The sequence below is a fragment of the Psychrobacter sp. JCM 18901 genome (genome assembly GCF_000586435.1).
In the GTDB taxonomy this organism is placed as follows: Bacteria; Pseudomonadota; Gammaproteobacteria; order Pseudomonadales; family Moraxellaceae; genus Psychrobacter.
This window is the reverse complement of the sequence record NZ_BAWH01000002.1, coordinates 57,672-173,014: the sequence shown is the minus strand read 5'-3', so window position 1 is coordinate 173,014 and position 115,343 is coordinate 57,672. Positions and strand designations below refer to the sequence as shown.

The window sequence follows — 115,343 nt, the reverse complement described above, 5'->3', positions numbered from 1 at the left end:
CTGCGCCTACCGGTAGCACGCTACATTGCAAAAGCTGGCTGACCGAAGCCCCTTATCGCATGCTGCAAAACAACCTGCATCCTGATGTAGCAGAAAACCCAAAAAGCCTGGTCGTCTACGGTGGTATCGGACGCGCAGCCCGTAACTGGGAAAGCTACGATCAAATCTTAGAGTCATTAAAAGAATTAGAAGATGATGAGACGTTGCTAGTACAGTCTGGTAAGCCAGTCGGCGTGTTTCAAACACATGAAAACGCACCACGCGTATTGATTGCGAACTCCAACCTTGTACCGCGTTGGGCAACGTGGGAGCACTTCAACGAGCTCGATCGCAAAGACCTGTTTATGTACGGTCAAATGACTGCTGGTAGCTGGATTTATATCGGCACGCAAGGCATCGTCCAAGGTACGTATGAGACTTTTGTGGAAGCGGGTCGTCAGCATTATGACGGTAGCTGGGCGGGTCGTTGGATTCTGACCGCTGGTCTGGGCGGTATGGGCGGCGCGCAGCCACTAGCCGCAACTTTTGCGGGTGCAACGTCATTGAACATCGAATGTCAGCAGTCTAGTATCGATTTCCGTTTGCGCACGGGTTATGTCGACAAGCAAGCAGACGATCTTGACCATGCTTATGAGTTAATCAAACAACATACGGACGCGGGCGAAGCGTCTCTATTGCTCTACTTGGTAATGCCGCAGATATCTTGCCTGAGATGGTCAAGCGCGCTAACGCTGGCGGTATGAAGCCTGACTTGGTCACCGATCAAACCTCAGCGCATGACTTGATCAATGGCTATCTACCAAGCGGTTGGACAGTAGAGGAATGGAAAGCTGCTCAAGAAGATCCAGAGCAACATGCAGCACTGACCAAAGCCGCTGCTCAGTCTTGTGCCGTACACGTCCAAGCGATTTTAGACTTGCAAGCGATGGACATTCCAGCGACTGATTACGGTAATAATATCCGTCAGGTCGCTTTTGATGAAGGGGTCAAAGATGCCTTTAATTTCCCAGGCTTTGTCCCTGCTTATATTCGTCCGCTATTTTGCCAAGGTAAAGGCCCGTTCCGCTGGGTAGCGTTATCAGGTGATCCAGAAGATATCTATAAGACTGATCAAAAAATTAAAGAGCTATTCCCTGAAAATAAACATATCCATCGCTGGTTAGATATGGCAAAAGAGCGTATTCAATTCCAAGGCTTGCCTGCTCGTATCTGTTGGTTGGGGCTTGGTGAGCGTGACAAAGCAGGTTTGGCATTCAATGAAATGGTCAAAAACGGTGAACTAAAAGGCCCAATCGTCATTGGTCGTGATCACTTAGACACGGGTTCTGTCGCTAGTCCAAACCGCGAAACAGAGAGCATGAAAGATGGTTCAGATGCGGTATCTGATTGGGCGCTATTGAACGGTATGCTAAATGTGGCTGGCGGCGCAACTTGGGTATCACTACATCATGGCGGCGGTGTCGGCATGGGCTATTCGCAGCATTCAGGTATGGTCATCGTAGCGGATGGCACGGACGCCGCGGCCAAACGCTTATCGCGAGTACTTGTCAATGATTGCGGCTCAGGGGTTATGCGTCACGCCGATGCAGGTTATGAGTTAGCAATTAAAACAGCGAAAGATTATGGTCTGAATCTGCCGATGGTTAAATAATTTGCCCTCTGTCCTTATGAGCTTGTAGCTAGGCATAAGGACATAATCGCCTATTTATCAAGGAGGATAATATGATTGAACAAGACACCACCTCTGATCTGCATGATGACCATGCAACGACATCGTCAAAAAAACTGCTATCAAAGCCTGTGGCACTGATACAGCTGATTGTCTTTAGTGCTATCGGTCTAGTGATGTTCTTTGTGCCGTTTACCATTGGTGAAAAAAGCACGATATTGTTCGATCATGGCGCGACCTACTTAGTGACGCAGCAGCATACCTTGTCCGTTACGCTATTGTTTTTACTCATGCTCTATGGAGTGAGTAAGCCATTTATCGACGGCTCATGGCGCAAAAATATCACCCATATGATTATGACGACTTTCAAGATCATCGGTCTGATGTTGGCAGTGATGTATGTGGCTGACATAGCGCCTACCTTTATGATGGAAAAGGACATGCTGCCGTTTCTGTTTGAAAAACTGGCCTTACCAGTCGGAATGATTGTACCGCTTGGGGCACTAATATTGGCCTTCTTGGTTGGCTTTGGCTTATTAGAAATGGTTGGTGTGCTCATGCAGCCGATTATGAAACCTATTTGGAAAACCCCAGGTTCATCAGCGATTGATGCTGTAGCTTCCTTTGTCGGTAGCTACTCCATTGGCTTACTCATCACCAATCGTGTGTACTTGCAAAAGCAATATTCAGCGCGTGAAGCCATTATCATTGCGACCGGGTTTTCGACTGTATCAGCGGCGTTTATGGTTATTGTTGCCAAAACGCTTGGGATCATGGAATTTTGGAATATGTTCTTTTGGTCTACGCTAGTGATTACCTTTATTGTTACTGCGATTACTGCTCGTATTCCGCCTATCAGGCTCTTTGATGATAGCGTTGAACGTCCCGCTTTAGACCATAAAGGTGGTACACGGCTAGCAGCTGCGTTTGATTTAGGTTTATCCACTTCGCGCCGTGCCACTGACCTCAAACAAATCTTGTGGTCTAATTTTCGTGACGGTCTAACGATGGCAGCCGCTATTGTGCCTTCTATCATAGCTGTTGGCTTAACAGGATTACTGTTAGCAAAATATACACCCGTTTTCGATGCCTTGGGCTTGCTTCTCTATCCATTTACATGGCTTGGCGGCTTACCAGAACCGCTCGTCGCTGCCAAAGGCATGTCAGCGGGATTGGCTGAGATGTTCCTGCCAGCATTACTACTAAGTGAGGCAGATATTCTGACACGCTATGTCGCAGGGGTCATCTCCATCAGCAGCGTGCTGTTCTTCTCAGCCATGATTCCGTGTGTGCTTGCGACCGAGATTCCTGTCTCCGTTGGTAAGATGGTCATTATTTGGTTCGAGCGTGTGGTACTTAGTATTTTATTGGCTGCAGCATTCGGGCATCTGGCTATGTACCTCAATTGGATTGGCTAAAAAATTCAAACTCAATAATAGATATTTTGCTGATTAAAAACCTTTCAACAACTTCATTTTAATAAAGATACGCATTAAAAATAATATAACCCATATAGTCGATGCAATTTAAAAGTAGTACAAGGCAACCGAGTGTAGATGTATATGTACTACTTCAAGTGAGGTTAACGCTATAATACCTTTATAGTGGAATGACTATATGACTTACAATACTAGGATTACCCCTATGAACAATATCAAACAACTAACCTACATCCTCGCCAGCTTAGCTTTGAGATGCTACGTGATATCTACGAGCAGCCTGTCATATTGACACTACCTGAGAGCGCTTATGAGGCGATAGATGCCTCGCACGAAGATGTACGTACCATCATTGCGCGAGACAAAAGCGCTTATGGTATCAACACTGGTTTTGGCCTACTTGCTAAGACACGTATCAGTGATGATCAGCTTGAGCTACTTCAGCGTAACCTGATCGTTTCTCACTCAGTGGGCACGGGTGAAGCTCTCCCTGCAGGCGTGGTACGACTGATTATGGTGATGAAAATTGCCAGTCTGGCGCAAGGCGTCTCTGGTGTACGCCGCGAGGTAGTAGATAGTTTACTTGGTTTAATCAACAATCAAATCACACCCAATATCCCAGCCAAAGGTTCAGTTGGCGCATCTGGTGACTTAGCGCCATTATCACATATGACGCTTGCGATGATGGGTGAAGGTGATGTGTTTGTCGCTGGTAAAAAAGTGCCTGCAGCAAACGCGCTAGCCCAGCATGGACTTGAGCCAATTACTCTTGCAGCTAAAGAAGGCCTTGCACTGATCAACGGTACGCAAGTCTCAACCGCGCTAGCATTACGTGGTTATTTCTTGGCGCGTGATTTACTTGAGACTGCGACCATCGTCGGCTCGATGTCGATTGATGCGGCAAAAGGCTCGGACTCACCATTTGATGCTCGTATTCATGAAGTACGTGGTCATCATGGTCAAATAGAAATCGCCAAAGCACATCGTCAGCTAATCAAAGGAAGTGCTATTCGTGCCTCACACGATGGCGAGCAAGACGATAGAGTGCAAGACCCTTACTGCCTACGCTGTCAGCCTCAGGTCATGGGTGCCTGCCTTGATATCATCAACCAAGCAGGGAAAACTCTGCTAATAGAATCTAATGCAGTAACTGACAACCCACTTATCTTTAATAACGAAGATGGGCCAGTTGCTATATCAGGTGGTAACTTCCATGCTGAGCCTGTCGCCTTTGCCGCCGATATTTTGGCCTTGGCAATCGCTGAGATTGGCTCGATGTCTGAGCGCCGTGTGGCCTTGCTAATCGATGCGACGCTATCAGGTGCTTACCGCCATTCTTGGTTGATAACGCTGGGGTAAACTCAGGATTTATGATTGCTCATGTGACCGCCGCAGCACTGGCTTCAGAAAACAAATCTATCGCCCACCCTGGTAGCGTCGATAGTATCCCGACCTCTGCCAACCAAGAAGACCATGTCTCAATGGCAACTTATTGCGCACGTCGCCTATACGAGATGGCGCAAAACACTGCCACCATTATTGGTATTGAACTTCTGGCCGCTGGTCAAGGCATCGACTTCCATCGCGGACTAGATACGTCAGAGCCGCTGACTGTGGCACATCAGAAACTACGTGAAAAAGTGACTTTCTATGACAAAGATCGCTATCTAGCCCCTGATATCGAAGCAGCTAAGCAGTTGGTATTAGATGGTACGCTTGCTGAACATTGGCAGTCACTACGCAGCGATTGGTATGAGTCTAAATAAATATTGATGTGCGGAGAGCAGCGATGACAATAGTGAGAACAGCAGCAACGACTACAAGCATCAGCCATACACCTGCTGATATAACCCAGTGGACAGGACGTGCAGAGCCATTTGAGACTGCACATGCCCGCTATTGGTATCAGCTTGCTCAGCCTTACGAGGATCAAAGTATTGGGCTAATTGGCTTTGCCTGTGATCAAGGCGTCAGACGCAATCAAGGCCGCGTAGGTGCTAGAGCTGCCCCGCCATTGATTCGTCGAGCTTTTGCTACGTTGCCAGTCATCGCTGATTTACAACAACGTTTGATGGTCAACTATCAACCTTATTGGGTGATGCTGGCGACATTTATTGTAATGATAATGATGGCTTTGCCGACAGCTCTCTTGAGCAAGCTCAGCTCAAATATGCTGATGCAGTGAGTACTATTGTCAAGCAAGGTGGTTTGCCCATCGGACTTGGTGGCGGTCATGCCATCGCTTATGGTAGCTTTTTAGGATTATGGCAGGCTCTAGAAAGTCAAAAAAATGCAGATGTCACGCCTACTATCGGGATTATTAATTTTGATGCTCATCTTGATATTCGTCAGTCTGATGTAGCGACTTCTGGGACACCATTTCGCCAGATTGCCGAGCATCTTGACTCATACGATCAGCCTTTTCACTATTGCTGTATTGGCGTCAGTCGATTCTCTAATACGGCGGCGCTTTTCGATCGTGCCGAGCAATTGGGCGTACAGGTCATCAGTGATGAAGAGTGTCATTATCAGCCTTGGGATACACTTGCTGAGCGGGTCAAAAGCTTTATCAATCAGGTTGATATCATATATTTAACCATCGATATGGACTGCTTGCCATCTAGTGTCGTGCCGGGTGTAAGCGCACCTGCCGCTTACGGCATTGAACTAGGTTTTGTTGAGCGCATGGTCAAAACCATCATGGCATCAGGCAAAGTAAAAATGGCAGACATTGCTGAGATTAACCCTACCTTTGATATTGACAGTCGTAGCTGCAAAGTCGCTGCTCGCTTACTAGCGACTATTGTAGAGCAGTACTTACTTAGCGCTTAAACACATTAGCCTCCCAATAATTAGGAGCATATTATGAATGAATCAAATAATTCCGTATTGAAAAACTCTACAGAACAGATGCTAGATGAGTCTACTATGACATCATTTGACCACGTCATTATTAACGCCAATATCGCCACTTTTTCAGCGCACTATGGTTTTAATATTTATGAAAACGAAGATGCTGATAGCATCCCATATGGTCAATTGCATAATGCGGCTATCGGTATTAAAAACGGCAAAATCGCTTGGGTTGGGGCACATGACCAAATCTCTACTCATCTGCCTCATTATCAAGAGAACCAAGTCACAGATGTAGATGGTAAATGGATAACCCCAGGGCTTATCGATTGTCATACGCATATCGTTTATGGTGGCAACCGCAGCAATGAATTTGAAGCGCGTTTGCAAGGCGTTAGTTATCAAGATATTGCTGCACAAGGCGGCGGTATTGTCGCGACGGTCAGTGCTACCCGCGCTGCCAGTATTGAATCGCTATTTGCCCAAAGTGAAAAACGCTTAGTCGCACTTATGAAAGAAGGCGTTACCAGTATCGAAATCAAGTCTGGTTACGGCTTGGACTTGGACACTGAACGCAAAATGCTTACGGTCGCTCGCCAACTGGGTGAAAAATACGACATCCATGTAAGTACCACGTATTTGGCGGCTCATGCCTTGCCACCTGAGTATAAAAATCGTGCAGATGACTATATTGAGCAAGTCTGCGAGTGGCTACCCATTCTGCATGCAGAGGGCTTGGTCGATGCAGTCGATGGGTTTTGTGAAAACATCGCCTTTAGCACAGAGCAAATCAGACGAGTGTTTGAATTGGCTAGCTCATTAAATCTACCAGTCAAACTGCACTCTGAACAGCTATCCGATATAGGTGGTAGTGCCTTAGTTGCTGAATATAAAGGACTATCGAGCGATCATCTAGAGCACTTGTCAGAAGAAGACATCAAAAAAATGGCGGCTAGCAATACCGTTGCCGTGATATTACCAGGGGCGTTTTATACGTTACGTGACACTAAGTTGCCACCGACTGAAGCTTTGCGCAAGCATCACGTCCCTATGGCAATTTCAACTGATTGTAACCCCGGCACCTCACCGTTGACGTCGCTGTTATTGACGATGAATATGGGCTGTACGCTATTTTACTTAACCACTGAAGAGGTTTTGGCAGGAGTTACTGTTCACGCAGCACAAGCATTGGGTCTACCTAATAAAGGAAAAATAGAAGTCGGCTGTGATGCCGATTTAGCGCTATGGAATATCGCTCGTCCTGCTGACTTGGCCTATCAGATGGGGCTAAATCCCATCCAAGGCATCATGGTTCAAGGACAATGGCGCGACACAATATAATCAATCTACCTTTGTTTATCTCAATTAAAAAGCCCCAACCATTCAATGATTGGGGCTTTGCTATTTGTCCATATTAACCAACCACTAAGGCTTGTTTACCACTTATAAGTAAGACTAGTTCAAAATACCAAAAGCGACCAACGCATCAGCCACACGTTTGAAACCAACCATATTGGCACCAGCCATATAGTCGACATAACCATTGTCAGTTTGACCATATTGTTCTGAAGCATTCGCAGCACTGTCGTGGATATCTTTCATAATAACTTTTAGACGCTCATCGACTTGCTCAAAGGTTTGATATTGACGGACAGAGTTTTGCGACATTTCAAGCGCAGATACTGCTACCCCGCCCGCATTAGCAGCTTTACCAGGTGCATAATGAACACGGTGCAAACGGATATAATCAATTGCTTCCGCAGTGAGCGGCATATTAGCGCCTTCCACCACATACTTCACGCCATTTTCGACCAATAATTTGGCATCAGCTTCATTGACTTCATTTTGAGTAGCGCATGGAATCGCAATATCAGCTTCAAACTGCCACGGTTTCTGTTTGGCAAGCCACTCGCCACCATAAACATCAATATACTCTGCTAAAGGCTTGTTTTGCTGCTTTTGTTTTTTTGAGCCAATCAATTTTTTTCTTGATTGAGGCCATTTTCATCATGCAACGTCCCTTGTGAATCAGAGACAGTTATTGCCATACCACCTAGCGCATTCACTTTTTCGGCAGCATGCAATGAGACATTACCCGCCCCTGATATCAGCACCCTTTTGCCTTGAAGCGTATCGTTCTGAGCGATGAGCATGTTTTCTAGGAAGTAGACTGCACCGTAGCCAGTCGCCTCTGTACGCATCAAGCTGCCACCAAAGCCCACGCCTTTGCCAGTGATAACCCCTGTTGATTCACGCGTTAAATTCTTATACATCGCAAACATATAGCTAACTTCTCGACCACCGACGCCGATGTCACCAGCAGGCACATCCATGTCTTTGCTCACGTAATGATGTAGCTCACGCATAAAGGCATAGCAAAAACGACGAATCTCGCTGTCCGTTTTACCTTTAGGATCAAAATCTGACCCACCTTTACCGCCGCCAATCGGTAAGCCAGTTAAGGCATTTTTAAAAATCTGCTCAAAGCCTAAGAACTTCAATACGGATTGATTGACAGTAGGATGGAATCTAAGACCGCCTTTGTAAGGGCCTAGAGCATTGCAAAACTGCACACGCCAACCACGATTGACTTGTACCACGCCTTGATCATCTTCCCAATTGATACGAAAGCCAAATACCCGATCAGGCTCTACCAAACGCTCGAATACCTTTAACGTACTATATTCAGGATGCGCATCGTATAAAGGTTGAATCGTAATTGCCACCTCTTTTACTGCTTGAATGAATTCGGGCTGATGGGCATAACGTGCTTCGACTTTTTGGATGGCTTCACTGATGCTCATGTATTTCTTCCTTAGGATAAAACTGGTGATAGTAATTATTTACATCGACGCTACAACATATTGAATAAACGAAAGGGCTATAAACGTTGATGTAAGACTGAAATCGCCCCTATACAAGATTATGTATAGAGACTGATAGGATCAAAAAAAGCTGACTCAATTTGTATTTTTATAACGCATTTAGAAGTGTCAACATTTATCCCTCATGACTGTATATCATTTTTGAGACTTATAAGTCTAGTAAATATCTTCATCATAAGAATCTATAAGCGATTTTTATTAGCTAAATTTCAGCGGCTCCATTTGATAGCAATGATGGACATTAATCTATAGTTACAAAGAATATCTCTATTCAAAAAAAATACCAAGGATCTTGCTAGGTCTTCAACCGCTCATCGACTAGACATAATAAAAAAACCACCATTTTCCTCGAAAAAAATAAAGATAAAGGGTAATGATTTGATGACAAAAGGCATAAAAGTCCAAAAAAATTTACTTTTAATTGGGCAAATGTATATCAATATTATTAGGAAGGAATTATAATACCTTTCTTTAAACAAGGATATTTTTGACTAACTTCATTAGTTCATAAATAAAAAAACCAATCACCAGTACAGAGAAAGCGATATGCGTACAGATTCATTTCAGCAGATATTGGAAGACTTAAACAGTTCATCAGCAGATGTTGAAGCATCTGCGCTAATCTCTAACGATGGTCTTATGATTGCTTCAGCTCTACCAACCGGCGTGGATGAAGATCGTGTGGGTGCTATGTCAGCAGCATTATTATCATTAGGTGATCGAGCAGGTCGCGAGTTGGCACGCGGTAGTATCGATCGTATTATGATTCAAGCGAGAAAGGCTACGTCATCATGACTTCATCAGGCGATGAAGCCGTACTCACCATCATGCAAAGCCCAATGCCAAGCTTGGCTTGATATTCTTAGATATCAAACGTGCCTCAGAAGCCCTTGCAAAGCTCATTTGATTGGCGACTGCTTATCGAATTTATTAGCTTTTTAATCACTATAAACATAGTCGATTCAATATAATTTGGATGCAAGGAAGTCAAGTGAAAGTACTACAAGTAGTAGACTAAGCAAGGCTGACACCGTATCCAATTTATGCAGGATTGACTACATAACGACCAATGAAGGAGATGACCATGGGTTCTCCAATCCCTGATGCACACAAACCCGATATGCCTGCTGAGCAAATCACGATGACTTATCATGATGGCACGTCACGGACTGTCTATGATACTGGTATAGAGCGCCCCTACCCAGATGGCAAACTGATTGTCTCGCGTACCAATCTCGACGGTATCATCACTCACGTCAACGACGCCTTTGTCGAAATCAGTGGCTATCATGTAGATGAATTGATTGGCCAACAGCACTATATTTTGCGTCATCCTGATATGCCAAAAGCTGCCTATAAAGACTTATGGAGTACTGCCGAGTCTGGACAAAAATGGCATGGCTATGTCAAAAACTTATGCAAAGACGGCAGTCATTATTGGGTCTATGCCACTGTGGTGCCTAACGTGCGTCGCGGTGAAACCGTCGGCTACACCTCGGTACGACGCAAACCATCACGCAGCAAAATTGAAGCGGCGATGACTCAATATGCCCAAATGAAACAAGATGAGGAAGGCTAACTCATGACGACACACAATATGTTAATCGCCCCTGATTTTTCGCCTGATCGCTTTGCAGGCTGGCACATGTTCAACACCTTGATTCAAAAACGTGCCAACTTAAACATGCATCTCAATATCCCTACCTCTCACGCTGAGCAAGAGCAGGTCATTAGTGCCGGTGACACTCAAATCATTTATGCCAACCCTTTTGATGCAGCCACTCTCATCCGCGAGCAAGGCTATCGAGCCATTGCCCGACCTATCGGTAAATCTGACGAGATGATCATTGCAGCCGCTGCCAATAGCACTATCAGCCGTTTGGAAGACATTCAAGCAGGGGCTACTGTCGCGATGGCCGACAACCGAGATGTCAAACTGATTGGCTTGCGCTTGCTAGAAGCCGTCGATATAGAAGCGTCTGATCTCAACTGGGATGTGACCGAGACCTATCAAGCGGCTGCCCGAAAAGTCATTAAAGGTGAAGCCCAAGTCGCGTTCTTTTTGGCAGAGATATTTCATAGCTTTTCACGCTTGACCAAGACTCAGCTGTCGGTACTTATCGAAAGTGACTTGGCTGATATCAGTCATGTACTCCTTGTTAAAGAAGACTTTCCCGATGCACAAATCTTTCTAGAGGCCATTCTCAATTTGCACAACGATGCAGATGGTAAAGAGGCCTTGGCTGAGCTTGGCATGCCTCAAGGATTTGAGCCAATGAGCGAAGAAGATGCCGAATTTATGATTGATTTAATGCAGACATTATTGGATTAGTCGCTCAATCATTGTATTGATATCAAGCGCTATTTCTCTGGATTACATTATCGCTTGTCGTATGACATCATATCACTGAAGCAAGCACCGTTGTAATGATAGCAATGACAGGAGGGTATTATTATGTCTGATTCAGACCTGATCAAAGAAAATGAAAGAGTCGCGCACCGAGTATTTCGGTTTTACTCTCGTAAAGTGTTTTTAGCACCCAACAACCGTCACTTTCATGAGCAGCGTATCAACGCAGCTTTGTTATTGACGGAGAAAGAACCGCTACAGGGTGCAGTGGCAGACTTTTTTTATGGTTGCTGGTTTGATATCCCATACGATGTAAACAACCTATTTACCCGTATCAAAGATCGTTTATATCCTCATGTCCAGCAAGGCTTTCGCGAGTGCATTGATAAAAAAAGATACATCCAGCGCAATAGTATGTTGGCCACTCGTTGGAGTGTGCTGATATCTCCTTCTCTCAATGAGCAAAAGCAACGGCTGCGTATCAGCAGCGACGATGCCCGAGAAATCGCTAAAGACATCACTACTGAGCTGATGCAAGCGCGTGAGGACGAAGACTGGGGTACGATCGAGCAAATCGAAAATGAGTTTTTTTGCCCATTGTACTGCGCGCAATGATCGTCTCGCATTTTCACTGGTATGGTTTCGCTTGGGTAGAAGTGATTGGCAGTTCGATGCGCGCTGGGACAACTGCCAACAACATCTCGATCAAACTATAGTCAAATCCATATAAATCCGCTACATCATTATCCTCGCTAAGCATACTAATGTATAACTTACGCTCGATTTCCTTGTATCGAAATTATTTGAACTCAACGATATGAAAGCTTAATTTGTCACTTATTAATCACTTTTATCATAATGGTAGTTACTATGTCTTCTTACTTAAATGCTGATAAAACCTATCTCACCCTGACGCCAGCTGGTATTTTTGAGGCGTTTTCACAGAACGAACCAACTGATGAGCAGTTGGCATTACAGGATTTGCTGTCTTATGATCAGACGTTGCTCGCTGCTGACTGGCTTCAGCGATATTCTGAACAATGGCTACAGAGCTTTATAGAACAAGGTTGGATTGAAAAGCTGTCGCTACTTTTACCAGCACCTAACTTACCATTGGACCAGTTCTTGCCTTATGTCGTGGCGAGCTTATCTGGTAAACGCCGTGCCGCGATCGGCTCTGATGAAGGGTTTTGTTTGGCACGAGTGGGCTATAGTCAAGAAGAGGCGGACATGCTCAGTGTTGCCGCCGCTGATTTTTCAGGCTTTATGCTTCGCCAAAAGCAACGTGGATGGGCGGTAGAAAGCCAAGCCATCTCGTTCTTTCAGCAGGTCGACCTACTCATTCCTGAGACCAGCTTTGTGTTTTTATGGATAGATAATGCAGGCTACGTTCTCATCATCGATGGCGAACCTTTGACCAACAGTCGTGCCTTTGTCGAGTTAGTATGGGCACTTAAAACGTCTGGATTGAGATTTCTTAATTAAGGAGGTTTCTTAACTGATTTAACTCGCTTAATTCATTCCACTGTATCGACTGATTTGATGCCTAATCTCAATCTTTTACGCGAGCATAAGCAGTGCGCTTAGCTCAAATTAAGCGCACTGCTTATGCTTATACGAAAATGTTCGTACCATTCTTATCTATATCACTCTCTGATATCAGCCAATTCTACGCAGCAATAACAATACTCTCAGAATTAACAATAACTTGTCAGAATTTAGGTCATACTCTCCTCATACTTAAGTATTTTCTTGCCACGACTTAAGTGGCCACAAATCTCTAATCATTCAAATATCTACACAGCTTCCAATATTTTAATTATCTTTCCCAACGTTGTACCCTACCGAAATCGGCAACCCCTGCCAAACCTTGCATTCTTGCTTATTTTTTAGGACAGTTTATGACTTCGCTGACCACTGTGCGCGTGCGTTATCAAACGATTGAAATTGGCAATACCGACATTCATATTTGTACTTTGCGTGACAATCAACAATTTAGCGACCCTGACGATGAAGCGTTAAACCTTGGCATCTGCTCTGCTTCTTGGCCGATGTTTGGGGTGATATGGCCGTCAAGCTTGGTGCTGGCCAATCATATGCTCGATTACGATATTGCAGGCAAACGTATTTTGGAAGTTGGCTGCGGTATGGCGCTCTCTAGTCTGCTATTGAATCATAGACATGCGGACATCACAGCGACTGACTATCATCCAACGGTTGAGTATTTCCTTGATAGGAATACCACGCTGAATAATAACAAAGAGATTAATTTTGAGCGTTTAGATTGGGCAGAAGACAATAGCCATCTTGGTAAATTTGATATGATTATCGGCAGTGACTTGCTATATGAAGACCAACACATTGATATATTGGCTGAGTTCATTGACCGTCATGCTATGCCGACTTGCGAGGTCATCGTGGTCGATCCTGGTCGCGGTCGCAAGAACAAGCTAACCAATAAGATGACTGAATTTGGCTTTAGTAGTAAGCATGTCAAACCTGAAAATACTACTTATCTAGACTTACCATTTAAAGGGCATATTTTGACGTTTTCGCGAGATAATAGTAGCCAAACAGAGTAAAAGCCAGCCGTCAATGCAATTAAGTAAGCACAGTATCATGCCACTGATGCCGAGTTATTTTATAAAGCACATGCTCAGCAAGTCGATGAGTAGACTCAAGCATAGGATGAAAAAAATCCTCCTGTGTATTTGTCATACCAAGGCGCTCCATAACTAGTTGTGAGCGCTTATTGATAACGGCAGTAAAGGCAACGACTTCCTCAATCTCTAGCTCAACAAAGGCAAAATCCAGAGATGCTCGGGCAGCTTCAGTTGCATAACCTTGTCCCCAATAGTCATTATGTAAGCGCCAAGCAATCTCGACAGCAGGAGAAAACGGCATATCGGCATGCGCATGATTTAACCCAACCATACCGATAAAAGTATCTGTTTCTTTTAGACTGACCGCCCAAAAACCCCAACCATTATCATCAATCAGCGACTGGCATTTTTTTGGCGATAGCATTACTCATCGAAGTAGTTAATAACTTAGGAAAGTATTCCATTACTTTAGAATCAGCATTCATCTCAGCGAATGGCGCAAAGTCGCTCGCTTGCCACTGTCTGAGATACAGTCGTTCGGTTTCTATCATATTTATAATTTTATTCTCTCGCATTTCGTTGTTCAAAATGAATACTATTCAAATAAATTAAATTAATCAGGTTAGCTATCAAGCCAGCCTTGTTGTTTGGCAAATGCTAGCTGCTCGGGCGTATCAATATCGTAGCTAAGTTGGTCATTATCGACCTCACCTATTTGATCAGCGGGCAACCCTCTAATGAGGTGACGAAGCCCTTTATCTCCTATCAATTCTGACTGCCACTGTCTAAGCAATTTATAGTTAATTGCTAAAGGTAGACCTATGATATCAGATACCTTTTCAGCTTGATTTTGATGTGTTTCTAAACGTTGCCAATTGTGATAGCGACTGGCCACTACCGTCTGCTTACCCGCTAGCAAAGCCGTTAAATGTGGCTTATCTAACAATACTTGATCGACTCCCATGATAAGCACTCGTTCGATTAAAGTCGATTCAAAAGCAACAATTGTCTCAATACCCAAACGTAAACTATGTGCCATACCAGTATCAGCTTGTGAGTTCACCACTATTTGAACCGTTGGATATTGATTGGCCAACTCTGTAATCGCACTAGCAATCAAATGATGATTATCAGGAATGACGACGACGATGGCTTGCGGATTGGTCGTTATTGCCAGTCGTGTCATATAAATAATCAATGGCTCGCCATTCTTAACGAGTAGCTGCTTGGGTTGACCAAGACGCTGACTGAGGCCACTTGCTAAGATAATGACCGCATGATTTTGACTCTGCTGTTCAGTACTTTCTGTATGTTCAGTACTTTCTGTATGTTCAGCATCTTCTGTAAATGCACGCTTACTCATACGCCACTCTGGACAGTATTGGCATCCGTATCACTACTCACCGCTGGGATATTTGAAAAATTACTGTGTGAACCATTTATTGGAGCTTTTTGATCATGCATGACTGCATTAATCTCTGCCATAATGCCAAGCGCGAGTGCGTCAGGGCCATCTCCACCCAGCTTATAACCAATCGGATAATGTAATTTATGAGTGCCCGCTTCTAACATAGCAGGATTGCTAAGATTCATGCTGACTTCATTAATCAAGCGTTCGGTACGATAGCGCGGCCCTAATTGTCCTAAGTATTTATAATTGTCTGAATGCTTAAGCAGTATTGCTAAGCGAGCGCGATCTTGACTCAAGCTGTGTGACATCAAAGCAACTGCTGCGTTGTTACTAAGCTCAAGCAAAGTCTCACTGTCACCTAAAGATAGCGACATCACAACATCCGCTTGAGGAAACCGCATACGAGTTGCATATTGCGCGCGACTGTCTATAACTGTCACATGCCAGTCTTGTAGCTTGGCCATGGTCACCAGTGGCATCACGTCGTTACCTGCCCCGCAAATCAATAGACGCAATTGTGGTTGCAGGCGTTGCACGAGCCACTCTGTTGTTACCTTGCCGTTTTCCACCGTCACATATTCGGCATTTTTATCAGACAGCTTATATTCTGCTAACTCTTCTACGGTATTGGCAAGTATGCTTGAAAACGTTGTTTTCCCTTGTGCAGAAATACTTCCCAAGTTGCGATGTTCATCTAAATTAATCCGCATCCCGATTTGCAATTTATCACTGTTTTGCGTTATAGAATCTTGATGCTGATAGTCATTAACACGAATTAGAGTCGCTACAGTAATCGGCTGCTGAGTACGTCGAACATTACGGATTGTCTCTAGCAATGGCGTTGCTGTCGTTAGTCGCTCAAATAATACATGCACTCGCCCATTACAGCCCAGTCCGAAATTTAGCTCATCAAAATCCGCTTCATTTAAACCGTCATCTAAGCCGCTATTTAAGTCGTTATCTAAATCGCTATCTAGCTCATCATATATATCAGAGTTAGTTCGCTTCACGCTTGCTTGCGCTTGGCAATCGTCAGCATAGTGAATGTCATCACCCGTCTGATAAACTTGCACATTGGCACCGTTACGAGTAAGCCAAAAGGCACGTTTGATGATGTGCGGCTCCAAGCAACCACCACTAATCATCCCAACTGAGCGACCATCCTCACAGATGAGCATCATCGCGCCAGCACGGCGATATGCTGAGCCTTCAGTACGTACGACCGTTGCCAATACAGCATCAATACCCTGTTGCTTAGCTTTGATTGCCAGCTTAAGAATGTCAGCGACCTGATTCATAACGCCTCTTATTTGGTAGTTATTTTCTTGATAATGACGAAATATACTGCTGATTGAGTTATAAAAACCCGCTCATTAAGCGGGTTCCTGTCGTACATATGGCTTAAAAATTTACTCTGGCATCTCATAAAGCAATTTATCAAGCGTAATCGGAAAATCATAAACACGTACGCCGACGGCATTGTAGACAGCGTTAGCAATCGCAGCGGCAGCACCGGCAATAGCCGTCTCACCAATACCTTTGATATGCATCGGGTTGGTATAAGGATCATCCTCTTCGACCAATATCACATCTAACTGCGGTACATCAGCATTGACTGGCACATGATACTCAGCGAGGTCATGGTTACATAGGCGACCGTCACGTTTATCGTGGATAACTTCCTCCATTAACGCTGAACCAATACCGAATACCATGCCGCCATAGCATTGCGAAGTTGCTGTTTTGTGGTTAAGAATACGACCTGCAGCAAATGCACCCGTCATACGTTTCACTCGAATCTCGCCCGTGACTTTATGCACGGCTACTTCAGCGAAGTTCGCACCGAAAGAGGACTGACGATATTTCTTGCCATTTTCACCTGGCTTTATCTGACCTTTGGCACTGACTTTTTGTTCCTCATAATCCGCCAACACGTCAGCAAGCGCATATGATTGTATATTGTCAAAATCATATTTCTCTGATTCTGACTTTTCTTCTAATACATTCTCTGAAAATGAAACTCCGGTCATTTCAGATATTTTATCAATAGTACTATCAGCAAACGCTTGACCGTTCTCTTTAGCTGCTTCTACCGTTGTTAAATCGTGCTTACCTACTTGCTTAATTTGACCATTATCTAGCTGAATCGTATCAGGGTATAGACCGACTTTTGCTGCTAGCATCTCACGCAACTGCTCACAAGCGAGATAGACACCACTACCTGCACTCGCCGCTCCCCAACTACCACCTGAACCTGATGCAGGCGGCAAGGCACTATCACCTAATTTCATCTCGATATGGTCAATAGGTAGTCCTAATAAATCTGCAGCCACCTGAGAAAACACCGTATAAGACCCTGTACCGATATCCGTCATATCTGTCTCAATGACCGCTTTGACACCGAGCGCTTTTGACTTATCGATTTGCAGTGTTGCTCGCGCTTCAGAAGACTGTAATTGGTTACCACGGGCAGCCGCCGCCATGCCTGTACCTATCCACCAGTCACCTTCTAATTGACTGGCAGGCTTGGGATTATGCTTATCCCAACCAAACTGTTCAGCGCCCTTCTCCATACAAGCGACTAGCTGACGGGTGGAGAAAGGAATCTCTTCGGTAGGGTCCTCTTCAGGCTCATTACGGCGGCGCAGCTCGATTGGATCAATGTCCAGCTGTGAGGCTAGCTCGTCCATGGCACATTCAACCGCAATCAAACCCACCGCCTCACCCGGCGCACGCATCGAGCCTGATAATACTTGATTCATATCTACCATCTGATAATGTACACGGCGGTTTTCACCACGGTATAGATAATGGGTAGATAATGCCGTCGGCTCAAAAAAAGCTTCTCCTGGCAAATTACTGGTCGTAGTATCATGAATAAATGTGTTGATAATACCTTCTTTATTACAACCAATAGCGATACGCTGACGCGTGTTTGAGCGTCTGACCGTTGCTTCCATCACTTGTGAACGCGTCATCGTGATTAGCACAGGACGACCCAGATCTTTCGCAGCAATCGCCGCTGCAATAGATTCAGGAGCAATACCGAGCTTACTACCGAACCCACCACCCACATAGTGTGCGATCAGTTGTACTTGATCTTTATTTAGGTCCAGAGCATCCATGACTTGCTGTTTGCAAGAAGCGATCATCTGATTGGAAGTATACAGAACGAGCTTATCGCCTTCCCAATGAGCCAACGTTGTATGGGGCTCCATCGGAGAGTTGCTTTGACTTGGGGTATGATAAAAGCGATCAACGGTCACTGCCGCATCAGCTAAGCCTTGGTCTGGATCGCCTTGGACATTATTTTTATCAGAGCCTTTTTCTTCATCTACCGCATGTGCGTTAGAGAGCTCTTGTGTAAAGTTCAGTGCCGCTTGGTCAGTCTCATCCTTATAAGTCACTTTCAGCGCTTTAGCGCCTTCTCTTGCCGCCTCAAAAGTCTCAGCAACCACGACAGCAATAGGCTGACCATGATAAAAAATCTCGCTAACCCCTTGCTTGGGTGCTTTAGTTTTTGTCCCTTGTTGAGAGTTACGCAAAAAGTGCTCAGGATCGGTCACGACTTTAATAATATTAGGAATGCCTTTTAGAGAGTCACTGTCGATACTCTCAACTTGACCTTTAGCAATGGTCGCGCCTACCAATACACCATAGGCTTGATTGTCCAAGTATATTTCGGCACTGTATTTCGCTTGACCGCTAACCTTTAGAGAACCATCAACACGGTTGATTGGCTTACCGACTAGCTTGCTTGCCGTTGTGCTAAACAAAGACTCAACAGGTTCATCCATGGTCAGTTTTTTTGGTTGGTTCTGACTGGGTGATTGATTCTAATAGTGCCATGATTATGCTCCCTCGCCCGCTAGTGCGCGCTGAATGACTTGTTTTAGTAGGCGACGCGTCAACGGTATCTTAAAGTCGTTTTGACCATTACCTTTGGCATCATTCAATAACAGATCGGCAGCTTGCGCGATAACGTCACTATTGCCATCAGTATCCGTCAACAGTGCCTCCACCGCTTCGTTACGCCATGGCTCAGTACCGATACCACCAAATGCCAATCGCACCGTTTTCAGATTACCGTTATCATCAGCGTCTATCACTGCGGCACAGGACACGAGCGCAAACGCATATGAGGCGCGATCTCGCACTTTGTCATAAGTATGCATACCTTTGACAGGTGCAGGTAATACAACGTGAGTAATCAGCTCACCTGCCTCTAATACGTTTTCAATATGCGGCGTGTCTTTTGGTAAGCAATAAAAATCCTTCACATTGATAGAACGAGTCGATCCATCCGCTTTAACTGTCTCGATAGTGGCATCAAGCAAGCGCATTGCTACCGCCATATCAGATGGATGCTGAGCAATACAGGCATCGCTCGTGCCCAAAATAGCTAGCGTACGGTTCTCGCCATTGATAGCTGGACAACCTGTGCCCGGTTCACGCTTGTTGCATACGCTATCTGTCTGGTAAAAATAATAACAACGTGTGCGCTGTAAGAAATTACCGCCAGTCGTTGCTTTATTACGCAGCTGTCCAGTCGCCCCTGCCAAAATCGCTCGGGATAATACTGGGTAATTTGCAATAACTTCAGGATGCGCCGCCAAATCACTATTGGTCACAAGTGTGCCAATACGCAGACCACCGTCGGCAGTGGTTTCAACTTGCTCTAATTCTAAACGGGTAATATCGACCAATTTGATTGGCGTCTCAATCTCTAGCTTCATTAAGTCTAATAAGTTGGTACCACCTGCGATAAAAGACGCCTCTTTGGTACTGGCAGATATTGCCGCTTGCTCTGGTGCATCAGCACGACTATATTCAAAAAGTTTCACGAGCGGCCTCCTGTTGTAGCAGTTGCTGTCTTGTTATTCGCTGAGGTCTTACCAAGTTGCGCCTCGCTCGGTGGCGGTGACCAGATACCTGTCACGCTTGAGTTTTGCACTACGTTGTCTGTTGTTTGAATACTAGACTCTAGTACTTGGCTCTCTGAAACCTGACTCTCAAGCACTTGTAAAATGGCTTTGATAATATTTGGATAAGCTGAGCAGCGGCAGATGTTACCGCTCATACGCTCAGCAATTTCTTGTACAAGGCGACCATCAGGATTTTGCAAATCTGTGCTTACATGGCTTGGCCAATTTTGCTTTACCTCCTCTATCAATGCGGTGGCTGAACAAATCTGACCTGGCGTGCAATATCCGCACTGAAAAGCATCATTGTCTTTGAACGCTTGCTGCAATGCCGATAATGACTCTGGCATTCCAATGCCTTCAATCGTTGTAATCTCATCACCATCATGCATAACGGCGAGTGTCAGACAAGAATTAACCCGTCGTCCATTAATGAGCATGGTACATGCCCCGCATTGACCGTGGTCGCAGCCTTTTTTTGGGTCCAGTAATTTGTAAATGCTGACGACAGACGTCGAGCAGTGTCGTACGAGCGTCAAGATTTTCAAGCTGATAATCTTGCTTATTGATTGTTAAGGTCAAAGTAGACATGCTGGCTTCTCGCTGGCAGATGAATATAATAAAATGGTGAAATACGCTTCAAAATGACAGCGTCAATAAATTTATTATGACGTATGAAAAAAAGTTGTTTTGTTTTTACTTTGTAGGGATTGCAGTGTAGTTTCTAATCTGCGATAGTGTCGAAATGTTAGCGCTGCTAATAGGTGGTATGTTTTTTGTCCTCAGTTTTTAACGTTATTTCAAAGAAAATCTGGCTAAAAAAAAGCCCCATAAACAGTTAGTTTATGAGGCTCTTAGATAGACTTTTTACGTATAATATTTAGTAGATCTGTCTACCAAAAATGTTCTTTGCTTAGATAATAACTGGCTAGGCTTTCGTGATAATCGTTTCTTCATCAAAACGTGATTTTGGCAGCTCAGCGTTAAAGTCATCTTTACTACGATAACCAAGTGATATGACTGCCACAGCGGTGTAGCCTTTACTACGTAAATCAAACTCTTCATCAAGTGCTTTCAAATCCGCCCCTTCCATCGGCACCGCATCAATACCTAAGGTTGCAGCCCCTAGTAGCAAAGCGCCCATATTGAGATACAATTGCTCTATCAACCAATGTGGCTCGTCCTTTTGCTCATAACGACGAATGTCCAAAAACATTTTACGCGTCTGATGCATTTGCTCTTTAAATTTTGGCTCTGCAAAAACGACCATCTGCATCTTCTTTTTCTAAGATGTCATCCAAAAACTCATCATCAGCATAGACACGGCTACAGAATACAATGACGTGCGAGGCACCTTTTACTTTGGCATCGTTGAACTCATACATGCCTCAGTGCCTTTAGCAATTCGGGCTTTACCAGCTTCATCATCAGCAATCACAAAATGCCAAGGCTGAATGTTGGTACTCGAAGGACTGAGGCGTAAAATATCTTTTAGACTTTGGAAATCTTCTGCTGAAATTTTCTTATTGGTATCAAATTCTTTAGTGCTGTAGCGCCAGTTCATCGCTTCGGTGATATTTTTCATCTGTGACTCCATTATTGATATTAACTTTTTATTCTTGCTTAGAATTTTTCTTCTTCGATTGCCATTTAACGAAGCCACTTTAAATAAAAAGCTATTTTATGACCATGCCTGCTTGGTTAAGTATTCGTAGGTTTTGTTATGACTGAGTCAGCGTATTGCAAAAACGCCTACTTTCTTATTAGTAATAGTTACAATTACGCTACCGAATTGGCGACGCCGACTGTGCAGACTACATTGTAATCACTTAGTCATTCTCTTAGTATGAACTGACTTGATATATGGTAACTAGTTATAGTTGTCTGATAACTAGGTATATCAGCTTGATTCCAACTGATATGCCTCTATCTACACATCTCGAATAAAACATACATAATAATACCCGCGAGGAAATATGAGCACATCAGAAAAACCACTCCGAATAGATATCGTCTCAGACGTCGTCTGCCCTTGGTGCGTTATCGGCTATCGTCAATTGGCAGCAGCGCTTGAGCAAACCAATACTGCCCACACTATCCACTGGCATCCGTTTGAGCTCAACCCAAACATGCCAAGCGAAGGTCAAAACCTACGTGAGCACATCATCGAGAAGTATGGCTCTACCAAGCAGGAGTCAGATGCTAGCCGAGTCAGAATGACTGAAGCTGGACAGGAAGTTGGCTTTGAGTTTAACTTCAATGATGACACACGTATGCACAACACCTTTAATTTGCATCAGCTGCTACATTTCGCTGATCAGCAAGGCCGCATGCATGAGCTAAAGCAAGCCTTGTTTGCCGCGCATTTCACCAATAACAGAGACATCTCAGATATTAATGTGCTTGCCGATATTGCAGCAGAGACTGGGCTTGATCGTAGTGAATCATTGGCAGTGTTAGAAGGTCAATTCTTTGCGAAAGAAGTACGAGCAGAAGAGCAGCATTGGCAACAGCAAGGCATCCAAAGTGTACCAGCGATTATCTTTAATGAGCGTCATCTGGTCAGCGGTGCTCAAGGGGTCGAAAACTACATCAGTATCTTAGAGCAATTGGCCAACATGACTGAGTAAACCACCTGACGTTATAAGAATGCCATTCTATAAAAGGATACTTTATGTCTTCTGAACGCTTTCCCTCGATTATTGTGTTCGACGTCAATGAGACATTGCTCGATATCGACACGCTAACGCCTTTATTCACCCGCGTCTTTGGCAAACAAAGAGTGCTAAGAGAATGGTTCGCTCAGCTAGTACTGTACTCACAAACTATGACCTTGTCCGGTCTCTATACGCCTTTTGGCGAGCTCGGCGTTGGTGCATTGCAAATGGTTGCTGATATCAGACAAGTGTCTTTGACAGACGCCGATATCAATGACTTCAAAGAAAGAATGAGTGCGTTACCTGCCCATTCTGATGCTGCGCCAGCACTGACTCGTTTGCGTGATGCAGGGTTTCGACTGGTCACGCTGACTAACTCAGCAAGCAGTGCGTCTCCAACGCCATTAGAAAAAGCAGGCCTCAGTCAGTACTTTGAGCAGCACTTTAGTATTGAGACTGTTGGCAAGTTCAAGCCAGCACCTGATACTTACCAATTGGTGGCTGATACGCTAGCTGTTGATACGTCAGACTTATGTCTTGTTGCCTGTCACCTCTGGGATACTATAGGCGCACAAGCGGCTGGTTGTCGCGGTGCATTTTTGACCCGTCCCTATAATGCAATACTAAACGCGCCCAATGTACCAGTTCCTGATTTAAACGCATCAGATTTATCGACATTAGCGGATCAAATCATTAGCAAAAAGAGTGCTTGATACATTTAGGGTCTGTTGAACATTAAAAAAGGCTGCCTCAATATCGAAGCAGCCTTTTTGTTTTTAATAAAGTATTTCTAAGACAATAACGTCGTTGCTGTCTTTGTTGATTACTCTGAGAAGTGTACAACCGTACGGATACTTTCGCCTTTGTGCATCAAGTCAAACGCTTCGTTGACGTCTTCTATCGGCATCGTATGAGTGATGAAGTCTTGTAAAGGAATCTCGCCTGCTAAATAACGCTCGACATAACCTGGTAGTTCTGTGCGACCTTTTACACCGCCAAATGCGGAACCTTTCCAGACTCGACCAGTCACTAACTGGAATGGACGGGTTGAGATTTCTTGTCCAGCGCCAGCCACACCGATGATGACCGACTCGCCCCAACCTTTATGGCAGCACTCTAGCGCTGAACGCATGACATCGACATTACCGATACATTCAAACGAATAATCAACACCGCCATCGGTTAGCTCAACGATCACTTCTTGAATTGGTTTGTCATAATCTTTCGGATTGATACAATCGGTTGCGCCTAGTTTTTTAGCTAACTCAAACTTGCTTTCATTGATATCGATGACAATGATACGGCTGGCTTTTGCCATCGCCGCACCGATGACTGCGGATAGTCCAATACCGCCCAGTCCAAAGATAGCAACGGTAGCGCCCTCTTCAACTTTTGCTGTATTCATGACCGCGCCCATGCCCGTGGTCACACCGCAACCAAGCAAGCAGACTTCTTCTAGTGGGGCCTCTTTATTGACTTTGGCTAGAGAAATCTCTGGTAGCACAGTATATTCAGAAAACGTTGAGCAACCCATATAATGATAGATAGGCTCGCCGTCTTTGTAAAAACGCGTCGTGCCATCTGGCATCAAGCCTTTACCTTGCGTCTCGCGTACTGCTGAGCAAAGATTGGTTTTGCCTGAGCGGCACATTTTACAAACGCCGCACTCTGCCGTGTATAACGGAATGACATGATCACCGACCTGAACGCTGGTCACGCCTTCGCCAACTTGCTCAACGATACCGCCGCCTTCATGACCTAGAATCGCAGGGAACACGCCTTCTGGGTCTTCACCAGATAAGGTAAAAGCATCTGTATGACAAACACCACTGGCAACGATTTTTACCAATACTTCACCTTTGCGTGGCAGCATGACGTCCACTTCTTCGATAGATAGTGGCTGCTTTGGACCCCACGCGATGGCGGCTTTTGATTTAATAAATTTATCGGACATAAGAATCTCTCTTTTTAATTGATTGTTATTTATGGGTGATAACATGACAGTTTCGCTATAAGCACAAACAATTCTAGGGCGTGTCTTCATTTCAAAAATGGTGATAAAAATGAGATAAATTGCCGTCAAACGAGGAAAATAGTGCCGATAATATCGGGATATTAACCAGCGATTTGACGATGTTTGGCAAAATTTAGCTATTTTTAGCCCATTTAGATAACTATCGAGTGAATTGAAGACACGCCCTAATAACTTGCTAACACACTTTATGGATTTTGGCGTTCACTATATCCACAGTTAAAACAAATAAAGATAGACTGAGCTTATCTTGCCTGCCCTCTATAGGCAAGCATCGATGACAGTAAAACACCATCTGTTTACATTGATACTAACCATTATATTTATTTCTGAGCGGATAACAATATGCTATATTTGCAAATATCTTTTACATATTGGTAATAATCATGCGCTGGGAAGGAATTAGTGAGTTTGTCTATGTCGCAGAATATGAGAGCTTTACACGTGGTGCAAAAGAGCTGGGGATCTCGACGGCACAAGTCAGCCGTCAGATCAGCGCGCTAGAGAAACGCTTAAATATAAAGCTACTATATCGAACCACACGCAAGGTCTCATTAACCGAAGAAGGCCGTGTATTCTATCAGCACTGCCGCAGTGTGCTCGATGGCTTGGATGCCGCTGAGCAAGCCGTAAGCAACTTACAATCAAAGCCTCAAGGCAGAATAAAACTAACAGCGCCCGTTACTTATGGTGAGCAGCAGTTATTACCACTGATCAATGATTTTATGATGCAGTATCACGATATCGAAGTGACTGCCTTTTTGAGTAATCAGAAAATCGACTTGATTGAAGGGGGTTATGATTTGGCCATTCGTATCGGCAAATTGCATGACTCGACGATGATGGCAAAGAAACTTAGCTTGCGTACTAACTTTGTCTGCGCTGCACCCTCTTATCTAAAAAAACACGGCATACCACACCATCTAAGTGATTTAAGTCAACATAACTGCCTATTGGGTACTCGTGACTACTGGCACTTTATAGATACTGCTAAAGTAAAAGAGAACAGTCATACTCATGGGAAGACGGATAACCAACAAACGAGCGTAGAAAGGAACCTGCGTGTCTCTGGTACGGTGCAATATAACAGCGGCTATAGTCTGGTCGATGCTGCACTAAAAGGGCTGGGTATCGTACAGCTGCCTGATTATTATGTGCAAAAGTACTTAGCGTCTGGCGAGTTAGTCAGTTTACTCGATGACTATAGAGAACCCGAAGAAAGCATTTGGGCCATTTATCCACATAACCGTCATTTATCACCAAAGATTAGACTGCTCGTAGATTATTTGGCAGAACATTTGGTTTAACGTTCTGTTAAGACGTATTGCAATCACAAACCTGATTACGCACAATGAATATTCGATGTTGCTCATTATAGTTAGGACTGACCATACTACAGATAACTTAAAGGTGTCATTATGATTAAAATCGTCTCTATCGCTGTACTAGCAGTAGCCGTTTCTTCTTGTGCCAGTATCGATACGCTGCTGAATAAAACCAATAGCACCGGTGCTATGACAGACACCATAACCTCTATCAATGCTGAAAAAGGCTTGGTAACTTTACAAAGCAATCACTCCGTCCAAGATACCGCAGACAAACTGGTCTCAGTGATCGAAAGCAAGGGTATGAAAGTATTTGCGCGAGTCGATCATCAGAAAAATGCACAGAGTGCCGACTTATCATTGAGACCAACGCAAGTCGTTATGTTTGGTAATCCTAAAGCAGGTACGCCATTAATGAACTGTGAGCAAACTGTTGCCATTGATTTACCGCAAAAAAATCTTAATTAGCGAAGATGCTGAGAAAAAAAGTATGGCTATCGTATAACGATCCTCAATACTTAAAAACCCGTCATAATATTAAAGGTTGTGACACCGAGATTGCCAATATTTCAAAAGCACTTAACGCGATCAGTACTGCAGCAACGGCAAAATAATGTGTTTGGTATAGTTGAATAAATATATATTCGAGTAAATAAGTGAAATATGGAGCGGAAGTGTTACTTATTTACTTGAAAAGCCCTCATATCAAGAATGACTAGATTGCTCTATCTGGTCATTCAACTCTACTTTTAATTTCTTTGCGCATTCGATAATCTTTTTTTCTATTGGCAGGAATAGCACCTTGTGCAATAGCGATTTCACGCATTTGAACCGTGATATCATAATGAGGATAGCTAGCGTTACGATGAAATAGGCGTGCATCCACATCAATAAATGCCGCAAAATCATGCAGCTCTTGCAAGCTATCCGCCAGCATATGGCACCACTTATGGCCTTTGAATTTTATCTGTACAAAATCTACATATATCGCCATATAACCGCCTCTCTACTTATTCATTGATTCGCTTATCTATTTTTTAATTAGCTCAAAACACCTTAGCAACTTAATAACACTGTCATCAAAAACCTTTATAACAATGCGCGCACATCTTTTTTTAAGTTGTTTGAGTCGTTCTTGATACTCGCTATGACTGCTATCAAATGTACTCAGTCGTCCATAGCGTAACTGACGGTAGTTTTGTCTAATTTCAATAAGCTTTGTCTGAATAACGATTGGGTCGCTACTATCTGTTAGCTGACTCGTAGCAGATTGGGCATTGTCACCCTGACGGCTATCAATAGCCGATGCCAAACGTTCCAACCAAGCTAGCTGCCCTTCATTATCATTGCGGGCTAATAATTTGTCGTGTTTGGCAACGCGTTTTGAGAGCTGAGCAAGAGGTAAGTCTGCTGGGTGCCAACGTTTGCGGCGGCGATACCAAATGACAAATACTAAGATAGCCATAACGGAAACTGCACTGGTAGCTAACCAAATGATTTGCTGCATGATTGAGCTGATATTGAACCATTTGAGTAGCGAGTCGGCCTGTTTGTCTTGGTCATAGCCGACTACGTCTTTTTGCCAGTAGTAGCTCGCTTGGTCTGATAGGCGGCGTAGCGTTTGTAGCATTTGATACTGCTGATAGCTGATTTGCGCACTGGCATCATTGCCAAACATAGCCGCCCCTTGCTGCTCGGTCATCGTATTCATGCCTTGCTCTACTCGCTCAGGCGCCACAAAGGCTGTCGGATCCACACGTACCCAGCCTTGGCCCTCAAGCCAAACCTCAGTCCATGCATGCGCATCCATTTGCCGCACTTCCCATACGTTACCATTGCGACTTGGCTCACCGCCTTGATAGCCCGCTACTACTCGTGCAGGAATGCCAGCGGCGCGGAGCATAAAGGTAAAGCTTGACGAATAATGCTCACAGAACCCTGCTTTGGTTTCAAATAAAAACTCGTCAATACGATTGGTATTGAGCCGTGGTGGCGACAACGTATAGCGAAACTCTGTTCGATTGATCCATTGCTCGATAGCCGCTATGTAGCGCACAGGGTCTGAACCTGACTGCTCAAATAATTGCTTAGCAAGCGCTCGTGCTTGTGGATTACCTTCATTAGGCAAGGCAAGGTTCTCACGTCTTGATGCCTCTGTTAGAACTGGATCAATACGCATCTGTGCAAACTGCAACACATCATAGCGAAGCTGCTGCGTAACAGGTTGATCCTTTGATAAGGTAAATTCAGAGGTAGTATTGATATCTGGCTGTTCAGAAAACGGATAATCAAGACCAAATAGCCAGTTTTGCTGAGTGGGTTCTAAGATAACCTTGTAATTGACAGGTGCCGCCCTTGATTCATCAGGTACAGTAGCAAAGGCATTCTGAATCCATGCAGGTGCTTGCAATCTCGACGACCATTGATCCTTCTGAGGGGCCGGACGCCATGTGACACCATCGAAATCACTAAATACCAAACCACGCCAATACAACTGCTGTTGCGGTGGACGCTCATCAGCAAACTCTACGCGAAAGGCTAGCTCAGTTGACTGCCCTAAATTGGCAAAATCACCAGGGGACATACTATCAGAGACACCTGTAGTAGCTTGCTGACCTGATAGCTGTACTGACCACAGCGGTGGCAGTCTCGGAAAAAAACAAAAATAGCACCACCAATAATGGCAACGCACCAACCCCTAACACGCCCAATGTCCGCAAGCGTCCATCGCCGCTAGCATTGCTATCATCATTAAGCGCAATAAATGCTAGCAATACAATGACTGCGCCAACGATCACTTCTAAAGTAGTCAGTAAACCTTGGTCCATCAAAAATAATGCCGCAAGCACGAACAATGATAAATTCAACACCACATAGGCGTCGCGACGTTTATACAGCTCCCATAGTTTACTAACTAGGCATAGCACTAAAAATGCTACACCCATATCCAGTCCAAATGCTGTATTGTAGGTTAGCCATAGACCTAATAGCCCTAGCAAAAATCCTAGCATTTGTACACTTTGATAAATACGCTTTAGGTGCGATAGTTTTTTGAATTTAGCTTTGATATGAGGCAATTGAGCGGCGATACTGACGGCGGCAAATCCTATCAGCCATAATGGTAAATGTGCGGCATGCGGTAACACGACAGCTACTTGGGCGATTAATACCCAATAATAAGCTGGCAGTGCAAATAACTTACGATACCATTTAGCGTCATTTCGCTCAGGTTGAAACGAGACTTTTTGACCTAAAGCCAACTGCTCAAAGCTGGCCGTTTTTGTAGCATCGGCCGCAGAATACTCTGTGGACAGTGCATCAACATCAGCAGAAGATAAGCGTTTAGAATTGGTCATGGTACTTTCGCAAGCCTTAGCAAGCATGCTTGCGCAAAGGATTCCCCGTTACCCATCTCCGCAGTAGCAGGAGTATCACTAGGTAAACGCATTTGAAACGGCACGCCTAGCTGACCCAGCGTCAATGCCCCATAAGCCAATTGTGCAAGTTTTTGCTCGTGATGTGCAGCTGGCATATCTGCATAATCAAGCGTTTGCTCATGACCGACCGGATCAGCGAAGTGCTTGGTCAGCATGCCTTGTCCCCGCGCTACATGCCCCCAAGAGACTCGGGCCAATGACTCACCCTCGACATAGTTATCTAATCGCTCAAAGTCGTCCTGACCCTGTCTATACTGCCCACCTGTTGGTAAATCCTCTAAGCTTGCGATTGCATATTTTGCTTGCCAGTCAAAAACTTCAGGTTTTGGATATACCCAAGCTGTACGCGCAAAGTAGACATAAGACCATGCACGCATAATACCTAATGGATAAACTGTTTTTATTTTTAACCGCGGTAGTTCAAGTTGACCACGGTTGTAGGTCTGGACAGGCAGTCGAATGACTTGCTCGCCTTGTAATCGCGTGATGAGCACTGAACTTTGCGCGTTTGTGACATTTTTGGTTTTCTTATTGGCTATCTGCTCAAACTCAAATAGCAACTGACGCTTGGTTGGCGACTATCACTATTCAACTGTAGCGTAATCCAAACAGGCAAACCAGCTTCTGTCATAGTGACTTCTAGTAAACGCACTTGCAGACCAGATATATGAGCAAAAGTAACATGAAAACTAATTAGCCAAATACTGACCAGATAAAAGCACAAACCAAGCACTAAGTTGTTGCCATAGTTGATACCCGCGATAAAGGTAATTACTAACAATACGGCGAATAGCATTCCTTCACGACTAAAGAAAATATAGACATTGCGCAAATTAAGCGTAGCACTGTCACTCTTAGGTGCGCGCGCGGCAAACCAGCGGCTCAGAGCTGATTTTATTGGTGCGGTTAAGGTCTTTGGTAACAAGCTCATGACTACCCTATTATTACCATCTAAATAATAATGCTGTCAGTATTTGTATCTGACTGACAAACAAACTCACGAATAGAACGATACAGTTGATTCAGGACAATTTGAATACAAGAAAAGCGGGTGAAAATACCGTAAATAGTAAACTGAGTGACTTTGATATTTTTTCTAAGTTATATAGCTTTGACTATGTGTAGAACTACGTTTCACCGATGCAGTTAATCAATACGGTCAAACAGTCTGCCAGCTGCTAAGCAACGACTGACACTTCTGCTAGGATACGTTGGGCGATGGTTTTTGTTGCCTGCCCACCAGTCACATGCGCGGGTACGAAACGCTGACCGAGGCGATGATCAGTGACCGCAGCAAACACCGCTTGGATATCTTCAGGGGTCACTTCCATATATCCCGATACATAGGCATGCGCTTGGGCAGCACGTTGTAGTGACAATACGCCGCGAGGTGATAAACCATGATACTCTTGGCTTGCACGAGTTTTTGCAACCAGTCTCTGCAAATAATCCAATACAGTATCTGCTACATAAACTTGTCTGACACCCTGCTGAGCCAATATCACAGCCTCAGTATCAAGTACCGTATCCAAATCCTTGAGTAGCTCGCGACGATCTTTACCTTTTAGCAGCTCACGCTCTGCGGCAGGCGATGGATAACCCAATGATAAGCATAATAAAAATCTGTCTAACTGCGACTCTGGGAGCGGATAGACACCTGCTTGTTGCAATGGATTTTGGGTGGCAATCACAAAGAACGGCTGCGGCAAAGGATAAGTCTGGCCATCTTGCGTGACTTGTCGCTCTTCCATCGCTTCAAGTAACGCACTCTGCGTTTTGGGACTGGAACGGTTGATTTCATCAGCAAGTAATAACTGAGTGAAGACAGGGCCCGGACGAAACTCAAATTGCTGTTTACTTTGGTCGTAGATGCTCATACCTAAAATATCAGCAGGCAACATATCATTGGTAAATTGCACTCGGCTAAAGCTTAAACCTAATAACTGTGCCAAGCCCTGTGCCAAAGTCGTCTTACCCATACCAGGCAAGTCCTGCAATAACAAATGACCACCTGCTAAGATACAACTGAGTGCTAGCCTAACTGCTTGCGGCTTGTCCAATACAATCTGATTTAATTGCGCTAACAGCTGTGCAATTTGCTGCTGATTGCGTTGAAAATCAGCCGTACTAGGGATGGACTGGCTAAGCGGATTCGCTGTTATATGAGAGGTAGATAATGATCTATCGTTAGCTGCATGGGTCATAGTAGGTTATTGGCTCATTTTTTTAGGTCATAACGATGATAAGTCAGTTTACATCATCTGTAACGGTTGGTGCAGCGGCACGGAGCGTAGATAAATAAGCAATGATATCGGCACGCTCTTTCGCATCTGGCATCGGGTCAGACAGCATTTTGGAGTCTGGCATGGCTTTTTGTGCATCTGCAATGTATGGATCGAGTGTCTCTGCATCCCATACCCAACCTGAATCTTCTAACCCTTTGCTGTAGGTATAGTCTTTTAACTCGGCAGCCGGCGCACCATATATATTCATTAATTGTGGGCCTTTTTTTATTCAGACCTGCATTACGTTGATGGCATTGACCGCAAGCATCTTTATAAATTATTGAGCCGTTGTCCGCATCCCCGTCGGTATATAAGCAGAATCACAGGAGCGCGGTGGTCAGGTGGTGTTTTCTCACAAGCTGTGAGCAACAGAACAGCAGCCAAAAGGCTGCTCATTTGATATCTACTAATAAGGGACATTTTTAGCAATCTTTGGTTGAGGAATATCATCGCCATGACATAAACGATATGATGTATTGGCCTTTTAACTCGCTACCTTTATCGTGCTACTAGGCTCTTCTAAATAATACCCTTGCAAATAGCGCGCCCCCACACTCCAAGCGACTGACATCGTTGCTGCATCTTCGATATAAGGCATAAGCACATCTACCTTTATGTCATTAGTACGCGTAATAAGAGATTTAACCGTCTCTAGATTTTCTGCTGCACCAATATCTTGGATATAACTGCGCGCCAAGCGTACCATATCAGGCTGGACAAAATTGGCAATTTCGATAGATTTGGCAGACGAGCCAAAGTTATTAACACCGATTTGACAATTGACATCGTTGAGCGCGGAAAATTGGGATTTGGCGACGGTTAAATGTTCAGAGATATCTATTTCATTGAACTGTAGTGTTAATACACCGGCTACGCCGCCTACCGCTTTTATCAATTGGCTGGCGACAATCGGAAGTTTTTTTATCAACCAGTGAAGCATTGGTTAATTGTACTAACAGTTTGGCTTCAGGATGAACTTTACGGACGTCATTGATTTTCTTACAGGCATTGATAAGCACCCATCGATCAATCTTTTCTAACAGTTGATGTTTTTTTAGCCACCGCCATAAATTGATCAGGGTTAATACCGTATTGTCAGCATCTGACAGCGGTAACCGTAGATACACTTCAAAGAAGTCGCTACGATCGTTGTTGATGTCGTATATTGGCTGAAATGATAGATCAAAACGGTTATTAGTAATGGCATCCACTAATGACTCAGCAAGTGCATGATCATCGCTATTGGCATGTTCGCTTGGGTCATATATACGGTAAGATCCACCACTGTTAGAAGTCTCTACCATGATTTGGCTGATAGCATCCATGGCGCGTTCTAATATGATGACAGGCTCTACAGGATTTTTTTTCAATCTTGACAACAGCAATGCTGACTGTTGTATTCGTTGTACGTTTATCAACTTCAATAAACATATCCTTTATTGACGAACCGATATGTTTAGCAATATTTTCAAGCTCATTCGTCGTCTTGTTTTTTTACTAATATCGTGAATGCAGTATCGCTGAAACGGCTTACATGCCCATCAGGTACTAGCTCAGTCAACGTGTGGGCAACTTGTTTGACCGTTGCATCTATTCCTTGTAGACCTAAACTACTTCTTATTTTTCCTACATTATCAACCTGCACATATAGCAGGGCTGCGGTCATTAGTCCTTGGGACGCCTGCTGATGTATTGCTATCATCTGCTCTTCAAAACCACGACGATTATCTAAGCCAGTTAAATTATCTTTACGTTCAGCTTCAGCTAAACGCTTAGCAACCTCCGCACTATTATTACTATTCTGCTGAATAATAATCTGAATGACTGGCTCGCCCTCTAACGTGGCTGATGCTAATTGTAGTTTCGCTTCAAAAGTGCTGCCATCTGTCCGCACACTTTCAAAATTAAACTCAACGTCTTGGCGACTGCCTTTGTCAAACTGACGTAAAAACTGTTTAAACCCTTGAACATTATCTCTACCTGAAATCAGGTCAATAATAGGCACGCCTACCACTTCATTCATCGATTTAAAGCCGAATAGCTGAAGATAGGGATCGTTAGCAAATATATGAATACCCTCGTCTATATAAGCGACCGCGCTTTTAGAGTTCTTAATCAATACATTGGCACGTTGTTCTGCTTCAGAAAGTACTTGACGTAAGGTTTTTAGCTCACGGCGACTGCGCAAACTATTATGTTGCAGGCAGATGGCCATTACGACTGGCATTTCCTGATCCATTTTGAGCGCTTTGACCATCGTGCCACTAATCACAGTCGGTAGCTCATACTCATTGTAGGCCGTCGACGCTACCTCTTCATTCATTAAACAGATCATCGGCAGATCGATATTTTGCTCTTGTACGAGGCTTACCACATCTGTAAAGCTCATATTATAAGCTTTGCCAAATACCAGTACATCCCACGGTTGGCGCAGAAGTTTCAATAGCTCTTCTTTATCGTCCAAAAACCCCAAATTTACACTATCATAATAAGGACTCAATAACTGCACAAGACGTTCAGCATAGAGCTGATCGTCATTGATCACCAATAAATTTAAAAGAGATTGAGAGCGCATAAGGAGCCTTTTAGTCGTACGTATTTTTATCTATTATTTTGTTACTTTACATCTTTGTCTAAAACTAACCTAGCACATAAAACATACTAGCGTTAATATTCTATGAATCCTATCAGTATAGACTGAGTTTTCACTATGATAATTATTTTATAGTTAGAGATATCATAAAAGTCAGAGTAACAATATTTATCATTATAGACAATAATTAGACCAACTGCAGATTAACTTATGCCCTTTGTCGCCTACTATATTACTGACGAAAATCTGTATAAACTCTCCGTTATGGCCTGAAATACTTGTCGCATCTAAGTACCTCTAAGCGCTATAACTGCGCCACCTCATATTGACTAAACTTATCAGTCATCATTAGCCTGCGTCCTAATCGTAGAGTGGTTTGTTTATTACCAATACGCATGACGACTCTATCATCAGCTTGAAAGTAAAAAGGCGGTACGATTAGCGTGCCAGTCGTCTGTAGCTGTTCATCTTTACCGAGAATAAATACCGGTACAAAATGATGACTTCGCGTTTTACTGCCTTCCAAACGTAATCCACATGCCACAATTTTATGCCCGAGTATTTGCCATTCCACTTCTGGATTTTTAGTATCTACATTGAACCAGCGTACCACCCCTATTGACCAATTAGGTTGTTCTGTATTTTCAGAGCCATAGACCAAAATTAAACTCATTATGTGTAAGGCTGCGGTGCCGTTAGAGAAAGGTCAGAGTCATGTTTTTCTACAATAAGCCTCTCTTTATTGAAAATATTTTTGTCTGCAACCTTCTCATTAGGCTTACCATTTTTTGGCAACAAATGCAGTTTGCGATATGCTGAAGAACTTTCATAGTCGTCAAATATCTCAATATTTATAACGCTACTGCGACTACGCTCGCTGTCAAATGTATCGTATAAAGGCCTGTCCTCTTCTCGTAAATTTTTGATAGCGATCAAATTGGCAAAAATTTTTGAATGACCTACATGGTAGTGTATATCGTTAAAATTGGTGATTAACTTTGCCTGCTGCTTGCTAGTATATTTGGTTGCCAAGGTAAGTGGCGGCTGCAAATAGCGGTAGCTGATGGTCATCGAAATAGCATTAAGCAGACTATATTCTGCTGTACTACCTTCCTCGATAAAGGCTTTTTTTGCGTGACTCAAAATACTCAACTATCGGTGTCAGTTCTATAAATAGACAGTCATGACGATCTTCATATGGGTTGATATGAGAGTTGACTGTTAGATAGCTTGGTGGATTATTACTCTTAAGATCAACAAAAACCTTTGTCTCGGTGGCAGGCTCCATTGTCGCGACCATGTGTTTAGCCATTCAGGCAATAGACGCTGTACGAGTAAGATATTCGGGCGCCTCATAGCACGCAAATTTAACAAGTGATGCAAACAAATTTGGCAATATAGCTGATGAATACTGTTTGTTTGGTTCGTGACAGTATGTATGCTTAAATCAATATCAGCTACTTTTCTCTGATGAGCCAGATAATATAACTGATTGACTTTAGACCACAGGTAATCTGATGGCTTTCGATAGCACAGTGCTTCTTCTGCTAATAGTTTTTGGTATCTTAATAGTGATTGATAAATCGCAATGGCAAGCGTGCTATCAGGTTTAGTCTCAGCGCCAAAAAAACGCTGCCAACCTTTATCAGAAGATTGGTTTAAGGAGGCTTCTGACAACTGCGTCTCACGACGTACGACTTTGTCGTAAACCATAATAATTAAATAATGTAGCGATTGCATTTGAGCGATATAAGACATCTGATCCTGACTAAGCGCGCCTGTCTCATAGATATAGTGCTGTCTAAAAGCTGCAATCAGTCGGTCTGAGGCATCAATGACTGTTGCCATTAATTTGAGACGCTGTTGTTCATCCATATTGGATTCACGTAATACTGTCAGTAGACTCTCTAAATGCTCTGTTTGCTGCTCTTGGGTAAGCGTAGGTAGCGTTGCTAACATCTTTAACAAGTAACGCTCTTGACCATTTACTGAGCGATTAGATAGCGGAGGTAGTGGCTCTGTAGAATCTAAATGCTCTCGAAACATTGATAACGTTATCATCAGTATCTTTACTCTCTATTAGTCACTCCGAAGCAATCAGTAATATGCAGCAGTACAAATACATGTATGGCATAAAAAAAATGTTTGTTAAGCTAGACTATAGAAAAGTGATGATATCTATTTATTGTAAGCCTAAATCTAGCAGTACGCTCTGACAATACCTACATACTGTCAAAATCTTACATCTAAAATTGTATATTTTTAAGTTAGCTTACATACTGACAGTCTATATTCTGCTCCAATCATATATCTATATAGTGAGTCCTAAATAAAAAGAGTACAGCTTTTACGGTGTGCTACTGGTATAAATTTCCTTTGCTTGCTGTGCGACTCCGTCATTCCAGAGGCTGCACAAAATTTATCCCAGTAGCACTGTATTTATTTTATAGTGGATCGACTATATATACTTATACAAAAGCATAAATCCTAGTTTTTAGTTTTTAGTTTTTAGTTTTTAGTTTTTAGTTTTTAGTTTTTAGTTTTTAGTTTTTAGTTTTTAGTTTTTAGTTTTGAAAGATACTATACGTATCTTTTTTAAGAGCCTCTCTTTGTTTACTAATTCTCCTAAATTGTTATAGTGCCCTATATTAGCTATTGCTGTAAATATCAATCGGCACTTTAAAAGGTCTATTCGGTAACTCTCTGACCAACTTAGGAACAAGATAACCTGGCAATGATGCTAACAATGACCAATAAAGCTCAATCGCTGCTTGCTCACTACTATCAAAATGCGCCGCACCAGCCACCTTGTCCAACACATGTAAATAATATGGTAGTACGCCACAAGCAAACAAACGCTGACTAAGCTGCACTTGCGCGTCGAGAGTATCGTTGACACCTTTTAACAACACGGCTTGGTTTAATAGCGTAACTCCAGCTGCTCTAGTACGTTGTAAATGCTCAGCTGTTGGTGCATCTAGCTCATTGGCATGATTACAGTGAATCACCATGACAATATGGCAGCGGCTTCGGGATAGCCTTTCTAACAATGTAGCGTCCAAGCGTGCGGGTATCACCAATGGCAAACGCGTATGCAGCCGAATGGTAGTAATCTGCGGAAGAGACTCCAAAGTATCTAACCATGAAAACAAACGTCGATTGGTCACATTTAGTGGATCACCACCACTCAAAATTACCTCATTGACCTCAGGATTTGCATTAATATAATTGATGATATTTTCTTTTGCATCAGCAGTCGGCATATTGGCACTATAGTCAAAATGCTGACGAAAGCAGTAACGGCAGTGAATAGCGCACGCACCCGTAATCGTTAATAACACTCTCGACTCATATTTATGCAGCAAACCTTTTACAGGGTTTTGCGTGTTTTCGCTTAACGGATCTGCTACGTAGCCTGTGACGTTGATTTGCTCTTGCTGGTCTGGTAACACTTGTTTAAGCAGGGGATCATTACGGTCGCCAATAGCCATTTTTGCCACAAAGCCACGCGGCACACGCAGTTCAAAATGCTTAGGTACGTAAACTTCTGCACGCATTGATTCAAGCTGCAGAATACTCAATAGCTCATCAACAGATGTAATAGCTTCCGATAATTGCGTTTGCCAGTTTTTTTTGTGTGATTAAATGGTTTATCATGACAGCCTATTACCTGTGCCCAAAATCCGATATTATACGCCTTAGTGTCTAGCCTATCAAAGTATCCTCGTTAATCCGTAAATACTTGGCATAACAGAAAATTTTGGTACAGTCAGCCCTATGTCTTACTATTATATTTACAACCTCTAGGAGTTTCTTGTGGCAAGTTTTTCTACTAATGAATTTAAAGCTGGTCTAAAAGTGATGCTTGATGGCAACCCTTGTGCCATTCTTGAAAACGAGTTTGTCAAACCTGGTAAAGGTCAAGCCTTTAACCGTGTTAAGTTGCGCAATCTTCGTAGTGGCAAAGTACTGGAACAAACTTTCAAGTCAGGTGACAGCCTAGAAGCTGCTGATGTGATGGATACTGAAATGAACTATCTATATAACGATGGCGAGTTTTGGCATTTTATGCATCCTGAGAGCTTTGAGCAGATTCAAGCGGACAAAAACGCAATGAGTGATTCAATCAAGTGGTTAAAAGAAAACAGCAATGCTCTATGTACCATTACGTTATTTAATGGTGCTCCTCTGTCAGTCACGCCGCCTAACTTCGTTGAGTTAGAAATCACAGAAACAGATCCTGGCGTACGCGGCGATACTTCAGGCGGTGGTGGCAAACCTGCTAAATTGGAGACAGGTGCTGTTGTACGTGTACCATTATTTGTGCAACAAGGTGAAGTGGTACGTGTCGATACGCGTACTGGCGACTACCAAACTCGCGTGAACTAATATCGCTCTAAACATGACTGGTAGTTGATATTTACTGATATCTTTATCATCAATAAAAAGCTTAACCACCATATAGGCGGTTAAGCTTTTTTATACTCATTAATCATGGTTACATTAAAATGCTAATCACTACCACTAATATCTAGCAAATCACTCTTCTTCCAATGATTGCTTTTGTATCAGCCAATACTGTACCAAGGCATTCAACTGCTCTTGCTTAAAAGGTTTGGTGCAATAATCCTGCATACCAACTTTCAGATATTTCTCACGCTCGCCGTCCATTGCATTGGCAGTCAAAGCGATAATGGGCGGTAGTATTTGGGGGTCATATAATTCATGCAATTTAATAGTCGCCTGTACTCCATCCATAATCGGCATATGATGATCCATCAATATCACATCATAACGATCAGGGAATAAAGCAAAAGCCTCAATTGCTTGCTGACCATCTGTAACATGGGTGACGGTATGTCCGCTGCTGGTTAGGGATTTTTTTGGCTATAATCGCGTTGACAGCATCATCCTCGACCAACAAGATATGCCCAGACCGCTCATGCGTAGGTTCAATTATGGTCGTATCGTTAGAGTCTTGCCATGTCTCATACTTGTCTTCATCAATAGTAGTTAACGGTAATAAAACACTAAATGTCGTACCGACTCCTACTTCACTATTTACATGAATGTAACCACCCATCAAATCGACTAGAGACTTACAAACAGATAGTCCAAGTCCAGTACCACCATAAATACGATGAGTAAATTTATTCGCTTGGTCATAAGCGTCAAATATCGCCTCTAACGACTCTTCTTTGATACCAACACCCGTATCTTTCACTTCTATACATAAAGTTATATTCTGACCAGTTTCATCGCATTCTATTTTGCTTACTTCTTTTTCTTGACTCGTACTCACGAATTTTTTTTATCGATGTTATCTGGACAGTAGCAATTGTCCATATGTTTGACATCGATGCTTACCTGACCACCTTCACGCGTGAACTTGATCGCGTTATTGACCAAGTTTGCAATAATCTGTTTTAGACGTACAGGATCACCGTTTACATAAGGTGATAGTGTTTCAGTATAGTGATAATCTAAGGTTACGCCTCTTTGACGTGCCTTAATCGCAAATAAACTGACGACTTCATTGCATAAACTAGATAAATTCAATGGAATAGAATCAATCGTCATTTTTCCAGACTCAACTTTTGATAAGTCCAAAATACCATTAATGATGACCATCAAATGCTCGTTAGAAACTTTTATATTATCAACGTATTCTCGCTGTTCATTACTGAGTTGGGTATCGCCTAACATCTCTACCATACCGATAATACCGTTCATCGGTGTGCGAATTTCATGACTCATATTAGCCAAAAAGCTCGATTTCATTTCATTAGCACGCTTAGCATCACGCTGCTTATCCTGTAATTGCAAAGCATCAGCTGCCATTTTGGCAAACTGTGCCAAGATCTCTGATTGTTGTTCATTAAAACTATGATTAGGCTTTGTATCCATAAGGCATAAAGTACCTAGACGATACCTTTTATTGTCTTCATATAAGATAATAGGAGCACCAACATAAAATCGTAAATATGGAGATCCTGTGACCATAGGATTCTGACTAAAACGATCGTCTTTCCAAGTATCTGACACTACGAAAACGTCATCAGACAGTATCGTATAGTTACAAAAAGCAATATCACGTGATGTCGTGCATATACTGTCAGATTCATTGTCAAATTTACAAGCTGGTTTTAGATATTGGGTTTCCTCATCCATAAAAGTAATGGCGACTACAGGCACATCAAAAAACAGTTTTGCAAGTGCAACTAGTCGATCGAACGCAGGCTCATCATCTTCGTTGAGTACCTGGTACTTCTTTAGCTTGTTGACACGTTCTAATTCATCTACCGCGACAGGGTAGCTCTGCTGAGGTGAGTTAGATATAGACAAGGTAAACTCCATTAAATAATATCAGACGTATTAGTTACGACCCGTCTGTCTTATTAATAATTGTAATGCTTCACTCACCATAATCATCGCCACCACTGACGTAACGACTACTGCTGAGCCATAACCACCGCATTGCAAACCGCCTGTTTGACAGCTTTTATCTACAATTGGCGGCTCTGTCGAATAGACACATTTGATACCAAATTTTTCTTTTAAAGCACTATTAATGCCTTTCTCGTGGCGTAACTTGTTGCGTAACTTTGCTAATAGTGGGTCTTGATAACAGTCACGCAAATCACTTACTCTAATCTGACTTGGATCTATCTTACCACCTGCACCGCCCGCACAGACCAACTTTAGTTTATTAAAACGACAGTGTAAAGCGATTGCTAGTTTCGCATTCGTATCGTCTACGCAATCTAAAATAACAATCGGTTTCCCCTGAGCATTGGCAGATTTAACTGCTTCACGACTTGGTAAGAGTGTAGCGACATTATCTACTGTCAAAAAGTCATCGATTAAATTTAAGGTTACTGTGGGATTAATCTCTCTAATACGAGTTGCCATTGCTTCAATTTTACTTTGTCCAAACGTGCTGTCTAGTGCAGGCAGTTGGCGATTGACATTAGACGCAACCAATACATCCAAATCAATCAGCGTAATCGTTCCCACTGCTGTCCGAGCCAGCGCCTCTGCTGCCCAAGAGCCCACTCCTCCTACACCAATAATGTAGACATGAGCTGCCGAAAAAGTATCAACCGCTGAGGTACCATAGAGTGTCCGTGTACCTTGAAAACGACGATCGTACTGCTCATCTTGTTGGCGCGATTCGTCTTGTGCAAGACTGTCTTCGACGGATTCTGGTTGTTCAAATTGTCGCGTGTTACTCATAACAGATCAAATTCTCTTTTCAAATATTTTGGTTGTCATTTATACGGCTCATACTTTTTAGCTTCTAATTACAACGATGCTTTTCTTATAAATAGCACAGTTACACTGAATAAGCCCAGTCTACTTTCAGAGCATCACAGCTATTTTGCCACAATTGCTTAGCAAGTTTATCATGTGGTATTTCTAATAGCTCACTCAAGCTTGCTAATACCCATGGCAGATTGGCTGGTACATTTCTATTATGTGAATCAGTATCATCCGTTGTCTGACACATAATAGGTGTCATATCTGGACAATCCGTCTCAATGACCAAGCATTCGATGCCATAACTCTCAACTGCTACTTGAATAGCACGGCGCAGTTTTTTGGCATTCGGATTGGTTATCTGACCCGTAACACCAAGCTTAAACCCCAATTTTACAAAAGCCTTCGCCTCTTGTTCGCCACCGCTAAAGCTATGGGCAATACCGCCTAATTTATGCGCATCGTATTTATGCGCTTTTAATATTGCGAGCGCTTCAGCATGCGCTTTACGAATATGCAGCATCACTGGTAGATTATGAGTTACTGCTATATCCAACTGCGCCGCAAAGAACCTTTTTTTTGTTTAGCAAATACATCAGGCTGATTCATTGCATCGGTAAAGGTGTCTAATCCAATCTCACCAATAGCTAATGGACGACGCTCTATCACCATTTGCTCAAGTTGTGTTAAATGGTCGTCGGTATGCTGCTCAATATAAAATGGGTGTAAGCCAAGTGCGATATGGGCTGTAACATTGCATTTATCTTGGTTGTTTGCCTTGGTCGCAGACGATTGCGACAGTTCATTGATGGAGTCTTGAGTATCGTACATTCGATCAAAATAATGGTATAAATAACCTACTAGCACTAAGTGACAGACACCTTGACTATAAGCCTGCTCTACCTGCTGCCTTCGGTCAGTATCGAATACTGGAGCATCAAAATGTGTATGCGTATCTATAAGAGGATAGACATTTTTTTAAAACTTCTCTAGCGTTTGTTCGCTCAGCAGTGGTCGCTGATTCGTTGCCACACATTAATAGACTCCAAAACTGACTTTCCAAAACATAGAATTGAGTAATAAAAACTAAGCAGTTTTTCATATATAAGTATTTTTATACAAGAATATTGCTATAGACGCATTACTGAGCTTTTATTTTCTAATTACTAACTTCTATTTATTAGCTGTATTCTCGTGAGCATCGTCAATATCACTACCCTCAGATACGGTATTATGATTATTTACTGTCTTCGTATTGTCCTTTCGACTACTGCGCCTAGGGATGAGCAATAGCGCAGTTGCAGCCACACTTAGTAAAAGCCATTTTTTTGTATTTTTATCATCTGTCATTTTAGCTTCTGATTTACTGTAGCGGAAAACATAATACGTAACTCATTATTCTATTAGTAACTAATATACTTAAATATAAAAGCGGCTATGTTTATCTGTGTTATGAATACGCAAGCTAATGTACGATGTATCTAGTACATCCTACATTAATTTATGCCAGTTGAATCACATTAACCGTTATATATAGAGCTAATATTTTAACGATTAAGAGGATAGGTCGTGATACCGCTATTAGGGCTATCTACTCTCGTAAAACCTTGCGTAGTAGATTTTGGTGCTTGATCACGTTTAGGGATAAGGGGGTTTAGCGGCATGAGCTCGTAATCTGCACTGACATTACCATTCCAACCTTCAGTGCCGCTCAATGGTAATTGCTTAATCGTACCGTTTTTATCAATGACCAGCTGCAACACTCGCATTTGATTGAATTTGCGTTCAGTCACACTCGCTACCGCGCCGCCATCACGTAAGATAGTCGGCTGTAAAAAGATAATCAAATTGCTCTTTTGGGTGCTGTCATTGTCAGAACGAAAGAGTCTACCGATAACAGGAACATTGCCCAGCCCAGGAACTTTCTGCTGACGTGTAGTGGTGTTGTCACGCATCAGTCCACCCAAGGCAATCGTCTGCTGATCATCCGCTAGAATGGTCGTATTAATAAGGCTTTTATTGGTAATCAAACCACTGGCATTACCCGTACTACCTGGTACCACTGACGAGACTTCTTGCGACACTTCTAATCGTACTGTGCCATTGTCACCAATATGGGGAATGACATTCAGATTAATACCAATGTCTTGGCGATCAATTGTCTGAAATGGGTTGTTTGAATTATTGCCACTAGTGGTAAAAGAACCTGTGACAAAGGGTACGTTTTGACCAACCAAGATACTGGCTTTTTCATTATCCAATGTCAAAATCGATGGCATGGACAATAGATTAGCACTGGTAGATGAGTCAAGCGCCTGTAAAATAGCGCCATAAAACTCTGTATTGCCCTGACTGTCTTTGCGACTATCTCCAATGCCTATCAATGCACCTGCGATAGAGCTGGCAGCAGCACTAATACCTGCCGTACTTGTCCCTGCTAAAGCGGCAGCTGCAAGCGTCGTTGCGCTGGCTCCCACATTGTTAAAGTTGACCACTCCATAGCCACTATTAGCGTTACCTAGCGCCCATTGAACGCCTAGCTGAGTAGCATCATCGCCTGACACTTCAACAATAGCGGCTTGAATCAATACTTGTGCGCGGCGACTGTCTAATTGGTTGACCGCGTCTTCAATCTCAAACATTAGCTCAGGTGCGGCATTGACGATAACGGCATTTTGAGTTTCATCAGCGATAATACTAAAAGGACGACCGCCTACTCCTGTGCTTGTTCCACTTGTGCTGCTAGTCGACACAGCAGCTGCACTGCTACCTAGGCTATCGCTAGCTGCATTATTAATTGCAGCGGCTGTGCTACTTGCATCATTTAGCGAAGCTGATTCTAATGTCGAGGTCGCGCCAGCACTATTGATAGATTGATTAGCTAGTAAGCCGCGTAACATATCGGCGATATGACCAGCACTAGCGTACTTTAATCGAAAAACACGTAGACCACTTAAACGTCTGGTCGGCGTAGTATCCAATTGATTGACCATTTCTTGGACTTTAGCAATCATTTCAGGACTACCTTTGACTAGCAGTCTATCGCTCGACGTATCAGCAATTACCTTTAACTGATTGTTGCCACCTTGTGCTTGTCCACTACCCGCACTTGAGACTAAGGCGCTAATCAACTCCATCATACGCTCGGCATCGACGTGACGCAGTGGTATCACTTGCAAACTGTCATTTACATTACTGTCTAAATCACGGATAAGGGCTGTCAGTTGGTTAAGGCTGTCTGCTCGATCGGACAACACTAGCGCATTGACACCAGGTACAGCGGCCGCGTGAGCCGACTGCGGCATCAATGGGCGAATAACACCTAATACTTCTGCAGCTTGGGTATTGGTCAAATAAATAACTCGAGTGGCGAGCGACTCACCCACACTATCACCGCGTAAATCAACTGCCACACCAGATTGCTTAGCAATATTATCTGGCACCAGTTTTGTCGTCGTTCCCGATTCAATCGCGGCAATACCATTCACTTGCATCACGCTCAGAAATAACTGATAAATCTCATCACGGGACAGGGCTTTATTGGAGATGACTGTGACGTTGCCATTGATACGTGGATCAAGAACAAAGTTTTGATCTGTGATGGTCGCAACTTCATTGATAAAAGCTTTGATATCAGCGTCTTGTAAATTGACTTTCCAGCTCTCAGCATTGGCAAGACCAAAACCAGCAGCCCATAATGCACTGCCAGACAAAGTGGACGACACAAGCGCATCAAACGCTGCAGGCTACGGTACAAATGCGTGGCTGAAAAATTCTGAAAACTTACCATATTGATGATTACCTACAGTGATATTGCTTGCTATATGCTGAATTTTTAAGGAGCAATTTTGCTAAAAACCTACCTTGCTAGAACTGCTGGCGAATCGTAATAACTTGCTCACCACGTTGAACCTCTATCTGCGCTTCACCTGCTTGTTGTACTTGCTGAAGTACACCAGCATCTTGCGCTGGGTTATTGCCTACACTTTGTCCGTTGACAGTTAGTACTTTATCGCCTGGCTCTAGCCCTAAACGATTACGTAGGCCAGTAGCATCGCCGCTGTGACTTGATAGCTTTCACCTGATGCCATCACTCCCATTCTACTTAGATAACTGGCAGGGTTTTCTTGCAAGGCCGTAACCGCTTCTTCGATAGCCGACTGTGGATTACTTGAAGTGTCTGCGCCAGTTGCCCCTTCTGCCTCAGGAACAGCGTTTTGTACTGGCTGGGGCGCTGTAGGCAACATGCTATTGTTTGGCAAACGCTGGTTACTTATTCCGCTTGCTAGCATATCACTTTGGTCTAATGGCATCGCCTCTGGCATTTTAATGACGGTTTCTTTATCGTTAGCATCAGCGATAGTGACTGCATTCCAGTCAACAGCCACGAGCGTATAATCGCTGTCTTTTAGCTCATCACCGATGCGGTAATTTTTGACTTCCCCATTGACATTCAATAAGGCGGAAGACATGCTCTCAGGTATGGCTAGTAGGACGCCTTTGAGCTCAATGTTGGGAGGTGGTTGCACGGCTGCAGTAATAGGATCGGGATCAGCAAAGATTGCAAACAAGCCACTATAATCATTGGTGGATTTGGCACTATTTTGTAGAGGCGCTAAAGGCAATGTAGGCGCTAAAGGTGCTGCTAGTAATAACCATAAGAGACGGGCGGCTGTCCAACATAGCCAAGCAATGGCTAACAATAATAGCCAACCTGAAAAACGATTGAGAGTATTGATAACAGGTTTTAGGCTTGCGGCGATATTAAGCATTTAGTTCGCCCCCAAACCGGTTAGCAATGGCTGGCGCACACTGACAACTGGCGTATCTTGAGGGGCTTGTCCTTTATACTCAGGCATGTTCTCTAGCAAACGCTGCGTCAAACTAACATCGAGCATATTATCGCTATCGAGATACAGATCACCCAAACGCTTATCTTGATTGTTTAATAAATTAATATGCAGCAAATCTCTATTATTTTTTTTGCTCTGTACTAAGCTCGGCTCTTAGAGCAGGCATCGTAATATAAAAAACTTTGCCACCACTAGGATAGCCTACCTCACCACCAACCCAAGTTAATTGACCATCCGCTGCACTAAATCCGCCAACGTCTTTAGCAGGCTCACTACTAGATGCATCACTTTTGTCAGACTGATGTGTTAACGATACATTATTTACTTGAATAGGGGTATTCGGCAGCTGCCAGTTGACTATACTCGCTAGCGTCTCAGGTGCAATTTTTCCACTCATGTTGTCAACTTGCCATGAGTTTAACCCAAGTTTAATTTGCCCATTCAGGCGTGTCTGTGATGAGTGGATATTAACATCCGCACCTAGCTTACCTATGAGTAGCTGCCAAGCTGCCATGACCATTCTGCCATACCTGTAAGCGACGTCGATGACATAGGCAACTGCCAAATAGCAGCACCTTGCCATACATTGCCAGATACATGCTGCACATAAGGCGTATCTGGCGCGTATTTCTCAAGTAACCATGCTGCTGGCATTTGCAAAACGGCAAATAGCGCAAACAACACAAACCCCACTAGCCACCAGAGCTTACGGGGACGTTTATGAGAAAACTCAGATACTTGGGCCACAGTCGTACAACTCTTATATAAGACAAAAACGTCATTATCATAACAAACAATGGCATATAGATGACAGAAAAAAAGCCAGTATCTTTACTGCCAAAATACTGGCAGTAAAGATACTGGCTTTTATTTTCTCGAAAGCAGCTCTATCTATCGCTAAATGATTGTAAATAAACCATTATCAATAGCAATTTCAAGCTGGCTCACAGAAAGGCATTTTATAAGAAAACAGCTAATTAAATAGCAAAATCTTCGATATCACGACCTGCTGCTAGCGCTTCAACCAACCACGTTGGCTTACGGCCACGTCCAGTCCAAGTTTCACTATGATCATCAGTATTGCGATATTTAATACTGCGTTTTTTTCTCTAACTTTTCACCAGCTTTCAGTATCTCTTCGATCGTTGCATTGCTATCTTCAGCAATTTTCTCGAACTGCATATACGCATCATACAAACGTTGATGTTGTTTTTTTAGCGATAAGTTGTTGAGCGTTTTCAGTGATAGCACGTAACTCATCTACGTTCAAATTTTCTAAATCAATTGCGTTATTTTTGCTCATAATAAATCCAACTATAAAATAAGAGTGTGGCCTCTATTGAGGTATTGTTTTTCGTGAAATAATGCAGAGAACAAATCGTTCATTAGTAATTAAATCTATTCATAAAATATAATTAATTCTAAAGAGTATTTAATTTCTAATGGCATCTCGAACAATCCACTATAAATAGAAGACATATAGCGATAGATGCTCATTGTATCTACTTTAAATAAAATTAGTTTTAGATAAATCTAAACACATAAGTCACTATTCTTTGTATATTACTATAATAGCTTTGAAAGCATTTTCTAATAATAAAAAAATTCTAGTACTTTGACTACTGCTAGAATTTCACAATAACATTTCGACAAAAACCTACTGTTAAAATAATAGAGTAGTAAGTCAATGCACTATACTCTCAAATACTGCTAATCTTAAGGGTAGTCTTGCATTAGCTCTGTAACTCGCTATATCGTTCCTATGGTACGTTCCGAAGAATTTAACCATTTCATATAAAGATCTATTATCCAAATAGCTTTCGATTTATTAATAAGAAACAAGTAAAACTTTGGCTATTACCATCGAAATTTGTTTTATTTAAAAACGATCAATATATATTAACTATACGCCATATAAAGTTAGTATAGCAATTTTTAAAACTAAACGTCACTAATCGTAATTATTTTTTTGGTATAAACGGTCAATATAGAGTATAGAAGGTAGTAAGCATACTAGCTAATGTAATAATTAATAGTATTAAACCAGTACTAATTAAACTTAAGTTTAATCTTTTAGATATTAAGAGCGTATTAAATAAATTAAAAATTCTTTAATAAAAAAATTAGTTTAGCTACGTTAAAAAGTATCAAATGAATTATATTTTTGGATATAGCTAACCCTCTATAAGAGAGCTACAGTGTTAACCTCGCTTGAAGTATTGCCTATACATCTGCACTCAGTTGCCTTGTATCTCTTTTAAATTGAATCAACTATAGCAAGCATTAAAAAAAGCCCCGTTAATACGGGGCTCTAATACACAAACATTACACTTTCTTTCTTATATGATTTAGAACGGAATGTCATCATCTACAGGGCCATCTGGCATTGCTGTAGGTTTAGATTGTGCATGTTTCTGTGCTGGCTGATTGAACTGGTTTTGCTGAGTAGGCGCCTGATTGTTAAAGCTATTCTGACCACCTTGAGCCGCTGGTTGGTTATAGCCGCCTTGATGTGCCATTTGATTATTTGCTTGCTGACCAAAGTTGTTTTGGTTGTTTTGACCACCTTGATTATTATAGCCACCACTATTGCCTTGTCCCTGACCGCCGCCAGTTTGACCATCAAGCATCTGCATTTGTTCAGCACGAATCTCAGTAATATAACGGTCTTGACCACTTTGGTCTTGGTATTTACGTGTACGCAAACTACCTTCGATATAGACTTTGCTGCCTTTACGCAGGTATTGCGCTGCGATCTCACCTAGACGATTAAAAAGTGCGATACGATGCCACTCTGTCGCTTCTCTTTTTTTCGCCGCTTTGTTTGTCTGTCCACTGCTCTGATGTCGCAACCGAGATATTGGTTACGCTACCGCCATTGCTGAATTGGCGTGCCTCAGGATCTGCTCCGAGGTTACCGATGATGATAACTTTATTGACTCCGCGCATGATACCGTCCTTTTACTTATGAATAATTTAATAAACTGTTCTAATCGTTATCTGATAGCGTCATTTGATACTATCAATTGTATAATTTTACTTTAACCAATTTTTATCGAAATATCTATAGGCTACCTATGGTGCACGTCAGTCTATGTCGCTTAGATCCTCTATCTTGATATACTAATCGATATTGTAGAGTCCAATAAATAACAGGTAATAGATAAATATGCTGCCATTTTGCCATTTTAAGACGCTGAAGAACACCATCTACCTTTATCGATATTGCATAGCACCTTACTTATTATCAAATGATTTAGAGATTTCTAGTTAGCATTAGAAGGCTTGCGATGCATGCTCAACGTCACGCTACCCAGCTCTACGCCAAATTTTTTCATCACTGAGCGATTGAGCATGACATCCTCATTGATAAGATACATCCAATCATCAAAATTCACTTTGTAGATTTTGTCCTCGACAGGTAGCTCTAATAAGTAATTCCAGTGCAACGTATTGCCAACCACCTGTCCTGTTGCCTCGCCAATGACATCACCTGCGACACCTTTCCAGCTGCCATCTTTCTGCTCAGTCAGACGCCATATACGCTGCGATTTTGTGCCATCTGCCCACGAGAACTTCTCGTTTAGGACAATGACATCATCTCCCTCATGGGTAGCATCAATGTCGACATAAAAACGCTTTTTGACTTCACCATTTCGACCTTGGAACATACCCCAACCATCGATTTGACCCGAAAAAAAATTATGCATGTCGAGCGTTGGTGTGGTGTTCTGATAGGCCTGAATATTTTGTGTGGCACAACCAGAGGTTAGCAGTATGGCCGATAAACCAATACCTATTGTTGACTTGGCTATTGAGTGATTTGCCTTCTCTCTGTTCTCAATGACATTACTAGACAACATCTTAAATTTACTCATATTAATTCCTTTTAAGTAGAAATAAATAGTTAGTTTCTACTTATTGATACTGATGGTTTATGAGATTGCTGTCTGTGCAATTTTTGCTATTTGGCTTCACTTCCGTATACAACTACAAGCATAAAGCTGCTATATATCTAGCGGACTCTGCACCAAACTCGAGAGCTGCTGACGTGAATCATCCGTCAACTGTGTCTTATCTAACTTTAAATAGGCGACTTGCTCTTTTGCCATTACGACCAGCTCGTCAACGCCATCTACTGCCAGCATTTGTCGTGACCAGTCTTGGATATTGATGTCTTTGGGAATAGTAACCGTCGTGCTCGATAGATAAGGTGGCTGAGAAATGGGAATGATGATAAGCAATGCGGCACCCATAATAATAGCCAGTATGCCCCACGCCAACAAATTAGGCTGGCTTAATAACAGACCACCCATTGCCCCGCCTACAAATGCACCAAAGAACTGACTAGAGGAATTAAGACCCATCGCGGTCGCTTTATTGGCGACTGGTGCACGCTTAGATATCCACGAAGGAATCGTTGCCTCAAGTAGATTAAAGCCCATAAAGTACAGCAGCAAACCAAATATAATACCAACACCGACCTGACTACCAAGCGCGAGTATTGCTAAAGCGGCGGTCATTAATGCAATCGCACCCAAAAACACCTGACGCATTTTGCGTTTCTTTTCAGCGATGATAATAAACGGTATCGCGATGCGAAGCCAATAAACAATAGCGGCAAATACACCATGCCTTGCTGACGTACTGACAAGCCAAGTACGTCACTGAGCTGGTGCGGCAATATCACAAATATCGCCGTCATCGTTAGATGTAGCGCAAAGATACCGATATGTAAGCGGTTAAGATCGCCAATCTTAAGGACAGTGGCTAACTGTTGACCGATGGTTTTGTTATCCAGATTATGCTTGAGCACGCGCATAGGCGTCGGTACTACCACTAATAGCAGCATCGCCAAAATAGCAAACCCTGATGTTAGCCAAAACAGTCCAGAGATACCGAGCGAGCCGACTAATAATGGACCAAAAGCAAAAGCCAGCATAATAGAGGTCGCAATCGTCAGCCCCATCGTGGCCATCGCTTTGGTACGCATCTCTTCGCGAGTCACATCAGCCAATAGCGCCATAAGCACAGCGGAGACCGCTCCACTACCCGCCAGCGCTCGACCAATGATCACTTCATAAATATCTGTCGCATTTGCGGCAATCATGCCGCCGACAGCGAATAGTATCAATCCCAAAAAGATAATAGGCTTACGCGGGAATTTATCAGCAGCCAAACTCATCGGTATCTGAAAGATGGCCTGCCCTAAGCCATAAATACCAACGGCCAAACCAATCAAAAACGGCGTCGCGTGTGCATAATTATCACCGTAGACAGAAAATACCGGCACAATCATAAACAAGCCAATCATACGTAAGGCAAAGATGCCACCGACTCCGAGGATTGCCCGTTTCTCTACGCTATTCATACTTGCCTCACTGGTTGATCATTGCTGGTTGCTCATTGCTATCTTTCACGACTAACACTGCGCCATACCATGATTTATCACTACTGGTTTATCAAGGCACTGGCCTATAAATCAAGCCCCCTAGTATAAGACATTCGCCGTTTGGTTGCCGAGACTTTTGTCTTACTGGTGCAGTAACGTATGCACCCTCAACCCAAGCCATTCATATTACGAGATTATTTTGTTACCAAGTGCATCAGATGCACAGTCATGCCTTGAATAATGCTGTCACCATGACAATAAAGTAAAACGTTGTCAGCACAATTAATGGCTCACTCACCATATATACGTAACGACGAACGCTTCTATAAAATCACATTTTTGGTCAAAACCATAACAAACGATGCCTGTTACTTAACACTGATTTGATTTAGATTTGCTTAGTCCTATAAAAAATCGTCATAGGAACGATAAGCAATACAAAGCCAAACAATAATAGAAAATGAATAACTAGGCTGGCTTAACTTTTACCTTATCAATATATGTACCTTTTATAACGACACTGTTCATAACGACTGTTTTGTTTATAACGATACTCTTAATAACAACGCTACTTATAACAACATCATAAATTTAGAATTATTCACGTTTTAACCAATCACTTTACTGATCTGTATTTACTTTTGACTTGAGATATTCCCCAATCCCCTTTTAGCAAATAGGAAACCTGTAACCGATGGCACATGACCATATCGCAATACGCGGCGCACGTACTCATAATTTAAAAAAACATCGATTTAGACATTCCACGAGATAAATTCGTGGTAATTACTGGCCTATCTGGCTCTGGTAAATCTTCGTTGGCATTTGACACGCTATATGCCGAAGGGCAACGTCGTTATGTCGAGAGCTTATCGGCATACGCTCGTCAGTTCCTCTCGCAAATGGAGAAACCTGACGTCGATAGTATCGAAGGTCTATCCCCTGCGATTGCTATCGAGCAAAAATCAACCAACCATAATCCACGCTCGACCGTCGGTACGATTACCGAGATTTATGATTATCTGCGTCTGCTATATGCACGCATCGGTACGCCATATTGCCCTGAGCATGGCGAGCCGATGGTGGCGCAGTCGGTCACTGAGATGGTCGATCAGGTTATGGCATTGCCAGATGACACCAAGATTATGATTTTGGCACCCGTCATTCGCGAGCGTAAAGGTGAGCATACTGTCTTGCTTGAGCAGCTGATTGGGCAAGGTTTTGTCCGTGTACGCGTTGATGGTGATGTCTATGATACCGACGAGCTACCGACGTTGGATAAGAAGAAAAAACATACCATCGAAGTGGTGGTCGATCGCTTTAAAGTCCGTGACGACTTGGGCAACCGTGTCGCTGAGAGCTTAGAAACAGCGCTACGTCTAGGCCAAGGACTGGTCACGCTACACTTTATGGATGGCAATCCAAAGGAAGGCGGTGACGAAAACCAAGTCATGTCAGCCAAGCACTCATGCCCTGTCTGTGATCGTGCGGTACCTGAACTTGAACCACGCATGTTCAGTTTTAACAATCCATATGGCGCGTGCCCAAGCTGTGATGGCCTCGGTAAACGTCAATATTTCGCCGCTGAAAAACTGATTACTCATCACGAGAAGTCACTTAACCAAGGCGCAATCAATGGTTGGGACAAGCGTCATGCATACTATTTCGGTTTGCTTAGCACTGTCTGTAAGCATTTCAAAATTGACATGGATGCACCGTGGCAGGACCTGTCAAAAGAGCAGCAAGACCTCATCATGCATGGTTCTGGTAAAGAAAAGCTGACCTTTAACTTTACCGATGAGCGCGGTCGCAAAACGAACAAGACTGTACCATTTGAAGGCGTGCTTCCCTACCTAGAGCGTCGTTATGCCAAGACGCAAAGTAACCTCGTCCGTGATGAGTTGGCTAAATATCTGGCTGATACCACTTGTAACGTCTGTGACGGCGCGCGCCTGAATGAAATCTCACGCAATGTCCGTGTTGATGATCAGACCATTGCAGAAATCGTTAAGCTGTCTATCGGTGATGCGGCTGACTATTATAAAACGCTAAAGATTGGCGGTCATAAAGGTGAAGTCGCCGAAAAAAATCTTTAAAGAGATTAATGAGCGCTTAAACTTCCTCGTCAGCGTTGGACTGGACTATCTAACACTTGCTCGCTCTGCCGAAACCCTATCAGGCGGTGAAGCACAGCGTATTCGTCTGGCTAGCCAAATCGGTGCTGGTCTGATGGGCGTCATGTATGTACTTGATGAGCCGTCAATCGGTCTGCATCAGCGTGACAATGACCGTCTGCTAAAAACCCTTACGCGCTTACGTGACTTGGGCAATACGGTACTGGTCGTTGAGCATGATGAAGATGCGATTCGCCAAGCGGATCACGTCATCGATATCGGTATCGGTGCCGGCGTACATGGTGGCCACGTGATTGCCCAAGGTACAGTCGATGACATCATGGCAAATAAAGAATCGCTCACTGGACAATATATGTCTGGTAAGAAGAAAATCGAGATTCCAACTGTGCGTCATAAAGCCAAAACCATCGATGTCGAAGTCAAAGGTAAAGCCAAAGCCAAAAAAAGTACCGATGACCATCGAGCTAAAAGGCGCGTCAGGCAACAACTTACATGATGTAGATTTGACCATTCCTGTTGGGATCATGACTTGTGTGACTGGTGTCTCAGGTTCGGGTAAATCAACCTTGATTAACCGTACCCTTATGCCATTGGCAGCGACTCAGTTGAATAATGCCTCAACGCTGATTGCCGACAAGTTTGAAAGCATTAGCGGTCTTGAGTATTTGGACAAAATGGTCGATATCGATCAAAGTCCAATCGGCCGTACACCGCGCTCAAACCCAGCAACTTATACTGGTGTGTTTACCCCTGTGCGTGAGATGTTTGCCCAGACCCAAGAAGCGCGTGCTCGTGGTTATAAGCCTGGTCGCTTTAGCTTCAACGTGAAAGGCGGGCGCTGTGAGATGTGCCAAGGTGATGGTCTCATCAAAGTTGAGATGCATTTCTTGCCTGATATGTATGTGCCATGTGATACTTGTGAAGGCAAGCGCTACAACCGTGAGACGCTAGAGATTCACTATAAAGGCAAAACCATCGCTGACGTGCTTGATATGACCGTTGAAGATGCCGTTGAGTTCTTCTCAGCGATACCAGCGATCTATCGTCGTCTGCAAGCATTGATGGATGTCGGTCTGAGCTACATCCGTCTCGGACAGTCTGCGCCAACGCTATCAGGTGGTGAGGCGCAACGTGTCAAACTGGCGCGTGAGCTTGCCAAACGTGATACGGGACAGACGCTGTATATCTTGGATGAGCCAACCACTGGTTTGCATTTCCATGATATCGATAAGCTGCTCAATATCCTGCATGCCCTACGCGATAAAGGTAATACCATCGTCGTCATCGAGCATAACTTGGATGTCATCAAAACGGCAGACTGGGTGATTGATCTAGGCCCTGAAGGCGGTAAAGGTGGCGGTATGATCATCGCTGAGGGTACGCCCGAGGAAGTGGCTGAAGTCAAAGAATCCTACACGGGTATATTCTTAAAGCCGATGCTTGAGCAAGGTATGAAAGAAGTCAGCTAATACCGTTAGTCATGATTGATAAAAGGCCACTCTTTATAGAGTGGCCTTTTTTTTATTGGCTGGCATAAGGAGAAGCACAAACCATAAGCTATGAACGGAAATCGATATATAAACTAAGACTTAAGTTGCTTCACTGCGTTACCTTTCTTAATATTTATTAAAGATACTTAAAAGTTAAATGTATTAATATTTAAATGGTTAGATATGACGCGTAAACGCATACGATATAGAAACAACTGGTTAATAACGATATAGCCAACACAAATTGACGCTACCCACTCTTGTACGACCCCTGAAACTTTTAAGGACTTCTTATGAAAAAGTTACTATTTATTGTCTTAGCATCTACTGTTGGCGTTAGTGCCTGTGCGTCAAGCGGCACATCAAATGGCGTAAGCGATCGCAACCATCAAAGACCTGCGATGTCAGCGGATATGAAGCAAGCATGGATGACTGTGCTCAACGAGCTGGCGTAAAAATGTCTAAAGAAAGTCGTCCAAGTAAAAGTGATATGAAAAAACTAGAAGCCTGTATGAATGCAAAAGGCTATAAAAAAACCTGAAGGACATGGTCAAGGCCGTCCGCAATAATTAGCATTTTTAGATGATTAATGATAAAAGGCTACTCTTTAGAGAGTGGCCTTTTTTGTTGGTTAAGGTTTTAAATTTGGTGTTAATATAATCGTTAATTTAAGAACATATGTAAGGTTGTCAGCAATGGCAAATGTCGAAAATATTGAGAAGCGAATTTTAAAATTAGTTGATACTGACATTCCTTGTGCTATTGCGCTAACTGGTGAATGGGGTGTTGGCAAGACACATCTATGGGACGAACTTCGTGATAAAAATGAAGAAGTGTTTTCTGGTAAAAAGTATGCCTACGTTTCTTTGTTCGGTTTGGATTCATTAGCAAGCCTAAAATCTGCAATTGCTATAGAAGTTCATAAATCAGTTGGGGTTAACGACAGTATATGGAAAAAAAGATATCCTCAAACCTATTAAAAAGTTTCTATCTTCCTGACAGGTAGCAACATTGGAACTACTTCTGATGTCCGCATAGGACTGAATCTTGGTAATAACCTTATTACGAGTATTGTTTTTTTCACATCTCAAAAATACATTAGTTTGCTTAGATGATATAGAAAGAAAGTCAAATGGCTTACCGATGTCGGAGATCATGGGATTAGTGAATTATCTTAAAAATGAACGCAGGTGCCAAGTATTAATGATAATGCACGATGAAGAATCAGACGATAAAGAATATTTTGATAAGCATAAAGAAAAGGTGTTTGATGAAGTCCTGATTTTAGACGAATCATTGTCAATTATTAAAGATAAAATTAGTGACATTGAGACATTTCCTATCTACGAAAAATTCTATCAAACTATGGGTGTTAGAAATCTTAGATTTTATCAGCGCGTTCAGAGAATCTATCAGGAGATAATAAAACACTCATCATCTTTATCAAAGCTGAGCAAGGAAGAAATTCTAAGACAAATTCTCATTATCAAGCTTGTTAATGACATTCCTAAAGTTCTTTATGTCGATATGAAAGAGTTAGAAATGTATTTTTCCGAAGATGGTCTCGATGACCGATTAGATATCTTTTTAAAAAGTGATGATGACGCGTTAAAAGCAACTGTGAGAACTAAGAAAGAATTCGTAGAGGAAAAGCTTTCAAAATTCCATCCTAACTTCCGTATGCATGGTTGGAGTATAGTTGTTATCGAACTGATTACGAATATTAATATAGATAGTGAAAAATTTGAAAGACTGCTAAACCAAGACTTAATCAATGAAGAAGCTTTGGAAAGTGATAGAGAAAAAGAAGTTTTAATTAGTGAGCATCATAGTTTAAATGCAGGAGATAATTTCAATCAAAGGCTTTTTGAAAGTGGTGTAAAGCAGATTGGTAGAGAAACCCTAACTAACTTAAGCTTTTACTGCAACACTCTTAAGAAAAATGGTGAAATGGTATTGTCTGTTCAGTTAGAAGACTTCGTAAAGGACTATATTAGAAGAAAAGTATCTGAAAATTCTGACTACTGGCATAAGGAAAAATGGTACTTTTTTGATGTAGAGTCATACGATATATTCTATGAATATCTAGTTCAGGTAGTCAAAGAAAGAAAACTAGAAATAAAGCAGATAAATGATATAAATTTAATTTGTGAAGCCTTCAAACGCTTTTACCAAAATGGCTATCATAGTGAAGAGCTATTCGAAGCTATGAGAGATATCCAAGAAGATGACTTAAACACATTACTTTGGCAACCTATTGATAATGAAAGAGATCGGAAACAGTATATCCGAAAAATTCTGCAGCATCCTGCCTTTAGATTTAGAAAAATAGTGCAGACTATGTTTACTAATGGAGTTTTACTAAGGGATAAAAATTGGATATTAGTAAATAATAACTATCGGGAAAATATACTCTCTGCCCCTTACCAACCTTCTATTAGCCTCCTTAAAACTGAAGAAGTAAGACGTTGGACACTAAAGTTGTTAAAGAAAAGAGCTACCGATAATCCTAACAGTAGAGCAGCTATTGCAAATTGGTTAGAATATTCAAATAACCTGAAGAACCTAAATTCTTAGGTCTACGAATACATTTTTTTTAGTGGAAAAACTGATTACTAGGCTAGAAACTGGAAGGAAAGCCGGATTAACTCCATCATAATATAAATCCAATTTATAGTTGATTCAGTTTAAAAGAGATGCAAGGCAACTGAGTGTAGATGTATATGTGATACTTCAAACGAGGTTAACGCTGTAACTCTTTTATAGAGGATTGACTATATCGTTACCTTGCTATATTCGTATCGCTACCCTATCCACTCCCAGACCCTTTATAATAGCGTATCAATATCAACCAATACGCGTATCTCACCCATGACCTCTATCAGCTACGTAAAGCAGCAGCGCATTACTCGACTATGCGTGCGCTGCGGATTACTCCTTATGCAGTACGGCGCTGAGTCTGCGTGGTGGTGGACTTATCCAAACGCTTGGGGCTTGCCTTGGGGATGAACAGTGTCGAGTGTTCGCTGAACTTTAATGCCATTACCTTGACGACTATCTGTGACGAGCGCTGTATCACTACCACTAGAGACACGATCAATCAGAGCATCAACGTCAATCTGTTGGTACAAATCCAGCAAATCGTTAATAAGACTGAAGCCACTGTCGATCATAATGAATTGATTGACCGCACTACCCTTGCCTTTGATGAGTTGGATAAGACCGTGTATCCAACGTGGCTAGTCAGTCTGTTTGTTGGTGCATCTTGTGCCGCATTTGCTTATCTGAATGGCGGTAGTTGGTCGATTACGGCGGTAACATTCATCGCTGGTATGGTAGCAATGTTTACTCGTATCTATCTATCCAAGCACCACTTTAACCCTTTTATCACGGTCATTGTGACCGCATTTATCGCCTCCCTCATTGGGGCGACGACCTATTATTTTGATATTGGTAACAATGCGGATATCGCTGTTGCCTCCAGCGTACTGCTATTGGTGCCCAGCTTTCCTTTGATTAACTCTTTGTCCGATATCTTAAAAGGCTATGTCAATATTGGCGTTGGGCGTGCGGTCTTTACCTATATGCTCACCTTATCCGCGTGCGTCGGTATCGTGATGGCATTGGTTTTACTTCGCATACAGCATTGGGGGTTTTAAGATGTGGTTTATCAAAACCGTCATACTGTCTTGTATCATCACTCTTGGTTGGACGCTAATGTTTAGCGTACCCAAACGCTATATACTGCCTTGTTTACTGATGACTGCCTTTGGCTTTGGACTAAAGACAGCGCTCGTTTATCAGCACATTCATATCGTGGTTGCCAGCTTTTTTTGGCGCGATGCTTGCCAGTTTTTTTGGGCGTGTATTTTTCTAAGAAATATACTCTGCCGCCAAAAGCGCTCATCTCACCCAGTGTCATCTGTATGATGCCTGGTATCGCCGCCTATAAGGCGATGGTCAGTATGGTACAGATAGGTTACTTTGGCTTTTCAGATGAGTTATTTAGCCAAATGATGGTGTATTTGTTCGAAGCTTTATTTGTCACCTCAGGATTGGTGCTCGGCTTGTCCATTCCGGGGTTGTTATTTTATAGACGTCGTCCTATTGTATAGATGATCTTAAATATCTAAATGCTAGGCTTTTCTTAATCAAACACCATTTATACTCAAGCGATTCAACACATCTTAACCATAAAAAACTTGCAAGATGGATGATAAGACCCATTACAGTAGAGTCAGAAACAGCACCCATAACAACTTAATAAAGAGACCGTATTATGACCAAACATTATGACTATATCTCTATTGGCGGTGGTAGCGGCGGCATCGCGTCACTCAACCGTGCAGCCAGCTATGGCAAAAAAATGCGCCATTATCGAAGCCAATCAATTGGGTGGCACTTGTGTGAATTTGGGCTGTGTTCCCAAAAAGGTCATGTGGTATGGCGCCCAAGTGGCTGAAGCCATCCATAAATATGCACCAGACTATGGTTTTGATGTTGAGTTAAAAGGTTTTGACTTCCAAAAGCTGGTACAGAGCCGCCAACAATATATCGAAAACATTCACCGCGCTTATGATAACAACTTGGCCAAAAACGGCGTCGAAGTGATCAAAGGTTTTGCTAAGTTCGTCGATACCAATACCGTCAAAGTAAATGGCGAGCTGATTACCGCTGACCATATTTTGATTGCTACGGGCGGTCATCCGATTCAACCAGATATCAAAGGCGCAGAATACGGCATCGACTCTGACGGATTTTTTGCGTTGAATCATTTACCAAAACGCGTGGCGATTGTGGGCGCTGGCTATATCGCTGTCGAGATCGCAGGAGTGTTAAACAGTCTGGGTGCCGAAGTGCATTTGTATGTGCGCAAACATTCACCACTCCGTACGTTTGACCATACTATCGTAGAGACTTTGCTGATAGAAATGGAACAAGCTGGCATCAAGTTACACACTAATACAGTGATCAGTGAAGTCAATAAAAATGACGATGACAGCCTCGATCTGACTACCAACGATGGCGGTGAAGACTGTATCGACACTGTCGACTGCTTGATTTGGGCGATTGGTCGTGCGCCATCGACTGATGGTATCAACCTGCAAGTGACAGGGGTCGAGACGACTGAGACGGGTAAAATCAAAGTCGATAAATTCCAAAATACCAATGTCGATGGTATTTATGCGGTTGGCGATATTATCGAGAACAGCGTAGATCTAACGCCTGTAGCGATTGCTGCTGGTCGCCGCTTATCTGAGCGTCTGTTTAATAATAAACCCAATGAGCACTTAGACTATACATTGATACCAACGGTGATTTTTACTCACCCGGCTATCGGTACGATTGGGCTGTCTGAAATCGATGCGGTAGAACGCTATGGCAAAGAAAACATCAAATGTTATACCTCAAGCTTTACCGATATGTATAGCGCGGTCACTCAACATCGTCAAAAATGCACCATGAAGCTAGTATGCTTGGGCAATGACGAAAAAGTCATTGGTTTGCATGGTATTGGTTTTGGCGTCGATGAGATGATTCAAGGCTTCGCAGTCGCTATCAAAATGGGCGCGACTAAGGCTGACTTTGATAATACCGTTGCCATTCATCCAACTGGCTCGGAAGAGTTTGTGACGATGCGTTAAGCTCACTGTTTAACGTTTCTCTTATTCTTAGCTATTATAAAAAAAGGATGCCATTTGAGCGTCCTTTTTTTATTGTCAGTCATGGCGTAAGCATATAGCTTCGTAGGTCTAAAACTGGCTCAGTACTTTTGTATCGTACTGATGACTACTGTACTTTCTAATCATTATTTGCATTGAAAAATTTAAAGCAAGGCATACTGACAGCGCAATCCTGTTGCTGCTATGATGCCCTTAATAATGACCGTTGAGAGATGACTGTGTGGCAAGTGTACTTATTTATATTACCAATTGGGCTTGGTATCATGACCTTGGCAGCAAGCCTATTGTTTTTGTTCGCTTATCTCATGTCGGATGATAATACCACGCGCTTGCCAGCATTTAACTGGTTCAAGCGCTTAATTATTGTGGCATTTATGCTTCTGAGTATTGGTCTGTTTATGACCTTTGGACATTTTTGGGGTTAATTTAGATAGAATATTTTTTTAGTGTTTTTTTACTAAGCCAATTTGATTAGCTAACGAATTTTTCGAGTTCTAATAACTCTAAATCATCACGCTTTGGCTCGCCATTGTTGCCATCGTTTGGAAACGGCATTTTATTACCATTGAACTGATAACCGCGGCGCTGATAGTAAGCCAAAAGCTCAGGACGATGACTTAAGATAGACATAGTCAGACGGCTAGGCTGATTAAGTGACTGTAAATGACGATCTGCAAAGGTCTCAGCTGCTTGTAGTATTACATTACCAACACCCTTCCCTTGTAGCAAAGGATGTACCGCAAACATGCCGATATAGGCTTTTTTTATTTGAGTCAGCATCGGTTTTGATATCGACAGCGATACAGCCAAATATCTCACCCGTCTCATCTCCACCACGGTGGCCTGTTGTGGTTTTTGGATAGACAAAATAATAGTGATTAGGGTCATTGATTACGGCAGCGAGCTCCGCTGATGTGGTCCTGATACCGCCGATTAAGTCGGCCTCATTGGTCCAGCCCGCTGTCTCGCGATAGCAGCAGTTCAATAACTGCTCAAGTGCGACAATATCATCCAATGTCGCTTCACGCAAAAATACCGACTCTTTATTAAAGTGGTCTGTTTTCATATTGCTGTTATTTATATTGTTTTCGCTCATATTATAATTTTTCCTTTTCCGTCTATGTATAGTTGCATTCAAATAATTTCGATACAAGAAAACCGAGTGTAAGTTATAGATTAGTATACTTAACAAGGATGACGATGTAGCGGATTTATATGGATTTGACTATAAAAAAACTGGCTTAGATCACTAAGCAGTCTAGGGTATGTCATTAATTAGATTGTGAGGCTTAAAATGAGAAAAGTTGTAGATAAACGAGGAAAAAATTGCCGTTAATATGAACATATTTGCAAGATTTCTGACAATGTTTAGCAAAATTTAGCCATTTTAAGACCACTAAATGTATTCATGTGCTAATTGATGACATGCCCCAGATACTAATACTTATTGCTTGATAGTACTAGGGCGATAATGCATGCGCTTGCTCAATAATATCAAGCCCTGCATTGAGCTGAGCGCGTGTCGGTGCATGACCACGGCGTAATAGCTCGGAGAAGGCAACCAGCTCTTTATCACGTCCAAGCGTACTTGCTGCACTAGCCCGTGTATCCTCGCCTTCATCATCGAAGTAGTATTCAATATAATCATGCGTATCTGGCGTACCAAATAGGATATTGTGATCTGGTGTCTCGGCATGACCGCTATAGCGTAGGCTCTTGCCATATTGCATGGTCCAAAAGAACGGTATACGCGCCTCTAATGAGTCGACACTGTCATCATTCAATATCGCAGCAGCTGTGACCATACCATGCTGCAGCGCCACGCGCCAATGCTCGATACGCATGCGACCCATTTGATTGGTAGCTTTTGCAATATCACCCAGCGCATAGACGCCATCGCGCAGCTGTAGATGCGCATCGACTTGTACACCATCTGGATCGTTAACTTCGCTCAATATCTCTGTACGTGGAGACACGCCAGTACCCAATATCACGATATCGGCATCAATGTGTTCACCATTCGCCAGCGTGACACCGCCTACATTTGAGAAAGCCTGATTATTATTATCTCCATCCTTGTCCACTTGACGATCAACCTTAGTAATTTCATTAACGGTTGCGTCAAACACAAAATTGATGCCCTTCTCTTCATGTAATTTAACTAAGGCGTTACTCACCGTTTCAGAGACAATATTGCCCATCACGCGGCTACCTTGACCAATCACTGTAATAGAAGCTGTCGTGCCTGCTTGTGCTAATGCCGAAGCAGTCTCCATACCGATAAAACCTGTACCGATAATCACCACACGCTGGTCATGACTGGCCGCTTTAATTAGTTTGGCATCACTTATGCTACGTAGTGTATATACGCCATCCATCTCAGCACCTTTAATAGGTGGTAAGTTTGGTTTAGCGCCAGTGGCGACGACCAAGAAATCTGCAGTTTGACGTTCGCTGTTGCCATCATTATCCTCTATAACGACGGTCGCTTCATTGGGTAGCACTTCGCTAACCGTTTGGTTGAGGCGTAACTCAATATTGTTATTATCCGCCCAGTCAGCACCGCCCAATAGCAGCTTATCCTCGTCCATCTTACCTGCCAAAAATGCTTTGGATAATAAAGGACGATTGTAAGGAGCCTTATCCTCTTTACTAATCAACGTAATCTTGCCGCCATAGCCACCCTGACGCAACTGGTCGGCCGTCATAAATCCTGCACCGCCACCACCAACGATAATGGTATGAGTGTCAGTTAATTTATCATTTTCGACCTGCCCCGTTACCTGAGCTGAGGTATCGACTGTCAAATTGTCACCATCATGAGTCAGCTCATACTGGGTCAAGCCTTTTGTCGCTATCGGCTCTAATAAAGAGCCATCGCGACTATCAAAAGTCGCATGATGCCAAGGACAAACTACCCGATTACCACAGCGTAATCCGTTACCCAAATCTGCACCTGCATGTGGGCACTTACCATCGAATGCACGGAACTCATCGTCATCGCGAGTGATTAAGATGATACTATCGTCTTCTTGCTTATATGATCTCATGCCACCGCTTGGGATATCTGCTTTACTGATGGTGACTGTGTTGATCGTTGCGTCGGTCATAATGCTTCCTTAACAGTTATAATGATGTCTAATGACAGCAGGTTGAAAATGACCGTAACCAACCAGACAAATTCAACTTATCCTATTATTTTTAATATGCTATGCATTGATAGTAGCAAGCGCACCGCGTACACGATGTTTTTTTGTATGTTTGCTGCGTTGCAAAACGTAATTATGCGACTTTGCTTTCCGCACTCTTTTTACTTCTAATCATTATTAATAAACAAAATAAAAGACGACCTTATGACTTCTCAAGATAATCAAAACGAAACAACTACTACTTCTCAAGATAGTTAGATAGCCAAGCTGCTACTATTCATCCAACAGCTATTGATCAAAACGCTAATGAACAAACAGCCAGTGAGCAAATTGACTTAGCTCATATTGATGTTGCCACTATTACAGATACTGCAAATTTGCCACAGCCAAGTTTGCAGCCAATACAGCAAGCGACTTATAAAGCCAATGCGACTGATTTTATCGTTAATGAGCTATTGCCATTAGATTTCACTGGTGAAGGTGAGCATTTATGGCTACATATCGAAAAATCAGGCATGAATACTGCTTATCTGGCGAAACTACTATCAGAGTGGGCAGACATTCCATTACGTGATGTTGGCTACTCAGGGTTGAAAGACCGTCACGCATTGACGACTCAGTGGTTCAGTTTGCGTATACCAAAAAACAATTACCGCCTACTGAGTTTGCACCGGTAGATATCGGCGAAAATGAGACTGTCACTATCCTTGCGCAGCACTGGCACAATAAAAAAACTCAATCGCGGTACGCACCGTGCCAATCAGTTTGTTATTACTTTACGTGATATTCAGTTTGCGAGCGCTGGTGACGAAAATGTTGATGACGGAAGTAACGCATCACCCGAGCAACTACTATCTGCAAAAGAGGCCGTCGAGCAGCACCTAACGCGCATTGGTAGAAACGGCGTACCCAATTATTTTGGTCCACAGCGTTTTGGTCGTCAGGGTAATAACGTCAGAGAGGCTTTATCACTGTTTGCTCGTCCACCGCGAGAGCCTCGCCCACAATCAAAAAAGAGCAAACGTAAGCGTGCCCCGCGCGAGCAAAATACGATGGAATTGTCTGCTGCACGTAGCTTGATATTTAATGAGATATTGGCAGCACGGGTACGTAATGGCAGCTGGAACACTGGCCTAGCAGGTGAAGTGTTTAATTTAGATGGCTCAGGATCAATATTTACTAGTGAAACACTAGATGATACGTTGCATGCTCGTATTGACAGTGGCGATATTCATCCAACTGCCGTGCTATGGGGCACGGGTAACGATAAAGTTACCGGTAGCGCTGCAGATTTAGAGTCCGAGGTAGTACAACACAGCCCCCTACTTATGCAACTAGCAACTGGATTAGAGCAGCGTGATATTAAGGCGCAAAGAAGAGCGCTACGCCTACCGCTTGAGGCGTTAAGCTGGGAATGGTCGGACGATCAGACGCTGGTGTTAAACTTTACTTTGACTACAGGTAGCTTTGCCACAAGTGTGCTCGCAAGCTTAGTTCAGCAATTAGCGTCTTGATTGGATGGATTAATGAAACTGGCATCTAAATTGGACTAAGCAATAGAATATCAGCCATACCGATAATACTTATATAGTGTTAGCAGTATGGCTGTTTATTAATGGCTGATCGTTAATGACTAACAGCTTTTATAGAGCCATTGCTTACCGCCTTCTTTTTCGGCCCACATCTCATTTGCACTGACAACTTGATTGCGACCACGGTGCTTGGCTTCATATAAGGCTTTATCCGCTATGCTAATCAGACGTTGGCAGATATCACTAGGCAGCTTTTGCATTGAGGCGATTTTGCTTTCCGCGCGCTGAGTAGCAATTGGTTGATAAGAGGTGACGTTTGAGCGACAGTCTTTTGCTGTGTGATCGTTTTGTAGCCTTGCGCAATACAATCTCGCTCTTCATGAGTTAAGGTATATAACCCAAAGCTTGCTGTCACATTAAAATCAGCCAGACCTTCAATCTTCATGACATGCTCAGCAATATTTAGCCGTAATTGCTCAGCTATCACCATAGCACTATCATGCTTCGTGTCTGGTAGTACAACCAAAAACTCTTCGCCGCCGTAGCGACTAACGATCGACTCATCTGTTAATGACTGCGATAGCGTCTGTGAGATTTCAATCAGAACCTGATCACCTACATCGTGACCATAGTTATCGTTAATCTGTTTGAACCAATCCAAATCTAACAGCATGACGCTTAAGTCTTGATATTCTCGCACAGTAGCCAAGGCATACTTCATCTTTTTCAGACCGTAGCGACGATTTTTAAGCTGGGTAAGCTCGTCCTGATTGGCATGTCGTAAGGTCTCAAACCGACTATCATCTAATACCAATAGCAAAGCACGGAACATATAGACTATAAAAATTGCTTTCGGCAGCGCTAAATATAAGTGCGTCGACCGCCAAAAAAATGCGGATGATCGCTGTAGCTCGCTGATACTATCCCAATTTAAGACGTTGTTTTCAAAAGCTAACGCAGCCACCGCATTTTCAGCGGCCATAATCTCGTTATAAGTTAGATAGTTATGACTCTCAAGCATGGGATGAATAACGGTAAACTGGCGTAAATTGGGCAAACTGATACCAAAGTAAGGTGACATGATCGCTAATAGCATCAAGATAATATGCAGCCAAAACATACGCCAAGCATAGCGGCGCCTGATCAACATCATACCTAGCATAGCAGCGCCGACGAGCGACACGCCTGCAAACAGACTGCTGTACCCTATCATCACAATAACAGTAGAAATGTAGGCGGTGTAAACCAAAACCAAAGCTATCTGCCATCGACTTAAAACAATTTCATTGTCATTGCTCGAATGAAATAAGCCTTTTACCATGCATAAAAAGAACAGTCCAACAAAGCTAATCCCAAGCCATAATGGATATAAATAATGTATGTTCACATAGGTGTTTAACGCATCTTGCTGCCACCAGACATACAAGCACCAGAACCAATGCAATGACACTTCTAACACGATAAATAAGGCCATCAGCGATGTTCGGTCAGCAGCCTGCCACTCAAAAATCATTTTAGAGATTTTGTTGTAACCTAGATGGGATATCGATACAGCCATAGAAGGGCTACCGCAGAGAGTATAAATGCATTAAAGGTGTAAATGCGTTGAATATATAAGCGCTAAAATCAGAGTGAAAGCATATTATCCGCTCTGAAATTTTCATATCAAGTGTTACAAGTTCTTGCCTTATTATCAATCTATTTTACGCATTTATTTCCCAATAATTTCTCTATGAATGCAATTTTGTTTACTTACCCATTCTTAGCCTTATTCATCATGATAAATGAGGCCCTATCGCTATTGAAAACAACCTTATTAGAAGTAACTGTAACAAGGTAAATCCTACTCACTAAGCAAGCGTTGCAAAAGACTCCCAAACCCCTTGCTGATCATCATTCAAAATAGGAACATCGCCCAAACGTCGCCAAGGCATGTTACTACCATGAAAGTCACTACCAATAGATGCCGCAAGACCATGCTCAGCAATGCTACGGTCGACCATTCTGCGGGTACTAATCGGCTCGCTAGTGGCTGGCAGTTCACAAGCATCGCCACCAAGCTGCGCAAACTCTTCGACCAGTTTACGCACGCGTGTCGCTGATAGTTGATATCGCGTGGGGTGTGCGAGCACCGCTTTGCCGCCGCAAGCATGAATCAGCTCGATACCATGCTGCATCGTTAACGCCTCGATTGCTACATAAGCAGGTTTGTTATCTGCTAGGTACTTATCAAAGGCTTTTTGAACGGTTTTGACCTCACCGCGCTCAAACAATACCTGTCCAATATGGGCGCGCCCGACTGCTTGTGGGTTACCGCCTGCTTTATCGAGCACTGCTTGCCATAGCTCATCATAATTAATATCTAATAATTCACTCAATTTTTCGGCGATACGTTGACCACGAGTGGCTCGACTGTCTTGCAGTTGCTGCAACGTTGCATGCATTTTTTTCGCGATCCGTAAAGTCCAGTCCAAGTACGTGAATAATTTTATTGGTAGACTTATTCTTTCCGTAACCACCGCTTAATGTATGTTCACAGCTGATTTCAACACCATTAATAATCTGCATATCGCAGGCACTGGCAGCGTCTCTCGCCTCGTCAATCCCCGCCAGCGTGTCATGGTCAGTCAATGCCAATACGTTGATGCCCGCTGCATGGGCACGCTGTATGACCTCGGTCGGTGCGTAGGTACCATCTGAACAAGTACTGTGGCAATGTAAGTCAATTTTCATAAAGTAAGCCTTAAAGTATTAAATAAAATAAGAGTAGAATAAAAGCTAGTGAGCAGACAGTCATTGTTACGATTATGTGCGTTGTAGTTTGTCTTGATGATTCTGTAGATTTAGCAGTTATCGGTGCTGGATTTGTGTTTATATTTGGCCAGTGGCATGGTCATCAGCCGCAATAAGAAAGTATTACTCTGTAGGTTGCGTATATCGCATGATTATCGTGTTGATTGCTTTTTTTTGGTGCGGTAGACGTGTAAACTACCCCATACGTTTTTGTTGGACATACCCTTTGCTATGAAAGCATTATTAGACTTTATTCCCTTAATTGCCTTTTTTATCGCGGCGCGTTATAACGGTATTTTAGCAGCAGCAGGGGCTTTGCTCGTCGCCACTATTATCGTTTACGCCATTCATTTTATTCGTCAAAAAGGTAAGTTTGATAAGCAGCAATGGGTTGTCTTATTATTAACGATTTTATTCTGCGGCGGCACATTACTGCTACGTGATGATATTTATCTGCGTTGGAAGTCGCCCATTATCAATGGTATTTTTGCGTTGACGCTATTCGTCAGTGCCGCTATTAATAAGCCATTGATGCAGCTTGCTATGAAAGAGGTATTTACCCTGACGCTTAGCGGCTGGAAAAAGCTGACCGTTGCTTGGGCGTTGTTTTTTTGCCCTAATGGCTGTACTACATTATATCACAGCGTTCACAATGTCAGATGAAGCATGGATCAACTTTAAGACCTATGGCTGGATTCCAATTATGCTGGTGTTTGTCGTGGCTCAATTTGCCGTGTTGAAAAAGCATCTCAACCCTGCCCTAACAGACAAAGCCACTAAATAGTTTCTGTTGCCTTGTCATAGCAGCAATCACTTTGTCGCTATGACGTTTATACTAAGCCCACATAAGCTCATCATTACTTTTTTTATTATTCACTAAGGAAGTCTCATGTCTTTATTTGCCATCATTGGTCATGACGTGGCTAATAGCAGTGCACAACGTCTGATCACTCGTACTGAACATATTGAACGCCTAAAAGCATTGCACCAAGAGGGACGCCTCGTTATCGCAGGTCCAACGCCTATCGAACATGGCAAAAGTGATATGTCAGGCAGCTTAATCATTGCGGATTTTGACTCTATCGAAGCGGCTCAAGCATGGGCAAACGATGAGCCTTACTTACGTGATGGCGTGTATAGTCATGTCGATATCAAACCATTTGTGCAAGCATTGCCAGCACCAACTGATAGCAACAATCAAGTAGCTGCATCGTGATCCAGAGAGTCTCTTTTTCACCTAACTGCTTCTACAAAAATGCCCTGATTGGTCTCATGTTAGTGACAGCCGTGTCGGCACAAGCTGCACCCACTGCGCCCATAACACCTGCTGTCGATGCAACCGATCCGACAGCAGTGCTGCCGTTGACTGGGCCAGTAGCGGCGCGCGCTTTGCCAACGAAAAACTCAGCGCTAGATATCAATGATACCTTGGCGGCACAGTTGCAACCATCTACTAAAGCATTGTCAGCTGCCAATCAAGAACTGCTTAGCCGTAATGCACAATTGCAGCGTCAAGTGAACGACTTACAGACTCAAGTAAATGTCTTGGTTTACGAAAGTAAAGGACAGTTGTTTCTATACGGTGCGTTTACCGTTCTGATCAGTCTATTAGTCGGTATTTTTGTCTCGTGGTTAGTATTTGTCCGTCGTGAGCGCTGGTAGCATATACTGTGCTCGCACTGACTTGCATTACTCTACTTGGCTGCGTCTGACCAAATGTCGATATCATTGATCCGTCACAGCTGATCGTTTAGCTACTGTTACTGATATTTCTAAGAAGTGCCTCATGTCTACCGCTAACCATCAAAACACTGAACACTTAAACGTTATCACACCTGCCAAGATTGACTGGCAAACGGATGATACTGGCAATATGGTGCCAGTATCAGGTGAGTTTGGGGATGTGTATTTTTCTCATGCGGATGGTTTGGCAGAGACCCGTCACGTGTTTCTAGAGCACAATCAGTTACCAGAGCGTTTAGCACACCTTGCACCAAAGCAATGCTTTACGATTGCTGAGCTAGGCTTCGGAACTGGGCTTAATCTACTAGCGACGTGGCAATTGTGGCGACAATTACGTGAAACCAATCCTCAATTAGCAACGGCTCGGCTGCACTTTATTACTACTGAAAAGTTTCCTATACCGCTAGCAGATCTGACGCAGATACTTGCGTTATGGGGTGAGCGCGCACCTGAGCTAATAGCATTTATTGAGCCACTTTTGGCTGAATATCCGCCCCTGATTGCAGGCTGTCATCGTTTAAGTTTTTCTTATGATAACTTAACCGTCGATATGTGGCTTGGTGATGCAGCAGAAAGTCTAAGCAAACTGGCATTAGACCTTTCTAACCAGCATACACCTTATATTGATGCTTGGTTTTTAGATGGTTTTGCGCCCTCTTGCAACAGTACCTTGTGGCTGATAGTATCTTTGCACAAATGCAGCGTCTATCACGCCTCATACGACTGCCGCTACTTATAGCTGTGCAGGTATCGTCAAGCGTGGACTAAGAGAGCATGGCTTTCACATTAAGAAAGTCAGAGGTTTTGGTCGAAAGCGAGAAATGCTAACAGCCATTATGACCAATGCGGAAACTAGTGACCTTACTAGCGATAATAAAAGTTGTGATAATAAAAGCCACGAGGCGAAGCAGCAAACGACTTATAGCACATTTGATAATACTGTCGTCATTGGTGCAGGCGTCTCAGGGTTGCTTACAGCTTGGTCGCTTGCCCATCGTGGTATTACCGTCACCTTATTAGATAAATCAGCGCCCTTGGCAGGCGCATCAGGTAATCCTAGAGCGTTACTTGCGCCCAAAATGACGCCGATTCACCATGTTGACGAGCATCTGCATACCATAGGCTATCTCCATAGCAGCAGACTCTATCAAGACCTCAATCAAACAGCCGTACAGCTTAATACAGCACCGGTACTTGAACTGATTGGTGCACTTGATTTACTCATAAAAGCCAATATCGGTACAGAACAAATTGCCGACTATCCTGATGAGATGGCGACCACTCTATCGCATGAGCAAGCACAGATACTAGTGGCCTAAAAGAGCAGAACTTATCAGAGAACTTATACTTAACTCAGTCTGGTCTGGTCAATCCACAAGCACTAAAAGACATCATACTGACTCATCCGCTCATTCACTTTCAGCAATTAGAAGTGACTAAAATCAACGAGACTGAGCAGCAAGTTCGTATCGAAGGTATCGATGGAAACCGTAACACTGTCACGATGACTGCTGATAATATCGTCATTTGCGCGGCTTTTGAAAGTCATCAATTGGATCAGCGTATTTTTGACTGTCGTAAAATTCGTGGGCAGTTGTCTTGGTTTACGCCTACGGTTGAGCAACTTGCAAAACTGCCTAAAATACCACTTAAATATAGTGGTTACTGTGCGCGGTTCAACGCACAGAGTGGAGATGATGAGTTAAATCCTGTAGTCGTTGACAAGCCGTATTTATTGCTCGGCGCAAGTTTTATCCGCAATGACACAAGTACTGACATACGTCTTGAAGAGCATCAAATTAGCCGAGACAAGCTCATCAATGCTATTCCTGAAATGGCATCTATCATTCCGGCAGATACAAGTCTGTGGCAGGGACGAGCTGGCATTCGCACTCAAACGCCTGATTACCATCCTATCGTTGGACAATTGGCAAACAGTCAGCGAATATGGACAATGAGTGCGATGGGCGCAAAAGGTTATGCATTGGCACCTATTTGTGCTGAAGCATTAGCAGATATCATGCTAGGGTCATTCGCACCACTGTCAGAGATGATGCTCGCACGCCTATCGCCCATTCGTACACGTCTACAGACGCCGCTTGTTTAAGAATAAATGGCTCTTGTGTAAATAACAGCAACGATTTCCATAGTTCATACTGTCTTATGATATCTTAATTTGATGTCGATTCTAATAATGAGATATACCCCATGAGCTATTACCAAACCACCCTTACTCTACCCGCCTATGCGCGCGGCATTCATATCATTACTCCGAAGGTTGAAAAAGCGATTTCTCAGCTGCTACCTCACTCTGCCAAGGTAGGGTTGGTCCATCTGTTTTTGCTGCATACGTCAGCCAGTCTTGCAATCAATGAAAATGCTGATTCAGATGTTAGACTAGATACAGAGGATTGGCTTAATAAAATCGCACCAGAAGACCAGCCAGAGTATCGCCATACCTTAGAAGGCTCAGACGACCTGCCAGCGCATCTCAAAAGCATGATGCTTGGAGTAAGCTTGACTATACCGCTTGTCGATGGTGAGTTAGGACTGGGTATGTGGCAAGGGATTTACTTATGTGAGCATAGAAACCTGCAAGAATATGGCGGACAGCGTAAGCTGGTGATTACGGTAAATACGTAATAAGATACTGTCAATAAATAGCAGGTTAACCCTTGCAAATTATCCCATTTACGTAGAGCGCCATTAACGGATAAAGCTGATTATGAGTATTTCTCTCTCAAAAACACTAAACTTACGAAAATCTAAACTGCTTTATCGTACGGCTCCTGCTATTTTCTTCAGTCTGTTGCTACTGACTGCTTGTCAAAAAGATCCAGAACCTAAAGCAACTGATACAACTACAGCTGAAACCTCAACGCAAACCACGCCAGTAACGACCAATATCAATGTTGATGAAGCGGAAGATAGCAATGCAGATGACGCTAAAAATGTAGCGCAGACCGATACTGATTCAGAACGTGATATGAGCTTAACGGAGTTAGATAAAGATCTTGGTGTTACTACATCTACGGCAAATGATAGCGCTGAAAAACCTAATCCAGAACAAGCTATCAAAGGCGCACAAATCACTGATGTCCGTTATAAAAGTGCCGCAGGTGAGAGTTTATCTGTGGTCTTTGAGACCTCAGCAGCTGGTATGCTTAACGCTATCATTACTCGTCCCAACCAGCCAAAAATGACATTGAGCGCACCAGAAGGTCAAGGCAATAATCCTACCTATCAATCAGCTGACGATAGTATCCAACTCGTCAGTCATGCTGGTGGTGGCACTATCGATCTTATCCGAAACAATAAAGTGACTAGCTTTGATGCCGTTAGTGCTGAAGCAGAAGTCATCACTGAATAAAATCTGAGGCGACCTTTGTTTCAACACTCTATTTAAAACCATAAAAAAGGCGGCAAACGTTATTATCGTTGCCGCCTTTTTCGTTTCTGCGTATTGCTCTGTACTGACTTGTCTCTACTGAGCTGTCTAATGAGTGATGAGTGATTGTATTTAACCAAACCCAGTCGATTGCCCAAACATCCCGATCAACCAGCTTATCACTGTCCACAATCCCCAACCGACAAATACAATGACTAGCAGTCCAAGAAAATCAGGGATATGCAGATATAACCAAGCAACGATTGGATTGCGCCAAAAAAAACCCAAAACGGCTTTGCTGTTGCTTGTCTTCTAATGACTGGTGCAAAAACGGTCGATCCATATGCATGGTTTCGGTAATACCATACTCATGGTGTAGATGCTCGTGCACGATACCCAGGGTCTTACGGCTAGGGCGAATGAAAATATCTAATAGCGTACCAATGCCAGGTACGATACCAACGACCATATCAATAACTGCCAATCTAACCGCTGGCGTCATTTTATGAGCGGGCACACCTAACTGACGCCCTAATATAAATGCATAACTGGTCAATGCCAATCCTGCCAAATCTCCTGCTAGTGGAATGGTCGAAAGCGCCGCATCCGCACCCATTCCTTGCTTAGTAAAAGGCACTCGCACCAGCGAATCCATGGTATTAGCAAATTTTGCTAGCTTACGCTCAGTTGCGATAACTTGCTCACGAGTCAGACCATGTTCGGCAAGTTTAGCTTGATAGTCCGTAACTGACGCATTCGTATCAGACAGTTTCTTTGATTTGAACCTCGGCAATTTATCGAACTTATCCATTTAGCGTCGTCCATATGCAAGTAACTGCGATGAGCGCAAAGACATAGCGCCCTACCCAGATATTAGCCAAGAACGCCTGAAAGCAAGCCAAAGGGTTACGGCTGGCACAAGCGCTGTTTTGTTTGGCAAACATCATCGCAACTAGCGCCAATCCAAATACTGGGGTTACGCCAAATGTGGTCGGGGCAAAGTAATGCCACATAACCACGCCCATCATTAGCAAAAATAGCATCTGTAATATCGAGATGATAATCACGTCATAACGACCGAATAGTATCGCTGTTGATTTCACGCCAATCTTTAAGTCATCCTCACGGTCAGCCATCGCGTACTGCGTATCATAGGCCACTGTCCAACACATATAAGCTAAAAATAGCAGCCAACACCAGATATCGGGAGCGCCTTGCACCGCCACATAAGACATCGGTATCGCCCATCCAAAAGCAGCTGCTAAAAATACTTGCGGCAGATGGGTATAGCGTTTCATAAATGGATAAATAAACGCCAATACAACGGCACCAAGCGACCAATAGAACACAGCTATGGGCAAGAAAAGTAGCAAACTAGCACTTAACAGCACCAGTACCAAAAATGCAGCGACGGCTTCTTTACCAGATAAGCGTCCATCTGCTAGTGGGCGACCTTTAGTGCGAGTCACATGACCATCTACTTTTCGATCAGCAAAGTCGTTAATCGCACAACCAGCCGCTCGCATAAATATTGCACCAAGGGCAAATATCGCGAACACCTTGATACTTGGCAACGCTGCCGTCATTCCTTGCTGCTGCGCCTGACCCATTGCAGCGAGTAGTATGCCCCATAATGTTGGCCATAAGAGCAGCTCAATGCCGACTGGCTTATCAAAACGGGTTAGCTGGATGTAGGCTTGTAGCTTGTCTTTAAATGTCATGGCTTTTTTTATCGTTAATTAAATACTTTTTATATGTGCTTATATATTTAGCTCAAAACAACTAAATTAATTTTTGAAGGGGCTGGTTGCTTAGTTTTTATGGACTAATTACTAAGTTTAATGGTCTGGCTACTGAATTTGTTGCCATAATTTATTCGCTTCGATCAGTGATAGCTCAGGATATTGCTTGCGTAATGCTTTCAGCGCTAGAACTTTGTCTTTTTGTCCTGCTTGTTGACGTAAAAATGCCAGTTGCTCTTGTGGATTGCTCAGCTCTTTTAACCGTGCCTCAAGCCGAAGAATGCGAGTACGCAGCATGATATTAATCAACAGTAAAACTGCACCCATAACCCAAATGATTAACGCTGACATTCCTTGCTCCTAAATCCATTAATTCTGAACACATAAGCTGATTAATTGCGTACATTTATAATCGTACATTCTTTACCGCAAACAGCAACTGTCAGACAAAATACCCATCAAAGCGTACGGCTTCATTATGCCAGCTTTCACTAGCTGGCTCATCAGCAAGCAGCGGTGCAAACTGTGGACGCTTTACGATCACGCGACCTTGGCCTTGCATACTTTGTTTAACAACAGCCTGCGCACTACTTAGCAGCTGTCGCTCTTCATCTGATGTTGGTGGACGAGCCAGTTGGTGCAGTGCTTGCATATGCTTACCGACTTTTGCCCCTTTGCCTGTCTTGCTATCTTGATAGCTATCCTCTGGAAACATCGGATCCAAATAGACGACATCGATTGCAATAGCGTTATCGGCTACGGTACCAGCCTCTAGATTCGCAAAATAACTGAGTGCATCAGCATTGATAATATGTAGACGGCTCATGAGCTTTTGCCAATTGGGTAGCGCACTCATACGCTGCTGCTCTACAAGTAACAGCAATGCCATCAATGGCTGCTGCTCAAGCATAGTGACTTGTGCACCAGTACTGGCCAATATCAAACTATCATGCCCAAAGCCAGCGGTTGCATCAATAACGTGACTATCTGATGTGATTTTGGCCGCTTGTAATAGCAGCTCAGACTTACGGCCAGCACTCACTACACGGCTCTGCAACTTGTCCCACTCAGGTGCCACACTGAGCCCATCACTTAACCATGATAGCTTGTCTTTATCATCTAATAATAAAATAGGCTGAGTAGATGCTTGGCTCAACTGCTGACGACGCTTTTGAGTTAACTTCTCTGTAGCGACCTCGATATCTAAGATAATTGGTAATGTATGCTCAGCTATCAATGACTGTAAACGCTCAACCTGTGCTTGCTGGCTGTCATTGACGTAGAATAACTGACAATGTACAACAGCACCTGTTTCGTCATACGTTTGGGGCACATCGGTCATAACCATCATCCTATTTGCTGCTTATTTTCACTATAAATTACTGCCGTGTTAAATCATAACGCAAATCTAGCCAGCCATTTGATAACCAAAGCCCCAAGCGGCGACTAGCACGATAACACCCGTGATAATGCGCAACCAAGCAAAAATAGTAAAGTCGCGGCGACTTACCCATGCCACGAGCAAGCGAATACAAAGTAGCGCCACCACAAATGACACGATGGTTCCGATACCTAGCACCAGCCAGTCTTCACTGTTGGTCAATACGTCACCATGTTTGAGCAAATCCAACAATGCCGCGCCTACAATGACAGGAATACCCAAAAAGAAAGAAAATTCAGCAGAAGCCTTACGTGAGACACCTAACCACAGCGCACCAATAATAGTGGCGCCCGAACGTGACGTCCCTGGTATAAGAGCTAAACATTGGAATAGCCCAATCATTAACGCAGTTTTTATGCTGACATCTTCCGCTTCTTCTGCAATGACCGTTTTAGGACGCTTTTCCACGTAAAATATCAGTAGACCGCCGATGATAAGCATAATGGCAACGACGATAGGATTAAACAAATAAGCTTTGATTTCATCGGCAAAGGTAAAACCAACAATCATCACAGGAATAGTAGAAACAATCAGACTCAGTCCCAGTTGTCTAGGATTGGTCATGCCTTCTGCTTTGCCAGTCAGTAAGCCCATCAACGCTTGCCACAATCTACCCCAATAGTCATAAATCACTGCCAAAATAGCGCCAAGCTGCACAACAACAACAAATAAATCAACTTTTTCTTTAGTCCAGAAACCCATCACATCTGCTGATAAGATCAAATATCCCGTACTAGAAATGGGTAAAAACTCAGTGATACCTTCAACGATACCCATGATGACAGCTTGAACGAATAAAACTATATCCACAGTGACTTTCCTAGAAACAGACTGGCCTAAAAAAACTGGCCTAAAAACAGACCGATTGGCTGTCCTATATTAACGTTGACTTTATATGGGTATGCGCTTGCTAAACACTAAAAAGCTGGCTGCAAAAAGTATATTTATAAAGCTATGCTTTGCCTTGCTCTTTAAGTGTTTTCCAAGCTTGATTACGTAGATATTTTGGTAATGCCTGTGACGCTTCTGTACCACCATCGTTTGCAAACTGGGCAATACCAAGCTGCCCAATGACAACAGCATCTGGCCAAACATCTTCATGGCAGTCTTGCTGATCATGTCGTGCCAATAGCGGCGCGCCATTACCAACGATAGGCAGGTTGAGCTCTGTTTGGCTATCATAATCTAATAGCTGCTCAGTGCTATCGCTACCAGCAGCCAAGACTGGCTGCATAATGCTTTGACCTAATTGGTCGTCAGTTACCAACTCATACTGTCCAAAGTAGACTTGCTGCATACGAGCATCAAGGCGCTGTATAGATGTGTCAGCCCATACTTCTGATACGCGCATTGTGCGATTGCTTGCAGGCTTGAGACGCTAACACAAGGCAAGTCATGCGCTACAGATAGAGCCTGTACCACTGCCGTATTGATGCGGATACCACTAAACGCACCCGGCCCGCGATTGAATATTAAAGCCTGTATATCAGCGAGACGTAACTGCGCCTCAGACAATGCAGCATCAATCATCGGTAAAATCTGTTGAGTCTGCTGACGCTTACCTGTTTCGGTATGGCTCGATAGTACCTGTCCACTCGAATCTAAAATCGCGATCGAACACTGGTCGAACACGGTATCCATTGCTAAAAACATCACAACCTCGGCTTTTACTTTTGGCGTTCTAAATTGATTTGTCAGATTTTAATAATTTTTAATAACGATCTATCATTCATGCACTATAAGAATACTGACAGAATGAAGCAGCGCCTATCATAGCATTTAGGGTACACGAATTTTATTAATTTCTATATTTTTCACACTTTATCCATCAGTGTTTATCTGCAACTGCTAACGATAAAAAGCCCCAAAGCTTCGTTGGCTTTGGGGCTTTGATCAAACTTCTTAAAAATAATTAATTGTTATCTAAAAACGGGTTTTGAACTTCTTTGGTGCTTGGTTTTGCATTTCTTGCATTTGCTTTTGCATCTCTTCAGTGCTTGGCATATTGTTTGGATCCAGTCCCATTTGCTTGGCCATTTGTTCTGGATTCACGTCTTTAGCGCCACCTTGCTGACCGCCGCCAAACAATGGACCGCCGCCACCTGCTCCACCGCCGCCACCCATGAGCCCTTGCATAGACTTCATCATTTTACTGATGCCTTCAGGCTTTGAGATCATTTTCATCATTTTTGCCATTTGCTTGTGTTGCTTGAGCAAGCGGTTAACATCTTGAATCTCACGCCCTGAACCTGCAGCGATACGGCGCTTACGACTTGGGTTAATCTTGTCAGGATTTTTACGCTCAAACGGCGTCATTGAATTGATCAATGCTTCCATTTCACGTACTTTTTCTTCTGGTTTGGCATCTTCGACGGCTTTTTGCATGTCTGAGCCGCCCATACCTGGCATCTTATCTAAGAAGCCTGCCATACCGCCCATGCTCTTCATCTGCTGAAACTGAGTCAATAGATCCTCAAGGTCGAAGTCACCGCCCTTTTGCATCTTTTTCGCCATTTTTTCGGCTTTATCACGGTCAATCTTTTGCTCAACTTCTTCGACTAGACTCAGTACGTCACCCATACCAAGGATACGCTGCGCGATACGCTCAGGGTGGAACAGCTCTAGCTCGTCTAGTTTTTCACCGCGGCCCAAGAACTTAATTGGCTTACCGGTGATAGCGCGTACAGAAAGCGCCGCACCGCCGCGAGCATCACCATCAGTTTTGGTTAAGATAACACCCGTCAATGGCAATGCATCATTAAAGGCTTTTGCGGTATTGGCGGCATCTTGACCAGTCATGGCATCGACGACAAATAGCGTCTCAGATGGGTTAACCGCAGCAGTTAGCGCCTTAATCTCATCCATCATGGTATCGTCGATATGTAGACGACCCGCGGTATCAATGATCAGAATATCTTGATATTGGATTTTGGCTTCTTCTATCGCACGCTTTGCGATATCAATTGGATTCTCATCTGTGCTTGAGTTCACAAACTTAGCATTCACCTGACCGGCTACTTGCTCAAGCTGTTTGATAGCCGCTGGACGATAAACGTCAGCAGAGACTAGCATCACTTTTTTCTTTTGACGCTCTTGTAGATATTTGGCCAACTTACCTGCTGTAGTCGTTTTACCCGCACCTTGTAAACCTGCTAGCAAATAAACAACAGGCGGCTTACCTGTCATCTCTAACTGCTGATTGGCGCTGCCCATCATTTCGGTCAGCTCGTCGTGTACGATTTTGACAAAGGCTTGACCTGGCGCTAACTCTTTTAGCACCTCAGCACCAAGCGCTTGTTCTTTTACGCGTTTTACAAAATCACGAGTAACAGGTAGTGCTACATCGGCTTCTAACAACGCCATACGCACTTCACGCAGCGTGTCTTTGATATTGTCTTCGGTCAACTGTCCGGTACCGACGATGTTACGTAGGCTCGACGATAAGCGTTCTGTTAAGGTATCAAACATAAATAACTCTCAATTAAAATGGTTTTCAATTAAATAATACGCAATTAAAATAACTCTAAATCAAACCATTAAAATGGTTCGTAAATAATATTAGGATACGCTATAAGATATTAGGATATTGCATGACAAGGGACATGATAAAAGAATTATATTATCAATACTATAGCATTAACATGGCTCAAAACTTATAGTCGTTTCGCAAAGGACACAGCGCTTATAATTGCAGTCAACTTTTTACAGATGATATACTTTATGTTTTGCGCTATGCAGCACTGCCGATCATTTATAAGTTATAAGCAAGATGGTGCTCAATTGGCACCCATTTTATGATAAATTGGACGATTATTCTAATCATTCTGATAATACCACTTTAGCGACACATTGAGCGGCAGTTTATGCTCAGTATAAGATGAGGCTTTTTATCTGTGCACTTTGCATTCTTACTTGCTAGCATGGCTTATATCTTAGTCAGCATCCATATTGGTTGGGCGCTGGCTCAGGACAAACCTATCCACAAAAGCCTCAGTTTGGGCTTGTTGCTGGTCGGCATGGCTGCACATGCAGCACTGCTATATCCATATGTTGTGACGCTGTATGGTTTGAATTTCAACTTATTTAATATCATCAGTCTGACCAGTTTATTTTTCTTATTCTTTTATCTGCTGTTCTGTTTATATCGCCCTATTCTTAGTCTTGGTATTTTGGCTGCACCCACTGCGCTAATAGGTATGACGGTCGGTTATGTCGGCCGTGCCCCTTATCAACCATTGACTGATGTCAGTATCGGGCTTGAAATCCATATCATATTATCATTGGCTGCCTATTGTGTGCTGCTGATGGCTGCGGTACAAGCGCTATTTCTACGGCTACAAATACGTGAGCTCAAGCATCATACCATTCACCGCTTTTGGGTCAATAAGCTACCCTCCTTACAAAGTATGGAGAGTTTATTATTCGATATGCTCTTGGTAGGCTTTGTATTGCTCAGTATCGCACTGGGGATTGGGTTTATCTATGTGCAAGACTTAATGGCGCAACATATCGTGCATAAGACTGTTTTTAGTCTACTGTCATGGTTATTATTTGGTGTGCTACTATTCGGTAACTGGCGTGCAGGCTGGCGAGGCAAACGTGCGGCCAATATCACTATTTATGCTTTTATCCTATTAGCCATTGGCTTTGTTGGTAGCAAGTTCGTCTTAGAAATGCTCCTATAAAATATATGTTCAGAAAAAGGCGGTCAGCAACACTAGTTACGGACCGCCTTTTTTTATATTTTTAGCAGACTCACTACTGATTTTTCTTAGTTAAATACGACTGTCTTATTACCCGCCACAATCACACGGTTTTGCACATGCCAGTTTACAGCACGTGCTAATACGTTGCGTTCGATATCACGGCCGATAGCACGCAATTCTGTCACCCCTTGGCGATGCGTCACACGGTGTACATCTTGCTCGATGATAGGCCCTTGATCAAGCTCAGCTGTGACATAATGCGCAGTTGCGCCGATAAGCTTAACGCCTTTATCGTAAGCTTGACGATAAGGATCTGCGCCCACAAACGCCGGCAAGAAAGAATGATGGATATTAATAATCTGCATCGGCCAGCGCTTGACAAAATCTGATGACAATATCTGCATATAGCGCGCCAATACTAGCAAGTCGTTACCTGCCATTAACTTATGAATCTGCTCTTCTGCCTCTGCCTTATTGTCTTTGGTCACTGGCACATGATGGAAAGTAATGCCAAAATTCTGTACTGCTTGCTTTAAATCAGGATGGTTGCTGACCACGCAAGTAATCTCGCAATCGAGCAGTCCACGCTGATGTCGCCATAATAGATCTAACAACGCATGATCAAATTTAGATACCAAAATACCGACTTTGGTCTTCGTTGCATTATTATGTAGGCGCCAATCCATATCGTGACGCTTGGCAACCGTATGCGCAAAGCTGGCTTCAAAATTCTCGATAATATCGCTTAATCCTGCCAAGGCAAACTCTAAACGCATAAAATATTGACCGCCTTCATGCGCCGTTGAATACTGATCAAGCGTAATGATATTAGCACCATAACGATGAATAAATTCAGAGACTGCCTGTACGATACCTGCCTGATCTTTGCATTTGATGAGCAACGTGGCTGTATCGATAGCACTAGGTGTCTGTTTGCTCTGAGAAGCTATGGTCGATAATGAAACCGTTTTAGTGTTGTCTGACATAATTCGCCCAATTAAAAATGAAACGTGCTGCTTACTTTGAATATGGTTAGCAGCATAGGAAACTGACTATTCTAATCGCTTTTGCAAAAATTTGCTGATTGAGTTGCTTGTATTTAATTATTGAGATTACAAATGCAAAAACCCCCAACGCGGGGTTGGGGGTTTGTATTTATAGTTTTTTTATTTTATAAGGTTGTTAATCTCTACTGGGCTTGAATCACTTTAGAGAAGCCAAATCCATTACTATTTACGCTAATAGTAGACCCTAAGTCAAATGCTTTACTAAAGTCTACTATGAAGCTGTTATAACCTGTAGATATGTTACTTGGACCTTCACCGTTAATAGATACAGAATAATTTGGCTGATAAGGAGATAAAACCACCTTGGAGATATCCTTCTCAGCATCGATATTGATACTCATACTATCAATACATGGAACACCACCAGTACCAAATGGACTTGCATGATCTATCCAAGGTGTAATTAAGCTCGAATCACTTATCGACAGGTCGCCTAACTGATACGGTAATACATAGTTGATACTTTGTGTACTCTCACTACCGTTCAAGAACGTTGAAGCATCAAACCGCACTTTCACCCAAGTTGAATAGCGTATTGGATAACGAATCTCAAAATCAGCTCGCCCTACTTCATCAGTTGTAAATGAGTAACCATCTTCAGATACTTGGCCATTTATAATAGCTACTGGATTGATAGGGTCTAATCTACCATTTCCTATACTACCATCATCATTGATATTGATGTCAGCATCTTTATCTAGAGTGTAATTATACTCTGGATCTTCAGTATCATACCAATTAGACTTAAAGATAAGTGGTTCTTGCTTAGTAGATGTCTTAAGTGCTGGCGTATTTACTTTACCATCTTTATCTATAGTATTTGCACCTTGATAAGCTACATTTGTATTCAGTAAGCATACCTTTCCTTGAGCGTATTCAACTGCATAAGACTTAATTGATACTTCTTTATTTGGCACAGCACGGCCCGAACCATCCATGACCGATATCGAACCACGCACAGTATAATAAATATCATCTGATGATATCTTATCAGCGAATGCTAAGGTCGTATACACTGCTTCTTCTGATACGGTAATAGTGGTTGTTCTAGTAGGAACATTAAATTTATCATCGAGTAGTCGAGCATTGATAACCACACCGCCAATAGGTGAGCTAGCGTTGGCTTGGTAGACAACACGTGCTTCACCTCTACTGTTTGTTACTGCTGTGGCAGCTGACAAACGACCTGCTGAAGAGTCTGACGTGCGACTAAAGACAACGGTTTGTCCTTCAACTGGTACATCGTTTTTATCTTTTACTGTAGCGACAATTTCAGTACTACCACCTGGAGTGATAACCGACTTCACCGCTTGGAACAACATCTTAGCAGGTGTCGTAGCACGGAAACGCGCATCTACTGTTGCACGATAGCGCGGCTCACCGTTTGGTTGCGTTTCACCCAGTATAGTCGCCTGTAGTGCAGTAATACCAGCAAGCTCTGATGTTAAGGTAAAAGGTATCGTAACAACATTATCACTTATATCAGTGGCAGCAATGGTTTTAGTAACTATCACATTATTACTAGCCGCACTGCCATTAGCAAATTTACCTAGTGTCGTTTGTACTTCAACTTGCTTACCAATTAATCCCGCTGCTTGAGCAGCTGTATCACGGCGTATCTGAATATTTATGGTCTGTGGTTTATTGACATCATAAACGTCTTTGATATCTATAAAGCTGATACCTGCCTGTGAGACCTTAATCAGCTCAATGCTGTTTAAACTGCGCTGAGTATTGATGCTGTTTTCACCCAAAGCACGAGCAAATACACGTAAGTTACCATTGTTATCGAAGAATAAATCACTTTCACGGACATTAAAACTGGCATTACCATCTGCATCAGTAGTTGCCGTAGCGCTAGTGGCAATAACATCACCGTCCTCGCTACTAGTTCCATATTAGCATTGGCAATAGCACGCCCTGCACCATCCACCAATGTGGTCGTGATAGTAGTAGAAGCGCCATCTTTCAGATTGGCTTCTGTAGCTACAATGGTAATTTCTGTACCGATCGCTGATAAGCTTAATGACTTCTCTTCACGCACTTGCATGCTGACATTACCATCTACGTCATATTGTGGCGTGACGATTTTGGCATTGATTACAACACTATGGTTGAGGCGGGCATTGATACTGTTAGCTGCTAACAATACACCCACATCAACCCGGCCATTACTATCGCTTACCACTGTACTAGATGTAGTCAACGCGGCACCGCTAGACTCTAAGTTTTCGATACTCAACTGTACTGGTACACCTGTGAGAATACCACCATTATCATCCGTTACGATGAATGAAGCTTGGGTCTGGTCGCCACCTGTAGTCAATGTTGGCTTATCAGATGACGCGATTAGCTGATAACTCTCAATTGTAGACGTATCTACTGCGACAGTGTATTTTTGCTCTAGCTCGACATTTTCTGCTGTTGTTGTTTTCGCTGTTAATTGAATACCATTCTTTTCCAGAACTGCTTGGTTAACGCTAGCACCATTTTCCAATGTAAGGTCAAAAGTTGCCACACCGTCGCCATTAGTTGTAACAATGTTATTGCTAATAGTTACGCCAGTTTGTAGAAAATCGTCAACATATAGTTCAACTTTACGATTAGCAATACCTATAGTCTTGTCGGCATTGTCAGCGTTGCCTTTGATGTTATTAGCAACTCGCACAAAGACCTTGAATGTATCTCCTTTGGTATTGACGACTTTGTTTGCACCGATGGCAAGGCTTTCAGACGTACCGCTTGGATCAGGAGTTAGTGTCTTAACAGTACTGATTTTTGTAGCAATATTATCATTCTCATCAGTAGCTGAAAATACGACTTTGAAGCTACTACCAATGGCTGATTTTTGCGCATTCGTTAGTCCAGCTGGTACAGCAAGCGTAAAGCTTGCTTTACCTGAGTCATTTGTGGTTTGTGTACCACTAGTTACCAAGCTAACCCCTTGAGCCGCAACCGAAGCAGGGAGCGCCAAGTAAACTTGTTTATTTGCAATGACATTGTCTTTGCTGTCTTTGGTTATTACTTCAACTTGAGTCTCACCACCGTTTAGATTTAGTGCTTTTGGTGTGATAGCTATCAAATCAATAGCCGCTTTGGTTGACTGTATATTAAACTGAATCTCTTGTTTTTTACCTGTCAACGTCTCAGTCAAGATAGCTGTTAGCTTTTGATCTAAGAGTGCCGCTTGTTGCTCTGCTGTTAAGCTTGGCACAGTAACTGTAAAGCTTGCCGCCCCGTTAGGGTCCGTAGGAACAATATTGGCAAATGATCCTGACTTACCATTTACAATTAATAATGCTGCTAGTTCTTTGTTAGCAAAATCTAATTTAATAGGCTGATCGCTGATACTAAGGTTAGTGTTTCGAGTACTTAATGCCGCATTAACAGTCACCGTATCACCTTCGCCGTTCAATGTATAAAAAGGACGGTTATTAATAAGGTTCGGCGGATTTAGTACTGTCAAATCAACAGTTGGAGTTAGAATATCTACTTTTGTTATAGCAGAGGTATAAGTTTCGCCTTTTTCGACATACGACAGCTGATAATTAATACCTGTACGCTTAAGCTCATTACGCTCTTCTGCTGTGAGTCCTTCTGGGATAGTAACTATAAACGTTGTCTCACCACTAAAATCGGTAGTCGCCGTCGTTTGATTGACTGTAACTCGAGAAGCAATCGCTGCTTGACCTAACTGGATAGTGACTTCTTGCCCTTTAACTGGTGTTTGGTTTTCTTTGGTCAATAGCTTAATACTGATAGTACCTTTACCACCAAGCTCGCTAATAGAAGGTGTGATGATAGAAGCAAACTCTAAACTCGTTGCTGGCTGTACCACTTTGACAACTGCATCTGTAATTTTAGCGACTGTGCCATCATCATCCGTTAAAGTAACATTGTATTTAATACCTGATGTAATTAGTGCTGTACGTTGTACTGGTGTTAAATCTTGACTAAGGTTAACAGTAAATACTGCATTGCCAGCTTCATTGGTTGTTTGCTCATTTCCTTGGATACTGACGCCTGCGACATCACTGATCTCAAGCTTAACTTTTTGCCCTACTGCAACATTACCATTAGGACGTTTAGCAGATACTTGAATAGTAAACTGCTTGTCTGTGACAGTCACCACTTTAGGAGAGCTAATCGAAGTAAGTTTAATATCACTTTTGGCTAACTCTGAACTGATTTTTATAGCTGAACTACTGATACTACTACTTGCACCTGAGGCTTCAACAGCTTTGGCAGTTAACACAAAACCTTTTGTGCCTCTAGCTTATCTTTCTGTGATTTAGCCAAACCTGCAGGAACACTAACTTTATAACTGACTACGCCTTGAGCATTGGTCGTTTGGGTCGCAGTACTATCTAGAGTCAGTAAGCCAGAATCAATTAGAGCTTTCGGTAGCATTGCTGTGACGCTTTGGTTAGCAATAACCCCGCCATTTTTATCATTCACACGGAAGCTAATGACTGCACTACCACCTGAACTTGATAATTGAACTTTATCACTGCTACCAAAATTAATTTGATACTGTGCAGCAGGGATAACCACAGAGGCATTATAATTACTGGCAGTGACACCATCATTGTCAGTTAAGGTTGCAGTATAAGTAACGCCTGACTTTACTAGTGCTTCACGTTGGGCTTGGGTTAAATCTGGGCTTATATCTACGATAAATGTCACATTACCTGATGAATCAGTCTTTTTCTCATCGTCTTTAACAGTAATACCCGTCATCTGAGTAAGCTTTAGCTTGACGACTTTATCAGCTGCTGCACTACCATCTTTGCGTTTACCTGATACTTGAATCGTGAACTGGTCTTTTAAAATATTAACGACTTTAGGATTGGTCTCTGATGTTAAGACCGTTAAGCTTTTCTGTATTTTATTACTGACGTTAATAGGCGTACTATTAGCACTAGTAGTAGCTCCTGATGCCTCAGTCAGCTTAGCACTCAAGATAAATCCACTGGCTTTTTCTAATGCTGATTTCTGTGTAGGTGATAGCCCAGTCGGAATACGAACGGTATAGTTCACGATACCTTTATCATTTGTTGTCTGATTAGCAGCAGTATCTAAGGTCAACAATCCTGCATCCACTAAAGCTTTTGGCAGGCTTACCGAGACTTTCTGGTTGCTATAACGCCACCGTCTTTATCATTAACTCGGAAACTAATGACAGTACTGCCACCTGAGCTTGAGAGCTCTGCATTGCTGCTGCTACCAAAATTGATTTTGTATGCAGCAATAGGCACAGATGCTTTAATACTATAATTTTCAGTGGCAACCCCATCTTCATCAGTCAATGCAACAGTATAGGCAATACCTGTTTTTTTCAAATGCCTTACGTTGTTCTAGAGTCAATGCTTGGTCTATATTTACGGTGAACACAGCATTACCAGCACTGTTAGTGACTTGTTCACCACCTTCGATACTAATGCCTTTGACATTGTTAATTGCAAGCTTCACAGGCTTACCTGTAGCAGCACTACCATTCGGACGCTTAGCAGATACTTGAATCGTAAACTGATCTTTTAAAACGTTTACGACGCTAGGAGTGGTTTTTGCAGTCAGTATGGTTTGACTTCTACTAGGGTCTGCAGTCACAGGAATACGATTACTGCTTGTATTGATACTTGCACCTGAGGCTTCTACCAAACGGGCATTTAGGACGAACCCACCTGCTTTTTCAAGTTCTGCTCTTTGTGTAGGAGATAGCCCTGCAGGAATACGAACCGTATAACTGACATTACCTTGAGCATCAGTTGCTTGGTTTGCTGCACTTTCAAGCGTTATCAGCCCTTTTTGAGTCAAACTACTTGGTAAGCTTGCTGTTACAGTTTGGTTGGCTATTACGCCGCCATTTTTATCATTAACGCGGAAACTTAAAGTGGTTACACCGCCTGTACTCAACAGCTTATCAGTACTACTGCTGCCAAAGTTTAGCTTATATTCAGCCACTGGAATGATAACTGGTGCCTTATACTTATTCGTAGCCACGCCATCTTCATCAGTCAAAGTCACGGTATAAGGAATACCAGACTTCACCAAATCTTGACGTTGCTTTTCTGTCAAATCTTGGCTTAAGTTGACGGTAAATACTGCGTTGCCTGATGCATCTGTCGTTTGCTGGCTGCCTTGAATACTCACGCCTGTGACATTACTAATAGCCAACTTAACTTCTTTGCCAGCTGCAGCACTACCATCCGGGCGCTTACCTGCAACTTGAATTTGGAATTGATTTTTTTAGGATGTTTACAGCGCTAGGAATGTTTTTTTACATTTAGAATCGTTTCACTTTCAGCAGTTACTTTGATACGTTCACTATTGATACTACTACTAGCTCCTGAAGCTTCAGTAACTTTAGCGGTTAAGACAAAGCCACCGATACTCTCTAACTTTGTTCTTTGAGCGGCTGTCAAACTTGCTGGCACACTAACATTGTAACTAACCATACCCTTACTATCAGTTACTTGGGCAGCGGCACTATCTAAAGTTAAAAGACCAGTATTTACAAGCTCTTGAGGTAGGCTGGCATTTACTTTTTGATTGGCAATTGCTCCACCATTTTTGTCATTGACACGAAAGCTAATAACAGCTTCGCTACCAAAACTAGAGATTCTACTTTTATTTTTTTGTCGCAAACTTTATTTGATACTGAGAATCAGGGATATACGCTTCATTACCATAAGTGTCTGCGGTTACTGCACGATTAGGCTCTGATAAAACCACAGTGTAATTCACACCTTTCTCTACAATTTCTTTACGCTGCTCTGTAGTCAATGTAGAAGCTATGATTAGACTGACCACTGCTTTACCAGTAGCATCAAAGGTAAGAGCCTCTGTACTAAGCCTGACTCCAGCTATCGAATTATTAAGTTTGATAGTGGCTTTCGCGCCATCGATATTCGTCGGTACTTTAGAGTTTTTGGCAGTAGCTGTAACAGTTAGAGGTTGCTCATCTCCATAAGCATTGAGCAATTCATCTCTACCTTCCACATTCAACACATAATCAGAGGTAGGCAGTCCTATAGATAAATTACCAGTTTCTTGCTTAGTCGCCCCACTTTGCTCTTGGATGCTAATAGCATATGCAATACCTTCTCCTATTAATAAAGCATCGCGCTCAGCTTTTGAAAGATTTTCATCTACCTTTACGTTGAAAACCGCAATACCATCTGTATTTGTGGATTTGCTATTACCGCCTATGATAGAAATACCTTTGATGCTATCAATACCCAATCCAACTTGTACATTTTGAACACGAGCACCCTTGCTATTTTTGGCAATCACACTGAGAGTTGCTGTATCACCATATACATTTAAGACGTTATTGGAGACCGAACTGGTAGTCAATGAAGTACTTATATCAAGCTCACTTTCAACAACTTGAGTCCCATCTCCACTACCTTCTCTACTAACAGAGACTCTCAGCTCCTGCGGTGCAACAGCTGTACCATCTGCTTTGTTAGCAGTGGCCATTAAGGTAAAGCCGTTTGCGATTAACGCATCTTTATCTACGACTGCCTGTGGGTTAAGCTTTAACGTATATACCGCATTACCATCGCTATCAGTCACTTGAGTGCTTTGACCTTCGATAGTGATACCGTTGGTTTCGGAGCTCACTACCTTTAATGTAACTGCCTTGCCAACCATCGCACCACCTGAGTCTACTTCGGCAGCTTTGACTGTAACATTAAAGATAGCCTGCTCATCAGATAATTCGATGATAGTAGGTGATGTACTGAGTTTCTGTAAGAAAAAATCAGGTTCAACATCTGGTACTTGTTCACCGCCGTCACTACCATCCGTTCCAGGCTGCGTAACTCCCAAATCAGGTGCTGGTGCAACAGAGTCTACGGTGTCACCATCACCGCCTCCACCACAACCTGCTAATGCTAATGCGCAAGTCAAAGAAGTGAGCTGAAACAACTTAGAAGTAAGGGGTAGAGAGCTGTATGACATGTTTTGACTCCGCATGAGCAGTAATTTATCTGAGCAAATAAGCAAAAAATCATTACCCAGAATCAAAAGAGATTGGTAATGATACATAGATTTACAGTAATACTGGTGTATTAACAGATTGTATTAAATATATAACAGCAACTTTACTGACTTTTGTTATAACTTACAACTAAAAATTAATCTTTACTATTAAACAATCAACAACATAGAGCGCTCATTTCAGGGTATAATAGCCCTCCTTTAATTCGACAGTTATTATAAAAATATTTGAGTATTCATCTGTTTTATGGTATAAATGTCGGCTTTAAAATTTTCTGAATTGGTCAGCCTGTTATTTGCCTTTAGATAGCAGCAAAACCAGCTCAACCTTCATATAGTTTTGTTTGGTGCAAAGCTGCCGCTTGCTGTGTCCATGCCGCAAAAACGTGCAACTTGCCCAGACTGGTATGAGAAAAACTCATACCTCATAGATTAGGAGTTCGCCATGTCTCGAGTTTGCCAAGTGACTGGAAAGCGCCCTATGGTGGGTAATAATGTTTCGCATGCAAACAACAAAACCCGTCGTCGCTTTCTACCAAACCTTCACAACCATCGTTTTTGGGTAGAGTCTGAAAACCGCTTTGTACGTCTACGTGTGTCTACCAAAGGTATGCGCATCATTGACAAACTTGGTATCGATAAAGTGTTAGCGGATCTACGCGCACAAGGTCAAAAAGTTTAAGTTAAAAATAGCAGCTGGATGATGACTCTCATCATTTAGGCTGCTATTTTGCTACATTAATTGTGGCAACTCACTCTTTGAGACACGTACCTATCGTTTGAAGACCCCTCATTTACAGGAAAGCTATCATGAGAGATAAAATTAAATTAGTATCAACAGCTGGTACTGGGTATTACTACACCACTACTAAAAACAAGCGCACTATGCCTGGCAAAATGGAAATCAAAAAGTTTGATCCAAAAGTACGCCAGCACGTGATCTTTAAAGAAGCTAAAATCAAATAACTGCCATCATTTGTAGAAGGCATTTTTATAAATACTTTCTATAAAGAAGTTATTTGAACAAAAAAGGGCTTATCAATTGATAAACCCTTTTTTATGGCTGTAGTTTCATGTTGCTAAGCTACGTCTTCAATTATTCGCTTTAATTAGTGCTCAGAAACAACTAAAAATTAGCTGTAGTGTGTTGGTTCTTTATCATATACATGCGCATGCCATTTACTCATTTGCTTTTGCATAATGACCTGAATCGCAGCATGAATCATATGTTGACCAATCGCTTGAGTATCGCTACCAAGTAGCTCTTTTAGCTTGTCAGAAAAATCAATAGTCATCAGCGGCGCTTCATCTTGTTCAGCATCACGCAACAACAATCTACCATCATCTGCTTCCACCAGCTCTAACGTGGTTTCTTTGGCAAATCCTGCAAACTGATCGCTATTCTCGTTATCTACTTCTATATCATTATCGATATCGTATGGCATTAATGTGTTCCTTATTATCCCGTTTAGTACTGGTAGAGAAACTAGTCATTGCAAAGCAGTCATTTCTTAAAAATAAACTCATTCGGCAAATCTATCGTCTTACAGTAACGCGGGTAAATCTGTCTTACTCATACAATGGACGCTTTAACAATGGAATTCAAGGGCTGTCACATAAGTCTTCGCTATAAAAGCAAAATTGAATGCCATGTTATTTGTATATATTAGTGCCAATAACGTAACTTTCCTAATGTAAATAAGAATGCCACAAACATTCCAAGGTAATAAACCAGCTTTAGCTCAAGGCTAGGATCACGGTATTTAAATGGTAGTGCAACGGTGGCCGTCGCAGTGGGCAATATCAGCAGCATGAGTAGCCAATTCTCAATGACATTTAGCCAACCTTGTAGGTCGGTTCCGTGACGTAGTGACGCCAACCCCATTAGCAAACAAGCAATAATTAAGCTGGTAAATAAGCCATTTGGTAAGTCTTTAGGATAGATAATTTTAGCAATACTGGCTGGTACGATTCTCATATAAAATTCCAGTCATGCTTGTAGGACATGGCTTAATGATTAAAAATATAAAATATTACGATGTTATGTAGGCGCGAATAAATAATATAGATGCGAATAAACGATACAGGCGCGGAAAAGCATTATATCTGCAGCTAAACAACTTAACTGTAAGTACCCATGAGCCATAGCATCGATATACAAGAGGTCAAATAACCCAAACTAATCGCATTCCAACTTTCGATATGAAGGCCCTTAACTTTATTGAGTATGCGAGAGCCTACCCAAAAAAACAGCGGAATGCCTAACATAAATGCAGGCACAATGACCGCAGCATGACGCAGCACTGTTTCAACATCATCACCTACCATCAGGCGAAAGCCATAACCTGCCAAACTAAGTACAAGTGCAAACATCGCTAAGCCAACGGTAATACCTCTAGGCACCAAGCTGCGCTGCGATGTTTCACTTTCAAGTGATTGCTTAGCCTGCTGATTCAACGTCTCATGAGAGTTTACTTGCTCAGAAGGCTCTGTTGAACGGCTAGAATTGTTTGTGTCCATATTTCACCTTTACGTGACTGACCATTATATAGAGTTAATTCAATTTAAAAGAGAGACAAGGCAACTGAGTGCAGATGTAATGCGATACTTCAAGCGAGGTTAACGCTGTAGCTCTTTTATATCGGATTAACTATATAGTCATAAGTTATACAGCACATTCTAATATTATTATGGCATGGCTAATAGCGTTTATTAACCATACAAAACTCGCTAGCTGTTGTTTGCTAATAACAACTCTGCGCGCATCTCATCGATAGCCGCTTTATAATCTTCTTGATTAAAAATCGCAGAACCCGCAACGAACATATCAGCACCCGCTTCAGCAACGGCGCGAATGTTGCTGGCTTTGATACCGCCATCAACTTCTAATCTAATGTCGCGGCCACTGGTAATGATGCGCTGACGGACTTGGCGAACTTTATCTAAAGTACCCTCTATGAATGACTGGCCACCGTAGCCTGGGTTGACACTCATGAGTAGAATTTGATCCACTTTATCCATGACATAGTCCAGATAATGTAGCGGCGTCGCTGGGTTCAGTACTAGACCGCACTCTGCACCACCATCTTTGATCAGTTGCAGTGAGCGATCGATATGAGCGCTGGCCTCTGGATGAAAGGTAATGATACTCGCACCCGCTTCCAAAAACTGCTCAATCATACTATCAACAGGTGAGACCATCAAATGTACATCGATTGGCGCGTCAACCCCATAATCACGCAGCGCTTTACAGATCATGCTACCAAACGTCAAATTGGGTACGTAATGGTTGTCCATCACATCAAAATGAATCACATCGGCACCCGACTCTAATACTTTCTCAACTTCTTCGCCCAACCGCGCGAAATCAGCTGAAAGGATTGATGGTGCAATAAGATAAGGCTTAGCAGGACTGATCATAATTGAGCTACCTAATTCATGTTTATATAAAATATTGATAAATTAAAATTTCGACTAATTAATGATGTTTGTACTGGGTCTTGCAATAGGCGCGGCCTACTTCGAATGAGCGCTTTGCCTCGTGCTTGGTCGCACGATTGCTCACGCGCTGACGCCATAAGCGAAAAGACGATGGCTTTAGCGTCTGACGCATAAGCTTAATGACACCCGTCTCATCAAGGCCGTAGCTATGCTCTATCGCGCCAAATGGCGTTCTGTCTTCCCACGCCATCTCTATCACGCGCGATATTTGTGTCTCATCGAGCACTCTATCACCCGCGTCGTCGAAAGTTTTTGCAATAAACTCATCTGACTTAAGTCGAGGTAATGCGTCGATGCTGCTAGCGGCATTATTACGCTGTTTGTCTTTTAGCGCTGCATCCATATCGGCCTGCATCGTCGCTATTGTACTATTAGTATTGAGTGGCGTGGCCTCTATATTAAAAGCGGCCAAATCTTGATAACTTGCCATAAAAATCACCTATTAAGCATGAAATGGGATAGCGAAAAAAACGTATTACGGTCGTCTACTTAGCAGCCTAGCTCAGTTGAGCCATGTGCCAATGATGTTCAATATGGTCGCTGATCACTGTTTGAATAAAGTAATAGCTGTGATCATGACCCGCCTGATAACGTAATGTTAGGGGCTGGTTGGCTTTTGTACAAGCCTCTTGTAGTTTGGATGTCTGCAGCTGACCCTCTGCTAAGAAGTTATCAGCGCCGCCTTGATCCACCAAAATACTTGAGTACTGCTGACCAACCTTTTCAATCATCTTTGAGGCGTCTGCTTGCGCCCATAGCGACTCATCATCACCGAAATACTCGGTATAAGCCGCCACGCCCCATGCCGACTCACTGGCGGCGCATACTGGCGATAGGGCAGAAACACTAACAAACTTACTTGGGAACTTAAATCCTAGTAATAACGCACCATGACCACCCATCGAGTGCCCTGTGACACCAATGCTATGGATAGGAAACTCAGAGCGCAATAAGTCATATAGCTCATCAACGATGTAGCTTTGCATATTAAAATTATCCGACCAAGGCGCTTGGGTTGCGTCAACATAATAGCTGGCACCTTGACCGACAAAATAGCGATCGTCGTTGGGTACATCGCTTTCCTCACTGCTGCGAGGCGAGGTATCAGGTGCAATCAATATCATGCCAAGCTCGCTACATTTTTGCTGGAAATGCGCCTTATGGGTGACATTATCGGCATTACACGTCAAACCTGATAGGTACAATATCGCAGGACAACGTCGTCCAGCCAAAGCTTCATCAGGTAGATAAATACTAAACGTCATAGAGGTTTTGGTAGATGTCGACTCGTGACTATAATAATGCTGCTCACCATTAAAACAGCGATTCACGCTTTTTTGGGTAAGCTGTTTATTGGTAGATAAACTATGACTATAGGAATTTTGCATGAGTGATATCCTTTTATTCAAAATAGAACCAATGACGATGTTTAATAAATGCTCATCATCTAATAGTAAATCTGATATTGGCATTCATTAAATGCCAAATCATACTTTGTATTTATTCAGCTATTCAGCAGCTATCTCTACTTCGTCTACCGATATATTAGTAGCACTGTCAGGTAGAATATTAACCGTTGTAGAAGTAGCATTATTCGTAATACTAGCAACGGATGGGCGCGCCTTATCAAACAATACTTGTTCAAATGCAGGTAATGCGGTCTCCATTAAGCTACCAATCACCATTTGCGGCTCTGATGGCTCAAATCCCATGGCGCTCTCACGCTCATTGACCCGTATACTGGCATCCTTAAAAGCCGACTCAAAACTGGTATTCCCTCGTAGACTTTCAGCAAAAAAATGCTTGACCAAAATAGGTCATCTCAGCTGTATTCGTGCAGCCAAACGATGCTTTGTCAGCGGCTGACGCAGTAATCACTACCGTGGTTGGCGATGCCAATTCGTCAATAAACGAACCTGAATAGCAGGCAGACACCACAATCACACGCCAGCGGATACCAGATGCGTCTAGCGCGTCACGCAACCATGTAGCATCTAAATTATCCATCGCAAGCGGCGGATTTGCCAATTGGACGATATCCTGATTACCATGTGAAGACAACGTCAAAAACAATACATCTTCATCAGCATTCATCTGCTGACCGATTTTCTTTAGACCGCGCAAAATGCTAGTCTTAGTAGCGATTGGTTCGTCTAGCCAACTATAAGTATTATTAATCAGCGATAGTGAATGCCCGCTGGTACCAAAACGTACATCAAACAGCTCGCGCACTTTGTTAATCTCGGAGCGAAAGACGTTTTGATCAGAGAATCCTGCGACTCCCATAAAGTACCAGTCGGTTTTGCCATCGATACTTGGGTCTATACTATCCAATGCTTGCTGTAATAGACGTGGCTGCTGATACAGTGCCGCCTCTTCTAGTACAGGCTCTACAGGTATTTGCTTAAAGATCGGCTGATCTGCAACATTACGCTGCCAAATGGTCAGCAACGCTACCGCGCCAACCAATACAATGATTCGCTCCCACCATGGTATACGCAGACGTCGGGAAAATATCCAAAGTAACGCTAGCGTTTGCCATAAGAACAATACTAAAAACAGTACTGGTAAGAACGAATAACTCCAATTTGGCAACCAACCATAGCTACCAAAAAACTGCACCAAGCTCTGTAATAGGGCTGACAATGTATCAGCGACCAACCACAGTACTACTGGTACAAATACCAATGCTTGGTTGCTCGCTCGCCGAGCCAAAATAATACCGCCAAGCAAAATAATCATCGGCCAGATTAAATAACTGACCAATCCTTGCTCATTAAATATGCTACCACTTTCAGCAGCTAACCATGAAAATAAGACATTACTACCAAGCGCCAATAGCGCAAATACGGCAAACTGTACAAAAGTGGGTTTAACCCAAGAAAAAGCCCGTGTTGAGCCCACCAGCATCCACAAGGTTGCAATAATATTGGCAGCGAAATTGAGCGAAAAACGCTGAAGCGAGACGGTTTTTAACGACGTAAGTGACAAAGACTTAGACCTCTAGCCAGTCGAGAAAAATAAAATGACTCAATGATAATTATCTTAATGTAACAGCCGCGCGGTGCAATCAATTGACGATTTTTTTGTACAGCGTGCAGACATCGATTTATATTGAATTCACGATGGAGTGATTATAGAAGATGACTAGCACTGCCTAATATTTTAGCTCGCTAATCTATCGCGATTGTAACGGATTGTCGGTTAAGAGGATAAGGCTGATTTGTAAAATTCACTCAAATTCGACCAAAAATTCAAATAAAAAAGGAGGCCTTTTATATAAAGCCTCCTTTTTTTACTAATTACTAAACATTATCTCATCAATAGCTCATTAACGCGTTTTAGGTAAGCGGCTGGATCGTCTAGCTGACCACCATCTGCTAATAATGCCTGATCAAAAATGACTTGCGCCAGATCATCGAATTGCTCGCTGCTCTCAAGCTTCTTGATGAGTGGATGATCAGGGTTTACTTCTAGCGTTGGCTTACTTGCTGGTACGTCCTGACCCATTTGCTGTAGCATCTGAATCATTTGTGGCGATAGCTCACCTTCACCTACAACCAAACAAGCTGGACTATCGACTAAACGCGTCGATACTTTGACATCTTTAGCACGCTCGCCCAACGCAGCTTTTAGCTTATCAACTACTGGCTTTAGCGTTTCTTGGGCTTTCTCCGCTTCCGCTTTTTCTGCTTCATCTTGCAAGTCGCCTAAATCTACTGCGCCTTTCGCGATGTTTTGCAGCGGTGTCTCATCGAATGAGGTCAAGAAGTTCATTGCCCATTCATCAACACGGCTAGTCATCAAGATAACTTCGATGCCTTTTTTTCTTGAATAGCTCAAGTTGCGGGCTGTTTTTCGCAGCGGCTAGATTATCAGCGGTGAGGTAGTAGATGGCTTTTTGACCATCTTTCATACGGCCTTTATAATCTTCGAAGCTTGTTACCAAACCGTCTTGGGTGCTGGTGGCATAACGCAATAGCTTAGCAATACGTTCTTGATTGCCTGCGTCTTCGCCTAGACCTTCTTTGATGACATCACCAAACTCCGCATAGAACTGGGCAAATTTCTCTTGCTTGTCACTGTCTTCACTATTAGCAAGGTTTGCAAGCAGCGTCAAGATACGGCGAGCGTTACCATCACGAATAGATTTTACATCACGTGACTCTTGTAGTAGCTCACGGCTCACGTTCAATGGCAGGTCTGCTGAATCGATCACACCTTTCACAAAACGCAAATACATCGGTAGCAATTGCTCAGCTTCGTCCATGATAAAGACGCGCTTCACATAAAGCTTTAGACCATGCTGCTGCTCACGAGTGTATAGATCAACTGGTGCTTTTTAGGAATATATAATAGCTGCGTATACTGTACGCGACCCTCTACACGGTTATGCGTCCAAGTAAGCGGCGCATCCATGTCATAAGAGATATTCTTATAAAAATCGACATACTCATCATCTTCAATTTCAGAGCTTGAGCGAGTCCATAGTGCACTGGCTTTATTGATTGTTTCCCACTCATCGGTGAGTACCATCTGGCCACCAACAGGCGTGTCATCGTTCTCGTCTTCTTTTACATCTTCTTGCCAGATCTCTTTACGCATTTGAATCGGCAAACTGATATGGTCAGAGTACTTATTAACCAAGCGCTTGATTTTGCTACGATCTAAGTAGTTATCTTCGCCTTCGCTATATTCTTCTTTTAAGTGCAAAGTAATCGCCGTACCGCGCGTGTCTTTGGTAATAGGTTCAACAGTAAAGCTACCAGTACCATCTGACACCCAGCGCACGCCTTTATCCGCAGGCTCGCCCGCTTTACGTGATTCAACACTGATGGTATCAGCCACGATAAAACCTGAGTAAAAACCAACACCGAACTGACCAATCAATTGTCCGTCTTGCTTTTGTGATTCAGACAATTTGTCCAAAAATGCTTTGGTGCCTGATTTAGCAATCGTACCTAAGTTTTCGATTGCATCGGCTTCGTTCATACCAATACCATTGTCGGTAAAGGTAATAGTTTTGGCAGCTTCATCAACAGCGATGCGGATTTTTAATTCGCCATCATCTTCATAAAGGCTATCGTCATTTGTGCCTTCAAAACGCAACTTATCACAAGCATCCGACGCATTAGATACCAACTCGCGGACAAAAATATCAGCGTTAGAATATAGTGAATGCGTTACCAAATGCAGTAACTGCGCCACTTCCGCTTCAAACGTATGTTTTTTTAATTCTGGATTCAGACCTTCAGCTTGAGTTGCTTCACTCATAAAAACTCCTTTAAATTCTATGAAAGACCTATTATCAGATAACGATATACTCACTAAAGCCGCTCTCATAATGTTAGAGAACTTGCCGTATGCAATACCGTTAAACTGTCTATACTAATAGGGGCATTGAGAAAAAAAATTCAAGCTCAAAAGCCCTATTCAATAAAAAAACACCGCGCTTGTTTATCAAGGCGGTGTTCTGGTATCAGTTATTTGCTTACTCGGTTTTTGCTTACTCGGTTATTTAATTGCTCAGTTATTTTCTGATATAATAATCAACGCGCAAATAACAGCAACTATTCTGAATATGCTTCTATCAATATATCCCAGAGAGTCGTCAGCTTTTTTTGAAAATTGAGTATGGGTTTTCATAGTAACCTCTATGTCGATTAACATCGGCTTGTTAGTAATATCATCTTTTTAGTAATATCGTCTTGTTAGCTACTATTAAAACCATTTCTCTATTATTTGTATAATTAATTGATTGCAACGTATTATTTTATTTTACAAAACTATAAACTGACTGACTCTTAGCCTTTTAACGTGGCATCGGACGAATAGTAAGAATTTGCTCACTACGACCAAAAGGCCCGTATACATCGTGCAATACCGCACTGGTCAATCCGATACCATCATCGCCATATTGTTGTACAGCCTCGATACCTAGCCAGCGACCTTTTGGCGAGCGATGCATATGGATTTGCAAATCAGTATTGGGAAACATCCATTCTAACTTAGACAAACCAAGACCCAATCTTGGTACAACACCATTAGCAGTATCGACCATACCTAACAGATGCACCAAGTCATCAGTCGGCTCGCCTTCAATCATGTCGAGATCATTGGTAATCCATACCATACCGCGACCAGCACGACGGTCTTCTGTCGCTACTAGACGTACGCTTTCAATAAAGCCGCCCGGCCAGCCTTTCATACCTTCCCAAACTGGCAACTCTTCAGGTTTATATTCTGCTGGTTGATCTTCAAGTCCGGCAATCTCGCTGGTATCTTGAGTAATCAGTCGCCACGCTCTTGCTATAATGGCGTCACGGCCACGGCTACTCATAACTGCTTCGACCAGCTCAATAGTCTTGCCTGGTCGGATATAGCGAGTAGTGATAGTAAAATCGTCAAGCGGTATTAGCCCCAAGATATCGAGGCTCACACGTGCAATACGAGTATTGGGCTGTGGCGCAAAGTTGTTGAGCTCAGCTGTCAGTAGGCCTGTTGCTGGCGCCATGTGCTGCTCATGCTCATTCCAAGCACCTTGTGCATGCTTGGTTGGCTGATAATGCGCCACACTAACACCGTCTTCTTGTAACTCTCGTTTGATAAATTTGTAATAAGCAGTCATAGCTATCCTATATTTGGCACTTTCATTTGTATTTTTTTATTTAGGCTTGTACTTTCTATTAATGAATAAGCTCTTGTTTTCTTAGCGTGAGAATACGACGAGCCTTTTGTATGAAAAATAATAAACAGACCATGACTACTGCGAGCATCGCGTAGAAAAAGCTTTTTCTGCCATAAACTTCATGATATTCATAAACAATACGAAAACCACTGCTGCCATCACTAGCATGTTGAGTTTTAGTTGCTTATTGACTTCAGCGAGCGTGGCCTCTGCCAATACAAATCTGGCTTTTGGTTCTTTCATGCGACCTTATCCATATCAATGATGGTTCATACAAATACAAACACGAATATTAGTTACTTACCAACCTGAGTAACAGGAATCCGCAGCGCTTTCGGCAAACTAAACGTCACATTTTCTTCAATACCAGATAGCTCACTAGGCAGATCACCACCCCAGTCTTGCAGCTGTTGCAATACTTCTTGGATCAACACTTCGGGCGCAGATGCACCAGCGGTCACGCCTATACTCTGCACACCATCTAACCAACGCTTGTCCATCTCACTGGCATTATCGATTAAATACGCTCGGCAATTCATACGCTCAGCCAGCTCTCGCAAGCGATTGGAGTTTGATGAGTTTGGCGAACCAACTACCAAGACCACTTCACAGCGACTGGCCAAATCTTTTACCGCATCTTGGCGGTTTTGAGTGGCGTAGCAAATGTCGTCTTTGCGAGGGCCTTGGATACTAGGAAATTTTTCACGCAGCGCATCGATAACGCGCGCAGTATCATCCATCGACAAGGTTGTCTGAGTCACAAATGCCAAGCGTTCAGCATCTTGTACAGTCAATGCGGCCACATCACCTTCATCTTCGACCAGATGAATCTGCCCACCATGGCGACGATTGAAGCGCCCCATCGTGCCTTCGACTTCTGGGTGTCCTGCATGTCCTATCAACACCGCATCCATCCCATCTTGCGCAAACTTTGCTACTTCGATGTGTACTTTAGTCACCAACGGGCATGTTGCATCAAACACCGTCAAATCACGACGCTCAGCCTCATCTTCGACTGCTTTAGAAACCCCATGAGCGGAGAAAATAACGATGGAGCCGTCTGGTACTTCATGAAGCTCTTCAACGAATACCGCACCACGATTAGCCAAGTCTGACACCACAAACTTATTATGCACAACTTCATGACGGACATAAATGGGCGGCTCGAAACGTGTCAATGCTTCATTAACAATCGCAATTGCACGGTCCACACCAGCACAAAATCCACGGGGATTGGCAAGATAAATTTGCATAAAAAGGCCTATCATTGGATAATTTATAGTTAAAACGTATTTTTGAATTTTTTTATTCAAAAGTTGGGGCGAAATCAATGCTCTACTTTAGCATAATTTGCTTTTATTGCTCTCTAAAATAGCTGTCTACTCATAGCAATATTTTATAGGCGAATCTCAGCATACTTACGACATATTGCAAAACCAGCTTTAACTTGTATAAAAGCAGTTTATAATAATGCATCTATTATAATTTCTATCGCCATACATGATGGCGTTTTTTTTATTTTTTTTCCAGTCTTTTGTTTTTGACTGAGGCACTGCTTAACTTTTTATCAACACGCATTTATTACAATACATTTTACGAGTTATTAAAACACTTTCTATTAGGATAAATTGTATGACAGGTTCATTATTCATCGTTACTGCCGCTTCAGGTACTGGCAAGACCTCATTGGTTAAGCAATTGCTTGCAACCACCAATGACTTGACTGTCAGCGTCTCTCATACCACTCGCGCACCACGTCCAGGTGAGATTGATGGTCAGCACTATCATTTCACAGATACCGATAGTTTTACCAATGGTATCAATGCGGGTCTATTTCTAGAGCATGCTGAAGTATTTGGTAACTATTATGGCACGTCAGAGGAAAGTGTACGTACCCAGCTAGCGGCGGGTATCGACGTTATTTTGGAGATTGACTGGCAAGCGCGACGCAAATCAGAAATATCTTTCCCGATGCCATTATGGTTTTTATTCTACCACCTAGCATTGCGACATTACGTCAACGTCTCTCAACCCGCGCGCAGGATGCTGTAGAAGTTATAGAGCGCCGTCTAGCTGGCGCGGTCACCGAAATGGCACAATATGTAAATGCTGACTATGTAGTGATCAATGATAATTTTGATGTAGCCTTAGCTGAGCTAAAAGCCATTATCGTGGCCGACAGGCAGACACTTGGTCGTCAGCAGCAGCGCTATCATCGTACGATTAGCAACTTGCTAAACACTCAGGTAGAAGAGTAAACTACGCACAAGCAGCTAATCTCGTAAGTAGATATAAAAAGCAACTACGCGACTTGGCAAAAAAATGCTATAATATTTAGCTATCCCCCTTTATATTTTTGATATTATTTTTATTGAGTGGCGGGCAAGGTCCGTTACTAATAAAAACAACCGAGGTAGCTATTTATGGCACGAGTGACGATTGAAGATTGTTTGGATAATGTTGATAATCGCTTTGAGCTAATTTTGGTCGCAAGCAAACGCGCCCGTCAATTGGCCAAAGGTATTGCCGAACCGTTGGTTGACGTTGATAACGACAAGCCTACAGTATTGGCACTACGTGAAATTGCCGCTGGCAAAATCACACGCGATATCCTAAATCAGCCAGAGCATAATTTTGCTACTAGCTCATTAGATTTAGCATTGTCAGGCGACCACAGCTTCTAGTAGGCTGTTTTGATAAGATGTATTTTATAAAGCCAATCGTGTTTTTATAAAATAAATACACATCTTGATCAACTATAGAGACCACAGCATAGGCTGTGGTTTTTTTGGTTGTAATAATAATGTATTGGCTATTTTGGTCACCATTTATCTCCAAAATAGACCACTGAGTGAAATTTTTTTCATCGCCCACACGCTTATCAGTTGACATTGAAAGCGATTTGCGATTAATTAGAGAATGGCGTACTCATCCTTAAGTTTTGTATGGTAGGTCATTATTTAGCCTCCATTTACTTCGGTAAGTGGCCCAACAAGTAGGTCATGGAAAATAGGATCATTATTTTATGAGTCAAACCCTACCCAAACTCAGTCATCACCTCGTCGATGATGCTCAATATAATTTACTACGTTCGGTAGGTTATCTCACTGCTGCTGAGCGCCGTGATATTGTTGATGCTTGTGAGTTCGGAGATATTGCGCACATTAAAGACAAGCGCAAATCAGGGGAACCTTATATCACGCATCCAATCGCTGTCGCTGAGATACTAGCGGGCTTTCGCTTAGATCGAGATACCATCATTGCAGCAATCCTGCATGATACGGTCGAAGACACCGAAGTTAGTGATGAGCAAATCAAGCAGCGTTATGGTGAAACTGTATCAAGATTGGTCGATGGTGTGACCAAGCTAAAGTCCTCTTCACATAACAAGCAGCAGAATAAAGCGGCCACCTTTCATAAAATTTTAACCGCCACTCTCGCTGATCCGCGTGTACTCATTATCAAGCTTGCTGACCGTCTACATAATATGTCTACGCTAGACGCGGTACGTCCTGAGAAGCAACGCACCACAGCTCAAGAAACCTTGGATTTTTATGTGCCATTTGCACGATTAATGGGTCTGAATGATATTGCTGACTATATCGAAGTATTGTGTTATCGCAATTTAGACTCTGATATGTACAACAAGCTGTCTGATAAACTGTTACAACATGGGCTTGGACGAAACTTTCAAAGAGAGTCGATTCATCGTTATTTGAGTATCGTGCTAAACAACTTGGATCTCAATGGTCTGGTCAAAGTCTTAGACAATCGCGTGGTCATATATCGTCAATTTTTCCGCAATCGCGGTGAGATTAATGCGCTACTGCGTCACTACGCGTTTGAAATCGTCCTTGATAATATCGAAGCCTGTGACAAACTGGCCTATTATCTAATCAAAAAAATATCAGATTGATGATACCCATATTGCGGATAATATTCGTCGTCCGCTACCAGGCGGTAACCAGTCCCTCACCCTCATCTATGAGCGTGACAATGATGTGGTAAAAGTCACTATATTGACTAAGCAAATGCAAAGCGCTGCGAGACTTGGTGTCATCGGGGCAGAGCACGCATCTGATGTGAGTCAATCGGTCATCCAAGCATCTTTGCGTAACATGAAAGATTTGGTCGACGAAGACAATCTGAATGAAAACAGTCCTGATTTCTCAGCGGCAGTCTCTACCATTAATGAGCTGATGGATTATCTGCACTCTAGTAAAATCATTTGTTATAGCCCTCAAGGGCGTGCTTACGAGCTTCCACAGGGTGCAACGGCGCTAGATTTTGCCTACGCGGTCGGGCCTATGATTGGTAACGTTGCCGTTGGTGCAAATATCGATGGTAAAGCTGCAAAGCTCGGTACCGTGGTAAAAAATGGACAGTCCGTTGAGATAGAAGTGAACAGTCACTCAGAACCAAAAGCGGAGTGGTTGGGATTTGTAGTGACTAACAAAGCCCGTGAAGAAATTTTACGTTGGTTCAAAGATTTATCTGTCGCTGACAAACAACACCATGGTAGACAGGCATTGGATCGTGCGCTCCGAACGCATCAGAAAAGTTTTGATGACTTGACAGATGCTGATTGGAAAGACCTGACTGAATGGCGCGGTCTGACAGAAAAAGATGCGTTATTTGAACAAATAAGTTCAGGTACGCTACTTCCTCAGCTAGTCGTGACACGTTTGTTTAGCGATGAGCTGAGCGATTTACAGACGAAAGTACATAGCGATGATATGACCCAACCGCAACAGCTGATTGCAAATGCTGCTGGCGTCGAGCTTGATTTTGCCAACTGTTGTCATCCGATATATGGCGACCCTATCGTAGGGCATTTATCACGTCATGGTTTGGTCGTTCACCGTCATAAATGCTTCTCACTGGATGATATCCGCAAAGACAATCCTTATCAGGTTATTCAATTACGTTGGCGCAATGACAATGCGGTCAAACAAGGTGACATCGGTGAGCATGATTTAAAAAAACAGCGGTAAGATTCGTTTTCCTGCTTATTTAAAGCTCTCTATTGCGCTTAGTGACGAGCAAATCAGCGAAGTTATCTATCACTTACGCCAGCTCAATATGGGGGTTGAAACCGTTGATGTTCGCAATACTGATACCATCATTCATATCGTGGTACGTAGTCGCAACCATTTAGCACAGGGTATCCGTGAACTACGCTCGCTGCTAGGTTTCCCTAACATTATAAGGTTATATCAATTATAATAAGCGCATTTTCTGATTTGCATCACTGCTATAGTCGTGATGCAAATAGCTAAAATAGAACTGCTATTCTAGTAGCAATGAATCACTTACATAAAATATAAAAGGGATATCCCATGACTCGTCAAACCATCCAAACTGATAAAGCACCTGCAGCGGTCGGCACTTATTCACAAGCTGTAAAAGTCGGCAATACTGTTTATATCTCAGGTCAGCTTGGTTTTGATCCTGACACGATGGAACTAAGAGAAGGTTTTAAAGCACAAGCTGAGCAAGTATTTGAAAACATCAAAGCTATCTGTGAAGCAGCTGGTGGCAGTCTAAATGACGTGGTTAAATTCAATGTATCTTTGACTGACTTGAGTGATTTTGCTGTCTTGAACGAAGTGTTTGTCGCCAATCTAAGCGAGCCGTACCCTGCCCGCGCTGCCGTTCAAGTAGCTGCTCTACCTAAAGGTGGTGTGGTAGAAATTGAGTCTATTCTTTATATCGAATAAGATGATATTTGATGCTTAATATTAGGTGCTAGTTGTTAAGCGCTCATTATTAAGTGCTAATTTTAGCAACATCCTATAAGTCATATCACAATAAGCTTAGCATCATGCTAAGCTTATTGGTCTCCGTTCTATTATTCTGATCTCATATTCACCTAATAAGACTGCGAAGCGTTTATGTTGGTACAAGTTGCTCTGCCCGTTCCCCTTTATCGGGTGTTTGACTATAGCCTACCAGCTGATATGCTTGCTTTGCCAAACAGTGCGATACCGCAAATCGGCAGCCGTGTTGAGGTTTCGTTTGGTCGTCAGACTCTGATTGGCATTGTGATTGCTCATATTTCACAAGACGATAGCAGCGTACCTGTTAATAAGATCAAACCCATCAATAAATGTCTAGATGCTGAGCCTATTTTGGACTCGGACATGCTCAAGCTTGCCTATTGGTTAACCCGCTATTACCATTATCCGCTTGGCGACGTGTTAGCAGTTATCCTGCCAAGCCTTGTCCGTCAAGGCAAACCATTAGACTTGCTGATTACCCATTGGCGCATTTTGCCTCATATTACTGATGATGATTTTCGAGCCAATGCTAAAAAACAAAAGCAGCAGTTCGACATGCTAAAGCTACATGGTCAGCATGGCTCAAGTGAAGATGTATTGCTACTAGAAGGGATGCAACGAGCCTTTTTAAAGACGCTAGAAGATAAAGGGTTAGTCGAGCGCTATATTCAGCCAAAACAAGCGCCTACTCCAGTTAAACTGCAAAAATGCCACTTGATCTCAATGATGAGCAGAAACTTGCTGTCGACGCTATTATTGCTGCACACGAATCTGATACTTATACTGGTTTTCTGCTCAACGGTATTACTGGGAGTGGTAAAACCGAAGTCTATCTGCAAGCGATGCAAGCTGTACTAGAGGCTGGCAAACAGGTGTTGATTTTGGTACCAGAGATTGGACTAACACCGCAAACGCGGGCAAGATTTGCCAGTCGGTTCGCAGCCCACATTGTGCTATTACACTCTGGCATGACCAATACTCATCGCTTGCAAGGTTGGCAAGACTGCCGCACGGGTCATGCACAAATCGTGATCGGTACACGTTCGGCTGTGCTATATCCTTTCGCAGACTTAGGCCTGATTGTCGTTGACGAAGCGCATGATGGCTCGTACAAGCAGCAAGACACATTGCGTTATCATGCCGCTGATGTTGCTCTCTATCGAGGTTTGCAGTACAAAATCCCAGTGATACTTGGTACTGCCACACCTTCCCTTGAGCATTTAAAACTGGTCGATGATGGCAAACTAGTAGAATACCAACTGCTTACTCGTCCAGGTAATGCCAAGCCTGCAACCATGCAGCTGATTGATGCTCGCTTGCAAAGTACCCATCAACAGGCTCAAGATGACGGTGCGCGCTATGATACAGGGCTGACGGATGCATGATCGGGGCGATACGGCAAACGCTAGAAGCCGGTGATCAGGTATTAATATTTTTGAATCGTCGTGGCTATGCGCCTGTTCTCTTATGCGAGGCTTGTGGCTGGCAAGCAGATTGTCCGCGCTGTGACGCGCACCTGACCGTTCACTATAACGGCCAATCCCAGCGAAACAGTTATTCAAGCAACTCTTATTTGAAATGCCATCATTGCGATTGGCAAGCCTATATCCCTACCGTATGCCCTGATTGTGGCAGTCAAAACCTAGATGCCAAAGGTATGGGAACGACAAGGCTTAGCGAAAATCTACACGCAATCTTTGCCAACCCCCAAACCAGCAAAGAGCTCTATCCGATTATTCAAATAGACCGTGATACCACAAGACGCAAAGACAGTTGGGAAAATATTTACGAGCAAATCAATAAAGGCAACCCTGCCATATTAGTCGGTACACAGATGGTTGCCAAAGGTCATCACTTCCCCAACGTTACGTTGGTTTGCTTACCCAATGCTGATCGCGGATTTTTATCAGCAGACTTCCGCTCACCAGAGCATACCGCACAGCTCATGATTCAGGTAGCTGGCCGTGCTGGTCGAGGTGACAAAGCTGGCCGCGTATTGATTCAAACGTTGCAGCCTGATAACGAGTTACTATTAAAACTGGTCAAAGACGGCTACTTGTCATTCGCGCGCGAGCTACTGCAAGAACGTCAAATGATGGGCTTACCTCCTCATCGACATGCTGCATTGATACGCTGCGAAGGTAAAACATTAGCAGCTACTACTCAAGCACTCAAGGATGCTATTGCGCATTTGCCGAATGCTCATAACCTCGCTGTTCTCGGTCCTATTGATGCACCCATGAGTAAAAAGAACAGTCGCTACCATGCACAGCTTTTGCTACTGGCCAAAGACCGTCGTCAATTGCACCATGTGTTGGGACAGTGGTGGCAGCCAGTGCTTGCCCTACCAAGCGCTAAATATCTTAAACTTACTTTGGATATTGATCCTGTCGGTTGGTAGTTCTCACGCAGCTCTCAACAAATGGGTGTATATCTTTCTACTTCTCTTCTCATCATGTTTACTTCGTCGTTACAGCTTCTCATGCTTGGCTATGTTAAATTTATAATTATCAAATGGTACGCGGTAAATGCCCTACGCCTACTCTACCCATAGCAAGCATCACTTATTAGTAAACGTCACTTATCAGTAAATATCAGCTATCGAACGCAACTATCAGCGAATCTGAGTATTATTATGAATCCAAATAATCCAAACTCTGACGAGCACAATCATAGCCAACAGTATGATAATACGGATGTGCCTAAGTACGTTCGCGAAGATGAAGAAAATAACTACACTCAAGAAAACCAAGGCCATCATGATCATGATGAGCATCTAGAGCAAACAACCACAGCACGAGATACCAAAGGCTATCAGCGCACCTTGCTGTTCAGCTTTATTATCATTACTGGTTACATGTTTATCGAAGCCATTGGTGGCTGGCTCACTGGTAGTTTGGCTCTGCTATCTGATGCAGGGCATATGTTGAGCGATGCGATAGCGCTTGGTGCCACTTTGGTCGCATTTAAAATCGGCGAAAAAGCGGCTACCCATCAGAAAACTTTTGGCTACAAGCGTTTTGAGATATTAGTTGCTACGGTAAATGGCGCTACCCTTGTGATAATCGCTTTGATGATTTTTTTATGAAGCGATTAAACGCTTTAACTCACCGCCAGAAATTGCGACCCAAGGCATGCTTATCGTGGCGACTATCGGTATGCTGATCAATATTTTGGTCGCTTGGCTAATGCATCGAGGTAGTCAAGGTGGCGAGCCACACAGCCATAATCATGGTACGGATGATGCCAAGGTCGCAGAGCAGAAACCTAATAATGAAGAACCCGTTAACCTTAATATGCAAAGCGCCTATTTGCACGTATTGAGCGATTTGTTAGGGTCAGTAGCTGCGATTATCGCTGCACTACTTATGATGGGTTTTGGTTGGGTATGGGCAGATGCAGTGGCATCAGTAATCGTTGCTGTGCTTATTTTAATCAGTGGCTACCGCGTTGTACGTGATTCTGTGCATATATTGATGGAAGGAACGCCTGCCAATATATCGCTCGTCGATGTAGAGCAAAAATTACTCGAAGACTCTCAAGTACAAAAAGTACATGACCTACATGTTTGGAGTATTACTAGCGGTCTCAATGCACTCTCTTGTCACGTGGTGGTCGATGGTGAAATGAGTATCCATGAATCAAATATTCTAATTACCAGTCTCGAACAAAGACTGCTAGAGCTTGGTATTCACCATGCTACTATTCAGGTCGAAAGCTCGTCTCACCCGCAGAATATCGCACATAGCGATGCATTGGTCTGTGATATTTCGGGACAGCTACCTGATGGTAATAGTCATATTGGTCATAACCATTAACGATACATTTTCAGCTAAGTGATTGAATAAAGAAGTCAATAACTTGAAACACGACCTAGAAAATACAAGTATAGGCATCTGATACTGGTTCATACTAAAAGTTACGTAGAATTAGAACTAGAATCTAGATCACATTAAGACAGTCGTGATTTGCGACAAACTTTTGCTTTATTCCATTCAAAAAACTTAAGTTCAAATCGGCTTATGTGGTTATAATAACTATTATAAAGTTTTGTTTAGCACCCCAGTTAATTTTTATAATCATACTTTTTGGTATTTTTACTCTATCTATTGATGATACAACACTATGTCTAGACGCTCAGCACCCTTTGTCGCCCCAGACTATATCGATGATCCTGCATCAAAAGATGGCAAAAAACACGCCAAAGTTTTGTTATCAACGCTGCAAGAAGACATTGCAAACTTTCGTAATGAACAGTTTCCACCTGATGTTTTGCGCCAAATCCGTGATATGCCTATTTATGAAGCAACTTAGCCGAAGTCCAAACCTATCAACAACGTTGGCAAAATCTGCTTGAGCGTGCAAAGGATTTTTATCCAGCGGCCAACATGCCACCTGATTACTTGCCACTTCCTGCCAGCCTTGAAATACCACAATTCATCTATCATGTTCAGCGTCTACACTTGACTAAGACGCGCGCTAAAGAGTCCAAAAGCTTTGGGGCAGTAGGCGCCCTGACTGATAAATGTGGTCAATATACGGATGATGAAATCGAGCGTATGACAGCGGTGTTAGATAACGACGAGGAAGCGCGACTGGTAGCGCATCGTGAATTTATCGATCTGCGTGCTTATGTTTTTTGTCGCGATAGTAAGGGCGAGATGCTAGAGCCTGAGCGAGTACGGTTTTATCGTACTGGTCTGATTGTACATGTTCTGCCTGACTTTAAGATTGTAGATAGTCGCCAGACACCGCGTAAACGCCGCAACGATGCTTATAATAATCCTCTTGCAGACAATGGGGTGTGGAAAGTTTATCGTAAGAAATAATAGATACTAGCGCGATATCGTTTTAGTCATACTGATTTTAGTCACGTCCATTTTATATTGTATATTTTATTCAAATTTTTAAGGAGCCCAGATGTTTGCTGCCGCCGCCGGCTCACCAAATCTCATGTTGCAAGCCACTATCTTTTTGGGAGCAGCATTGCTCTTTGTCCCTCTCGGTAAACGCTTCGGCATTGCAACGGTTTTAGGCTATCTCATCACTGGACTCATATTGGGCCCAAGTGGCTTGGATGTGGCAGGCGACGCGGAAAGTCTATTGCACTTTTCAGAGTTTGGCGTAGTCATGCTGCTGTTTATTATCGGGCTTGAGCTACAGCCTTCGCGGCTTTGGGCATTGCGCCGCTCTATATTTGTATTGGGCGGTTTGCAGGTCGGTTTGACTGGTACGCTACTGATGTGGCTATTACATCAGTTTTTCTCCTTACAACTAGATACAGCCTTTATTGTTGGTTTTGGTTTAGCCCTGTCTTCTACTGCGTTTGTACTACAGATACTGACTGAAAAACAGCAGCTTTCGAGCACGCATGGTCGAGAAGCCTTCACTATCTTATTGTTCCAAGATATTGCGGTCATTCCATTGTTAGCAGTCATTCCATTTTTATCAGGGGTACGTGAGCAAAGTTACGATTTGATTTATTTTGGTAAGGTATTTGCTGTCTTTGCCGGTCTGATTTTTGCTAGCCGTTATGTGGTTCGACCCTTCTTCAAATTTGTGGCTTCCAGTGGTGCGTCAGAACTACTGACAGCGGTCGCGCTATTTATTGTGATGGGCGTGTCTATTTTGATGGGTCAAATCGGTCTATCAATGGCACTAGGTGCATTTTTGACAGGTGTGTTGCTCGCTGATTCCGAATATCGTCACGAATTAGAAGCCAGTATCGAACCTTTTAAAGGATTGCTATTAGGTCTATTCTTTATGTCAGTCGGTATGCTTACCGACGTCAAACTTATTTTGGCAGAGCCCATCTTTATTATTGGCTGCGCGCTCGCCTTGATGTTTATCAAGTTTGCAGTGATTGCAGGTATTGCAAAAGTATCGGGCAATCGCTGGCCGACCAGTATCCGATTGGGTGTGACCCTAGCCCAAGGTGGTGAGTTTGCCTTCGTCTTGTTCAGTGTCGCTACTGCCCAAAATGTCTTGCGTCCCGAACTTGCCAATACTCTTAACTTAGTCGTTACCATCTCGATGGCGCTAACACCTCTGGCATTCTTGTTATTAGAAAAAGTGGGTGAGCCGCTATTTGCCAAGAGCAAGCCGAGCCGCGAATACGATACCATTCCCGATCATGAACATCAGGTCATTATTGCAGGCTTCGGCCGTGTCGGTCAGATTATTGGCCGTGTACTGCGCATGCATAATATCGAATTTACCGCCATTGAACGCTCTGCAAACCGAGTAGATTTTGTAAGAAAATTCGGTAACCAAGTCTATTATGGCGATCCGAAAAATCCTGAGATTTTACGAGCGGCAGGCATTCAAAAAGCGCGAGTATTTATTCTTGCCATCGATGACTTAGAACGCTCTATCACTACCGCTCAATACTTGCGCAAAAACTATCCTGAACTGATTGTATTGGCAAGAGCACGTGATCGTCAGCATTATTATCGCTTGCGTGAAGTTGGCGTGCGGCACATTTGGCGTGAGACTTATTTGTCGTCTTTGGACATGTCACGCGAATCACTACAGTTATTAGGCATCTCACCAGAAAAAGCGCGTGAGACAGTGCAAACATTCCGTGATTATGATGATGATTTGATTGAACGTCAGCAAGCCATTTATGATGATGAAGCCAGCATGATTGAGTCGGCGCAGTCAGCGATGGCAGAGCTTGAAAGCCTGTTTGATGAAGACATTGGCAAAGCACGTAAGATGGATTTGACTGATTTTTACGAGGCATTAAAGAGCCAAGCAACACCAGTTGAGGAAAAGTATGATACTGCAACGGACTCTAAGCATTAACCCTAAGCAGTAGCTCTCAGTACTAGCAACATTTACAAGTACTCGTGAAATACAGCCCCTAATCAGCTATGCAGTTTTTAGGGGCTTGTTTTTTATTCAGTGAGCTGGTGCAATCCCAATTATCACTGTCTGGTATATGATAAAAGACCAGCGTCTGCTCATTTAAATAGCGTAACGGAAACGTCACGTTCTGAATCGTTGCCACTACCGCACAGTCAGTTTCTAGCACGCCAGCGGCTGAGTATCGACATGCATGCGTATCTGCTGCTGCTCGGTACTCAGGGGCAGATTTACTGGGCACTGCCCTGTCTGCTGATAAATCAACGCCACTCGGTTTTGAGCATTCTTTGCAATATCATAAGCGTCAAACAATACTTCATTTGCTTTTGGCTTGGCAATAATCGGTAAAAACTGCACCTTAATCACCAATAGCGAAAACGCAAAAAAACCAAACCCTAATGCTAATCCAAATAAGCTAACACGGCCCTCTCTTTGCAGATGCGCTTTCTGTGCTGCCTCATCTTGCGGATAGTCATTTATCGCATCAGCGATCTCACGCCTTGCCATTCGGTAGTAATACGCATCCGTCCAACGTGCCACCATAAACGACCAAAACAGCCAAATAACAGCAGCAATACCGATACGTATTGCCATCTGATAAGCATCTGGTACATAGGACATCGCTACAAACTCAAAGGCGACTAGCACTAATGCCACATTAAGCTGGATAAAAGACCACCCTGCGACACTATAGACGATCGCATCCATATAGCGCTTGCGATATAGCAGCCAAGGAAAGGTGATAAAAAACGCAGCCCAATGCCATTTTGGTGACAGATAACCTTGCTGATCAAACTGCTCAAAGCGTTTGAGATAATAACGCTGGCTACGATTACCGATGAACCACTTGTCTAACTGCTTACGTTTAGCGGGTGTTAACGACTCTTGATAAAATGGTGGCGGTGAATCTGTCTCAATAAATAACATGGCAACACGCTCTACTTGCTGACTCTTAGAAAAAGCATTTAAAAGATACCATTATATGATAACGCTAAAACCCGTGTGTAACATAGAGAAACCCCAGCACTGACCAGCAAATACGCGAAAATAGGATTGTCCGTTCACAGTTGTATGGATTTAACTTATAATAAGCAAACATCACCCACCTAATTAAGCCTTACGAATCCTATGAGTCAACATTCTGATATCAATGACAACGTCAATAGTACCGATACTACTGATGAGCAAACCCTTAATAGCACAAGCGAGCCTATCGATATCGATAACAGCACTAGCCAAGAGATAGAACCGACCTCTGACAAGCATATCCGCATCGTCAATACGTTTATGAAGCGCCGTACGCATATGAACAAAAACGCTGAGCTTGCATTAACTGCTCCAGAATTTTCTGAGTATTTGGTCAATAACAGTTTTGGTGATGGCGATCTTACCGGTATTGACAACTTACGTACGTTATTCGCCGATAGCCCTAACGGCCCAGATGCACCGCTTACGGTAGAGATTGGTTTTGGCTTGGGTGATTCGTTTATTGAAATGGCGGCCGCTGACCCTACTCGTAACTTTGTCGGTGTAGAAGTGCATGAGCCTGGTATTGGTAAATGTGCTTATATGGCTGGCACCCAAGATTTGAGCAACGTAAAAATCATCAACGGTGATGCTATTCAATTGCTCAAGCAGCTACCAGAAAACCATATCGACCGTAT

The 115,343-nt window shown here is 42.9% G+C and carries 93 protein-coding genes and 28 pseudogenes (2 of these 121 cut by a window edge); 48 read left to right on the top strand and 73 right to left on the bottom strand.

Annotated elements, in window-relative coordinates; genetic code table 11:
* The 5 genes and pseudogenes from hutU to hutI form a co-directional block, all read left to right on the top strand.
* Nucleotides 1–1,651 (top strand): annotated as a pseudogene (gene hutU / locus TT11_RS03500) (urocanate hydratase); it begins 67 nt to the left of the window's first position.
* Between the two features lie 71 nt (nucleotides 1,652–1,722).
* Nucleotides 1,723–3,087 (top strand): YjiH family protein, encoded by a 1,365-nt coding sequence (locus TT11_RS03495; protein WP_261869091.1) that lies wholly within the window; start codon nucleotides 1,723–1,725, stop codon nucleotides 3,085–3,087.
* Nucleotides 3,088–3,363: 276 nt separating this feature from the next.
* A pseudogene (gene hutH, locus TT11_RS03490) lies at nucleotides 3,364–4,874 on the top strand (histidine ammonia-lyase).
* 23 nt (nucleotides 4,875–4,897) lie between these two features.
* Nucleotides 4,898–5,940 (top strand): annotated as a pseudogene (hutG, locus tag TT11_RS03485) (formimidoylglutamase).
* 78 nt (nucleotides 5,941–6,018) lie between these two features.
* Entirely contained in the window at nucleotides 6,019–7,302 is a 1,284-nt protein-coding gene (gene hutI, locus TT11_RS03480) for an imidazolonepropionase (RefSeq protein WP_261869109.1), read from the top strand.
* Nucleotides 7,303–7,416: 114 nt separating this feature from the next.
* On the opposite strand, the pseudogene gdhA reads toward hutI, so the two are convergent.
* A pseudogene (gene gdhA, locus TT11_RS03475) lies at nucleotides 7,417–8,765 on the bottom strand (NADP-specific glutamate dehydrogenase).
* 627 nt (nucleotides 8,766–9,392) lie between these two features.
* Between gdhA and TT11_RS03470 the strand changes: the two are divergent.
* The 7 genes from TT11_RS03470 to TT11_RS03440 all read left to right on the top strand — a co-directional run bounded on the left by TT11_RS03470 (nucleotide 9,393) and on the right by TT11_RS03440 (nucleotide 13,778).
* A complete protein-coding gene (locus tag TT11_RS03470; protein WP_261869090.1) occupies nucleotides 9,393–9,641 on the top strand; it encodes a roadblock/LC7 domain-containing protein in 249 nt (82 codons plus the stop codon).
* 289 nt (nucleotides 9,642–9,930) lie between these two features.
* Complete coding sequence (locus TT11_RS03465; protein ID WP_101205202.1) at nucleotides 9,931–10,425, top strand: PAS domain-containing protein; 495 nt, start codon at nucleotides 9,931–9,933, stop codon at nucleotides 10,423–10,425.
* 3 nt (nucleotides 10,426–10,428) lie between these two features.
* Entirely contained in the window at nucleotides 10,429–11,178 is a 750-nt protein-coding gene (locus TT11_RS03460) for a phosphate/phosphite/phosphonate ABC transporter substrate-binding protein (RefSeq protein ID WP_261869089.1), read from the top strand.
* 123 nt (nucleotides 11,179–11,301) lie between these two features.
* Entirely contained in the window at nucleotides 11,302–11,811 is a 510-nt protein-coding gene (locus TT11_RS03455; protein ID WP_261869088.1) for a hypothetical protein, read from the top strand.
* Nucleotides 11,787–11,912 (top strand): hypothetical protein, encoded by a 126-nt coding sequence (locus TT11_RS03450; RefSeq protein WP_261869087.1) that lies wholly within the window; start codon nucleotides 11,787–11,789, stop codon nucleotides 11,910–11,912. The genes TT11_RS03455 and TT11_RS03450 overlap by 25 nt, the downstream gene beginning before the upstream one ends.
* A 154-nt stretch (nucleotides 11,913–12,066) precedes the next feature.
* Nucleotides 12,067–12,681: a hypothetical protein gene (locus TT11_RS03445; protein WP_165598498.1), complete on the top strand. Its 615-nt coding sequence runs from the start codon at nucleotides 12,067–12,069 to the stop codon at nucleotides 12,679–12,681.
* A 416-nt stretch (nucleotides 12,682–13,097) separates the two neighbouring features.
* Nucleotides 13,098–13,778, top strand: coding sequence for a methyltransferase (locus tag TT11_RS03440; protein WP_165598497.1), 681 nt, complete (start codon nucleotides 13,098–13,100; stop codon nucleotides 13,776–13,778).
* Between the two features lie 19 nt (nucleotides 13,779–13,797).
* Here the strand turns inward: TT11_RS03440 and TT11_RS03435 are convergent.
* From TT11_RS03435 to nfsB, 8 genes and pseudogenes are all read right to left on the bottom strand, one after another.
* Nucleotides 13,798–14,350: pseudogene (locus tag TT11_RS03435) on the bottom strand (GNAT family N-acetyltransferase).
* A gap of 71 nt (nucleotides 14,351–14,421) precedes the next feature.
* Nucleotides 14,422–15,162, bottom strand: a complete 741-nt coding sequence (locus TT11_RS03430) for a nucleotidyltransferase family protein (protein WP_261869086.1) — start codon at nucleotides 15,160–15,162, stop codon at nucleotides 14,422–14,424.
* Nucleotides 15,159–16,508, bottom strand: a complete 1,350-nt coding sequence (locus TT11_RS03425) for an XdhC family protein (RefSeq protein WP_261869085.1) — start codon at nucleotides 16,506–16,508, stop codon at nucleotides 15,159–15,161. Before TT11_RS03425 ends, TT11_RS03430 begins: the two co-directional genes overlap by 4 nt.
* Nucleotides 16,509–16,619: 111 nt before the next feature.
* Complete coding sequence (locus TT11_RS03420) at nucleotides 16,620–19,007, bottom strand: xanthine dehydrogenase family protein molybdopterin-binding subunit (protein WP_261869084.1); 2,388 nt, start codon at nucleotides 19,005–19,007, stop codon at nucleotides 16,620–16,622.
* 54 nt (nucleotides 19,008–19,061) lie between these two features.
* Complete coding sequence (locus TT11_RS03415; protein ID WP_261869083.1) at nucleotides 19,062–20,054, bottom strand: xanthine dehydrogenase family protein subunit M; 993 nt, start codon at nucleotides 20,052–20,054, stop codon at nucleotides 19,062–19,064.
* Nucleotides 20,051–20,572 carry a 2Fe-2S iron-sulfur cluster-binding protein gene (locus TT11_RS03410; protein ID WP_261869082.1) on the bottom strand — a complete coding sequence of 174 codons (522 nt, stop codon included), beginning with the start codon at nucleotides 20,570–20,572 and terminating at the stop codon, nucleotides 20,051–20,053. The genes TT11_RS03415 and TT11_RS03410 overlap by 4 nt, the downstream gene beginning before the upstream one ends.
* Entirely contained in the window at nucleotides 20,562–20,723 is a 162-nt protein-coding gene (locus tag TT11_RS03405; RefSeq protein WP_261869081.1) for a hypothetical protein, read from the bottom strand. Before TT11_RS03405 ends, TT11_RS03410 begins: the two co-directional genes overlap by 11 nt.
* A gap of 337 nt (nucleotides 20,724–21,060) precedes the next feature.
* A pseudogene (nfsB, locus tag TT11_RS03400) lies at nucleotides 21,061–21,696 on the bottom strand (oxygen-insensitive NAD(P)H nitroreductase).
* A gap of 412 nt (nucleotides 21,697–22,108) precedes the next feature.
* Here nfsB and TT11_RS03395 point away from each other — a divergent pair.
* Both TT11_RS03395 and TT11_RS03390 read left to right on the top strand, forming a co-directional pair.
* The gene (locus TT11_RS03395) at nucleotides 22,109–22,762 is read left to right on the top strand and encodes a DsbA family protein (protein ID WP_057761286.1); all 654 of its coding nucleotides are present in this window, start codon (nucleotides 22,109–22,111) and stop codon (nucleotides 22,760–22,762) included.
* Between the two features lie 44 nt (nucleotides 22,763–22,806).
* Complete coding sequence (locus tag TT11_RS03390) at nucleotides 22,807–23,502, top strand: haloacid dehalogenase type II (protein WP_261869080.1); 696 nt, start codon at nucleotides 22,807–22,809, stop codon at nucleotides 23,500–23,502.
* Nucleotides 23,503–23,612: 110 nt separating this feature from the next.
* Here TT11_RS03390 and TT11_RS03385 read toward each other — a convergent pair whose 3' ends face one another.
* Entirely contained in the window at nucleotides 23,613–24,743 is a 1,131-nt protein-coding gene (locus tag TT11_RS03385; RefSeq protein ID WP_102093853.1) for an S-(hydroxymethyl)glutathione dehydrogenase/class III alcohol dehydrogenase, read from the bottom strand.
* 464 nt (nucleotides 24,744–25,207) lie between these two features.
* On the opposite strand from TT11_RS03385, the gene TT11_RS03380 reads away from it, so the two are divergent.
* Both TT11_RS03380 and TT11_RS03375 read left to right on the top strand, forming a co-directional pair.
* On the top strand, nucleotides 25,208–26,128 hold the full coding sequence (locus tag TT11_RS03380; protein WP_261869079.1) for a LysR family transcriptional regulator: 921 nt from the start codon (nucleotides 25,208–25,210) through the stop codon (nucleotides 26,126–26,128).
* Nucleotides 26,129–26,239: 111 nt separating this feature from the next.
* Nucleotides 26,240–26,614 (top strand): DUF302 domain-containing protein, encoded by a 375-nt coding sequence (locus TT11_RS03375; protein WP_261869078.1) that lies wholly within the window; start codon nucleotides 26,240–26,242, stop codon nucleotides 26,612–26,614.
* Between the two features lie 237 nt (nucleotides 26,615–26,851).
* On the opposite strand, the pseudogene TT11_RS03370 reads toward TT11_RS03375, so the two are convergent.
* The 14 genes and pseudogenes from TT11_RS03370 to epmB all read right to left on the bottom strand — a co-directional run bounded on the left by TT11_RS03370 (nucleotide 26,852) and on the right by epmB (nucleotide 38,118).
* A pseudogene (locus TT11_RS03370) lies at nucleotides 26,852–27,140 on the bottom strand (DUF4031 domain-containing protein).
* Nucleotides 27,141–27,176: 36 nt separating this feature from the next.
* A complete protein-coding gene (locus TT11_RS03365) occupies nucleotides 27,177–28,838 on the bottom strand; it encodes a DUF3488 and transglutaminase-like domain-containing protein (protein WP_261869108.1) in 1,662 nt (553 codons plus the stop codon).
* Nucleotides 28,735–29,502, bottom strand: a complete 768-nt coding sequence (locus TT11_RS03360; protein ID WP_261869077.1) for a DUF3488 domain-containing protein — start codon at nucleotides 29,500–29,502, stop codon at nucleotides 28,735–28,737. Before TT11_RS03360 ends, TT11_RS03365 begins: the two co-directional genes overlap by 104 nt.
* A complete protein-coding gene (locus TT11_RS03355; protein ID WP_261869076.1) occupies nucleotides 29,499–30,143 on the bottom strand; it encodes a DUF58 domain-containing protein in 645 nt (214 codons plus the stop codon). Before TT11_RS03355 ends, TT11_RS03360 begins: the two co-directional genes overlap by 4 nt.
* Nucleotides 30,119–30,514 (bottom strand): hypothetical protein, encoded by a 396-nt coding sequence (locus TT11_RS03350; protein WP_261869075.1) that lies wholly within the window; start codon nucleotides 30,512–30,514, stop codon nucleotides 30,119–30,121. The genes TT11_RS03355 and TT11_RS03350 overlap by 25 nt, the downstream gene beginning before the upstream one ends.
* 247 nt (nucleotides 30,515–30,761) lie before the next feature.
* The gene (locus tag TT11_RS03345) at nucleotides 30,762–31,787 is read right to left on the bottom strand and encodes a MoxR family ATPase (RefSeq protein WP_261869074.1); all 1,026 of its coding nucleotides are present in this window, start codon (nucleotides 31,785–31,787) and stop codon (nucleotides 30,762–30,764) included.
* A 43-nt stretch (nucleotides 31,788–31,830) separates the two neighbouring features.
* On the bottom strand, nucleotides 31,831–32,076 hold the full coding sequence (locus TT11_RS03340) for a cytochrome c family protein (RefSeq protein WP_261869073.1): 246 nt from the start codon (nucleotides 32,074–32,076) through the stop codon (nucleotides 31,831–31,833).
* Between the two features lie 276 nt (nucleotides 32,077–32,352).
* Nucleotides 32,353–32,763, bottom strand: a complete 411-nt coding sequence (locus TT11_RS03335; protein WP_261869072.1) for an EAL domain-containing protein — start codon at nucleotides 32,761–32,763, stop codon at nucleotides 32,353–32,355.
* A complete protein-coding gene (locus TT11_RS03330) occupies nucleotides 32,711–33,292 on the bottom strand; it encodes an EAL domain-containing protein (RefSeq protein WP_261869071.1) in 582 nt (193 codons plus the stop codon). The genes TT11_RS03335 and TT11_RS03330 overlap by 53 nt, the downstream gene beginning before the upstream one ends.
* A gap of 50 nt (nucleotides 33,293–33,342) precedes the next feature.
* Complete coding sequence (locus tag TT11_RS03325; RefSeq protein ID WP_261869070.1) at nucleotides 33,343–34,443, bottom strand: PAS domain-containing protein; 1,101 nt, start codon at nucleotides 34,441–34,443, stop codon at nucleotides 33,343–33,345.
* A 322-nt stretch (nucleotides 34,444–34,765) separates the two neighbouring features.
* Nucleotides 34,766–35,134, bottom strand: coding sequence for a hypothetical protein (locus tag TT11_RS03320; RefSeq protein WP_261869069.1), 369 nt, complete (start codon nucleotides 35,132–35,134; stop codon nucleotides 34,766–34,768).
* The gene (locus TT11_RS03315) at nucleotides 35,134–35,604 is read right to left on the bottom strand and encodes a hypothetical protein (protein WP_261869068.1); all 471 of its coding nucleotides are present in this window, start codon (nucleotides 35,602–35,604) and stop codon (nucleotides 35,134–35,136) included. The genes TT11_RS03320 and TT11_RS03315 overlap by 1 nt, the downstream gene beginning before the upstream one ends.
* A 78-nt stretch (nucleotides 35,605–35,682) precedes the next feature.
* A complete protein-coding gene (locus TT11_RS03310; protein ID WP_261869067.1) occupies nucleotides 35,683–36,522 on the bottom strand; it encodes a hypothetical protein in 840 nt (279 codons plus the stop codon).
* Nucleotides 36,523–37,109: 587 nt separating this feature from the next.
* Nucleotides 37,110–38,118: pseudogene (gene epmB / locus TT11_RS03305) on the bottom strand (EF-P beta-lysylation protein EpmB).
* A gap of 159 nt (nucleotides 38,119–38,277) precedes the next feature.
* On the opposite strand from epmB, the gene efp reads away from it, so the two are divergent.
* A complete protein-coding gene (gene efp, locus TT11_RS03300; protein WP_057761310.1) occupies nucleotides 38,278–38,850 on the top strand; it encodes an elongation factor P in 573 nt (190 codons plus the stop codon).
* Nucleotides 38,851–39,000: 150 nt separating this feature from the next.
* Here efp and TT11_RS03295 read toward each other — a convergent pair whose 3' ends face one another.
* The 15 genes and pseudogenes from TT11_RS03295 to TT11_RS03220 all read right to left on the bottom strand — a co-directional run bounded on the left by TT11_RS03295 (nucleotide 39,001) and on the right by TT11_RS03220 (nucleotide 51,945).
* A complete protein-coding gene (locus tag TT11_RS03295; protein ID WP_261869107.1) occupies nucleotides 39,001–39,285 on the bottom strand; it encodes a response regulator in 285 nt (94 codons plus the stop codon).
* Nucleotides 39,281–39,763 carry an ATP-binding protein gene (locus tag TT11_RS03290; RefSeq protein WP_261869066.1) on the bottom strand — a complete coding sequence of 161 codons (483 nt, stop codon included), beginning with the start codon at nucleotides 39,761–39,763 and terminating at the stop codon, nucleotides 39,281–39,283. The genes TT11_RS03295 and TT11_RS03290 overlap by 5 nt, the downstream gene beginning before the upstream one ends.
* Entirely contained in the window at nucleotides 39,760–40,806 is a 1,047-nt protein-coding gene (locus TT11_RS03285; protein WP_261869065.1) for a GAF domain-containing hybrid sensor histidine kinase/response regulator, read from the bottom strand. Before TT11_RS03285 ends, TT11_RS03290 begins: the two co-directional genes overlap by 4 nt.
* Nucleotides 40,807–40,836: 30 nt before the next feature.
* A complete protein-coding gene (locus TT11_RS03280; protein WP_261869064.1) occupies nucleotides 40,837–41,697 on the bottom strand; it encodes a tRNA threonylcarbamoyladenosine dehydratase in 861 nt (286 codons plus the stop codon).
* Nucleotides 41,698–41,797: 100 nt separating this feature from the next.
* Nucleotides 41,798–42,681 (bottom strand): annotated as a pseudogene (locus tag TT11_RS03275) (TatD family hydrolase).
* Between the two features lie 213 nt (nucleotides 42,682–42,894).
* The gene (locus TT11_RS03270) at nucleotides 42,895–43,071 is read right to left on the bottom strand and encodes a hypothetical protein (protein WP_261869063.1); all 177 of its coding nucleotides are present in this window, start codon (nucleotides 43,069–43,071) and stop codon (nucleotides 42,895–42,897) included.
* A gap of 197 nt (nucleotides 43,072–43,268) precedes the next feature.
* Nucleotides 43,269–45,446, bottom strand: coding sequence for a type II secretion system secretin GspD (gene gspD, locus TT11_RS03265; RefSeq protein WP_261869062.1), 2,178 nt, complete (start codon nucleotides 45,444–45,446; stop codon nucleotides 43,269–43,271).
* 303 nt (nucleotides 45,447–45,749) lie between these two features.
* Complete coding sequence (locus TT11_RS03255; RefSeq protein WP_261869061.1) at nucleotides 45,750–46,493, bottom strand: type II secretion system protein N; 744 nt, start codon at nucleotides 46,491–46,493, stop codon at nucleotides 45,750–45,752.
* Nucleotides 46,494–46,688: a hypothetical protein gene (locus TT11_RS03250; protein WP_261869060.1), complete on the bottom strand. Its 195-nt coding sequence runs from the start codon at nucleotides 46,686–46,688 to the stop codon at nucleotides 46,494–46,496.
* Nucleotides 46,689–46,695: 7 nt separating this feature from the next.
* Complete coding sequence (locus TT11_RS03245; protein WP_261869059.1) at nucleotides 46,696–47,088, bottom strand: hypothetical protein; 393 nt, start codon at nucleotides 47,086–47,088, stop codon at nucleotides 46,696–46,698.
* Nucleotides 47,064–47,321, bottom strand: coding sequence for a hypothetical protein (locus tag TT11_RS03240; RefSeq protein WP_261862975.1), 258 nt, complete (start codon nucleotides 47,319–47,321; stop codon nucleotides 47,064–47,066). The genes TT11_RS03245 and TT11_RS03240 overlap by 25 nt, the downstream gene beginning before the upstream one ends.
* Nucleotides 47,322–47,551: 230 nt before the next feature.
* A complete protein-coding gene (locus TT11_RS03235; protein WP_261869106.1) occupies nucleotides 47,552–47,668 on the bottom strand; it encodes an H-NS histone family protein in 117 nt (38 codons plus the stop codon).
* A 1,254-nt stretch (nucleotides 47,669–48,922) separates the two neighbouring features.
* Nucleotides 48,923–49,523 (bottom strand): annotated as a pseudogene (gene ssb, locus TT11_RS03230) (single-stranded DNA-binding protein).
* Nucleotides 49,524–49,840: 317 nt separating this feature from the next.
* Nucleotides 49,841–50,452, bottom strand: a complete 612-nt coding sequence (locus TT11_RS03225) for a DUF3833 domain-containing protein (RefSeq protein ID WP_261869058.1) — start codon at nucleotides 50,450–50,452, stop codon at nucleotides 49,841–49,843.
* A 129-nt stretch (nucleotides 50,453–50,581) separates the two neighbouring features.
* Nucleotides 50,582–51,945, bottom strand: a pseudogene (locus TT11_RS03220) (MFS transporter).
* A gap of 715 nt (nucleotides 51,946–52,660) precedes the next feature.
* On the opposite strand from TT11_RS03220, the pseudogene uvrA reads away from it, so the two are divergent.
* The 8 genes and pseudogenes from uvrA (at nucleotide 52,661) to TT11_RS03180 (ending at nucleotide 61,700) form a co-directional block, all read left to right on the top strand.
* A pseudogene (uvrA, locus tag TT11_RS03215) lies at nucleotides 52,661–55,570 on the top strand (excinuclease ABC subunit UvrA).
* Between the two features lie 314 nt (nucleotides 55,571–55,884).
* Entirely contained in the window at nucleotides 55,885–56,046 is a 162-nt protein-coding gene (locus TT11_RS03210; protein ID WP_261869057.1) for a hypothetical protein, read from the top strand.
* A 240-nt stretch (nucleotides 56,047–56,286) separates the two neighbouring features.
* Nucleotides 56,287–56,571: a KAP family NTPase gene (locus TT11_RS03205; protein WP_261869056.1), complete on the top strand. Its 285-nt coding sequence runs from the start codon at nucleotides 56,287–56,289 to the stop codon at nucleotides 56,569–56,571.
* A gap of 67 nt (nucleotides 56,572–56,638) precedes the next feature.
* Entirely contained in the window at nucleotides 56,639–58,168 is a 1,530-nt protein-coding gene (locus tag TT11_RS03200) for a hypothetical protein (RefSeq protein WP_261869055.1), read from the top strand.
* Nucleotides 58,169–58,462: 294 nt separating this feature from the next.
* A pseudogene (locus TT11_RS03195) lies at nucleotides 58,463–59,250 on the top strand (threonine/serine exporter ThrE family protein).
* 1 nt (nucleotide 59,251) lies between these two features.
* Nucleotides 59,252–59,706, top strand: a pseudogene (locus TT11_RS16960) (threonine/serine exporter family protein).
* Nucleotides 59,707–59,870: 164 nt separating this feature from the next.
* Nucleotides 59,871–61,236 (top strand): annotated as a pseudogene (gorA, locus tag TT11_RS03185) (glutathione-disulfide reductase).
* A 251-nt stretch (nucleotides 61,237–61,487) separates the two neighbouring features.
* Nucleotides 61,488–61,700, top strand: coding sequence for a hypothetical protein (locus TT11_RS03180; protein ID WP_102090330.1), 213 nt, complete (start codon nucleotides 61,488–61,490; stop codon nucleotides 61,698–61,700).
* Nucleotides 61,701–61,746: 46 nt separating this feature from the next.
* Here TT11_RS03180 and TT11_RS03175 read toward each other — a convergent pair whose 3' ends face one another.
* From TT11_RS03175 to TT11_RS03165, 3 genes are all read right to left on the bottom strand, one after another.
* Nucleotides 61,747–62,022 carry an N-acetyltransferase gene (locus tag TT11_RS03175; protein ID WP_261869053.1) on the bottom strand — a complete coding sequence of 92 codons (276 nt, stop codon included), beginning with the start codon at nucleotides 62,020–62,022 and terminating at the stop codon, nucleotides 61,747–61,749.
* Nucleotides 61,979–62,371, bottom strand: coding sequence for a hypothetical protein (locus TT11_RS03170; RefSeq protein ID WP_261869052.1), 393 nt, complete (start codon nucleotides 62,369–62,371; stop codon nucleotides 61,979–61,981). Before TT11_RS03170 ends, TT11_RS03175 begins: the two co-directional genes overlap by 44 nt.
* A 364-nt stretch (nucleotides 62,372–62,735) precedes the next feature.
* Entirely contained in the window at nucleotides 62,736–64,385 is a 1,650-nt protein-coding gene (locus TT11_RS03165; protein WP_261869051.1) for an FAD-dependent oxidoreductase, read from the bottom strand.
* A 416-nt stretch (nucleotides 64,386–64,801) separates the two neighbouring features.
* On the opposite strand from TT11_RS03165, the pseudogene truD (TT11_RS03160) reads away from it, so the two are divergent.
* Nucleotides 64,802–65,356 (top strand): annotated as a pseudogene (gene truD, locus TT11_RS03160) (tRNA pseudouridine(13) synthase TruD); the annotation flags it as partial.
* 39 nt (nucleotides 65,357–65,395) lie between these two features.
* Nucleotides 65,396–65,938, top strand: a complete 543-nt coding sequence (truD, locus tag TT11_RS03155; RefSeq protein ID WP_261869105.1) for a tRNA pseudouridine(13) synthase TruD — start codon at nucleotides 65,396–65,398, stop codon at nucleotides 65,936–65,938.
* A gap of 119 nt (nucleotides 65,939–66,057) precedes the next feature.
* On the opposite strand, the gene TT11_RS03150 is transcribed toward truD (TT11_RS03155), so the two are convergent.
* The 3 genes and pseudogenes from TT11_RS03150 to TT11_RS03140 form a co-directional block, all read right to left on the bottom strand.
* A complete protein-coding gene (locus TT11_RS03150) occupies nucleotides 66,058–66,216 on the bottom strand; it encodes a hypothetical protein (protein ID WP_261869050.1) in 159 nt (52 codons plus the stop codon).
* Complete coding sequence (locus TT11_RS03145; RefSeq protein ID WP_261869049.1) at nucleotides 66,180–67,514, bottom strand: diguanylate cyclase; 1,335 nt, start codon at nucleotides 67,512–67,514, stop codon at nucleotides 66,180–66,182. Before TT11_RS03145 ends, TT11_RS03150 begins: the two co-directional genes overlap by 37 nt.
* 292 nt (nucleotides 67,515–67,806) lie before the next feature.
* Nucleotides 67,807–68,689: pseudogene (locus tag TT11_RS03140) on the bottom strand (PHP domain-containing protein).
* 291 nt (nucleotides 68,690–68,980) lie between these two features.
* Between TT11_RS03140 and ispZ the strand changes: the two are divergent.
* From ispZ to TT11_RS03110, 9 genes and pseudogenes are all read left to right on the top strand, one after another.
* A pseudogene (gene ispZ / locus TT11_RS03135) lies at nucleotides 68,981–69,533 on the top strand (septation protein IspZ).
* Between the two features lie 105 nt (nucleotides 69,534–69,638).
* Nucleotides 69,639–69,965, top strand: coding sequence for a YciI family protein (locus TT11_RS03130; protein ID WP_057761353.1), 327 nt, complete (start codon nucleotides 69,639–69,641; stop codon nucleotides 69,963–69,965).
* A gap of 56 nt (nucleotides 69,966–70,021) precedes the next feature.
* Complete coding sequence (locus TT11_RS03125) at nucleotides 70,022–70,411, top strand: hypothetical protein (protein WP_261869048.1); 390 nt, start codon at nucleotides 70,022–70,024, stop codon at nucleotides 70,409–70,411.
* 124 nt (nucleotides 70,412–70,535) lie between these two features.
* Nucleotides 70,536–71,231, top strand: coding sequence for a tRNA (5-methylaminomethyl-2-thiouridine)(34)-methyltransferase MnmD (gene mnmD, locus TT11_RS16955; protein WP_370587765.1), 696 nt, complete (start codon nucleotides 70,536–70,538; stop codon nucleotides 71,229–71,231).
* Nucleotides 71,200–71,271: pseudogene (locus TT11_RS16950) on the top strand (hypothetical protein); the annotation flags it as partial. The gene mnmD and the pseudogene TT11_RS16950, both read left to right, overlap by 32 nt.
* Nucleotides 71,272–71,328: 57 nt before the next feature.
* Nucleotides 71,329–71,811 carry an FAD-dependent oxidoreductase gene (locus TT11_RS16945; protein ID WP_370587764.1) on the top strand — a complete coding sequence of 161 codons (483 nt, stop codon included), beginning with the start codon at nucleotides 71,329–71,331 and terminating at the stop codon, nucleotides 71,809–71,811.
* 113 nt (nucleotides 71,812–71,924) lie between these two features.
* A complete protein-coding gene (locus TT11_RS16940) occupies nucleotides 71,925–72,599 on the top strand; it encodes an FAD-dependent oxidoreductase (protein WP_370587763.1) in 675 nt (224 codons plus the stop codon).
* Nucleotides 72,600–72,700: 101 nt separating this feature from the next.
* Complete coding sequence (locus TT11_RS03115; RefSeq protein WP_261869047.1) at nucleotides 72,701–73,135, top strand: secondary thiamine-phosphate synthase enzyme YjbQ; 435 nt, start codon at nucleotides 72,701–72,703, stop codon at nucleotides 73,133–73,135.
* An 82-nt stretch (nucleotides 73,136–73,217) separates the two neighbouring features.
* Nucleotides 73,218–73,862 (top strand): hypothetical protein, encoded by a 645-nt coding sequence (locus TT11_RS03110; protein ID WP_261869046.1) that lies wholly within the window; start codon nucleotides 73,218–73,220, stop codon nucleotides 73,860–73,862.
* 150 nt (nucleotides 73,863–74,012) lie between these two features.
* On the opposite strand, the pseudogene TT11_RS03105 reads toward TT11_RS03110, so the two are convergent.
* The 7 genes and pseudogenes from TT11_RS03105 to ffh all read right to left on the bottom strand — a co-directional run bounded on the left by TT11_RS03105 (nucleotide 74,013) and on the right by ffh (nucleotide 80,531).
* A pseudogene (locus TT11_RS03105) lies at nucleotides 74,013–74,691 on the bottom strand (DUF4112 domain-containing protein).
* Nucleotides 74,684–75,601 carry a 4-hydroxybenzoate octaprenyltransferase gene (gene ubiA, locus TT11_RS03100; RefSeq protein ID WP_261869045.1) on the bottom strand — a complete coding sequence of 306 codons (918 nt, stop codon included), beginning with the start codon at nucleotides 75,599–75,601 and terminating at the stop codon, nucleotides 74,684–74,686. Before ubiA ends, TT11_RS03105 begins: the two are co-directional and overlap by 8 nt.
* 129 nt (nucleotides 75,602–75,730) lie before the next feature.
* Entirely contained in the window at nucleotides 75,731–75,973 is a 243-nt protein-coding gene (locus TT11_RS03095) for a hypothetical protein (RefSeq protein ID WP_261869044.1), read from the bottom strand.
* Nucleotides 75,974–76,064: 91 nt separating this feature from the next.
* Nucleotides 76,065–76,964 carry a class I SAM-dependent methyltransferase gene (locus TT11_RS03090; RefSeq protein ID WP_261869043.1) on the bottom strand — a complete coding sequence of 300 codons (900 nt, stop codon included), beginning with the start codon at nucleotides 76,962–76,964 and terminating at the stop codon, nucleotides 76,065–76,067.
* A 66-nt stretch (nucleotides 76,965–77,030) separates the two neighbouring features.
* Nucleotides 77,031–77,873, bottom strand: a complete 843-nt coding sequence (locus TT11_RS03085) for an undecaprenyl-diphosphate phosphatase (RefSeq protein ID WP_201570570.1) — start codon at nucleotides 77,871–77,873, stop codon at nucleotides 77,031–77,033.
* Nucleotides 77,874–78,015: 142 nt separating this feature from the next.
* Nucleotides 78,016–78,716 (bottom strand): annotated as a pseudogene (gene tsaB, locus TT11_RS16935) (tRNA (adenosine(37)-N6)-threonylcarbamoyltransferase complex dimerization subunit type 1 TsaB).
* A gap of 270 nt (nucleotides 78,717–78,986) precedes the next feature.
* The gene (ffh, locus tag TT11_RS03070) at nucleotides 78,987–80,531 is read right to left on the bottom strand and encodes a signal recognition particle protein (RefSeq protein ID WP_261869041.1); all 1,545 of its coding nucleotides are present in this window, start codon (nucleotides 80,529–80,531) and stop codon (nucleotides 78,987–78,989) included.
* 452 nt (nucleotides 80,532–80,983) lie between these two features.
* Between ffh and TT11_RS03065 the strand changes: the two genes are divergently transcribed.
* A complete protein-coding gene (locus tag TT11_RS03065) occupies nucleotides 80,984–81,748 on the top strand; it encodes an inner membrane protein YpjD (RefSeq protein WP_370587768.1) in 765 nt (254 codons plus the stop codon).
* 86 nt (nucleotides 81,749–81,834) lie between these two features.
* Here TT11_RS03065 and purU read toward each other — a convergent pair whose 3' ends face one another.
* The 8 genes from purU to TT11_RS03025 form a co-directional block, all read right to left on the bottom strand.
* Complete coding sequence (gene purU / locus TT11_RS03060; protein WP_227670811.1) at nucleotides 81,835–82,755, bottom strand: formyltetrahydrofolate deformylase; 921 nt, start codon at nucleotides 82,753–82,755, stop codon at nucleotides 81,835–81,837.
* Nucleotides 82,756–82,958: 203 nt separating this feature from the next.
* Nucleotides 82,959–84,590 (bottom strand): Ig-like domain-containing protein, encoded by a 1,632-nt coding sequence (locus tag TT11_RS03055; RefSeq protein WP_261869039.1) that lies wholly within the window; start codon nucleotides 84,588–84,590, stop codon nucleotides 82,959–82,961.
* Nucleotides 84,554–87,091: a hypothetical protein gene (locus tag TT11_RS03050; protein WP_261869038.1), complete on the bottom strand. Its 2,538-nt coding sequence runs from the start codon at nucleotides 87,089–87,091 to the stop codon at nucleotides 84,554–84,556. The genes TT11_RS03055 and TT11_RS03050 overlap by 37 nt, the downstream gene beginning before the upstream one ends.
* Nucleotides 87,085–87,939 carry a hypothetical protein gene (locus TT11_RS03045; RefSeq protein ID WP_261869037.1) on the bottom strand — a complete coding sequence of 285 codons (855 nt, stop codon included), beginning with the start codon at nucleotides 87,937–87,939 and terminating at the stop codon, nucleotides 87,085–87,087. Before TT11_RS03045 ends, TT11_RS03050 begins: the two co-directional genes overlap by 7 nt.
* 17 nt (nucleotides 87,940–87,956) lie before the next feature.
* Nucleotides 87,957–88,145: a hypothetical protein gene (locus tag TT11_RS03040; RefSeq protein ID WP_261869036.1), complete on the bottom strand. Its 189-nt coding sequence runs from the start codon at nucleotides 88,143–88,145 to the stop codon at nucleotides 87,957–87,959.
* Entirely contained in the window at nucleotides 88,138–89,013 is an 876-nt protein-coding gene (locus tag TT11_RS03035) for a hypothetical protein (RefSeq protein WP_261869035.1), read from the bottom strand. Before TT11_RS03035 ends, TT11_RS03040 begins: the two co-directional genes overlap by 8 nt.
* Before the next feature lie 89 nt (nucleotides 89,014–89,102).
* Entirely contained in the window at nucleotides 89,103–89,483 is a 381-nt protein-coding gene (locus tag TT11_RS03030) for a hypothetical protein (protein ID WP_261869034.1), read from the bottom strand.
* Nucleotides 89,467–90,804: a hypothetical protein gene (locus TT11_RS03025; protein ID WP_261869033.1), complete on the bottom strand. Its 1,338-nt coding sequence runs from the start codon at nucleotides 90,802–90,804 to the stop codon at nucleotides 89,467–89,469. Before TT11_RS03025 ends, TT11_RS03030 begins: the two co-directional genes overlap by 17 nt.
* Before the next feature lie 484 nt (nucleotides 90,805–91,288).
* Here TT11_RS03025 and rpmB point away from each other — a divergent pair, with 484 nt between their 5' ends.
* Both rpmB and rpmG read left to right on the top strand, forming a co-directional pair.
* Nucleotides 91,289–91,525: a 50S ribosomal protein L28 gene (rpmB, locus tag TT11_RS03020; protein ID WP_057761372.1), complete on the top strand. Its 237-nt coding sequence runs from the start codon at nucleotides 91,289–91,291 to the stop codon at nucleotides 91,523–91,525.
* 128 nt (nucleotides 91,526–91,653) lie between these two features.
* Entirely contained in the window at nucleotides 91,654–91,809 is a 156-nt protein-coding gene (gene rpmG / locus TT11_RS03015; RefSeq protein ID WP_010201403.1) for a 50S ribosomal protein L33, read from the top strand.
* Nucleotides 91,810–91,976: 167 nt separating this feature from the next.
* On the opposite strand, the gene TT11_RS03010 is transcribed toward rpmG, so the two are convergent.
* The 12 genes and pseudogenes from TT11_RS03010 to ispH form a co-directional block, all read right to left on the bottom strand.
* Nucleotides 91,977–92,288, bottom strand: a complete 312-nt coding sequence (locus TT11_RS03010; protein WP_201548793.1) for a hypothetical protein — start codon at nucleotides 92,286–92,288, stop codon at nucleotides 91,977–91,979.
* 221 nt (nucleotides 92,289–92,509) lie between these two features.
* Nucleotides 92,510–92,821, bottom strand: a complete 312-nt coding sequence (locus TT11_RS03005) for a hypothetical protein (RefSeq protein WP_057761376.1) — start codon at nucleotides 92,819–92,821, stop codon at nucleotides 92,510–92,512.
* A 143-nt stretch (nucleotides 92,822–92,964) separates the two neighbouring features.
* Nucleotides 92,965–93,363, bottom strand: a complete 399-nt coding sequence (locus tag TT11_RS03000) for a hypothetical protein (RefSeq protein WP_261869032.1) — start codon at nucleotides 93,361–93,363, stop codon at nucleotides 92,965–92,967.
* Between the two features lie 210 nt (nucleotides 93,364–93,573).
* The gene (gene rpe, locus TT11_RS02995) at nucleotides 93,574–94,263 is read right to left on the bottom strand and encodes a ribulose-phosphate 3-epimerase (RefSeq protein ID WP_261869031.1); all 690 of its coding nucleotides are present in this window, start codon (nucleotides 94,261–94,263) and stop codon (nucleotides 93,574–93,576) included.
* Between the two features lie 58 nt (nucleotides 94,264–94,321).
* On the bottom strand, nucleotides 94,322–94,603 hold the full coding sequence (locus tag TT11_RS16625) for a TIGR03643 family protein (RefSeq protein ID WP_370587767.1): 282 nt from the start codon (nucleotides 94,601–94,603) through the stop codon (nucleotides 94,322–94,324).
* Nucleotides 94,604–94,841: 238 nt separating this feature from the next.
* Nucleotides 94,842–95,732, bottom strand: a complete 891-nt coding sequence (gene fghA, locus TT11_RS02985; protein WP_261869029.1) for an S-formylglutathione hydrolase — start codon at nucleotides 95,730–95,732, stop codon at nucleotides 94,842–94,844.
* A 120-nt stretch (nucleotides 95,733–95,852) separates the two neighbouring features.
* Complete coding sequence (locus TT11_RS02980; protein ID WP_261869028.1) at nucleotides 95,853–96,155, bottom strand: hypothetical protein; 303 nt, start codon at nucleotides 96,153–96,155, stop codon at nucleotides 95,853–95,855.
* Nucleotides 96,133–97,335: a C13 family peptidase gene (locus TT11_RS02975; protein ID WP_261869027.1), complete on the bottom strand. Its 1,203-nt coding sequence runs from the start codon at nucleotides 97,333–97,335 to the stop codon at nucleotides 96,133–96,135. Before TT11_RS02975 ends, TT11_RS02980 begins: the two co-directional genes overlap by 23 nt.
* Before the next feature lie 321 nt (nucleotides 97,336–97,656).
* Nucleotides 97,657–99,618 (bottom strand): annotated as a pseudogene (htpG, locus tag TT11_RS02970) (molecular chaperone HtpG).
* A 538-nt stretch (nucleotides 99,619–100,156) separates the two neighbouring features.
* A complete protein-coding gene (locus tag TT11_RS02965) occupies nucleotides 100,157–100,972 on the bottom strand; it encodes a thioesterase family protein (RefSeq protein WP_261869026.1) in 816 nt (271 codons plus the stop codon).
* 135 nt (nucleotides 100,973–101,107) lie between these two features.
* Entirely contained in the window at nucleotides 101,108–101,275 is a 168-nt protein-coding gene (locus TT11_RS02960) for a hypothetical protein (protein WP_261869025.1), read from the bottom strand.
* Nucleotides 101,276–101,328: 53 nt separating this feature from the next.
* On the bottom strand, nucleotides 101,329–102,285 hold the full coding sequence (gene ispH, locus TT11_RS02955; protein ID WP_057761392.1) for a 4-hydroxy-3-methylbut-2-enyl diphosphate reductase: 957 nt from the start codon (nucleotides 102,283–102,285) through the stop codon (nucleotides 101,329–101,331).
* A 379-nt stretch (nucleotides 102,286–102,664) separates the two neighbouring features.
* Between ispH and gmk the strand changes: the two are divergent.
* The 8 genes and pseudogenes from gmk to TT11_RS02900 all read left to right on the top strand — a co-directional run bounded on the left by gmk (nucleotide 102,665) and on the right by TT11_RS02900 (nucleotide 113,619).
* Nucleotides 102,665–103,290, top strand: a pseudogene (gene gmk, locus TT11_RS02950) (guanylate kinase).
* Nucleotides 103,291–103,455: 165 nt separating this feature from the next.
* Nucleotides 103,456–103,716 carry a DNA-directed RNA polymerase subunit omega gene (rpoZ, locus tag TT11_RS02945; RefSeq protein WP_057761396.1) on the top strand — a complete coding sequence of 87 codons (261 nt, stop codon included), beginning with the start codon at nucleotides 103,456–103,458 and terminating at the stop codon, nucleotides 103,714–103,716.
* 341 nt (nucleotides 103,717–104,057) lie between these two features.
* Nucleotides 104,058–106,258 (top strand): annotated as a pseudogene (locus TT11_RS02940) (bifunctional (p)ppGpp synthetase/guanosine-3',5'-bis(diphosphate) 3'-pyrophosphohydrolase).
* A gap of 113 nt (nucleotides 106,259–106,371) precedes the next feature.
* Entirely contained in the window at nucleotides 106,372–106,752 is a 381-nt protein-coding gene (locus tag TT11_RS02935) for a RidA family protein (RefSeq protein ID WP_057761400.1), read from the top strand.
* A gap of 174 nt (nucleotides 106,753–106,926) precedes the next feature.
* Nucleotides 106,927–109,213: pseudogene (locus TT11_RS16930) on the top strand (primosomal protein N').
* Between the two features lie 234 nt (nucleotides 109,214–109,447).
* Nucleotides 109,448–110,630: pseudogene (locus tag TT11_RS02915) on the top strand (cation diffusion facilitator family transporter).
* A gap of 307 nt (nucleotides 110,631–110,937) precedes the next feature.
* Nucleotides 110,938–111,641 (top strand): annotated as a pseudogene (locus TT11_RS16925) (hypothetical protein).
* 91 nt (nucleotides 111,642–111,732) lie between these two features.
* Nucleotides 111,733–113,619: a monovalent cation:proton antiporter-2 (CPA2) family protein gene (locus TT11_RS02900; RefSeq protein ID WP_261869021.1), complete on the top strand. Its 1,887-nt coding sequence runs from the start codon at nucleotides 111,733–111,735 to the stop codon at nucleotides 113,617–113,619.
* 58 nt (nucleotides 113,620–113,677) lie between these two features.
* On the opposite strand, the pseudogene TT11_RS02895 reads toward TT11_RS02900, so the two are convergent.
* Nucleotides 113,678–114,606 (bottom strand): annotated as a pseudogene (locus TT11_RS02895) (DUF2628 domain-containing protein).
* Nucleotides 114,607–114,807: 201 nt separating this feature from the next.
* Between TT11_RS02895 and trmB the strand changes: the two are divergent.
* Nucleotides 114,808–115,343: the 5' portion of a tRNA (guanosine(46)-N7)-methyltransferase TrmB gene (gene trmB / locus TT11_RS02890; protein ID WP_261869020.1), read on the top strand. Its footprint extends 304 nt past the window's final position; only the first 536 of its 840 coding nucleotides appear in the window; its start codon is at nucleotides 114,808–114,810; its stop codon lies beyond the right edge, outside the window.

What these genes read in the sequence shown, in the direction of transcription:
- TT11_RS03145 (WP_261869049.1), bottom strand. Translation starts at nt 67,514, where the DNA reads ATGGCTGTATCGATATCCCATCTAGGTTACAACAAAATCTCTAAAATG.
- TT11_RS03405 (WP_261869081.1), bottom strand. Translation starts at nt 20,723, where the DNA reads ATGTCTACTTTGACCTTAACAATCAATAAGCAAGATTATCAGCTTGAA.
- ffh (WP_261869041.1), bottom strand. Translation starts at nt 80,531, where the DNA reads ATGTTTGATACCTTAACAGAACGCTTATCGTCGAGCCTACGTAACATC.
- TT11_RS03380 (WP_261869079.1), top strand. Translation starts at nt 25,208, where the DNA reads ATGCGCTGGGAAGGAATTAGTGAGTTTGTCTATGTCGCAGAATATGAG.
- TT11_RS03255 (WP_261869061.1), bottom strand. Translation starts at nt 46,493, where the DNA reads ATGCTTAATATCGCCGCAAGCCTAAAACCTGTTATCAATACTCTCAAT.
- purU (WP_227670811.1), bottom strand. Translation starts at nt 82,755, where the DNA reads ATGTCAGACAACACTAAAACGGTTTCATTATCGACCATAGCTTCTCAG.
- TT11_RS03115 (WP_261869047.1), top strand. Translation starts at nt 72,701, where the DNA reads ATGAGCTATTACCAAACCACCCTTACTCTACCCGCCTATGCGCGCGGC.
- TT11_RS03395 (WP_057761286.1), top strand. Translation starts at nt 22,109, where the DNA reads ATGAGCACATCAGAAAAACCACTCCGAATAGATATCGTCTCAGACGTC.
- TT11_RS03130 (WP_057761353.1), top strand. Translation starts at nt 69,639, where the DNA reads ATGTCTTTATTTGCCATCATTGGTCATGACGTGGCTAATAGCAGTGCA.
- TT11_RS03065 (WP_370587768.1), top strand. Translation starts at nt 80,984, where the DNA reads ATGGCTTATATCTTAGTCAGCATCCATATTGGTTGGGCGCTGGCTCAG.
- rpmB (WP_057761372.1), top strand. Translation starts at nt 91,289, where the DNA reads ATGTCTCGAGTTTGCCAAGTGACTGGAAAGCGCCCTATGGTGGGTAAT.
- TT11_RS03320 (WP_261869069.1), bottom strand. Translation starts at nt 35,134, where the DNA reads ATGAGTTTAATTTTGGTCTATGGCTCTGAAAATACAGAACAACCTAAT.
- TT11_RS03245 (WP_261869059.1), bottom strand. Translation starts at nt 47,088, where the DNA reads ATGGCAGCTTGGCAGCTACTCATAGGTAAGCTAGGTGCGGATGTTAAT.
- TT11_RS03205 (WP_261869056.1), top strand. Translation starts at nt 56,287, where the DNA reads ATGGCAAATGTCGAAAATATTGAGAAGCGAATTTTAAAATTAGTTGAT.
- TT11_RS03440 (WP_165598497.1), top strand. Translation starts at nt 13,098, where the DNA reads ATGACTTCGCTGACCACTGTGCGCGTGCGTTATCAAACGATTGAAATT.
- TT11_RS03390 (WP_261869080.1), top strand. Translation starts at nt 22,807, where the DNA reads ATGTCTTCTGAACGCTTTCCCTCGATTATTGTGTTCGACGTCAATGAG.
- rpoZ (WP_057761396.1), top strand. Translation starts at nt 103,456, where the DNA reads ATGGCACGAGTGACGATTGAAGATTGTTTGGATAATGTTGATAATCGC.
- TT11_RS03225 (WP_261869058.1), bottom strand. Translation starts at nt 50,452, where the DNA reads ATGAGTAAATTTAAGATGTTGTCTAGTAATGTCATTGAGAACAGAGAG.
- TT11_RS03345 (WP_261869074.1), bottom strand. Translation starts at nt 31,787, where the DNA reads ATGACCCATGCAGCTAACGATAGATCATTATCTACCTCTCATATAACA.
- TT11_RS02965 (WP_261869026.1), bottom strand. Translation starts at nt 100,972, where the DNA reads ATGACTGCTTATTACAAATTTATCAAACGAGAGTTACAAGAAGACGGT.
- TT11_RS03325 (WP_261869070.1), bottom strand. Translation starts at nt 34,443, where the DNA reads ATGCGCTCTCAATCTCTTTTAAATTTATTGGTGATCAATGACGATCAG.
- TT11_RS03375 (WP_261869078.1), top strand. Translation starts at nt 26,240, where the DNA reads ATGATTAAAATCGTCTCTATCGCTGTACTAGCAGTAGCCGTTTCTTCT.
- TT11_RS03175 (WP_261869053.1), bottom strand. Translation starts at nt 62,022, where the DNA reads ATGTTTGCGGTACATCCTTTGCTACAAGGGAAGGGTGTTGGTAATGTA.
- TT11_RS03420 (WP_261869084.1), bottom strand. Translation starts at nt 19,007, where the DNA reads ATGGATGAACCTGTTGAGTCTTTGTTTAGCACAACGGCAAGCAAGCTA.
- mnmD (WP_370587765.1), top strand. Translation starts at nt 70,536, where the DNA reads ATGTCTACCGCTAACCATCAAAACACTGAACACTTAAACGTTATCACA.
- TT11_RS03310 (WP_261869067.1), bottom strand. Translation starts at nt 36,522, where the DNA reads ATGATAACGTTATCAATGTTTCGAGAGCATTTAGATTCTACAGAGCCA.
- TT11_RS03470 (WP_261869090.1), top strand. Translation starts at nt 9,393, where the DNA reads ATGCGTACAGATTCATTTCAGCAGATATTGGAAGACTTAAACAGTTCA.
- rpmG (WP_010201403.1), top strand. Translation starts at nt 91,654, where the DNA reads ATGAGAGATAAAATTAAATTAGTATCAACAGCTGGTACTGGGTATTAC.
- TT11_RS02935 (WP_057761400.1), top strand. Translation starts at nt 106,372, where the DNA reads ATGACTCGTCAAACCATCCAAACTGATAAAGCACCTGCAGCGGTCGGC.
- TT11_RS03125 (WP_261869048.1), top strand. Translation starts at nt 70,022, where the DNA reads ATGTTAGTGACAGCCGTGTCGGCACAAGCTGCACCCACTGCGCCCATA.
- TT11_RS03430 (WP_261869086.1), bottom strand. Translation starts at nt 15,162, where the DNA reads ATGAGTAAGCGTGCATTTACAGAAGATGCTGAACATACAGAAAGTACT.
- TT11_RS03350 (WP_261869075.1), bottom strand. Translation starts at nt 30,514, where the DNA reads ATGAGCTTGTTACCAAAGACCTTAACCGCACCAATAAAATCAGCTCTG.
- TT11_RS03095 (WP_261869044.1), bottom strand. Translation starts at nt 75,973, where the DNA reads ATGTCAGCGTTAATCATTTGGGTTATGGGTGCAGTTTTACTGTTGATT.
- TT11_RS03445 (WP_165598498.1), top strand. Translation starts at nt 12,067, where the DNA reads ATGTCTTCTTACTTAAATGCTGATAAAACCTATCTCACCCTGACGCCA.
- hutI (WP_261869109.1), top strand. Translation starts at nt 6,019, where the DNA reads ATGCTAGATGAGTCTACTATGACATCATTTGACCACGTCATTATTAAC.
- TT11_RS03280 (WP_261869064.1), bottom strand. Translation starts at nt 41,697, where the DNA reads ATGAGTAACACGCGACAATTTGAACAACCAGAATCCGTCGAAGACAGT.
- TT11_RS03170 (WP_261869052.1), bottom strand. Translation starts at nt 62,371, where the DNA reads ATGAGCGAAAACAATATAAATAACAGCAATATGAAAACAGACCACTTT.
- TT11_RS03010 (WP_201548793.1), bottom strand. Translation starts at nt 92,288, where the DNA reads ATGCCATACGATATCGATAATGATATAGAAGTAGATAACGAGAATAGC.
- TT11_RS03165 (WP_261869051.1), bottom strand. Translation starts at nt 64,385, where the DNA reads ATGACCGACGCAACGATCAACACAGTCACCATCAGTAAAGCAGATATC.
- TT11_RS03465 (WP_101205202.1), top strand. Translation starts at nt 9,931, where the DNA reads ATGGGTTCTCCAATCCCTGATGCACACAAACCCGATATGCCTGCTGAG.
- ubiA (WP_261869045.1), bottom strand. Translation starts at nt 75,601, where the DNA reads ATGACATTTAAAGACAAGCTACAAGCCTACATCCAGCTAACCCGTTTT.
- TT11_RS03495 (WP_261869091.1), top strand. Translation starts at nt 1,723, where the DNA reads ATGATTGAACAAGACACCACCTCTGATCTGCATGATGACCATGCAACG.
- TT11_RS03340 (WP_261869073.1), bottom strand. Translation starts at nt 32,076, where the DNA reads ATGAATATATATGGTGCGCCGGCTGCCGAGTTAAAAGACTATACCTAC.
- TT11_RS03270 (WP_261869063.1), bottom strand. Translation starts at nt 43,071, where the DNA reads ATGACAGATGATAAAAATACAAAAAAATGGCTTTTACTAAGTGTGGCT.
- TT11_RS03410 (WP_261869082.1), bottom strand. Translation starts at nt 20,572, where the DNA reads ATGCTCATTAATGGACGACGGGTTAATTCTTGTCTGACACTCGCCGTT.
- TT11_RS03025 (WP_261869033.1), bottom strand. Translation starts at nt 90,804, where the DNA reads ATGTCATACAGCTCTCTACCCCTTACTTCTAAGTTGTTTCAGCTCACT.
- TT11_RS03210 (WP_261869057.1), top strand. Translation starts at nt 55,885, where the DNA reads ATGAAAAAGTTACTATTTATTGTCTTAGCATCTACTGTTGGCGTTAGT.
- ispH (WP_057761392.1), bottom strand. Translation starts at nt 102,285, where the DNA reads ATGCAAATTTATCTTGCCAATCCCCGTGGATTTTGTGCTGGTGTGGAC.
- TT11_RS03090 (WP_261869043.1), bottom strand. Translation starts at nt 76,964, where the DNA reads ATGACCGATGTGCCCCAAACGTATGACGAAACAGGTGCTGTTGTACAT.
- TT11_RS03360 (WP_261869077.1), bottom strand. Translation starts at nt 29,502, where the DNA reads ATGACCAATTCTAAACGCTTATCTTCTGCTGATGTTGATGCACTGTCC.
- TT11_RS02960 (WP_261869025.1), bottom strand. Translation starts at nt 101,275, where the DNA reads ATGAAAGAACCAAAAGCCAGATTTGTATTGGCAGAGGCCACGCTCGCT.
- TT11_RS03455 (WP_261869088.1), top strand. Translation starts at nt 11,302, where the DNA reads ATGTCTGATTCAGACCTGATCAAAGAAAATGAAAGAGTCGCGCACCGA.
- TT11_RS03385 (WP_102093853.1), bottom strand. Translation starts at nt 24,743, where the DNA reads ATGTCCGATAAATTTATTAAATCAAAAGCCGCCATCGCGTGGGGTCCA.
- TT11_RS02900 (WP_261869021.1), top strand. Translation starts at nt 111,733, where the DNA reads ATGTTTGCTGCCGCCGCCGGCTCACCAAATCTCATGTTGCAAGCCACT.
- TT11_RS03000 (WP_261869032.1), bottom strand. Translation starts at nt 93,363, where the DNA reads ATGGACACAAACAATTCTAGCCGTTCAACAGAGCCTTCTGAGCAAGTA.
- TT11_RS03150 (WP_261869050.1), bottom strand. Translation starts at nt 66,216, where the DNA reads ATGCAAAAGCTGCCTAGTGATATCTGCCAACGTCTGATTAGCATAGCG.
- TT11_RS03180 (WP_102090330.1), top strand. Translation starts at nt 61,488, where the DNA reads ATGACTGTGTGGCAAGTGTACTTATTTATATTACCAATTGGGCTTGGT.
- TT11_RS03005 (WP_057761376.1), bottom strand. Translation starts at nt 92,821, where the DNA reads ATGAGAATCGTACCAGCCAGTATTGCTAAAATTATCTATCCTAAAGAC.
- rpe (WP_261869031.1), bottom strand. Translation starts at nt 94,263, where the DNA reads ATGATCAGTCCTGCTAAGCCTTATCTTATTGCACCATCAATCCTTTCA.
- TT11_RS16945 (WP_370587764.1), top strand. Translation starts at nt 71,329, where the DNA reads ATGACCAATGCGGAAACTAGTGACCTTACTAGCGATAATAAAAGTTGT.
- fghA (WP_261869029.1), bottom strand. Translation starts at nt 95,732, where the DNA reads ATGCAAAATTCCTATAGTCATAGTTTATCTACCAATAAACAGCTTACC.
- TT11_RS03460 (WP_261869089.1), top strand. Translation starts at nt 10,429, where the DNA reads ATGACGACACACAATATGTTAATCGCCCCTGATTTTTCGCCTGATCGC.
- TT11_RS03425 (WP_261869085.1), bottom strand. Translation starts at nt 16,508, where the DNA reads ATGAATCAGGTCGCTGACATTCTTAAGCTGGCAATCAAAGCTAAGCAA.
- TT11_RS03110 (WP_261869046.1), top strand. Translation starts at nt 73,218, where the DNA reads ATGAGTATTTCTCTCTCAAAAACACTAAACTTACGAAAATCTAAACTG.